We start from the raw sequence: 101,653 nt of genomic DNA, 5'->3' as shown, positions 1-101,653 counted from the left end.
ATACACATCGTGTTGCTGGCGTTAGGGTGTGGGTGCCAGATGACTGGAAAGTCGAGACGCGTAATAATACACTCTCTGCAACCAGCCCAGACGGTGAAGTGTATGTTGGCTACATTATTGCCAGTGCATCTGACTTTGAACACACTTTGGAATCATTGACGAATGACCTCCGCAGTGTGGTGCAAGATGCCAAGTTCGATAAAACGCACGACGATTTTGCAATTGACGGTATGCCTGCTTGGGGGTTTGGTGGCACGGGCACACATGATGGCACGCCTGTTGAAATGCGCCTTGAGCTTATCTACACGCCAAAGAAACGCGTGCTTATTGTTGTTGCCGTTGGCTCGCACAGTGGCCTTGAGCATCATCTTCAAGAAGTCGTTCAGATGCTGCGAGGCATTAAAAAGGCATAGCTCTGTAGCAATAAGCTACAACAAGGCTACAGGGTCGCCGACGTGCAAAGTCTTGCCAATTTCTTGTGCTGCTGCCCGTGTATTGACGCCTAAGCGATAGAAGTGTGTAAAGCGGCTTGGTTCTGCCCAGATTGGTAATTCTTTTTGGCGCCGCTCTGAGAAAATTTGCTGAAAGCGGGCATCGCTTTCACCTGTTAGTGTGTTACGCGTTGGCACAGCGCAGCGTGCGCAAGGTTTCCAACCTTCGTAAATCACTTCCCCAATGCGGAAGCGCACGCCTTCGCCTTCAGAGCCGACTAAACGGTCTTCCCAGAATGCTTCTGCCTCGCCTAGAATCAAGTTTGCTCGAAAGCGCCGAATCAGCTCTTCCACACACAGGTCTGGAAACCACTTCGTCAGATGCGCAAAGGTCGCACGTGCTGCAATCGTTGGTCCAGGGCAGTCTGTATCGTCTGGAAAACCGCCAGCGGAATTTTGCACAAGGCGCACTCGAAAGCCAAAGTAGCTGCTAAAAAAGTCTTCTAAGTGCCCAAGGCTTCCGCACAAGTCAAAGGTGCAAGGCGACTGGTGCGGTGCGGTTAGGGTAACGGTGCAGGCTTGCAGGTCAAACTCTGCGCGCAAGCGATGAATCAGCGGAAAGCGTTTGGCACTCACAAAAAGCCCATTTTCATCTACCAGAGCGAACTTGCGGTCAAATTGCAGTGCACCGCCTTCCACAAGCTTTGCTGATTTAGTCCCAACGCCATCCAGCGACTTAATCGGGTAAATCAAAATGCGTTCTAAGACTGGCATCTTCTCTGCGACGTCTGAGCGAATTGTTGTCTTGCACTGCGTCAGTTCACCAAAAGAAAATCAATCGTGCGGCGTCGGGTATCGGCGGCATGCACTTTGACACGCACCGTCTGACCCAGTTGGTAGCGACGGTGGAAACGCTTGCCAACCAGCGAGTATGTGCGCTCGTCAAACTCGTAATAATCGTCTAGCATAGTCTTAATATGCACCATTCCCTCGACGCCCATATCAATCAAGCGAACATAAATGCCGAAGTCCGTTACGCCTGAAATCACGCCTGTATAGACATTGCCAATGTGGTCAGAGATGTATTCCACTTGTTTGAGCTTAATTGAGTCTCGCTCTGCCTCAGTTGCATTGCGTTCCTGCTCGCTGGCGTGGTCACAAATTGCTGGAATGAGTGCATTAAGCTTTTTAAGTCGCTGCTTAGACAGCCTGCGACGATTTTTGCGCAGCGTTTCATATTCATACAGCAAGCGATGCGTCACAAGGTCAGGATAGCGGCGAATGGGCGAGGTAAAGTGCGTGTAAAAGTCAAATGCCAATCCATAGTGCCCGATGTTATTAGGTGAATAGACGGCTTTTGCCATTGCTCGCAGCGCCAGTTCGGAGACTATTGTTTCTACCGATGTGCCTTTGACATCCATCAGCAATTTGCGCAGGGCTTGTGAAGTGGCAGTTTCGTTGTTGAATGCGTTTTTCTTGATTTCAAGGTTATAGCCTAACCGTTTCACAAAGGCTGCAAGCGCCTTGATTTTTTCAGGATTTGGTGCGTCGTGAACACGGTAAATGCTTGGGTAGCCCAGCTCTTCAGTCTGAAAGTGCTCAGCGATATGCTTTGCTACGGTTCGATTAGCCAGCAGCATAAATTCTTCAATTAAGCGATGACTATCGAGGCGCACTTTGCGAACCACTTCTATCGGTCTGCCCATTGCATCTAACTTGAACTTTACCTCTTCGGTATCGAAATCAATTGAGCCATGCGCAAAGCGCTCTTTGTTCAAAATTTTGCTTAATCGATGCAATGCTTCAATCTGCTCATAAAATTCACCCTCGCCTGCTTCAAGGATAGCCTGCACCTCCTCGTAAGTAAATCGCCTTCGTGAGTGAATCACGGTTTTCTCAATACGGTAATCCATCACCTTACCGTAGCTCGTCATTGTGAAGAGCACTGAGTAAGCCAATCGATCGACATGCGGATTTAGGCTGCAGATATTCTCGGAGAGGTTGGAGGGTAGCATTGGAATGACACGGTCAACAAGATAGACCGAAGTAGAGCGGCGTTGGGCTTCAGCATCCAACTTTGTGCCCTCTCGAACATAATGCGACACATCGGCTATGTGGACGCCTACGAGGTAGTGCCCATCATCCAGTTGTTCAATGGAGAGCGCATCATCGAAGTCTTTGGCATCATATGGGTCAATAGTAAAGACGATTTTATCGCGCAGGTCAAGCCGACCTTCAAGGTCTTCATCGCTAATTTCATCGCTTAGAGCATTGGCTTCGTCAAGTACACTTTTTGGGAAGGTGGCATCAATGCCCAGCGAGCGCGCAATAGAAAGCACTTCTACAGATGAATCACCTGCTCGCCCAAGTATCTCTTTGACCTTGCCAGTGAGCGTGTGGTCGTCTTGGAATTTCAGTTTGCTTAGCACCACCTTATCGCCATCTTCTGCACCTTTGGCGTCTTTGAGTGAGACAAAGACTTCTGGCAGAATGCGGTTGCTATCAGGAATAAATTGGAAGGCTTTGTTGCGCCGTTTCAGCACGCCAACCAGCTCTGTGCGCGTGTGTTCGAGGACCTCAATGATTTTTCCTTCAAAGCGGCGCGAGAATGACTCACGGTCGGCTTTGACTTCCAGTGGCGCTAGCGTAATGCGCACTTTTACACGGTCGCCGTCTAAGACGCTGCGCAGTTCGCTTGCAGGCACAAAAATCTCATCTTCATAGCCTTCCACACTGACCAGTCCATAGCCGCTTGGGTTGGTTTTGAGTGTGCCCTCATAGACCTCTCCTACTTTGTATCGTTGCTTTGGCGGAGGGACAAATGGTGCAACTTTGGTTTTGGCATCTACGGCTAATTCTTGACGGGCACGAATGACATCTGGCAAGGGTGCCACACCTTTTGCAAGGCTGTAGCGGCGCTCTGCATCTTTATCGAGTGCCCCTTCTTCGTGTAGCTTGTGCAACACATACCAGAAGCCGGGCAGGTCTTCATCTGAGAGATACCCTAAGGCGCTTGCAATCTCGCGTGAGCGAAAGGCTTGTTGGTCGTTTTCTGCTAAAAAGGTTAGGATTTCTGCGGCGGTTGTCTTTTCACCTTGACGAATGAGAAAATCCTTCACGCGCACCATATCGTCGGGACGGGGGCGACGTGGTGCACTTTGTGATGTTTTCTTATGGCGACGACGTTTTTTCGGCATAGCTTTTCTCAGGGCTTGAAATCCTCTATACGCAACATTTGCGTGCACCGAGCAAAATCACGGGCATCGTTACTGGCAACAATCAAAATCGCATCTTTGCGATAGCCATCCAGATACTGCCAGAGCAGGGCTACGCCAGATTCATCGAGGGTCGCCGTAGGCTCGTCCAACAAGCAAACAGGGGGGTTAGCGGCAAAGGCTTGCACCAATCGAAGACGCTGTAGCATTCCAGAGGAGTAGGTCTGAACTCGCTTTTGGTATGCAGTGCTTAGCGCAAAGTGTTCGAAGAGCGATTTAATTCGGTTCATATCAGGCATTATGCCTCTGGCACGCAGAGAGAATAGCACATTTTCCAATCCTGTCAGCTCACTGTAAAACTGGAGATACGGCGCCACAAACCCAATGTAACGGATTTGCTCTGTTTTCTCAATTGGCATACCGTTTTGCAAGTAACTCACCGTGCCGCTGGTCGGGGTCGCTACGCCAGCAATCAACTTCATCAAAGTTGACTTTCCGCTTCCGTTTGGTCCCTGAATACCGAGCGTCTCACCAGAACATATTTCAAACGAAAGATGCTCAAAGACGGGGACGCGGTCGTAAGTTTTCTTGAGGTCTCTGGCGGCTATCACCATTCCGAGAAACAAGCGGGAAGATACAGATAAAATTGCCGACTACAAAAAGTCAGCGTGCTCTTCTCAGTTGAGAGGCGCTGCAGCGTATCACACAACATGTGCTCTGCGCCTTCACAATTCCGCTGAATCTTCTATCTTTGCGCTTTATTGAACCAGCACCAATGTCACTCAAAGAAAAACTCGAGAATAAATCCGCTGTCATCGGCGTTGTTGGCTTGGGGTATGTCGGTCTGCCCCTTGCCGTTGAATTTGCTCGCAAAGGCTTTCGCACCATTGGCATCGACTTGGATAAGCGCAAAGTCGGTGCCATCAATTCAGATAAAAACTACATCCAAGACATTAAAGCTGAGGAATTTGCCGAAGCCAGACGAAACGGGCTTAAAGCAACTGATAGTTACACCTGTGTTCGTGAGTGCGATGTGATTTACATCTGCGTGCCCACGCCTTTTACGGCTAACAAAGAGCCTGACATTTCCTACATTCTCTCCGCTTCGGAATCCATCGCTCAGCACCTACGCAAAGAGCAGCTCATTATCCTCAAATCCACTACTTTCCCGAATACCACTGAGGGCTATGTGCTTCCGATTCTGGCGCGTACTGGAATGAAAGTGGGTGAGGACTTCTATTTAGCCTTTTCACCTGAGCGCATTGACCCAGGCAATCCGAAGTGGAATACCAGCAATACACCTATTGTTGTTGGGGGCGTTACGCCTCGTTGCACGGAACTAGCTGCACTGGCAAATAGGCAAATCGTCGCCAGCGTGCATATTGTCTCTTCGCCCCGTGTGGCTGAAATGGAAAAATTGCTCGAGAACATTTTTCGCAGCGTCAACATTGCGCTTGTCAATGAAATGGCGATGCTCTGTGACCGAATGGGCGGCATCAATATCTGGGAGGTGGTTGAAGCTGCTTCCACCAAACCCTTCGGCTTTATGCCGTTCTATCCAGGTCCTGGTATTGGTGGGCACTGCATCCTGATTGACCCCTACTACCTTGCTTGGCAAGCACGTGCCTACGATTTCCAGACCAAGTTTATCACCCTTGCCGCCGAGACCAACGAGAGTATGCCGTTTTATGTGCGCGATATGATTATGAAAGAAGTTGCTCGTATGCCTGTAACCATTGAGCATGCGCACTACCTTTTCTTAGGCGTGGCTTTCAAGAAAAACGTAGATGACATTCGCCACTCTCCTGCTATCAAGGTGATTGAACTTCTTATGCAGGAAGGCGCTCAGCATATTTCCTACTGCGATCCACACGTGCCACATTTCAGAGAACATACAACAAACGGCACAGTGATTGAAATGCACGCCTCGCCTCTCACGAAGGAAACGCTTAATGCAGCGGACATCGTCATTATCACAACAGACCACAGCGCATTTGATTACGAGATGATTGTGCGTGAATCCAAGCGCATTATTGACACGCGCAATGCTACCAAAGCCGTTCTGCACCACCGTGAAAAGATTGTGCTGTTAGGTGATGGAAAGTAGCACCGTGTAGCAATGCAACCTCTGCTACAGAATTTCGTAACAGCGCTGCCCTGCGATGCATAAAAATCGCAAGTTTTGATTACCTTTGCGGCTAAATTTTTTTTGCAGAGCTTATCACTGGGTGTTCAAAATGGTCGTGATGAAATTTGGCGGCACTTCGGTTGAAAATGCCGCTGCGATGCGCAATGTTGTTGAGATTGTTCGGCGCGAGCACCTGCTTTCGCAGCAATCAGGCAAAGCTGCACCACTGGTGGTAACCAGTGCTTGCGCTGGCATTACCAACCAGCTTTTTGCGCTAGGGCAGCTTGCCGCTTCTGGCAAGAAGACCGAGAGCCGTGAAGCACTTAAAGCCATCAAAGCACATCACCAGCAGGTGATTGCGGATTTACTTTCAGGCGACACTGCATTGCTGCAAGCTCAGCTTTCAGAGCTTTTCGAGGAGCTGTCCAGCATCATTAGAGCGCTCACGGTGATTGGTGAGCTTACGCCACGCCTGATGGACAGTATTGCCGCAAACGGCGAACTTTTCTCTTCGCTCATCTTGGCGCAAGCTATGCAGGAAGCAGGCTTGCCTGCGGCTTGGCTGGATGCGCGCGAGGTGCTCATCACCGATGACCATTTTGGAAAAGCACAGCCTCTTGACGATGAGGTGCGTGCTCGCGCACAAACAAAAGTCTTGCCGCTGCTGCAAGCAGGCAAGGTCGTGGTTACACAAGGCTACATTGGTGCAACGCTGGTAGGACAGACTACCACGCTTGGGCGCGGCGGTTCAGACTACTCTGCTTCTATTTTCGGCGCTGCACTTGATGCAGAGAGCATTCAAATCTGGACAGATGTGGATGGCGTGATGACCTGCGACCCGCGACTTGTGCCAAACGCCAAGCGACTTAAAGTCATGACTTTCCGTGAAGCGGCTGAATTAGCCTACTTTGGCGCAAAAGTCTTGCACCCCTCAACCATTCGCCCTGCGGTGCAGAAGAACATTCCAGTTTATGTCTTGAACTCTAAACGCCCACACATAGAGGGCACACTCATCACGCAATCTATCCAATCGTTTGACGGCATGGTGAAATCTATTGCGCATAAAACAGGTCAAGTCATCATTAACTTGACCTCCACTCAGATGCTAGACACTTACGGCTTTCTTTACAAAGTCGCACGTGTGTTTGCCGATGCGCAAACGCCAATTGATATGATTTCTACCAGCGAAGTGTCCATCTCGCTCACGATTGGCGACACCACCAACCTTGAACGGATTATCAAGGAGCTGGAAACTATTGCTGAGGTAGAGGTTGAGCGTGATGTGGCTATTATCTGCGTGGTGGGTGACAATCTACGCGCTGCACCAGGTGTTGCTGGGCGCATTTTCTCAACATTGGCTGAGGCTGGCATTAACATCAAGATGATTTCGCAAGGCGCATCGGAGATTAATATTGGCTTCGTGGTGGCTGAACAAGATGCGCCGGCTGCTGTGCGTGCCTTGCACCGTGAGTTTTTCTCCGAAGTGAAAGAAAACGCTATTTTCGCTTAGCCGCTTAGCATTTTTCTCTGATGAACTACAAGTCAGCAGGAGTGGATATTGACGCTGGCGATGAAGTGGTGCGCCGCATCAAGCCGCTGGCTAAATCAACTTTCACCAAAGGTGTCTTAGGGGAGATTGGTGCGTTTGGTGGCTTCTTTGAGCTGGATCTCTCTAACTTTCGGCGTCCTGTGCTGGTTTCCAGCGTCGATGGCGTCGGCACCAAGCTTAAAGTCGCCGCTGCCTTGCGCAAGTTCGATACCGTCGGTCAGTGCCTTGTCAATCACTGTGTCAATGACATTCTGGTCTGTGGCGCAAAACCTCTCTACTTTCTGGACTACTACGCTACTGGCAAGTTGCACCCTGACGACGCCGTATCGGTTATTTCGGGCATTGCTCAAGCTTGCAAGGAGAATGATTGTGCCCTCATTGGCGGCGAGACGGCCGAAATGCCCGGGTTGTATGCTGAAGGCGATTTTGACCTTGCTGGCACGATTGTCGGTATTGCTGAAAAAGAGCACCTTATCACAGGTGAATCGATTGTTGCTGGTGATGTGCTGATTGCCTTAGCTTCTACAGGCTTGCACACCAACGGCTATTCGCTTGCACGGAAAATCTTTGAGCACCGCTTGCACGAATACGTAGATGCATTAGGCTGCACAATTGGTGAGGCCCTCTTACGCATTCATCGATCGTATTACCCTGTCATTTATCCTCTGCTTTCTCAATACACCATTAAGGGTTTAGCGCACATTACAGGTGGCGGTCTTGTGAGCAACACCATGCGTGTGATTCCAAAGGGTCTGGCTCTTCATATTGATTGGCAGGCTTGGACAATTCCCACCATCTTTCAACTCATTCAGCGAGAAGGGAATGTGCCTGACGATGATATGCGCCGCACCTTTAATTTGGGCGTGGGTCTTGTTCTTATTGCTTCACCCAGCGAAGCTGAGCGTTTGCTTCGACACTTTCAAGCCAGTGGTGAATCAGCTTGGCTTATTGGCGAAGTAATTTGCGCCTAACCCCTGCTCCCTCACTTGAATTAGCCAACTTTCCTTATATTTGCGCACTTGCCTACCCAAAACCATAAATTTGGAACGAGTATGTTTCCTGGAAGCATTGAAGCTCGCATTCTCGAGGCTGTCCGAAAGCTCAAGACGAAGTATCCGCTTGGACGCTACGAAATGGCCTTTCACCTCGATGCCTACAAGGGCGAAGCATTCTACGACCGTGTGCTTGAATCCATTGAAGATGCTGGGGGCTTTCGCGTGCGGTTTATGGACAAAAGCACGATTGATATTCCATTAGCAGCTCTGAAAGAGGTCGACCGTCCTGATTTCTTAGAAAAGTGGGGTGAGACCATATACAAAACGCGTCGCTGATTTTCTGCACATCAAGCTGCTTTGTAGTGTGTTTGGCTCTACTAGCATTTCCGCCCACTTCAAGCAAAGTTTCTTCTTTCTGATTCTTCAGTTCAATCTGTCCCAGTTATTCATGGGTGGTTTTCCACCCTTTTTTAGTTTCTGAGTGTTTGGAAGTTTTAACCTCTCCTGTCTCCTTCCGCTGGCAGCTTAGGTTAGGCGTGCAGAGGTTTACGGCGTAGGTGCCCTTCAAGCGGCTTTAACCCATTTTAGCCACATCTGCATTCAGCTATTTTTTTATCTTTGTGTTTCATTTGAAGGCATAAAACTGACATCAGTATGGCAGTCTACGAATTTCACCTTTCCAGAAAAGCCCGTGATACCTATCAATTCAGCGACACGTTCTTTACCCTGCGCGGCGATGTGCTTTTTGAGAACTATCGCGCTGTGCAAGCTTTCACGGAGCGCATCAATGAGGTACGGCGCGCGGCTGCTCGTCCTGAAAGCGACCTTGTTCGAGCCTCTGACCTGTATGCAATGGGACTGATTCACGAGATTTATCACTTTGTTGTGCGCATCTATGAGCGCGACCGCAACCCGCAAGCCTTCCAGAAATGCGATAATTATCTCAAAATCACGCTTGGCAGCAGTGATCTGCAAAATTTTCTTCTGCGATTTGGTTACGACTTTCCTGCCCAGCGTGTCTATCGCAATGAAGAAAGCGTTGAGCAATACCTACAGGGCTACAGCGCCCAAACTCCAAATCGCAGCATCGTACTTGAAGAAATGATGCTGCTTTACATTGAAAATGAAAACCCTGCCTTTAAGCCCATTCACGAGCTAATTGATGACACAACGCTGCGCGCTGAGACGATTTATAGCAGCGCGATTACGCAAGTCGATAACTTCTTTGAAACTCAGCCACGCTTTGGCCCTGAAAACCAATCTCTCTTCAAGCTGCTTTTTGCGCCGATTGCCGCCTCGCCAAACTCACTTATGGGTCAGCTCACCTACATTTTGACCAAGTGGGAAAGTCTTCTGGCTGGCTCACCTTTTCTGCAGAAACTGCTTTTCGCTATTGATGTCATCAAGGAAGAGGGCAAATATTTCAAGATGCTGGAAGAAGCAGCTGCCGATAAAGCGAAAGTGCCTGCTGATGTTCGTCCAGTGCCATTCTTCGGCTGGGGTGAAAAAGAAACTCCACCCGTCCCAACTTACTCTGCCCAAGAAGAAGCACCTGAGGGATTCAGCCCTGACCTTAATTGGATGCCGCGTCTGGTGCTCATTGCAAAAAACACCTACGTTTGGCTTGACCAGCTCTCGAAGAAATACCAGCGTCCGATTACGCGCCTGGACCAAATTCCTGATGAAGAGCTGGCTACGCTTTCACGGCGCGGGTTTACAGGTCTCTGGCTGATTGGTGTGTGGGAGCGCAGCGTTGCCTCAAAGCGTATCAAGCACCTGAACGGCAATACGGACGCAATTGCCTCAGCCTACTCGATTTACGACTACGAAATTGCTCGCGAGTTAGGCGGCACAGAAGCACTGCTCAACTTGCGTGAGCGTGCACGTCGCTACGGCATTCGCCTTGCTAGCGATATGGTGCCCAATCACACGGGCATTGACTCCCGCTGGGTGATTCAGCACCCCGATTGGTTTATTTCCATTGACTATCCACCGTTCCCGAACTACACCTTCTACGGTCCCGATCTTTCCAGTGATGAACGCGTAGGCATTTTTATTGAAGATGGCTACTGGCGCAAAACCGATGCAGCCGTTGTCTTCGCTCGCTTGGATCGATGGACAGGCGATGTCCGATACATCTATCACGGCAATGATGGCACTAATATGCCGTGGAACGATACCGCCCAGCTTAACTTCCTCAAGTCCGAAGTTCGCGAAGCCGTCATTCAAACGATTTTGCATGTGGCACGGCTCTTTCCGATTATTCGCTTTGATGCAGCAATGGTCTTAGCCAAGCAGCATATTCAGCGCTTGTGGTTTCCTGAACCGGGCAAGGGTGGCGCAATTCCCTCTCGTGCTGCTTTTGCAATGACCAAAGAGCAGTTCGATGCCCTGATGCCTGTGGAATTTTGGCGTGAAGTTGTAGACCGCGTTCAAGCCGAAGTGCCTGACACGCTTCTCTTGGCTGAGGCCTTCTGGCTGCTGGAAGGTTACTTCGTGCGCACTTTGGGTATGCATCGCGTCTATAACAGCGCGTTTATGCATATGTTCAAAAAAGAAGAAAATGACAAGTACCGCACGCTAATCAAAAATACGCTGGAGTACGACGCCCGCATCTTGAAGCGCTACGTCAACTTTATGAGCAATCCAGATGAAGAGACCGCTGTGCAGCAATTTGGCAAAGATGATAAGTACTTCGGCGTCTGTGTGATGATGGTTACGATGCCCGGGCTACCGATGTTTGCGCACGGACAAATTGAAGGTTTCTCGGAGCGATATGGAATGGAATACGCCCGCGCTTACTACAACGAAACGCCTGATGAATATCTCATTGCTCGACACGAGCGTGAGATTTTTCCACTGCTAAAACGCCGTTACCTTTTTGCCGAAGTCGATAACTTTTACCTCTACGACTTTTTTACACCAGAGGGTAAGGTTGATGAAAATGTCTTTGCATTTAGCAATCGTTACGGTGAAGAACGCGCGTTGGTGATTTACCACAATAAGTTTGCCACCACACGTGGCTGGATTCGCACCTCTGTTGCGTTCTTGGAAAATGGTCGCCTCGTGCAGCGCACGCTGGCAGAGGGCTTAGGCATCTCACCCAATCCAAAAGCCTATACGATTTTTCGAGACTTCATTTCAGGCTTGGAGTTCATTCGTGCCAATACAGAGCTGGCCGAAAAAGGAATGTATTTTGAGCTGCATGCTTACAAGTATGCTGTCTTCTTAGACTTCCGTGAAGTGATTCCTACGCGGCTGAAACCCTATGATGAACTTGCGCGCCTGCTTAATGGTCAAGGTGTGCCCTCCATTGAAGATGAAGTCATGCACCTTAGCCTCCGTCCTGTGCATCAAGCGTTTGCCAGCGCAATTGAGCCTGAAGTGCTGCGAGAGCTGATGCAAGGGTGGTTATACGGCAAAATTCATCACCAATCGGTTGCGCTCTTCAAGGAAAAGCTTAATGCGATTTTACTAGCAAAAGATGCGGTTGAAAACCATATCGGGGGTGAGACACGTTTCGTTGAGCAAAGCGCAAAGCGCTACATCGCCCTCATGACGCTGGCACACTTAGAATCTACGCTTGCGGATGAATGGACAACTGTCTTTCGTGAGCTTTTGCCAGCAGACCACCGCCCTGACTCAGCGTGGCGCGCCATGCTCATCTGGCTCTTTGTGCAGCACTTGGACGCCGTGCGGCAGACTGCCGTCGACATTCACCTTAATGTAGTGCAAGATTGGCGGCTGGAAAAATTTATCGTGCAGTCGCTTACCCAGCAGGAACAAGATGAAGCACGTGCGCGCACCGAAGCCGAGCTGATTCGCCTGCTGGTCGAACGCGAGCGCTATACAGGCGAGACGCGTGACCTACGGCTGACGCTCAAGGGTTTGATAGAGAGTCGCACCGCTGACCATTTTCTTGGCGTGAATGAATTTCAGGGCGTAGAGTATTTCAACCGTGAGCGATTTCTGGTGCTAGCTAATGCATTTTACCTCGTTTCTGCTGTGGAAGACTTGGCAGAAGCAGACATCCAGCTCACGCCTGCCCTGCGTGAAAAATTTGGCGCGCGTTACGGCGTGCTGCAGCAGCTTGCCATAGATGCCGAACAGTGTGGCTACCGCTTGCGAGAATTTCTGAAAACCCTCTCGATTGAAATTCTTGAAAGCGTTGAGGCACCTATTGCCGAGACAGAATCACCTACACCGACGCCTGCACAAACCGCTCGCACACGAAAGAAAGTCGCTGCGTCGGCTGCTGCCCCAAGCTCATCTAAACGCACGCGTGCCAAGAAGGTCTCTGCCGCCGAAGAAAGCCCCATCACTTCAGAGCTGAGCGCAACTCTCTCAGAGACGAAGGGAAAGAAGCGCTCCACTCGTGCTTCACGCCCAGCCTCTGCTCCGCAAGAAGCCGCTGGCGATGGGGTAGCAAGGTCCATGCCTTCTACCGTTGCACCCGCGCCCGAACAACCTGCTGCGCCCACAGTTGTGAAAAGCAAGTCTGCAGCTGAAAAACTTGCTGAAAAGGCAGAAGCTGACCAAGCCGCCTTGCTTTCACGTACAGTGGTTCAAACAGCGCCTTCACTAGCTCAGCCAATTGTAAGTCGCAGTCGCAAAGTCAGTTCAGCCAAAGCTCAGTCGCCTACTGTGCCAAGTTCTGCCAAGCCGAGCGTCAGTGAGCGTGCGGCAACAGTTGCAAAGAAGGCTGTCTCTACTTCCGACAGCACGAAAGCCGCTTCCGCAAAGTCTGCAAAAGCTTCACCTGCAAAGGCTTCAGCCACAAAAGCTACTGAGGCTATCAAAGCTGCTCCCAAGAAAGCCTCTCGTGCTCCATCAGCAAAAACGGCTTCACCGAAAGCCACTTCTGCAAAGTCCACATCGTCAAAATCGGCTTCGTCAACTTCAACCTCGAAGACCACTCGTGGCAAAAGCAGCAAGAAAGGCAAGTAGTGCATTGGCTCAACCAGCGCTGCGTGAGCTGTATCCACCGATTGAGCCGTATCGCACGGGATTTTTGAAAGTCTCGGACCTGCACACGATTTACTACGAAGAGGTGGGCAATCCGAAAGGCAAGCCTGTGGTGTTTTTGCATGGTGGGCCAGGTGGTGGCATTGAACCGCAACATCGTCAGTATTTCAATCCAAAGAAATGGCGTGTAGTGCTCTTCGACCAACGTGGTTGCGGGCGCAGCACGCCCTTTGCTGAACTCCGTGAAAACACAACTTGGGACTTGGTCTCAGATATTGAGCGATTGCGTGAGCATTTAGGTATTGAGCGATGGGTTGTATTTGGGGGCAGTTGGGGCAGCACATTAGCCTTAGCGTATTCGGAATCGCATCCTTCTCGCTGCACAGGACTGATTCTGCGTGGCATTTTTCTTTTGCGTGAAAAAGAAATTCGCTGGTTTTACCAAGAAGGTGCGAACTGGTTTTTCCCCGATGCGTGGCAAGACTACCTCGCCCCGATTCCGCCCAAAGAGCGGCACGATATGGTGGCTGCTTACTACAAGCGTCTAACCAGCCCTAATGCGCGCGTGCGCCTTGCTGCTGCCAAAGCTTGGAGTCTGTGGGAAGGCAAACTGAGCAAGCTGCAAACGAACCCAGAGCAAGTCGCTCGTTTTTCTGAAGACCAGTTTGCGCTTGCTTTTGCTCGAATTGAATGCCACTATTTCGTCCACAAAGGCTTTTTTAAGCGTGATGATGAACTTTTGCGCCGTGCAACCCGCATCAAGCACTTGCCTGTTGTGATTGTGCAAGGCCGCTATGATGTGATTTGCCCACCTATTTCAGCGTGGGAACTGCACCAAGCACTCCCAAAGTCTGAGCTGATTTTTGTGCCGGCCGCAGGTCATGCAGCCAGCGAGCCCGGTATTCGCAGTGAGCTTGTGAAAGCTACTGACCGCTTTCTGCATTTGCCTATGGACTAACCCCCTTCGCTACTTGCTTTGCTCTCACACTGCTAAAAGTCGGTAAGGCTAGGCGCTTTATTTAAGAAGCAGCACTGCTGGTTTGCTTTCATTGTGCAAACGGTCAAAGGCAGTTACTGCATAGACACCGCTCTTTTGAGCCGTGCTATGCCAGACCGTATCACGAAGGAGAGCCACAATGCGGCGCGGGTCACTGAGCTTTACTTTTTCCTTTTCGCTGAAGCGATAGACTGCAAAGTATGTGGCTGTATCGCCATCGCGTGCAGGCTTTGGTTTTTCCCACGAGAGCATAAAGGTCGTGTCGGCTTTCGTTACCACCAGATTTCTTGGCGGATTGGGCGGCACGGCATCTTTCCAGCGCATGGGTGGCACACAAGCAGGCGTCGCATAGAAACTACGCTTTAAGGTATCGGCAATACCTAATGGATTTCTGAGCAGCGATTTTGCACTGAAATAAATGCTACCCTTTACGATGGGATTTTTCCGATTTAGCCGCAGCTGATTCGGCATTTCAGAGGGATTTTTCCAGAGCGAATCGCGTCCGATGCGGTATGCACCTTGCCCAATGTAGAGATGCCGGCCAAAGCAGTTTTGGCTCCACCACTTCAGCACTACGTCATAGCGTACTTTCTTGAAACCGATTGCGAAGTAGAGTTGTGGCGCTACATAATCAATCCAGCCCTTCTGCAGCCACTTGCGCACATCAGCGTAGAGATAGTCGTACGTTGGTTGTCCCGCTTCTGTGTCAGAGCCTTTCTTGTCATCTTTGCGATTGCGCCAAACCGCAAAGGGACTGATGCCAAATTTGACCTTTGGTTTGATGGCTTTTAGTTTCAGATGCACTGCTTCAATGAGCAAATCCACATTATGCCGCCGCCAGTTGTCAATTGAAGCAAAGCCATTAGAGTAGGTGCGGAAAGTTGCCGTATCGGCTTGGAAAGGCTGGTCCGGAATGTGATAGGGGTAGAAGTAATCATCGAAATGCACAGCGTCAATGTCGTAGCGCAGGGCAAGGTCGGCGACAATCCCTACGATATACTCGCGCACTTCGGGCAGCCCGGGATTGAAGTATGTCTTTTTGCCGTATTGGAAAAACCACTCTGGCTTTCGGCGCGTGATGTGGTCAGGCGCAATGCTTGATGAATCAATGTCGAAGACAGCACGGTAGGGATTGAGCCAAGCGTGAAACTCCAGATTGCGTTTGTGCGCTGCCTCAATCATAAATGCCAAAGGGTCGTAGTAAGGCTCAGGTGCTTTGCCTTGCACGCCTGTCAGCCACTCCGACCAAGGCTCTTTTTCGCTCGGATAGAATGCATCAGCGGCAGGGCGTACTTGCACAATCACTGCGTTCATTCCAAGCGCTTTCAGCGAGTCCAACATGGCTTGAAATTCTGCTCGCTGCGAGTCTGCTGGTAGCCCTTTCTTCGATGGAAAATCAATGTTGTCGACTGTCGCAATCCATGCTGCGCGCAGCTCACACTTGGGCGGCTCAGACTGACCCAATCCCAGCGATGCCGCTGCCAGCGACAAACCAGCCAACCAGATTTTCATCATACTGAGATGCAATTTTCCTTGTTATTTTTTGTCGGATTTTTTCAATCTTGCCAGTATGAAGAAAGCAACACCATTTGGACAATCATCGGAGTCTTGCGACTCAGGTTCAACGGTGCAAAGTAAGATGCGTTCCCGTAAATCCACATCAGCGAAAAGTGATGCGGAAAAAGTTCGCCGTGATGTAGTGCGAGAATACGGCGACGCTTACTATGCTTTTGGACTCAATAAGATGATGGGGCATATTATTGGCCTGTTGCTTACTGCACCTGAGCCTGTTTCACTGGCAGACATCTGCAAGCAGCTTGGGCGCAGCAAAGGACCGATTAGCCAGATTATGCGCCGACTCGTGGAGCGCAACCTTGTGCGCAAAGTCTGGACGCCTCGTTCTCGACAAGACTACTATGAGCTGCAGCCCAATGTCTTTGAAAACGCATTTCGTAACCACTACGAGATGATTCAAAACAACATTCGCATTGCTAAATTTCTGCGTGCTGAAGCACATCACGTCAAAGACCCTGAACTGGATCGATTGCGTCAGCGCCTTGCTGAAATGGAAGAATTCTTTACACTGATGTCGAAGCATCATCAAGCCTTTTTGAACGAATGGGCAAAGGTGCAAGCTCAACATATTCTTGGCGACAGTCTTCTTTTGCCGAATCCACGCGTAGGAAATGGCACAGCGGAACTTACTGACACTTCTCTTGCCAGTGACAAAGCCCCAGCTCGCAAGCGAAAAAAATCTTCGTAGTAATTTTTTTTCTCCATAGCGTTTTCTATTTTCCAAACGCACAAAACACGGTCGCAAGACATCACAACCGTTTTTCCGATTAACTATGAGGCGACTGGAGCAGAAAGTTGCCGTGATTACAGGCGGCGCACAGGGCATCGGCAAAGCTACAGCCGAAAAATTTGCCTGCGAAGGCGCCACAGTTGTTCTCTGGGATATTAACCCTGAAAAAGGTCAGGCTACTCTTTCTGACCTTGCTGCTCGAAGTCTTTCCGCCACCTTTCTGGAGGTTAATGTCGCTTACTTTCCCTCTGTGGAAACGGCAGCCAAACGCACCGTTGAGCAATTCGGACGCATTGATATTCTCATTAACAATGCAGGCATCACGCGCGATGCGACGCTGCTCAAGATGACATCTGAGCAATGGCAACAGGTGATTGATGTCAATCTCACGGGTGTCTTTAACTGTGTCAAAGCCGTTGCTCCATTCATGGTTGAAAAAGGTTATGGGCGCATCATCAATGCGACTTCGGTTGTCGGGCTATATGGGAATTTTGGACAGACAAACTATGTCGCCAGCAAAGCTGGCGTGATTGGAATGACGAAAGTCTGGGCGCGCGAGCTTGGAAAAAAAGGCATTACGGTTAATGCGGTTGCGCCCGGCTTTATTGAAACGGAGATGATTCAAACTGTGCCTGAAAAGGTGCTCAGCAGCGTCAAGGAACGCACACCACTCGGTCGATTAGGCAAACCTGAAGACATTGCTAACGCCTACCTGTTCCTTGCCTCTGATGAAGCTGCGTTCATCACAGGCACGGTTCTCAGTGTCGATGGGGGATATATCTCATAACACCTGCTCGCTGCGCACGTAGCAGGGCAAAACTTAGCCAGTTACTATGACAAATGCGGTTATTGCTTCTTCGGGCTTCTATGCGCCAGAACGCGTCTTGCCTAATTCCTACTTCAATGAACTGCTTGGCGAAGATGTCGACACTTGGCTGGTTCAGAACCTCACGATTCGGGAGCGACATTGGTGCTCAGCAAATGAATCTACCGCTGACCTTTGTGAACATGCTGCCAAGCAAGCCTTAGCACGTGCCTCGCTTCCTGCTGAAGACCTTGATTTAATCATCATTGCAACGGATACACCTGAGTATATCTCCCCCTCAACGGCGTCGGTTGTCCAATACCGCTTGGGTGCTAAACATGCTGGCACTTTCGATGTCAATACCGCCTGTGCAGGCTTTGTTACCGCGCTGGACATCGCGGCTAAATACATTCGCGCTGATGAGCACTATGAGAACGTTCTTGTTATTGGCGCATATGCGATGAGCAAGTATTTGGACTTGCATGACAAGAAAACAGTTACACTTTTTGCTGATGGGGCGGGCGCAGTGCTGCTCCAAGCCGAGAAAAATTCTTCACGAGGCTTTCTTGCCAGCGAGCTTCTCACCGAAGGGCAGTATCACGACTGGATGGGCATCTATGCAGGTGGTACGCATCAACCTATCACGGAACGCGCCCTATCTCAAAAAGACCACCTTTTGAAGTTTGTGCGCAAGTTTCCGAAAGAACTCAATGCGGACATGTGGACAAGAATGGCGCGCTCACTTTGTGCGCGGCTTGGTATTGAGCCAAACGACGTGGCACAGTATTTCTTTACGCAAATCAACATCAATAGCATCTGGCAAACACTGGACAATCTCGGCGTGCCGCGCCATAAGGCACACACCATTATGGATCGATACGGCTACACTGGCTCAGCTTGCATTCCGATGGCATTCCACGATGCAATTGAGCAAGGCAAGGTGCATCGTGGCGACCTTGTTTTCTTCATCGGCTCTGGTGGTGGTTTAGCTTTTGCAAGTGCTGCTTTTCGCTACTAAGGCTTTTCAAACCTTAACAGACCCAGCTATGATGACGCAGGCCACCGCAGCAACGATGACTGAACAGAAAGTAACGCTTTATGCATGGTATGCGCTTTTCTTGCTCTTCGTGGTGTATGTCTTGAACTTTGCCGACCGAATCTTGCTGGTAAGCCTTTTTGCTTCGGTTAAAAAGGAGTTTTCACTCTCCAACTTTGAGACTGCACTTTTAGGCACCACCGCGTTTGTGCTCTTCTACACTGCCTTAGGCTTGCCCTTTGGAAAACTTGCCGATAGTCTCTCTCGCACCAAACTCATTGCTGCTGGGCTTGCCGTGTGGAGTTTCTTTTCAGGGGTTTCAGGCTTTGCGCAAAACTTCTGGCAACTTTTTCTCTGTCGCGTGATGGTCGGAGTCGGTGAGGCCACCTTAGGCCCTGCCGCGCTTTCGCTGCTCAGTGATTACTTCCCACCCAAAATGCGTGCTACAGTGCAAGCAATTTATTCATCTGCGATTGCGGGAGGCACTGCGCTATCTTTCTTCGCAGGCACTGCAATTGACGCAGCACTTGGCTGGCGTTGGGCATTCTACATCATCGGCTTTGCGGGCTTGCCGATTGCGCTGCTTGTGCTGCTTCTCCGTGAGCCCCCGCGTGGCGTAACCGAAACTCTTGGCACCCCTACCCGCAGCGACTGGCGAGCCGTCTTCAAACTTCCCACGCTTTGGCTTCATCACATCGGCTATGCTTGCCTTGCAATTGCTGCCAACAGTCTTACGATTTGGCTACCGACTTACTTCGTCGCCGCCTTTGGCATGGCAAAGACCGATGTTGGGTTTATGGTTGCCATGTTTGTCATCATTGGTGGCTTAGGCGGCACTATTTTAGGCGGCGCAGCTGCCGACGCTTTGCGCCGGCGTCAGCGTGGCGGCCGATTGCTTTTGATGTCAGGCGTGGCCTTGGTATCGGTTGTGCTTTGGCTGCTTTTTCTTTTCACGGAGCAACTCTCGTTTGCGCAAGTGCTTTACTTTGCTCTGATGAGCACTTCACTGGCATGGCTGGGCCCAGCAGCTGCCGACGTGCACGAAATTGTCGGCGTTTCGCTGCGTGGCATTGGCGTAGCAGTTTATTTCTTCGTGGTGAATATCATTGGCTACGGAATCGCACCACCTATTGTTGGGGCAATCAGCGACGCGCTTATTTCACACGGCACAGCTCGTGCACTCCAATTTGCCTTGCTGCTTTGCCCGCTTTCACTTGCGATTTCTGCTGCTGCACTTTGGCTGGCTTCTCAGAGACTTAATGCACAAACTGCTCTTGAACGATGATTCAACTGAACTGGCTGGAAAAACTTTGTCTCTATGCGCCTGACAAAATTGCGCTGAAAGAATATGAAACAGGCCGCACACTTACTTTTCGGCAGCTTGACCATCTTTCGAACCGATTGGCTCGGCTTTTCCTGCGTGAGTTTGGCTTAGAGCGTGGAGACCGCATTGCGCTTTACGCAGAAAATTCGCTCGAGCACTTTGTGCTCTTTTTCGTTGCACAGAAGACGGGTCTAATTTTCGTGCCGCTCAACTTTCGCTTGGCTGCCCGTGAAATTGACGGCGTGCTGCGAGACTGCACGCCAAAGTTTATCGCTGTTGAGGAAAAGTATCACTCTATCGCTGAGCAATCTCAATCTTTTCAAGCAATTCCGCACCGCTGGTCGTTTGCAGAACTTCAAGCCTTCTGTTACCCATTTCGCGATGAAGTCGAGCGATTTTCAGCTCACGCCCACCTTGACGAAAACGACCCAATTTTTATTCTCTACACCAGCGGCACGACTGGTCTTCCTAAGGGGGTGCTCTACACACATAAAATGCTTTTCTGGAATAGCATCAATACCACTATACGGCTTGACCTTACTTCTAACGACCGCACGGTGTGCTGTCTACCACTTTTTCACACAGGTGGCCTTAATGCGCTCTCGACCCCATTTCTTCACCGAGCTGCTTACAGTTGCTTGATGAAGAAGTTTGAGGCTGATGCTGTGCTTCAAGCACTATCCGAAGAGCGTGCCACAATTTTTTTGGCTGTGCCTACCATTCTCAAAATGCTTGCTGCCTCACCGCTCTTTCACACTGCCGATTTAAGCGCCATGCGCTTTTTTATCGTGGGTGGCGAAGCGCTTCCGATTTCAGTCATTGAGCTTTGGCAGCGCCGTGGCATTCCCATTCGTCAAGGCTTTGGCATGACAGAGGTCGGACCCAACCTTTTTTCGCTGCATCAAGATGATAGCGTGCGCAAAATTGGCTCAATTGGCGTGCCTAATTTTTATGTGAAAGTTCGCTTGGTCGATGACGAGGGGAATGATGTGCCACAAGGCAGTGTCGGCGAACTCATCTTTAGTGGCGATGTGGTTACGCCTGGCTACTGGCGTAATCCAGCGGAGACGGCTAAGGCTCTCAAAGATGGATGGCTTTATTCAGGCGATTTGGCACGACAAGATGAAGAAGGCTTTTTCTATGTCGTTGACCGCAAGAAGAATATGTATATCTCTGGCGGCGAAAATGTCTACCCTGCCGAAGTAGAGCGGCTTTTGCACTCACATCCGTGCGTCGCAGAAGCAGCCGTGATTGGCGTGCCTGATGAAAAGTGGGGTGAGGTTGGGAAAGCCTTTGTTGTCCTCAAGCCAAATGCCTCGCTCACGGAAGCAGAACTTCTTGAGTTTTGCAAGGCGAACTTGGCAAAATACAAAGTGCCAAAGTATGTGGTCTTTCTTAGCAGTCTGCCTAAAAATGACATCGGCAAAATTAATCGCAAGGCCCTTTTAAGCCTTTGAGTTCTCTTACGGCAACTTTTGCCGCAATTTCAACAAACTTAAACGAATGGAGGTTGATATGTTTCGTCGTTCCACTTCTTATCTGCTGGTTGCCCTACTGCTGGTTGCTGCCTGCCGAGGCACCACCACTTCGAGCGACGACAGTGCCAGTCAAGACCCAATTATTGGCACATGGGTCTCAGAAGGCACGAATGTAGCCCCGATTCTCTTTAACCCGCCTCTGCGTATTCGCCGCATTCAAGCGACTTTCAACCGCGATGGCTCTTACACGGTCGTGCAGCGTGATTCAGCTGGTGTGGAACTGACTTTGCGCGGCACCTATGTTACCACGCCGGGCGGTGCCACTGGTGCAAATGCCAATATTCGCAACATCACGGCAAACCAAACCTCACCGACTGCGCTCACGGCTCAGGGCATCTATGAAGTCTCTGGTAATCGAATGCGCTATGAGGTTGCGCAAGTTCAACCACCTCTGCAAGGCGTTACACCGCCGACTGCTACTGCAGGCTTCGGTAGCACCTCTGGTGGAGCATTTGGTCAAGCCAACGTGCAAGTCTATATCCGTCAGTGATGCTTGCGAAAGTTTCCCTCTGAGAGAGGCTGGTGAAGGAGAGCAGAGTTGGCTGCTTCGTTCCTTTGGGAAGACAGGGCAGCTCTGCAGGCTACTTAGCACTCTGCTCTTCTTTCCTTTTATATCTCGGGTTGGACTTTGCCCAGCGCACTGAGCACTGCCAACATCTAACTTGACTTGCAATGAAACATCAGATACTGCTTTTTGCGCTTTTCTCGACGCTGGCACTACCGCTTTGGGCACAACTGCCCAACTACCCTGTTGACGACGACCGGCGTTTGGGCACACCTGAAAAACCTGTGCCAGAGTTGCAATTCATCGGCTTTTTCTTCACACGCCTTACAGGCAGCAACATCGCCCCTGAAAATGAATTTTTGCGCGGCCAAATTATCGGTCGCCTCTTTGGTCCGAACAGTACAACGACTAAGCCACAAATGGCTTTTTATGGTGAAGGTCGCTTCGTGCCTCTTTTTGTCTATCGTCCTGCGCTCTTGGATGGCCTAGCAATTTTTCGTGCTTTGCTCAAGGTTGATGTAACGTGGGGCGATGTCAACTACGGCGTGGGCAATAATGTCGGTGGCGCTATCAATGCTGGCACGGTTAATATCCAGACACTCTTAGCCAATGTAGAGCTTAAAATCAACCCATTTTGGAATGTTGTGATTGGCATTCAGCGCATTTTTGACAATGTGCGCGACCCCAATGTCAATACATTGCAAACCAACCAAACCAGTGGTAACCGCCTCATGTTTTGGGGCACGCAAGGCGTTGGTATCAGTAGCTACTTCAATCTCTCGCCTGTTACAATCGGACGAGTTGGCTACTTTCAACTCTACGAAAACTTTATTGAGATTGATGATGATGTGGTGCTTCTGATGGCAGACATGGAAACACGTCTCAGCGGACTCTGGGAACTGGGTGGCAGCCTTTGGTATCTTTATGACCGTGCGCAAAACGAAGGGGGTGTTTCCATCTTGGGGCAAGGCTTTAATTCTCTGCTTGTAGAGTATAACGGCGGCGCTCGGCTCCAAATTGGACAAAACCGTTACAAAGGCGATGTGCTTTGGGCTGGTTTGAACACCTCATACAATCGCGATTTTATCGGTGGCCGATTTTGGGCAAGCGCGCTCGTGATGTTTAACTTTGGCAACCTCAATCTTTTCACGCCGCAAGGGGTCAGCGCTGGCAACATTGGCATTTTTGGTTACACTGCCCATCTTTCGCTCAGCTACAAGTATGGACAGACGGCTAACGACCGTTTTTCTCTCGAGGCACTTTACACTTCTGGTGATGCCGACAATGCACGCGATGGACAATACTCTGGCGTAGTTACTGGCAACACTTGGGGTTCGCCTGTCGGTATTTTCAGCTCGCATCGCGCTTACCTGCTTTTTCCAGATGTGCAAGTGGTAAATCGCTACTACTCTGCTGTGCACGATATCTCCAACATGGGCTTTGGCACGACTGCTATTTTCCTTAACTACTTCAATAGTCCTGTGCCGAACAAGGTAACACTTAAACTGGGCGCTGCAGCGGCAATTGCCAATCAAACGCCTAGCGGTGTTGGGCGGTTTATCGGTGCAGAAATTAACGGCGAACTTAAATACACACTTGCGCTTTTCCTTGAGATAGGTCTTAGTGCAGCCTATATGGTTAATGGGGATTTTTATGATAGCCCTCTGACGCGACCAGCGGCGTTGGCATCTCGTCCAGCAAACCCTTGGGTCGTATTTGGCACGCTTAGTTGGCTCATGTTCTAGCAAGCCATGTCTTGCATAGACTGCGGAGCAGAACAACGTTCAGCACAGCTCTCTTTTCCAGTATAAGTAGGCACGGCAAAGAAAAACAAGATTCACTTTTTCCATAACAAACTGCTTCAACGCTATGGCTCGGATTCTTTGCACACTGTTTTTCCTTTTGCTCTTAGGTTGCCACAGCGCCAAACTTTACCACGCTGCACCTGTTATGCAGTTCAAGGACATTCCATATCCCTTTCCTACTGAGCAAGCCACGGTGAATGGTGCATTGGTCAGTTACTATGACTCGAAGGGCAATGGCACGCCGCTTGTGCTCATTCACGGGCTTGCCAGCAATGCGGGCTTTTGGCGTTACAACCTCGCGGACTTGCGTCAGCGTGGCTTTCGGGTGATTGCTCTGGATTTACCCGGCTATGGCAAGTCAGGCAAAGCGTATTCGACGCCCTACTCTATGCAGTTTTTTGCAGAAACCGTGCGCGCCCTTTTGCAACATCTTGGCATTCAGAAAGCCGTCTGGGTCGGACACTCAATGGGTGGACAAATCTCGCTTACCGCAGCACTTCTTTTTCCTGAAGCTATTGAGAAAATGGTGCTGCTGTCCCCTGCGGGCTTTGAAGCCTTCAAAGAAGGTGAAGGAAATTGGCTGCGCAATTCCGTTACACCCGACTTTGTCAAAAAAACCCCTCCAGAGCGCATTCGTGCCAACATCGTAGCCAACTTCTACAACTGGGACGACAAGTGGGAGTGGATGGTGGAAGAGCGTACCCGGCTTGTCTCATCAGATGAGTTTGACCGCTTTGCATATGCGGTTTGGAAATCTGTTGGCGCAATGCTTGATGGCTACGTGTGGGATAGATTACATCTCATCTCCACACCGACGCTGGTTATTGCAGGCGAAAACGACAACCTTATTCCTAACCCATTTTTGCACGGCGGCCGCACCCGAGAGGTAATGGAGCAAGGCACCGCCGCAATGAAGAATGCAAAGCTTGCTATGGTGCCCGAGTGCGGTCACATGATTCAAATGGAAAAGAGTGAGCTTGTCAATCAACTGATTGCTGAATTTGCACGCTCCACAGCGGCAGAAAAGTAATCCTCAGCCATCGTCGTAGGCGCTCTCCGTTACCCTAATCTCTCTTACCCTTGCCTCTCTCTGGCACTTCACCGAGAGCAGTGCATATGTCGCACTGCTCTTTGAACGCTTTCTCTTACCTTGACTCTCTTTGTAGAAGAGACTACCTCAGTTGGCAGGGTAGAGAGTTACTACTACCGAACCACCACGCTATTCGCAATCAGCGTTATTTGAAAAATCTTGATTACCTATTACTTTTCGCTCTATGTGAGCTGCTACATGCAGAATTGCTTTTTGCAGTCTATCACAACTTAAACTTAATCCTGTCAGAGATGAAGAAACTTCTTTGCTTGTTCATTCTGTCTGCGCTTTTTGTTAATGCCGCTTGGGCGCAGGTGCCAAGCTTTGTCAAGACGATGGTTCAGCGTAAGGAATTTGACCGCGCAATTGCTGAGCTTGAGCGCATCATCAAGGAAAATCCGGGCAATATGGAGGCTTACTATGTTTTAGGCAATGTTTATTATGAGAAGGCTCAAAATGACAAGCGGGCAGAAGATTACCGCAAGGCTACGCAGAACTACCGCAAGGTGCTTTCAATGAAGTCAACTGAGAAGCAAGCCCCTGTCTTTCAGCTTCAGGCAGAGAACACGATTCGCACAATGTGGGCAATTGTGTTCAATGATGGTGTCAATGCCTTCAATGAGGCCGTGCAGCAGAAAGATGCTGCAAAGCGAAATGCCGGTATGGACACAGCAATTACGAAGTTCAAACTCGCTATTGAAATCGTGCCCGATAGTATGCAAGTCTATATGCCGTTGGCACGTGCTTACATTGTAGAGGGCAAATACGCCGAAGCTGAGCCAGTGCTAAGAAAATACATTGAGTATAACCCCGACGATGTAGATGCCTATACCTTGATTGACTTTGCACTGGAAAAGCAGGAAAAATTTGCTCAGGCGGTCGAGATGTTAGAGATTGTGGTGAGGCGCGGCAAAGCCACTCCCGATACCTACAACCGTTTGATGGTTGCTTACATTCGCGCCAATCGTATCAGTGATGCCGAGAAGCTCTTGGACAAAGCTCTGGAAAATCCTACGCCTGACATTAAGAAAACAGCGGTGCCGCTCTTACGCTATGTTGCACAGGTGCTTGCGGACAGCGGAAAGTACGAAGCGGCTATCGCTAAGCTTGAGCGTGCCTTACAGCTTGACCCTACGGTCTCTGACGCTGCTTACAACTACGCGGTCTATCACATTCAGCTTGTTGACAAGTACAAGAAGGCTTTTGAGGATAGCGTGAAGGCTGCAAATAAAGGCAAAAAGAAGGTGAAAATTCCTGAATACACTGGCGGTGCTCCCTACTATGAGCGGGCTCTTCAAGTGCTCCGCCCTGCAGCCGAGCGAGAAAATACTAAGCAATACTGGCGCCTAATGGCAAAACTTTATGCGCTGCTTGGTCGCAACGCTGACTCCAAAGAAGCTCTGAACCGAGTGAATACTGCTAAGGAAGATAGCTAACTTGCCTCATACAGCCCTGCATATCTCTGCAGGGCTTTTTCGTTTTCTACCTAACTGATGACCGATGCGACACTGCCTCTGGGCTGTTTTCTTGCTTTGCGCCGCACAAAGTCTGGGTCAGCCTTTTTGGAAAAATGCCGAAATGCGCGCCGCCAAAGAGGCTTCTGACCAGCGCCGAGTTGGTCTTCTGCTGTCACACTTAGACAAATCCGATGCGCTTGATGCATTTGTGCTCTATGAGCTGGCTAGCGTGCAATCCGATAGTGCAATTGACGCGATTTTGCGCAAACTCTCCTCCCCCTCTGCACGCGTGCGCGAGTATGCGGCATTAGCACTGGGACAAACTCTTCGGCTTTCTCCTAATGCCTCCCGCTTTGAGGATACTGTGCTGGCCTTGATTGCTGCTGAAAAAAACCGTGCGGTGCGCTACGAGCTAGTTATTGCACTTGGGCACTTTGCCAGCTGCTCCGCAATGGAAAAACTCTTGGATTTGAACTTGAAGGATAGGGTCTTAAAAGACGCTATTGCTGAGGCTATTGCACGCGCAGCACTGCGCCGAGTCGTTTCTGAAAAACTTACTGCTGCCGCTGCTTTGCTTTACAGGGAAACCGCACGCTCACCGATGTTTAACTTTGCGCTCTATGCCCTGTCTCGCATTGGCGACAGCACCTTACTTGCGCCGCATCAACATGTCCTTCTTGCTGCGCTTCGTGCACAAAATGCTGACCAGCGCGCTCTTGCTGCTACTGCTTGTGCTTCTTTGCGCACCCCTGAATCACAAGCTGCTTTGCTGAATGCAATGCACGACACAGATTGGCGTGTGGCTGTTAATGCCCTCCGTGCGCTCAGTCGCTACCCTACGCCAGACGCTGCAGCACTTTACGAGGCAGCTCTGCCGCTCCTAAGGTCACCAAACTACCACTTGCAGAAAGAAACGCTGCACCTGCTCTTGCGCTATGCACCCTCTGACGAGTTGCATGCGTCGGCTTCATTTTCTGCTTTGCTCTCAGCTGTAGAGCTGCTTTGTGAGTCTTCATCGCTTGACATTCAGACCGACGCTTTGCAAACGCTGGCAGTGCTTGCGCCTGACAGAGCTGCTAGCAAAATCCAGCAGCGAATATCTGCGCCCACGCAAGCGATGCTGACCGCTATGGGTACTCTGGCATGGCGAGAAAAGCAAGTGCGCCCCGAGTGGCTTTCGGTGCTCCAAGAAAGTGCCCTCGATACCACCTCGCCGCTAGCCACCGCAGCTATTCGCTCACTTGGCAATGCATTAAAAATCGCTCGTCACGATAGCACAATTTCACACTCAATTGTGCGCACCTTAGAGCAAGCAATGGTGCTTCATGCCCGCTCTGCCGCATCAAACACTTCTGCAGTTCAGGCGGCTGCAGAAATTCTTTCTGATTCACTTGCTTTTTCTCCGCAGTCAGCTTCTGCATTTCGTCAAACACTCTCCATCCTTCGCTCTGAGCACGATGCAGAAACCGTGATGATGCTCTTGCAAGCTCTTGTTCGCTTGCAAGGCAGCGCTGCTTTGCCTGTACTTGAACAGTATTTTCTCGATAGAGAACTTTCCGTGCGCAAGACTGCGGCGGAGCTATACCTGCGCCTTACTGGTCAGCGTCCAACAGTTGACCTTTCCATCCGTCCGCCTGCCGTAGATTGGGCGTTTTTCAATCGCTTCTCTCGCAATCCACTTGCCACTATTGAGACCACGAAAGGGTCAATTACTGTTGAGCTATTTATTGAGGAAGCACCTTTCACTGTGCGCAATTTTATCAAGCTCGCTGAGGCGAAGTTTTACGACGGGCTGCGCTTTCACCGTGTCGTGCCTAATTTTGTGGTTCAAGGTGGCGACCCGAAAGGCGATGGCACTGGTGGTCCTCCTTATTCCATTCGCACGGAGTTTACGCGCCGCCGTTTTGAACGCGGTATCTTAGGTCTGGCATCAGCGGGCAAAGATACCGAAGGTTCGCAGTTTTTTATCATGCATTCCCATCACCCTCACTTAGACGGGCGTTACACCGCCTTCGGTCTGGTCAAGCGAGGCATGAATGTGGTCGATAGGCTTGAGGTAGGCGACCGCATTCTGTCTATTCGCATCACTGGACGTTAAGCACAAACGGTTTGTGTGTGACTGACAGAGTGTCTTCCAGAAGGCTTCAGCAAGTGCCACTGTTTCTGCTGCGCTTTTTGCTGCGCTCATCGCACGCAGCAGTGCAGAGCCGACCACGACTCCGTCTGCAACCTCGAGAATTGATGCGGCTTGCTCAGCAGCCTCAATGCCAAACCCTACGACGAAAGGCTTTTTCGCATTGCGCCGCACACGCTCTAAGTAAGGGCGTATCTGGCTTGTGTCTTGCGCTGAGAGCTTCCCTGTGCCTGTTGTGGCATTTACAGAAATTGCGTAAAGAAAGTGGGTTGCCAGCGCATCAATTTTCTGAATGCGCGCTTCGCTTGTTACAGGTGAGATTAAGAAGACCAGCGCTAAGTGCTGTGCGATGCACTTTTGGCGAAACTCCTCTGCTTCTTCAGGCGGCAGGTCGGGCACAATCAGCCCATCGACACCCACTGTTTTTGCCTCTGCTAAAAATCGCTCTATGCCATACTGCAAGATGGGGTTAATGTAGCCCATTACGATGAGTGGAATCTGCAGCGGCTCTGGTGATGCTGTGCGAGCTTTGTAAATCCATTCCAAGAGCTTCGGCAGCGTTACGCCATTTCGGATGGCTACCTGCGCAGCGTCTTGAATGGTGCGGCCGTCTGCCAGTGGGTCACTATGTGGAAACCCCAACTCAATCACATCTGCACCACTGCGTTGGAGTGCCAAGAGTGTTGGCACGGTTGTATTTGGCACAGGAAATTCTGGCATCAAGTAAGGAATCCACATTTTTTTGCACTGCCACTGCAAGCTCTCAAGACGATTCATCAGCAGGTCGGTTTATTTTACACTCGCCCCAGAGCAATTGCCACAATGCCTGTTAGCATTGCCCATTTGAGCAGTGTATTGAGTTTGTAGAAATTTTCTTTGGTCTGCACTTGCCATGCGCGCACCACTGTAAAAGCAATTATCGCATCGGTCGTGCAAAGCACACTCCAGAGATACCACTTGCCGTATAGCCCTTGCAGATACGGCAAAATAGAAAGTGCTACCACCAGCACATAGAGTAGCGTAATTACCCAGAGCGAGCCGATCGTCCCGATTTTGAGTGGTAAGGTCTCTGCGCCACCTTTCTTGTCACCTTCGGTATCTTCGAGGTCTTTAAGAATCTCCCGCCCCAAGTTGAAGAGAAAGCTAAATGCAACAGGGAACCATACTTCTTGCAGGTCGCCAACAACTAATGCCGCATATATTAGTCCTGTGCTTACCACACCGGCCACCACAAGATTTCCAACTAAGGCGACGCGTTTTAAGACAAGGCTATACGCGTAGAGCACTGCACTTGCACCAATTGCAATACTGGTGTGCAGAGGCGAAATGAAGGCTGACAGTGCAATTCCTGCTGCAGTTAAGGCAAACCATTCGGCTTGAGCATCTTTCGGTGAGAGTCTACCACTTGCTAAGGGTCGTTTGGGCTTGTTGATGCGGTCAATTTCTATGTCCATCACATCGTTGATGACATTAGCTGCTGCGCCGACCAGCGTGCCCGAAAGTGCAGCTAGCCACACTTTCGGTTCTGCGAAGGCCTCGGTTCCAGCTGCGACAAATGCGCCGAGCAAAATGGCTAAAAAAAACAGCCCTACATTGGAGGGGCGTGTTAGCACCACACATGCTAATGCTTTAGACCAAAGTGGTGAGGAAACTGTCATTTGGGTCTTGCTATGTTCTCCCGCTGATTTTCTGTTTCATCCTTTTCTTGACTTGCGGCACTGCTTAGCACATCTGCTTTGTCAATATCCACCATTTCTACCCCTTCCAGATATGTCTTGGTTGAATATTCTTTGAGGTTCATCAGCTTACGCACAACCATTTCAATTCGCTTGCCTTGTTCGTAGACGCGCTCCAGCATTCGCTTAATTTTTTCAATATCATCTTCTTGCAGAGGCTTTTTCGTGATACGCACTTTTGCAAGTTCCAGAAAGCCCAAAAGTCCCGTCAGCGGATTGTTAATTTCGTGTGCCAATGTTGTTACCATTGCTATTGATGCATTCAGGCGCTCCAACTGCAAGATTTGCTCTTGCAGGTCTAAAATGCGCTGTGCAACCTGAATGCGCGCCAGCAGTTCACTCGGTTCAAAAGATTTGTGAATGTAGTCATCGACCCCTTCCATCAAGGCCCGCACTTTTTCCATTGGCTTACCCAGTGCAGTAATCATGATGAAATAGATGCCTTTCGTTTTTGGATTTTGCCGAAGGCTGCGGCATAAATCCAATCCATCTCGTCCGGGCATTGCTTTATCGCAGACGACAATGGGAATATCCTGGGCTTCTAAAATTCTTTCAGCTTCATCGGCGCTGCTTGCTGTCACCACTCTGCATCCGCTTCTCTGCAACTGGCGTGAAGTAACCTGCAGCACTGCTATGTCATCATCGACAAGCAGAACAGTCCGTTCCTTTCGCCCTGATAGTGGTTCATGCCCCCCTTGCATTCTGCCATTGGTTGGTTAAAGTTTGGCACTGCGAAACGGCATGTTGCAAGGTAACAAAAAAATTGCATTGATTTTGCCTTTTGTGCATCGCACTTTCTTCTGGTGAAAACAGCCTCACATTGCTCGCTGTCTTGCACACACGCTTACCGCCGTCCGCGCCTACCGTCTCACTCTTCTCTTCCTCACATTGTTTTGTAACTTTCATCAGTTAGACTAACTTCCTAAAAAACTCTATCAACACACTCACTTCAATGAGACGCATTTTCTTTTTGCTCTTTTTTGCCATAGCCCCTACGCTCTATGCCCAAATCGACTCGGCTTACATTGCAGCTCGGTATCGCGAGACGGCTTTGCGCATCATCGCTGCTGCAATGAAGGATAGCGTTGCTTTCGAGCGACTTGCCGAACTTTGCGATACCTTCGGCCCACGCCTCAGCGGCTCAGAGAATCTTGAGCGTGCAATAGACTGGTGTCTTGCTAAAATGAAAGCCGATGGCTTCGACAATGTGCGCGGTGAGCCTGTAATGGTGCCTCGCTGGGTGCGCGGTGCAGAAAGCTGTGAACTTGTTTCGCCTCGCCCACACAAGATGGCTGTAATGGGCTTAGGTGGCACTATCCCGACCCCAAAGAAAGGTATCACCGCAGAGGTGCTGGTGGTTCGCGATTTTGATGAGCTTGAAGCTCGAGCTGCTGAAGCCAAAGGCAAAATCGTGTTGTTCAACACGCCTTTTACGCAGTATGGGCAAACGGTGCGTGTGCGCACACTTGGTGCACAGCGTGCAGCAAAGGTTGGCGCAGTAGCTAGCCTTATTCGCTCTGTCGGTCCCTTTTCGCTCTACACCCCCCACACTGGTGCAATGACATATGTCGACTCCATTCCCAAAATCCCACATGCAGCTATTTCGCTGGAAGATGCAGAAATGCTTGCTCGAATGCAGAAGCGCGGGCAAAAGGTGGTGGTCAAACTCCTTCTTAATGCAAAACAGTTGCCTGATGCGCCCTCTCGCAATGTAATTGCTGAAATTCGAGGCACAGAAAAGCCAGACGAAGTCGTAGTTTTTGGCGGACATATTGATTCATGGGACGTTGGGCAAGGTGCAATGGACGATGGTGGTGGCTGTGTCGCCGCCTGGCATGCGCTCAAAATCATCAAGGATTTGGGGCTTCGAGCACGCCGCACCTTGCGCGTAGTGCTCTGGACAAATGAGGAAAATGGCTTTCGTGGCGCCACTGCATATGCCGATGCACATAAGCACGAGCGGCATGTGCTTGCAATTGAATCTGATGCGGGTGTCTTTAAGCCCACAGGCTTCGGCTTTACGGGTCGTGATTCTGTTCTACAAATCGTGAAAGCGATTGCACATCTGCTCGCACCGATTGAAGCCAGTCGCATTACCATCGGTGGCGGTGGCGCTGATATTGCGCCTCTAATGCAGCAGGGTGTGCCCGGTTTAGGCTTGCAAGTTGACGGCACTCGCTACTTCTGGTATCACCATACGCATGCTGACACAATTGACAAGCTTAATCCAGAAGAGCTGAATCGCTGCGTGGCGGCTATGGCGATTATGGCATTTGTTGCCGCTGACCTCCCGTAGCCCTCGTTAGGCCATCATGCGGTAACACTCCACTGAGGATGGAGTCGGCAGGTATCGTATCTGCCAAACCAGTCCAGCTGCTTGTTTCGGCTTTGCCGAAAGAAACGGCGTGGTGCGGTTACACAGCCCACAGCCGCTATCATACAACACAAGATAGACCGGCAGCTTTATCTCTGGTTGTCATTTATGGCGAATCACCCCCAAACTTTGGCGTCACTCCGATGTTGTAGAAAATGAAAGCGTAAATGTCGGTTGCCGCTTCTAATGCTTTCTTGGTGCTGACTGCGCCATGCCCAGATTTGGTCTCAATGCGAATGAGAATTGGGTTGTTGCCCTTGTATTTTTCCTGCAGTGTGGCTGCATACTTGAAGCTATGCGCTGGCACCACACGGTCGTCATGGTCAGCTGTGGTAATGAGCACGGCAGGATAATTCAAGCCTTCTTTGATGTTATGCAAAGGCGAGTAGGAATAGAGCACTTTGAACTCTTCGTAATTTTCGCTCGAGCCGTAGTCTGCAATCCAATTCCACCCAATTGTAAATTTGTGGAAGCGCAACATATCCATTACCCCGACTTCAGGAATTGCCACTCGAAAGAGTTCTGGCCGTTGATTGATGACCGCTCCGACTAGCAAGCCGCCATTTGACCCACCTTGAATGGCTAACTTTTCTGGCGAGGTGTACTTCTCCCGAATGAGAAATTCAGCGGCTGCGATGAAGTCATCGAAGACATTTTGCTTTTTGAGCTTCATTCCCTGCTCATGCCACTTTTCGCCATACTCTCCGCCGCCACGAATGTTTGCTACAGCGTAAATCCCACCTTGCTCCAGCCACGCAATCCTGAGCGGGTTGAAACTGGGATTTAAACTGATATTAAACCCACCGTATCCATAAAGCAATGTCGGATTTGCACCATCTTGTCTTAAGCCTTTCTTGTGCACGATGAACATCGGCACGCGCGTGCCGTCTTTGCTTTGGTAGAAGACTTGCTTTGTCTCGTAGTCGGTTGAATTGAACTTTACTTCTGGCTTGCGAAAAAGTTCAGACTTTTTGGTGAGAATGTTGTAGCGATAAATTGTTGGTGGAAAGGTAAAGGAAGTAAAGGTGTAGAAAACTTCCTTATCGCTTTTTTCCCCCTCAAAGCCACTCACAGTGCCTAAGGTTGGCAGATCAATTTCGTTCTCGAATCGTCCGTTGTAGTCATACACATAGACGCGATGAGCAACATCCTTCATATAGACGGCAAAGAGCTTTCCACCCGCCGAAGTGATGTTAGCCAGCGGCTCAGGCTTTTCAGGCAGAATAGTCTTCCAATTTTTCTCCTCCGGCTTTTTAGGGTCAATCAGCACGACTTTGCGATTTGGTGCTTGCCTATTGGTTACAACCAAAAGTTTATCGTCAAGGTTGTCAATGACAGCAAAGTCATCATCAAAGCTTGTTACGATAGGTCGGAAGGTTTTGTCTCCCTTTTTGTGGTCGCGCACATAGAGCGCATTGCCATCTTTGCCTTTGCCTCGGTCAGAGACAGAGAGAATTGAAAAGCGTTCATCTTCGGTTGTTGTGAGAATGTGAAAACGGAGCGGGTTTTCTTTGTCTTCGAAGACCAATTCATCTTTTTCCTGTGGCTCGCCAATTCGATGATAGAAAACCTGATGATTTTCATTTTTGGCAGAGAGCTTGCGATTGGTATCGGTTGGAGCGGGGTAACGGCTGTAGTAGAATCCATTGCCCTGCCACGCAATGCTTGACACTTTGACCCAACGCAACACATCGGGCAGTTTGGTTTTGCTAGCAACCTCCATCACATACACTTCCTGCCAATCTGAGCCACCTCTGGAGAGGCTATACGCAGCATACTTTGCATCCTTTGACACTGCAAATAAGCCAAGTCGCACTGTTCCATCTTCAGAGAAGGTGTTTGGGTCTAAAAAGACTTCAGGCTTACCGTCCAGTCCTTTCTGCACATACAGCACGCTTTGATTTTGCAAGCCATCGTTTTTGTAGAAGAAGTAATACTCACCTTTGCGAAAGGGTGTGGAGTATTTTGGGTAGTTGTAAAGCTGCTCCAAGCGCTCGTAGAGCTTTTTGCGGAAGGGAATGCGCTCCAAGTAGGCAAAAGTAACCTTGTTCTGTGCCTCGACCCACTGCTTGGTTTCTTCGGAGTAATCGTCTTCCAGCCAGCGGTAGGGGTCAGGGACTTTGATGCCGAAGTAGTCATCGACTTGGTCAACCTTTTTGGTAACTGGGTATTGAAGTGCTTGTGCGTCTGCCTGCAAAGCGGCGGCAAGAATCATAGCGAAAAAAAGTATGAGCGTTTTCATTATTCAATGTGTTTGGGTAAAGAAGTAAGGCTTCAATATACGACCGATATAGAGAACCTGAAACCCTGCCCGTGCTGCAGGGTTAGCAAGGCTGATACACTGCTTTCGCTAAACCGTCTGGGATTTTTTCCGTGCCTTGAAGAATCGGTGCAATGCTGGGGCCACAATGAGCGTTACGGCTAACCCAATAAGTGTGTAGAGTGTCCAAGCGATGGTAGTGCGTGTTACCACAGCGGTCATTGCTACGATGCTGGCCAGAAACCCAACCATTGCGGCTCGCCTGTCCACTTCTTCCTGAAACAGTGAGAGAAAGAACACGCCCAGCAACCCTCCGTATGTGAATGATGCAATGCTCAGCGCCACTTCTACCACGGATTGGCCTAACCCCAGATAGCTCACGGCTGAAAGTGTTAGCACACCCGACCAAACCAAGCTGACTATTTTAGACAGCCGCAGCTTTTTTTCTGGCGAAGCCGTGCGCCCCTTTTCGGTTGCAGCATAAAGGTCAAAGACCGTTGAACTTGCAATCGCATTGATTGCGCTTGAGAGCGTCGACATAGCTGCCGCTAGTAGGGCCGCCACCACCAAGCCTGACACACCTGCTGGCAAGCCTGAAATGATAAACTTTGAGAAGACCTCATCACTGCGAAATGGTGCTCCATTGTAGAACACATACAGTAGGCTGCCAATCAAAAGAAACAGCGCAAACTGCACCAACACGATTGCGCCACTTGCAATGAGCGCCTTTTGACTGCTCTGGAGGTTATCCGTCGCAAACAGCCGCTGCACGATGATGTAGTCTGCCCCGTGTGAGGCCATTGAAAGAAAAGCACCGCCTACTACCGCAAGGAAAAACTGATAGGGCGAGAAAAAGAAGTTTTCCCACTTGAAGTTGAACACTTCAAATTTGCCTTGTGCCGCAATCCGTTCTAATGCTTCAGCAGGTGCAGGCAAACTGCTCAGCAGCAGCACTACCGATAAGAGTCCGCCCAGAAGGTAAATCACCAGTTGCAGCAAGTCGGTCCAGATTACTGCCCGCACACCGCCAAAGAGCACATACACCAGCGTTGCCAGTGCGATGAGCACAATCGCACTGGCGTACAGTGTGGTATCAGGCACTTCTGAAAAGAGATGGTAACCACGCAAAATCGCCACGAGTGGAATAGCTGCTGCATACAACCGCACCCCATCGGCAAAGACACGCGTGATGATAAACACAACAGACGCCAGCTTTCGCATTGCTACGCCAAAGCGCGTTTCCAGTATGGCATAGACTGTGCTCAGGCGACCTTCATAGTAGCGCGGTAAAAAAAAGAACGCAACCACTGTTCGCCCAATCACATAACCCAATGCTAACTGCAAAAACTGCCAATTGCTACGATAGGCAATGCCCGGCACGGAGAGAAAGGTCAGTGCAGAGGTCTCTGTTGCCACAATCGAGAATGCAACCACAAGCCAGTGAATTTTCTTCTCTGAGAGAAAGTAGTCGTGTGCAGAGCTTGGCTTACCGCCTTTGAACAGTCCAAAGAGCGCCACTCCTACCAGATATCCCACGACGATTGCCCAATCCAGCCAAGAAAATTCGTTCATCTACGATTTTTTCTTGCTTTTTGCCTTGCGTGCGGGCGCTTTGGTTACGGCTGCTTTCTTGCTTTTGCGAGTCGTCGACCTCTTTGCCTTGCCTGCTTTTGCAGTCGTCCGCTTTGCGGATTTTTTTGCTGGCTTGCTCTCACCTTGCTCAACGAAGTCTGGGCTTTCTTCTTCGAGCGATAGCTCAAGGTCGGGAATGCTTTCTTCGGGCAATTCAGGGAGGTTTTCTAACAGCTCGTCTTCTTCATCTTCATCCAAGTCAGTGTGATTGACGTGTTTGGTTGCTGCAGCAGGTACTTTGATTTTTTCTTTGTCTTCCTTGCTTTCTTCAGGTTCGTCGGTTTCGACGGTTTCAAGGTTATTCAGCACATCTTGGATAGAGTTGAAAATGTAGAGCTGCTTATCGAGGTGTGTCATTTTGAGCAAATCGCGTACGGGCTCTCGCACGCCGACAAACGCCGCAAAACCATCGTGAGCCAGTGTTGTGCGATGTGCCAGCAATAGTGAGCCAATCCCACTGGAGTCAATTGCTTGCACTTGTGAAAGGTCAATCACAAGATACTTCTCACCTTCGCCTTCAATCATCAGCGCCAGCTTCGATTTGAAATGTGGGGCAATCGAAGCATCTAAGCGCTTTTCGTGTAGCTTTAGAATCGTCAGCCCCTTCTTCGTCTCTGTTGTGAGTTTCATTGATAGAGCTTATTGGAAAACTGGTTGTGGGAATATAGAAATAACTCTTTGCAGCGCAAATGCAATATCCTGCTCGCGCTCTGGCGCCGCTATCCAGTGCACGCTTAGCTTATTTCGGAAAAAAGTTATTTGCCGCTTGGCGTAGTTACGCGTGTGCTGCTGAATTTGCGCAATCGCCTCTTCGAGTGAGTGCTTGCCTTCAAACATCTCAAAAAGCTCCTTGTAGCCAACTGTTTCTAAGGCATTGATTTTTTCTTGCTGGTGCTGCCGACCAAATTTTTCATAGAGCCAGCGCGCCTCTTCCAGCAAGCCTTTTCGCATCATTTCCAGCACGCGTGCATTGATGCGGGCGTAGAGCACAGGGCGCGGTAGTGCTAAGCCTATCACGCAAAAACTAAAGCGCGGTGCTCGATGCGCCCGCCGCTGCAACTCAGAGACCCTCTCGCCTGTCAGTTCAATGATTTCAAGACTACGAATGAGTCGTTGTGTTTTGGTTGGGTCTAAGGTTTGGGCTTGCTGGGGGTCTATGGATTTCAACCTTGCGTAGAGTGCTTGCGCGCCAAGTGTATGTAGCTCTTCGTAGAGCCGCTTTCGAACTTCAGGGTCACTTTTCGGCAATGCTGCCAAGCCTTGCACCAAACTTTGCACATAGAGCGTCGAGCCGCCCACCACAATTGGCACTTTGCCTCGCGATAGAATCTCTGCAAGACGTGTCTCGGCTTCTGCTGCAAATGTTCCTGCATCATAAGGTGCAGGCAGAGAGCGTTCATCAATGAAGTGATGCCGGACTTGCTGCAGTTCTTCCTTGCAAGGTTTGGCAGAACCAATCGTCAATTCGCGGTAAATTTGGCGCGAGTCTGCAGAGACAATCTCCGCATCCAGATGCGTTGCAAGTCGTAAGGCAAGCGCGCTTTTACCTGAGGCGGTTGGACCTACGATTGCTAAAATCTTTACCTGTTCTTTCACGCTTGTTTCTTTGCCATCACTCACTTTTCTCTAACAGTGCTGCCAAATCTCTTTCCCAGCTTATCGTTGGGGTCTCCACAATTCGCCCAATCTCTTGACCTGCTTTCAGCACAATCAGCGTGGGCACACGCTTAACTTGGAATTTTTCGGCAGTGCCAGTTTCCTCACGCTTTTTGCGGTCAACGCCATAGACTGCAGTGCGTTCTGGTGCAATGCCTGCTGCGCGCAGCACCTTAAAAATTTTCGGCATTCCGTCTCGGCTGTCGCCGCACCAGCTACCGCCAAAGAGCAGAAACGTAATGTCGGGCGACTGTGCTTTTGCCGCAATTTTACGCACGGCAAGGCTGTCGGGCACATAGTCGGCTGCTTCGTAATCGTCCCATTTAGCTTCTTTTTGCCAGTCTTCCCATGAGCAAAGCCCTAGCACCATATTAGCTGGCTTGCTGCTCTCTGCGCTTTGGCTTGGCGGGCTTGCATTCTGTGCCGCTGCGCATCCGCATAGTACCAGTGCCGCCACTATCCATTTTTTGTTTGATTTAGAGATACTCCTTGCCCCAAAGAAACTTTTGACGAAGCACATCATAGTAGTTTCGCTTTTCATTGGCTATTAAGTTAATCACCTGCTCAGACTTGCGGATTCGCACCCGATGCTTCGGCGACAGCCTAAGCTGCTGACTGCCATCACAATTGAGCACAAAGCCTTCATCTGGCGTCTCAACTGATAGCTCAATCTGCTTGTCATCGCTGACGACAATTGGGCGCACAGTTAGCATGTGCGGACAAATCGGTGTAATCACAAAGACCCGCGATTTTGGCACGATAATCGGCCCACCTGCCGACATTGAGTAAGCTGTTGAACCAGTAGAAGTGGCTACAATTAGCCCATCGGCACGGTAGTCACTGACGTGGTGTCCATCAATGCGGAGTGAGATGGTAGGCATACGTGGGTAGGCGCCTCGCTCAATGATAATGTCGTTCAGCGCGCGCAGTGTAACCAGTTTCTTACTTGTCTTCACCTGTGCTTCCAATTGCGTGCGTGTCTCGAGCGTATAGTTCTTTTTCAAGATGCGCTCAATCGCTGGATACATTTCATCGACGCTGAACTCTGCAAGAAACCCCACGCGCCCAAGATTGATGCCCAAAATAGGCTTTGGGCCGGCATAGTGCGCTAAGTGCAGGAGCGTGCCATCGCCCCCTAAGGATAGTAAAATGTCGCTGCGCTCACTGATTTCTTCAATGCTGCAGCGACGCTTTTCGCCCAAAATTTTGGCCGCACTTTTCTCAACGATGTAATCTATCTGCCGCTCCTTAAACCACTGAATTAGGGATTCTGCAATGCGCTGCGCATCTGCGCGCAAGATGTTGATGTTGAGCCCGAATGTCACAGAGAAAAATTTTAGGCGCAAATATACACTTCGCTCGCCAATACCGACGGTGTCTTGCGCCTCATGCATGACTCAAATTCCCTACGCTATGAAGCGGCTATCTCCCGCTCTTGGTCAAGGTAGGACTCAACTGGTTCGCACGTGCAGACCAAGTTTCGGTCGCCAAAGGCAGCATCAATGCGGCGCACAGCGGGCCAAACTTTAGCTTCTCGCACAAACGGCAAGGGGTAAGCAGCTCTCTCACGAGAATATGGCTTATCCCAGTGGTCTGACATCACCATCGCTGCAGTGTGTGGCGCATTTTTCAGCACGTTGTTTGTTCGGTCTGCCCGCCCCAACTCAATCTCACGGATTTCCTCTCGGATTGAAAGCAGTGCATCACAGAAGCGATCCAGCTCTGCTTTTGGCTCCGACTCAGTTGGCTCAATCATAATCGTGCCGGCCACAGGGAACGACAGCGTCGGGGCATGGAAACCGTAGTCCATCAGTCGCTTTGCCACATCTTCCGCTTCAATGCCCACCTTTTTGAAGGGACGCAGGTCTAAAATCATTTCGTGCGCACATCGCCCATTACGATTGACATAGAGCACATTGTAAGCACCTTCCAGACGTGCTTTGATGTAGTTTGCGTTCAGAATGGCCATCTTGGTGGCATTCGTCAGCCCTTCGCTGCCCATCATCGCAATGTAGCCAAATGAAATCGGTAAGATAGACGCATTGCCAAACGGTGCAGCCGATACAGCAGAAATCCCCCTTTCCCCACCTGTTTCGACAAGACAATGCTTCGGCAAAAATGGCACAAGATGCGCAGCAACAGCGACGGGTCCTGCTCCTGGACCGCCGCCTCCGTGTGGGATGCAGAACGTTTTGTGCAAGTTCAGATGACACACATCCGCACCGATGGCTGCTGGACTTGTTAGCCCAACTTGCGCGTTCATATTTGCGCCGTCCATATAGACCTGACCGCCCAATTGATGCACTATCTTGCAAATCTCCTGAATTTCTTCTTCAAAGACGCCATGCGTTGAAGGATATGTAATCATCAGGGCAGCCAGATGCTCACGGTGCGCTTCAGCTTTTGCTTTCAAGTCCGCAACATCTACATTCCCCCGCTCATCGCACCGCACTACCACGACCTGCATGCCTGCCATCACTGCGCTAGCAGGATTGGTGCCGTGCGCCGACTGTGGAATTAGCACCACATTACGATGCGCTTCATTGCGAGAACGGTGATAGGCTCGGATGATCATTAGCCCCGTAAATTCGCCCTGTGCACCTGAATTGGGCTGGAAAGACACTGCCGCCAAGCCCGTAATTTCACATAGCCACGCCTCTAACTGCCTTAGGAGTTCCTGATAGCCTCTGGCTTGCGACAGCGGTGCAAAAGGGTGCAGTGCATTAAACTCACGCCACGTGATTGGTATCATCTCTGTGGTGGCGTTGAGTTTCATCGTGCAACTGCCCAGAGGAATCATTGAGTGCACCAGTGACACGTCACGATTTTCCAGTTTTTTCAAGTAGCGCAGCATTTCATGCTCGCTATGGTAGGAGTTAAAGACAGCGTGCGTTAGATACGGTGAAGTGCGCACCAGTGACGATGGCACATCCAGTTCAATGCTTTCTTGCAATTCCTTGAAAGTCGTCTCAAAGAACTCTGGCTTCAGTGTTTTGCGGCACTTGCCCAACACTTCTATCAGCTCTTGCACCTCTTTTACTGTCGTAGTCTCGTCGAGCGCAATGCCGAAGTGTGTTTCATCGTAGCGGCGCAAGTTCATCTGTGCTTCTTCTGCTGCTCGCACACACTGCTCGCATAGCGCCCTGCTTTCTGCATCGACAGTTAGCGTGTCAAAGTGCGTCGTATTAACGATGCGGAAACCTAAGGCACATAGACTACGCCTCAGCAGTGCCGTTAGACCGTAGACGCGCTCCGCAATCGCACGCAATCCTTTCGGCCCGTGATAGATTGCATATGCGGCTGCCACCACTGCTAGCAAAACCTGTGCGGTGCAAATGTTTGAGGTTGCCTTTTCACGGCGAATATGTTGCTCGCGTGTTTGCAGTGCCATACGCAGCGCCCGATGTCCCTCTGCATCAATAGAGACGCCAATCAACCGCCCCGGAATCTGGCGCTTAAATTCTTCGCGCGTGGCAAAGAACGCCGCATGCGGTCCTCCATACCCCATCGGCACGCCAAAGCGTTGCGCTGAGCCAAACACCACATCTGCGCCCATTTCACCTGGGGGCTTGAGCACCGCAAGCGCCAGCAAATCTGCCCCGACAGCGACCGTTACGCCACATTGGTGCGCCATGGTGATAAGCGCTGCGTAATCTTCCACGCTGCCATCGGTATTGGGGTATTGCAGTACCAGTGCAAAGAGGTTCGGATTGGCTAAATCCACTGTTTTTGGATTTCCAACTACCAGCTCAACGCCAATCGGTTCGGTGCGCGTGCGCAGCACATCTATCGTTTGCGGGTGCAACAGCTCCGACGCAAAGAGCATTCTTGCTTGCTGCTTGTTGGCCGGACGCACCGTGTAGAGCAAATGCACTGCTTCAGCCGCTGCAGTTGCTTCATCAAGTAGCGATGCATTAGCTATTGGCATTCCTGTCAGGTCGCACACCATTGTTTGAAAATTCAGCAGCATCTCTAAGCGTCCTTGCGCAATCTCAGCTTGGTAGGGCGTGTAGGCTGTATACCAGCCCGGGTTTTCCAAAATGTTGCGCAAAATCACGGTCGGCGTGAAGGTATCATAGTAGCCCATACCAATGAACGACCTGAAGACCTTGTTCTTTTCAGCTATCGTTTTGATGCTGTTTAGAAACTCTCGCTCTGATTTTGGTGGCGGCAAATTGAGTGGTTTTTTCAAGCGAATCCCATCTGGAATGGTTTGCTCAATCAGCTCATCAAGGCTTGAGACACCAATCACGCGTAGCATTTCCTCCGCATCTTTGAACGATGCATTGTGCCGCAGTTCAAATTTTTCTTGGGCATGCAGGTTAAGTTTCATACTGATGACTCTGGATTAAAATTGAAGTGAAAGTTGCCTTGCGCAGGGTGATAAGAGCTGGTGCAATATGATACTTTTCTGTTGAAAAATTGCGGATATTGTAAATGCAGGCTTTCGCTGGCAAGCCTTTGCTTCAAACCTGTATAAAACTTGGTAAGAGAGGTATGTGCCGCCGTCGCTTTCGTCTTGCATATGCTTCGGTTGTGTTGCGCTATCTGCCAATGTGTGCCCGATAGTCCGCTGCGGTCATTAGGTTTTGAATGTCAGCAGGGTTTGCCACCTTGAGCTTAATCATCCAGCCGTCCTGATACGGGCTTTTGTTTACGATAGATGCATCTTTGAGCGCGGGATTATGCTCTATGATTTCACCTGCCACTGGCAGGAACAAATCTGAAACGGTCTTGACTGCTTCCACTGTGCCAAAGATGTCATTTGCGTTAAGCTTTGTGCCCACCTCTTTGAGGTCGACGAAGACAATATCGCCTAGCTCAGATTGAGCAAAGTCGGTAATTCCCACAACAGCGATATCGTCCTTTTCAAGGTAAATCCACTCGTGTTCTTTGGTGTAACGAAGTGTTTCAGGGAAGTTCATTTCTTTGTAGAAACATGTTTTTATAAAGTTAACACAATTTTCAGAATTGGGTATGCACAGCGAGAAAAGAGCAAGGCGAAACTGCTGCGGAGTGCGCCACTTGCTACTGCCAGCTCCGCTTATTCCCCATTCCGATGCTCTTCTCTTTTCTTCAAAAGGCAGAGCTACGCTGCTCAATGACTGATTTAGCCCCACCGTTTTTGTCTCAATTTGTATTTTTCTTACACTATTTTTTAGGCTCTGCAAATGGCACACATAGTCGTTATCTACAACAGTGTTCCTGACCGCAACGCGCTTACGCACGACCTTAGGTCGGAGCTGGGAGTGCTGCAAGTTGCAGAAGGCGTGGCTGCTGCTCTGCGTCAGATGCATCAAGTCAGCCTTGTGCCTTTCACTGGCGATGTGATTCTCTTAGCGGAGCAACTGCGAAAAGCAAAGCCCGATGCTGTCTTTAATCTCTTTGAAGGTGCGTTTGGCTTTTCTCAGTCGGAAGTATTTGTGCCCATCACGCTTGACTTATTGGGTATTCCTTTTACTGGCTCTCCTGCAAAGACTTTGGAAGTCTGCGTGCAGAAATCGCTCACAAAAAAGATTCTCTTGCGACGTAGTGTGCCGACGCCACGCTTTCAAGTCTTTGATATTGGTGCACCTATTGCCACTGACCTCCCATTTCCGCTGCTTGTTAAGCCTGAACGAGAAGATGCCAGTCTTGGTATTTCAAACGATTCGGTGGTGCGCTCCGAGTCAGAACTCCGTCGTCAGGTCGAGTTTATCTGGAAGCAATTTTCTCAACCTGCGTTGTGCGAGGAGTTTATTGATGGGCGTGAATTTAATGTCGCTATTTTGGGTGACCCTGATTATGAACGCTTCATTGGTCATCCTTTTGCGCCCAAAGTTTTGCCTATCTCTGAAATCAGCTTTGAGAGCTTGCCTGAAGGCTATCCCAGAGTCGTAAGCTACAAAGCGAAATGGGAAGAGTCGAGCCTCGAGTATCAAGGCACAAAGCCAATTTGTCCTGCACCCATTGAACCGAAGCTGGAAGCGCAACTTCGCCAACTTGCGATGAGCGCTTTTCACGCCTTAGGCTGCCGTGATTATGCGCGCATTGATTTCCGCTACTCGCAGAGTGGTCAGCTCTTCGTCATTGATGTCAATCCCAATCCTGACATTTCTCCTGACGCAGGGTTTGCACGCTCTGCCAAAGTCGGTGGATACGACTACTCCGCTTTAATTCAAACTATTGCCGACTTTGCCCTGAACCGAAAGCGACAACTTAGAGACGACTAAGAGCTTATGCGCAGAGAGGTTGCAATCCTTCAAGATTCTATCTCTGACCTTGCCCGTGAAGCGGTGCTGATGCTGAGCGATCCGACTGGTGCTTACCAAATCAATTTCTCACTCGAGACCTTCACGGAAAAGGAACTGCGTGACTTTTTCAAGACAGCTATCGCCGACCTTTGCAGCGACCTTGCCGAAGAAAGCACTGACAAGCTCAAAAAGTATTTGGTTCGCGCAAGCGACTTTCTCTCAGAGCTGCGCATTGATGAGCGCTTGCGTCTGCTTTTGGCCATGAAGAAAGTTTTGCTGCAAAAATTGGCTTCACTGACGATTTACACCACGCCTACTGCAATTCGCATCTCACAAATCATTGATGACTGCATTCTTGAAGTCGCTTATCACTACGAAATTGAGCTAATGAAGTCCGAAACCAGCGATATGCTGGTTGCCGACGAGATTGCTGATGAACTTTATCGCACGCGCAAAAAGCTCGAGAAGCAAAAGCACTTTATCACCTCACTCATTGAAAACTCACCCGATGCTATTACGCTCTTGGACTCTCGACGACGCGTTACGCTTTGGAACAAAGCGGCCACTGAGCTTTTGGGCTACAAGCAAGTGCAAATTGTGGGCAAGAGCCTTGATAAAATCACGGTTGCAGAAGGCGACTTGCGCTCAATTTTGCGAGAGTCAGAAAAGAAAGGCAAACTCTTTGGCGCAGAGCTTACGCTTAAAACGCAAGACGATCGACTTTTGCCCGTCTCCATTTCCGTCTCCACGATTGACACAACATCGGAAAAAGAACCACATTTTGTTGTCGTCATACGCGATGCGTCTGAGCTACGGCAAATGCGCGACCAAGTGATTGACGCCGAGCGGCTTTCAGCTATGGCAAAAATTGCCGGCGCGGTTGCACACGAAGTCCGCAACCCCCTAAACTCGCTTTCGCTCAACCTTGACCTTCTGGAAGACGAACTTGACCTTCATGCCAGCCCTAAGATTCAAAAGCAACTTCTTATCTTGCGCGAGGAAATTGCCAAGCTTAACGATATCGTTAGCAACTACCTCTCACTTTCGCGACTCAATAAGACCGACTTTGTGCTGACCAATATCAGAAACCTCATAGACGTGTGCATTGACAAAGCCGAAGCCAACTTTCTTTTGATGAAGAAACCTGTAAAGTTTAAGCGACTTTATAGCGACTCGCTTCAACTTTTTGCGATGATTGACGAGCGACAGTTCTCACGCGTGCTTGTCAACCTTTTTCAGAATGCACTGGAAGCTTGCAGCGAGAACACAGTGTGTGAAATTGAAGTTGCCATCGGTCAAGAAAATTCGCTGGCTGTGATTGAAGTGCGCGACAATGGCGATGGGCTTTCAGATGATGCACTCGAGAAACTTTTTACGCCTTTTTACTCTACCAAATCTGGCGGCACAGGCTTAGGACTTTACATCGTGCGCGAAATCGTCGAAGCGCATCATGGCGATATTGAAATCAAAAACCGCACCGACCGGCATGGCGCTGTAGCGCGCGTAACCTTGCCGCTGGTCGAAAAACCTGTGTTAGAACCGATTTCATAACCTTTTCCAGAGAGACTGGTATGGTTAAAATCCTCATCGTCGAAGACGACAAAAATACTCGTGATGCGTTGCGCGATGGCTTGCAAAAGTCAGAGGAACGCAAGCTCTTTGCAGCAGAAACTGCCCGCGAGGCCTTAAAAATCCTCAGCGAAGAAGATATAGACTTGGTTATCACCGACCTGAAAATTCCAGACTCAGATGGGGTCAAGCTGCTGCGCGATATCAAAAAGCACGACCCTAACATTGTTGTTATTGTGATGACTGCATATGGCACCGTTGACTCGGCTGTGGAAGCAATGAAGCTTGGTGCGTATGATTACATTCAGAAGCCTTTTCGAATGGGTGATATTCGCCGCTTGGTCTCACGTGCGCTTGAGACGCGTCTGCTTTTGATGGAAAATGCAAAGTTGCGTCAGCAGCTCGGCGCAAAGTATCTGCCGAAAAATATCATTGGTTTCAGCCCTGTCTTTCGTGAGGTGCTGGATACAGTTGAGAAAGTTGCACCGTCCCGCGCCACGGTGTTGCTTTTGGGAGAAAGCGGTACGGGCAAGGAGGTGATTGCACGCGCTATTCACGAGATGAGCGGTCGGCGCGATAAGCCTTTCGTCAAGGTCAACTGTGGGGCGCTACCCGACTCACTTCTCGAGTCCGAATTATTTGGTTACGAGAAAGGTGCCTTTACTAACGCAATTAAGCAGAAGAAAGGTCGCTTCGAGCTGGCTCACGGCGGCACGATTTTCTTAGACGAAATTGCCGATATGCCCACACCTCTTCAAGTAAAGCTGCTGCGTGTGTTGCAAGATGGGGAGTTTGAGCGACTTGGTGGCGAGGAAACCATAAAGGTCGATGTGCGCATCATTGCCGCGACCAACAAGGATATTGAGAAAGAAATTGAGCAGGGTCGTTTTCGTGAAGATCTCTACTACAGGCTCAATGTGATTAAAATCAAGCTACCGCCTCTGCGACAACGTCAAGACGACATTATCCCCTTGGCGCAACACTTTTTGGAAAAGTATGCATTGCTTAACGCCAAGTCTATCAAGGGCATCTCACCTGAAGCGATGCGCCTTTTAGAAGGACATCACTGGCGTGGAAACGTTCGTGAATTGGAAAATGTGATTGAGCGCGCTACCGTACTCTGCTCTGGCGATATGATTCAAAAAGAACACCTGCCTGATTACATCACTGGACAAGAACACTCTAAGGTGGTTTCGTTCCGAATTGGCACAACCTTAGAAGAAATTGAGGAGGTGATGATTGCGCGCACATTAGAGGCGACCGGCGGTAGCAAAGAAGAAACTGCGCGCCTACTTGGTATCGGCGTCGCTACACTTTATCGCAAACTTAAAGACAACACTGAAGCGAATCAAACTTGAACATCTCGCTCTCACATTGGATTCAGCGCTTGGGATTGTTCCGCCCACCTGCGGTTCCAGAGTCTTGCCGCACGCTATTCTTCACAGAAATTGCAACGCTTAACTTCTCGCGTGCAGTTTTGCTTTCACTACTGCTGACAGTTGCTCACCTTTTTCTCATTCTACTGAATTTCTCAGAGCGATACCAGAATGGTGTCTGGCAGAACGCGGGCTATGAACGATTGGCATACCTGCACTTTACGCTCGTTGGCACACTTTCGCTGTTCCTTCTCGTTGCCTACTTTATTCGCCGCCGTCCTCGCGCCACACGCACACGCTATGCACTGAGCTTTGCTTTCGCTTTGTTTATGATGCTCTGGTGCGCAGCCCTAAGTAGCTCTGACCAAGAAATTCATGGGCAGATTACTGTCTATATCGTAGCCTTATTTGGCTTAGCTGCGGCACAGCTCTACCCGCTCTGGGAAAGCCTTGTGCTCTACATCGTGCCACATCTGGTGCTTCTTCTTGGCATCTCTCACTTCCAGTCTGATGCAGATACTGCGAGCGCGCATTATGTCAATAGCACTGTTTCAGCACTGGTGGCTTGGCTTATCTCACGTATGCTTTATGCAAACTGGGTAAAAGACTTTTATGCACGCGAAAAGGAAAAAATGCTCTTGCAGCAATTAGCCGAGCAAACTGAACAGCTTAGGGCTGAAAAAGCGCAAACTGACCGACTTTTGCGAGAACTCAGTGAAGCCAGTTGGGAACTGGCACTCACTAATGAATCGCTGCGAGAAGCCAACAAATTCAAGTCAGAAATTCTGGCAATTGCGGCACACGACCTCAAAAATCCGCTCCAGTCTATCATCGGATTTACCTCACTTATTGCTGAAAGTGAATCCCTCTCACACATCAAAGAAATGACTCAAATTATCCAGCGTAGCGCAGCGAGAATGGCCGCAATTATTCAAGAGGTCTTGGAAAGCGCTGCTGTAGAGAGCAATCTCTCTACGCTTAGCAAATCGCATACTGATTTTTCTGGTCTGGTCACGCACATTGTTAGTCGCTTCGCAGAACAAGCTCAGCTAAAGCAGCAGACACTTTACACTGACATTGCGCCGAATTGTTATGCAGAGGTGGACAGCCGACATATTCGGTCAGTGCTTGAAAATCTGCTCTCGAACGCTATCAAGTATTCGTACCACGGGGGGCGTATTTGGGTTTGTCTGGAGCAAAGAGACCACTTTGTGCCACAGCGTATGCAGGTCACTGAGCTTGCCGAGAGCCAAGCATCATCTCGCCCCTCCAGCACACTGCACATTCTACCTTCTGTGCCTGATACCCCATATCTTGTTTTCTCTGTGAAGGATGAGGGTCAAGGTCTCAGTGAAGAAGATATGGGAAAACTGTTTGGCAAGTTTCAACGGCTTTCTGCGTTGCCAACTGGCGGCGAGAACTCGACGGGACTCGGTCTATATCTTGCAAAGCAAATTGTCGAGGCACACGGCGGTTACATCTGGGCAGAATCCGCAGGTAGAGACAAGGGCGCCACGTTCTTCGTTGCCCTTCCTGCTTCACCTCCCCACAAGAAATGATGATATGCCTTTTGGCATAGCGCTGCCTTAACTTCGCTATATCTTCCTCACTTAGGTCTTCGGGAGTGAAGGTCACTCATGTGGCGCAGATACACGTTCTGATGTGCTCAGTCGCTCATGCGAGTGTTTTGCCTTCTTCTCAGATTTACCAATTTACACTGCATTGTTTTGGAAAACGCCCGCTTCGTTGTATATTTGCGCCCAACTTGATAACAAAATCGTCAAGTCGAAAACGCTTAACTAAAACAAAACAACCAACATAACCGGAGAATTTCCACAATGAAAACGCTTTTTTATTCTCTCCTCGCCCTGAGTCTTGTTGCCGTTATTGGCTGTGGCCCAAGCAAAGAAGAGCTTGCCAAGAAAGAGAAGCAGCGCATTGAAGACTCGCTCCGTCGTGCTGACTCACTTGCAAAAGTAGAAGCTGCACGCAAAGCAGCCGAAGAAGCTGCCAAGAAGAAGAACATCGTGGAAACCGCAGTAGCGGCTGGTTCTTTTACCAAGCTGGTTGAAGCCGTCAAAGCGGCTGGTCTGGACACTGTTCTTGCTGGTCCCGGTCCATTTACCGTTTTCGCTCCAACTGACGAAGCTTTCAGCAAGGTCAAGGATCTGGACAAGATTCTAAAAGACCAAAAGAAGCTGAAGGAGATTCTGACATACCATGTTGTTCCTGCCAAAGTGATGGCGGCTGATGTGAAACCCGGTAAGGTCAAGACCGTCAGCGGCAAGGAATTTGAAGTCAAGGTCGCAGACGGCAAGGTCACGGTCGACAATGCTAATGTTACCAAGACCGACATTGAGTGCACCAACGGAGTCATCCATGTGATTGATGCCGTGATTGTACCCAAAAAGTAATCGGCGTTAAGTTCAATGCGTTAGCCCTGACTCTTGTCAGGGCTTTTTTACTTTTTGCTGGCGTTGTTCTTTTACCTGTTCGAGCGATGTAGACCTTTTTCCAAAGAGAAATTTTGCAGTAGGGGGTAAAGTTACGGTAATTTTGCAGTAGGGGGTAAAGTTACGGTAGGTTTGCACACCACTTGCCCACTGAGATGCGCTTACTTAGCACTCTCTCTCTGTGCAACGCTATTGCTTCAATATATTGGTTTAGTGTCTAAGCGCTGGCGCAATGCGGTCAAAAGCTCCTGAAATGAGCGCGTTTCCGACCTCGGTTGATTTGCGTAGAGTGCTTGCTCCAGCAGCATTGCGTTGCGATGTGGATTTTCCTTGTTGAGTTTGTAGTGAATGACTGCTGACTCAATTGTTAGACGGAGCGATTCACGCGCAAATGGTTTTACCAGATACCGATACACTTGTCCTTCATTGATTAGCCGCACTGCAATTTTCGCATCTTTCATACTGGTCATTAGTACGGTTACCACTTCTGGCTGCACGGATTTTGCGGCAATAAGGAAATCTGCCCCATCGACATCATTAAGGCAAGCCTCACTCACCAGCACCGCAATTGGGAAGCGACGCAACATATCCAGCGCATCGTTTGGCGAATTGGTTGTGTGGCATACATACTTCGGCTCAAAGAACTCTTTGAAAGATTGCAGGTGCGAGGGGTTACTATCGACGAAGAGCAGCTCATATTCCGACTTCACCTGCTCTGGCTTTGAAAGTCCATATGAAAGCCCACTTGCAGGCACCTTTATTTTTTCCTTTGCAATTGAGCTACGCTGGCTGGCCACCATACAGGCAAACCGCACTGTTTCCTTGAGTTTTTCTGCCTGCCACGGCTTATTGATGTAGCGAAACACTTCGCCCACGTTGACTGAATCAATTACTGCTTGCAGGTCTGAGTAACCTGTCATTAAAATGCGAATTGCATTTGGGGCAATCTCTTTGGCCTGTCGCAAGAACTCAATGCCTGTCATCTGCGGCATTCGCTGGTCGCTGATGATGACCGAAATAGGATGCTGCTGCAATAGTTCTAAACCTTCTGTGCCACTCGTGGCAGTATGCACCACATAGTCTTCGCAAAAAAGGAGCGACAGCGAATGCAAAATCATTGGTTCGTCATCGACAAGCAAAAGGTGATGCTTTTGCATTTTACTTCAATGTTAGATGTTTGAAAAAACAGCCATTCACCTTACCCCAGTTGCTACTTGGTATAGGTGAAGTCTAGCACTTCACTAAGGTTTTGGATTACTCAACAAAGGGTGAGTCTGCAAAAGCAGGTCCTGCCAATGCACCTTTTTCGCTTGGTGCTTGCACCTGCATCGGGTTGACTGGCAACGTGATGGTGAATTCCGTGCCCACTCCCACTTTGCTCTGCACCTCAATCTTGCCTTTATGCTTTTCAATGATTTTGTAGGCAATGGACAGTCCTAAGCCTGTTCCTTGCCCGACTTCCTTTGTCGTAAAGAATGGCTCAAAGATGCGCTTGAGATTCTCTGGTGGAATGCCTTTGCCATTATCTGCTATCTTAATCACAACAGAATTACCTTGTGCCATCGTGCGAATCACAATGCGACCGTTGCGTTCATCGACGGCTTGCACCGCATTTGTGATAAGGTTAAGAAAGACTTGGTTGAGTTGCGCTGGATAGGCCATAATTTCAGGCAAGACACCGAATTCCTTGATAACCTGAATGCCACCCTTGAAGAGATGCCCTGCGATTTTGAGTGTAGATTCAATGTTTTCATTGACATTCGTTGGCTTAAAGCTTGCCTCATCAATGCGCGAGAAGTTTCTCAGGTTCAGAATCAAGTCTTGTATGCGGTCAATGCCCTCAATAGAGTTGCGGTATAGCATCGGCGCTTGTTCATAGACGCGGTTCTTGACCTTCTGTGAGAATTGGTCAATCTGTGCAAGCATCATTGCCACATCGTTAGGCGTGCCATACATAATTTGTGAGCGTAACTTGTCATACATTGCAATCAGCTCTCGCAGTTCTTGATGTTTGGCTTCTAAGAGCTCAAGGTTATTGCGCACAAAGCCAAGCGGTGTATTCATCTCGTGTGCCAAGCCTGCAACCATTTGACCGAGCGAACTCATCTTTTCTGCTTGAAGCATTTGCACTTCATTTTGACGTGCTTCCTCTTTGAGCTTAATCATCTCGGTAATGTCGCTGACAAAGGTTACTTTCTTGCGCTTGCCATCTGCTCCGATAATGCGTGCCGCATCAGCAAGAATGTAAATTGGACGACCGCTCTTGTGGCGCACTTCCCATTCACCCCGAATTTCTTTGTAACCGTCAAGGTATTTGCGATGCAAGTCTAGCCAGAAGTCTTTCTTTTCAGGCGGAACGATGATGGTGAAAGACTTGCCAATCATTTCTTGCGCGGTATAGCCATAGATTTCGCAGTAGGCTTGATTGGCGTATTCAATGATGCCGTCTTCATTGGTGATGACAATGCCAAGTGGTGTGGAGTCAATGATGGTGCGCAAGCGCTGTTCGCTCTGGCGCAAAGCTTCATCAGCCCCAACTGTCGTGAGCGCTGCGGGTGCACTGGACGGCGGCACACTGCCTTGACGCTCTGCTAATTTTTTCAGCCATTCATCATAGCTCATCGGTGGTAGCGTATTGCTGCTTGCAGGCGCTGCGGCGCTTTGCATTCCACTGCCTTGCGTAGCTTGATTTAGCAAGTGACTGGCATTTGCAATTTCTTGCGCAAACATCTGCGATGCCATCGGGGGCAAATGCCCAGATGCTTGCATTCTCATTAACATATCCAGCATCTCCATCTGCTCAACGGCCTTAAGCGCCTTCTTGAGCGACTTTTTGATTTTCTTGTAATCAATCATTGTTAGGGCTGTTTTAAGTTGGTGAAATGCATTGCTATGATAGCACTTTTTCAGGTGATTTTCGCCCTTAACTTGCCACACTTTGCTTCGTCAAAAGTCGTGCCAAGCAAGTATAGGGCTTAAAAAGGAGACGAAATCTGGCAGCCATCGCCCTCAAAAGTGGAGAAACTTTTTCGCTTCAATAGGAAGAGGTGGCGAAAATTACGCCTTTTCAGCAAAGGCTGGTTGGCTACTTTTCTGAAAATTTGGGTAATCCAGCCCGAAACGGTAGCGATAGTAGGCTTTGCATGCTGCAAAATTTAGCACGACCAGCAAAAGCAACGCTGGGAAGAACAGCGAGACCAGTAGCGTCAGCGCCAGCATTGCCAGCTTGACGGGAGCAAACACCTCTGTTGCATCACCCTGCCACATCACCTTCCAAAACGAGGGGAGCGCCACCAGCGCAGTTAATCCAATCGTTCCGATTACATACCCGTTCCATGTCAGCAGTGCAGTTAGCAACGCTAGCCCATCAAACACCCACGCAAGGCGCAGTGTGGTCTCCACGCCGTAGTGCACCGCCACGGTGCGCTTACCAAAAGCTTCATCGCCTTTTCGGTCAGGCAGCGTTACAAGTGCCGAGACTGCCGTATAGGCGAAGATGTGTGGTACTGACCAGAAGAGTATTTCCCAGAACGCACTGCCGCCACCTAATCCACTTTGTGGTATGGAATACGCACCTGCGATAAATGCAACGCCACCGCCTAAGCTATTCATCGCAAGCGAGATGATTGGGCGGTTCATCAATCCCAAAAATGAATAGCTTAGTCCTATTGCTGAGAGGGTCAGAGCTGAGTAGAAAAATTCGATCGACACCTGCCATGCCAACCACAGCGATAGCCCTACGAGCACTATTCCTTCACTCCACACCACTGGCATGGATACATAGCCATCAGCTAAGATAAAGAGCTTCCCGTTTGCCTTATCGCTCTCTTTGTCGACAATCTGGTTAAACAGGTAAATGTGCCCTGCGGTGAGTGTAATTGCTGCAGATGCCAGCCAAGGAAAATGTGCCGTGAAGAAAAAAGGGCTCTTTTGCGCAGTGATGTAGCCTGAAAAGTAGGTCGCCCAGAGTGGGAAAAATTGCGCTGGGCGCAGGAGAAACACATAGTCCAGCCAGTATAGCCAGCGCATAGTGGGAACTGCGTGTGGCCTCCCCATCTCCGTGGTTTTACCTAATTCCGCCTTCGTGGACAGCACTTTTCAGCCCTTATCGCGCTTTGCGCGCGGCTAAGTATTCGTCCAGCATTTTTTGTGCAAGCGCTTTAGAATGTGCGTCAAAATACGGATACACCTCAGGCGCTGCAAGACAGGCCTTGAGAGACTCGACTACTTCTCGCGCATTGCGTACTTGCATATACGCCTCGCCCAATTTCAGATTCACGAATACTTGATACTTCCCCAGCAACCTTGCTTCTAAGAGATAAAGAATTGCAGTGTTCACGGAAGGCTCTTCTGGCAGAGGCATATAGAACCAACGTGCAAACAGGCGCTTAATAGGCGGAACTTTCCCCAACTCGACACCTAATGCACCGTAGACCGTCAGCGCCAACGGATTCAGTGGGTCGGTGCGCAAAATATCGGCTAATTCCTTTTGGCACATATCTAATGTGAGCAAGGCTTCTGAGCGTGGCTGAAATTGAGTGCGTTCTAAACGCACTGCGCATTCTAAAGCACGTGAGGTTGCTGTCTTCCGCTGCTGGTGTGCTTTTTCAACTTCTCTCAGTGCTGCATCCAATTCTTGCTGGCGTGCACGTGGATTGTTCGGGTCTCGGAAGGAGCAGCAAAAGTAGAGTTCAGCTAAGGCTAAGCGACGCTCAAAGGCAAGTGAATCAGTTGGATTTTCTGAAATGAGTTGACTGAGCGAATCAATTTGCGCCTCCAGTGCAGGCACTTGTGCTTTCAGAAATGGCAATTGCCACAGAAGCACAACCCAGACGCATAGCCAGACTTTTTTCATTACGCTGCACGGTCAATTTTTTCAAAAAGTTCATCTGGGGTTCGGAAGAAAACGGGCAACGTTTCTGCAAAGGAGACGATGACTTTACCTGCTTCATCAATTACCACATATGCGCGCTGCGGTAGTCCCAACAATCCCAGTGCATCGTAGAGCTTATGCACAGTTTTGTCCTTATCGGCCAGAAGTGGAAATGGAAATGAAAACTTCTTTGCAAAGCTTTGATGTGATTCCACGCTATCGGTGCTAATGCCAAGCACCACAATGCCACGAGCTTGAAACTTCTCGTAGTTGTCACGGTAGTTGCAAAGCTGTGAGGTGCACACTGGCGTATTGTCGCCCGGGTAGAAAATTAGGGCAACTTTTTTTCCACGATACTGAGAGAGCGAATGCAAAGTGCCTGTTTCATCTGGTAAGGAAAAATCAGGTGCTTGTATGCCGACTGGAATCATTTCTGTGCAGTTTTGACTGTGTATTGCAACGCTCTGAGTCGTGATAAGACAAATAGCGTGCAACTTTCTGCTTCTCTACCTGTGCTGCGCTCCCAAAATTGCTTTACTCCAGCCCCATTAGGGATTTGCGCGCTTAGCTGAAAATGTCCTTTGCGCGTTCAAAGAAGCTCTTACCATTCTTATGTGGTGAAAAGGTCTCCGACTTTTGGAGTTGCCTTAGAAGTTCTCGGTCACTTGCCGAAAGCTTCGTTGGGATATGGATATTGATGCGCACCAGCTCATCTCCTCTGCCGGTTGCATTCAGGTGTCCGATTCCTCTGCCATAGAGCCGAATGATTTTGCCAGCCTCCGTGCCTGCTGGAATTTCAATTGTCTCTTTACCATCCAGTGTGGGTACTTCGACCCGTGTGCCCAAGACCGCATCAGGGAAACCAATGTAAAGGTCGTAGAGAATATCGTCGTTTTGCCGCGTGAAGTATTTGTGCGGTTGTTCTTCGATAATTACCAGCAGGTCTCCTGCCGGACCGCCACGAATCCCTGCATTGCCTTGTCCTCGCAATGGAATGTAGTTGCCATCAGCTACGCCAGCAGGGATATTGACCTTAATGGTTACTTCACCTTGCACACGTCCTTCGCCGTTGCAAACATTGCACTTGTCTCTAATGATGCGTCCTTCGCCTTGGCAGGTCGGGCAGGTAGTTACGCTGACAAACTGTCCAAACATTGTGCGAGAGACTTGCCGCACTTCACCTGTGCCATTGCAAGTTGGGCAAGTGTCATACTGACCATTTTTTGAACCTGTGCCATTGCAGGCGTCGCACTTTACCAACTTCTTAACCCGCAAGGTTTTTTCGACCCCATTAGCAATCTCCTCCAGCGTGAGCTTGAGTTTCAACTTTAAGTCAGAGCCAGGCATTCCTTGCGAGCGTCGACGCTGTGAGCGGGTTCGGCTGCCTCCACCAAACATTTCCTCAAATTGCGAACCGCCCGCAAAGCCGCCGAAAATGTCGCTAAAGGCGCTGAAAATGTCGCTATAATCGGCACGCCCAGCAAAAGGATTGCTTTCCGATGCCGCTGAGGTGCCTACGCCTGCATGACCAAACTGATCGTAGCGACGGCGTTTGTCTGCATCACTTAGCACTTCATAGGCTTCATTGATTTCTTTGAACTTCTCCTCCGCTGACTTGTCTCCGGGATTACGGTCTGGGTGATACTGCATCGCCAGCTTGCGATACGCTTTCTTAATTTCATCAAGGCTTGCATTGCGTTTCACACCCAAAACTTCGTAGTAATCTCGCTTCATAGCTCCCCTTACAAGTTGAGTTATTCAATCGGTTTAGCGACCACCACTTTCGCATGGCGAATAACTTCATCGTGCATCAAATACCCCGGTTCAAATTCTTCGACAATCGTATCAGGCTCCACGTCCGCCTTAGGCATTTGCGTCAGTGCCTCATGGAAATTATGGTCAAATTTCTTGCCTAAGGTTTCCATTCGCTTCACCTGACGTGCCTCTAAGGTCTTCATTAGCTTCTGGTGTACAAGCCTGACACCCTCGACATACACCTTTGCATCAGGATTGTTGGCAAGAAACTTTTCCGCGTTGGAAATTACCCGTTCCAAATCGTCAATGATAGGCAAGATTTGCTTGATGAGGTTCTTATCTGCAAACTTGATGAGTGCAGCCATTTCGCGTTCCTTCTGACGGCGAAAATTTTCAAATTCAGCCGCTTTACGCAACAGAAGGTCTTTATACTGGTCACGTTCTGCTTCAGTGGCTGCCAGTCGCTCCTCCAGCGAGGGTTCTGCCTTTACAGGTTCTGCTGTACTTTCACTGCTAGCCCCCGCTGCTGGTTCTGCTGCACTTGCAGCTACCTCAGCGGCTGTGCTGGATTCAGCTTGTGCCGTGCTTGGTTCAGCTTGTGCGGCAACTGATTCCTGTTTGCTTTCTTTTGTGTCCTCTTGCGACTTTAGCTCTTCTTGCCTAATGTCTTCAGCCATCATTTCCCTCAAAAGTTAAGTTTTGATTTCACTTATTTTTGCACTACATCTGGCTTAGCGTTGCCGAGAGCCGCTTAGCCATATAGTCAATGACGCGCACAATTTTGCTGTAATCCATTCTAGTCGGCCCAATGACGCCTACGGTGCCGACCGTGCTTCCGACTTCATAGCGCGCCGTAATAATGCTGCAATCCTTCATCTTACTGTCTTGATTTTCTTTGCCAATGCGAATGCTCACGCCCTCAATTTTGCTGCTGGTATCGTTTGCCATGCTATCCTCGAGCAAGTGCACAATGACATCTTCATTTTCAATGAGTTCAATAATGCCGCGAATTTTCTCACGGTTTTCGAACTCTGGATACGCCAAGATGTTCTCAGTGCCTGCCACATGGATGCGCTCGGTGTCTGGCTGACTGTCAAACAGCCGCTCAGCAGAGTCAATGAAGACCCGAATCAATCCCGTGTCATCTTGACAGTCAGCGACTCGCTCGGAGAAGGTGTGCCGAATTTCTTCCAATGTCAGTCCCGATAGCCGCTCGTTGAGCGTGCGTGAGAGTTCCTCGAGCTTTGCGCGCGGCACTTCGGAACGCACTTCCAGCACGATAGTTTTTACGAGCCCCGCTTGAATGGAAATGACCACCATAATTTTGTTCGAGGAGAGCGGGACAATTTCTAGCTTTTCAAAAATTCCTTTCGAGAGTTTTGGCGAGAGCACAATACCAATCTGGCGAGAGATTTTGCTCAGGATCCGTGACGCTTCGCGCAGCACATCTTCGGAGCCTTGTGAGTTTGCCACAATTTGCTCAATGTTTTGGTCTATTTTGGCGCGCTCGCCTTGCGAGAGCGTGCCCACACGCATCATTGAGCTGACATAAAAGCGATAGCCTTTGTCCGTCGGCACGCGCCCTGCAGAGGTATGCGGATGCGTGATGTAGCCTTCCTCTTCCAAATCCGCCATCACATTGCGAATGGTTGCATCCGACAGCCCTAAGTCAGAGCGCTTTGCCAGAAAGCGCGAGCCTACTGGCGTCGCAGTCAGAATAAAGTTTTGGATAATCAAGCCGAGGACTTCTTTTTCGCGTTCAGTCAGTTCTCGTGCCATACTTCCAAATCCGTTTTACGAACAAAATTTATGCCGCTTTCAGCGGGCTTACCCGTTAGGAAACTTTGTCAGAGATGTCGGACGTTTCCGTCCGTAGCGCCCTGAAAAATCGTCATAATTACTGCAAATTTACAAAAATTATACGGCGGACTTTTGGTTTTCGCTTCACCCCCGAGGCAGCAAGGCAGTTTCCGTGCAGTTGGTTTCTTGCTGCCTTACTGGCGCTAAGCCTGCCTCGCCCTTCGCTTTTGCTTGTGCCCTCTGCCTTAGGGGTAGAGTGAGGGTTTTAGCCGACCCAGCACCCCTGCATTTTATTTGCTGCCTGCTATTCTGTATTTTGCGCTACCTTGTTCAACCTAATCACCATCATCAATGCCCAAAAACCTCGCTTTCCTGCGTCAGTGCACTTTTGCTCTGTTTCTTTCTTTCTCTCTGTACACGACTACAGCATTAGCGGGTACTCCTCCGCCTTTGCGCCTTGCTGCCGGTGGTGGCGACTGGTTGATTGCTGCTCAACCCGGCATTGTGTTTAGCCCTTACACCGGCTTTATTTTCCATAGCCAGCTCACATATGGTATCTCTGACTTTATCAACATCAATGGACGTTTTGGAGCAGGAGCGCAGCCTTATCGGCTCTATGGTGGCGGCGATGTGCGTTTCGGTATCTATCGCTCTGCGTCCATTCGCCTTGACCTCTACGCTGGCGGTCATGCTGGTGGATTTGGGGCCGGCTTCGACGCTGGCGCAATGATTAGCGGACGGCTCGGCATTGTCGGCTTGATGGCGGGTCTCAACCTCGACTTCGTGGTTGAAAACAATGCCAATGCAGTGCCAGTTAATTTGGTCCTGGGTTTTGATTTTGCAGTCGCAAGAAATCTTTACTTCACTGTGACGGGCGAAATTAACCTTAATCAGTCTATTAACGGTATCAGCGGCGGATTGGTTTTTGTGCTATAACTCTGCTAACTTCTTGCAGTGGCTCTGCCTTGCCCTCTCGGGTTACTGTGCAGGGCTGTTTTTATCCAAAGTTCTATGTACGCATCGCCACATTTCGCCGGATCAAACCGACAAAGGTTGTTCCAGCATATCCAATATGGATTTACTGACATCAAAACCGTTGCGCTATGCACTATGATGATACTGACTGCTTACTATGATGTGGCTGCGCAACGCAACCCTGCTTTGCAAAAACTACTGACTCACCAAGCTACGCTGGATTCGTTTTACTCCGATAAGCCAATGGGCTGCACTGTTGCAGACGGTCGAACCACCTTTCGGCTCTTTGCCCCGCGTGCCACTGAAGTCAAGCTGGTGCTCTATGAACACCACAACAGCAAGACCGGTGAGGAGTTTTTGATGCAGTGCGATGAACAAGGTGTTTGGGAATACACGATTCAGGGTGAGCTATATGGTAAGTTTTATGGCTATCGCATCTCTGGTCCAGCGGGCAAGGGTGAAATGTTTAACCCTGACATTGTCATTGCTGACCCCTACTCGAAAGCCGTTTCCACTCGTAACAATTTTCGTCGCTATCCTGCTCGCACGCTCATTGCTGACTTGCGTTATGATTGGGAAGGCGACACTTGGGTTACTCCCGTTGACCACACCTCACTTATCATTTACGAAGCCCATGTGCGAGACCTGACCGCACATCCTTCATCCGGTGTGGTTGCCAAAGGCACTTACGCTGGCTTGGTCGAGCCGAATCGGCGTGGGGGTCTGAGCCACCTTAAAGCACTGGGTATCAATGCACTGGAACTTTTGCCTGTTCAAAGTTTCGGCACGATTGAGCTGCCCTACCACGATAGCAGCGTTACTAAACTTGGCTACCCAGTCAATACTTGGAATCCTTATGCCCGAAACCACTGGGGCTATATGACCAGTTACTTCTTTGCTCCTGAGGCTTACTACTCACGCGGGTGCTCTGTGATTCCTGAGGCCTTCAACGGTATGGACGCCAATCCTGTGCGCGAGTTCAAGGATATGGTCAAAGCACTGCACAGGGAAAAGATTGCGGTCATTCTCGATGTGGTTTTCAATCACGTCTCGCAGTATGACTACAACCCGTTCAAATACATTGATAAGTTTTACTACTTCCGCTTGGACTCAGAGGGGAATTTCCTCTCTATGTCAGGCTGCGGCAATGACTTCAAGACGGAGCGCCCGATGGCACGCAAGCTGATTCTCGATTGCATTCGGTATTGGATGACGGAGTATCACATTGACGGTTTTCGCTTCGACCTTGCCGCCATGATTGACGACGAGACGCGCCACCAGATTGCGATTGAAGCACGCAAAATCAATCCTAATGTGATTTTGATTGCTGAACCGTGGGGTGGTGGCAAGTATGAACCGCATCGCTTCAGCGACATTGGCTGGGCTGCATGGAACGACCAGATTCGCAATGGCTTCAAGGGTCAAAATCCCGACAACGGACTTGGCTTCATATTCGGTAAGTTTCAAGGACAAAACACCCCTCTTACGCTGCGCAACTATGTCGTGGGCACTTTGCGCGAGTTTGGCGGCTTATTTCACAAAGCCTCGCATAGCGTAAACTACTTAGAGTCGCACGACGACTATACGCTTGGGGACTTCATTCGGCTCGGACTGCACGAAGTTGGACACGATACCCGCATTACCGACCGAGCCGCACACGCTAAACTTTCAGCTCGAGCACTGGCGCTTAACAAGTTCGCTGCTCTTTTGCTTTTCACTGCACAAGGTATAACGATGATCCACGAGGGGCAAGAATACGCTCGCAGCAAAGTGATTGCTCCGACGGATGCCCCTGACCCGAACATAGGCAAGATAGACCACAACAGCTACGAAAAAGACAACGAGACAAACTACCTCAACTATGACCATATTGCGCTCAATCAAGAGCTGGTCAATTATTACAAAGGTCTAATTGCCCTGCGCAAAGCGTATCCGATTTTCCACAGCGCACCTTACTATGCTGTTGAATTTCTTGACCTTGCTGACCCTCTGGTGCTCGCCTTTCGCTTGCGGCACCGCATTTTTGCCGATGCAATGCGGCAGAGAAATACGGAACCATACCGCAGCTACGCAGAGCAGGCAAAAAATGATTTTATCGTCGTGTGTAATGCACACCCCAACCGTGTGGTAGAATTCAGTGTCCCCAAAGGGCAGTGGGTTATGGTCGCAAACGAAAAGAGCATCACCCTTGAAAACCCGCATCAAGCCGCTGGAAAGTTGTATATTCCACCATCGTCTGGCATTATCTTGATGGAAAAAGGCACCGATGGGCCAAGCCAGTGACAATTTGCCCAGTGCGCAGCGAGCGCAGATGCAAGTCAGTGTCCGTACGAATTTTTGCCTTTGCTTTCTGGAACATAGTGAGCAATGTTTTTCACCGAAGTTGAGGATATGCGGCGATATGCAGTGCAGACCTTTCACACTGTCTTAGGTCGCTACTATTTCGGTACTGGATTTTCTCTGAGCTGGACGCACGGGGCTTTCAGAAGTAGCAGGCTTTCCAAACCAGAAGTTGAATGAAGCACTTTCTACTGCACTGCGTTACTTTCTTTTCTCTTTTGGTGCATATCGGCTGGGCAGAGAGGTTGTGGGCACAGTATCTTACGGTCGCTCATTCTCCAGCGACTGTTGTGGAAGGTGAAGATTTTAGCGTGTTTGTAGAGTGCCGACTTTCGTCTGCCGATACGCTCAATGCTGTACTTGTAGATCTTGCACGCGGGCTGCAGCTGGTTCGCCTTGCTAGCGTAGATGGCGCAGTGCGCCTTTCGTTTCGCACGCTTCCTCACCCTACCAAAGCACGCACCTTTGCAGTGGGTCTTTCACCTGAACGTTTGCCGTCTTCCTTTGCACTGGTGCTGACGCTGCGTGCAACCGATGCCCTAATGGAGCGCAGTGAGCAAGTTAGCCTTACTCTTGCTTCCATTCGCATGCGCGAGTTGCGAGTGGCTCTGCTTGATTCGCTTGACCAGACTGCTTTGCTGCGTGCCTCTGCTACCTTTACCATTCAGCCCAAGCCCAGACACGACAATTTTGCCGCTGCACTAGATTCCCTTGAGCAAGCAAGTGTCTATCTACCGAATTCGCGCGCTTCCACTCTTTCTTTGCAGCGCAATTTTACCATAGAATGCTGGCTGCGCACCACTGCTCTAAGTGGTGTGCTACTCTCTACTTGGTCAGGTGTAACCAGCGATGCTTACCCGCTTGAGATTGAAATTTTGTCCAACGGTCGGCTGGGTGCATTTTTTGGCATTCCGTTTTCGTTTTCCCGTCTTGTCAGTCGGCGCGTGGTGGCTGATGGCGTCTGGCATCATATTGCTGTTACGCATGACAGTGTGCAGTCGTCTATGCGCTTGTTTGTAGATGGAGTACTGCAAGACAGTGCATCGACGCGCCTATATCGCGCCGCATTCCCTTCAGTACTGGAGCGTCGTGTGCTTTTGCATATCGGCTCGCGTGCAGGTCGAGAAAAATTTTTCCACGGCGAGCTTGATGAGCTGAAACTCTACCGGCGTGCAAAGTCTGCTGCCGAACTTGCCTCGCCAGAGCTTCTGGAACGCGAAAATGATGCGGCACTTGTTTGGACAGAATCTTTTTCTCCTACGGCGCGCAGTGCCCTCATAGGCGTTGGGCTGACTTCCGTGCGCGCTTCGCTTGCGCCACCTTCTCGCATTCGCAATCCTTGCGCAGATGTGCAGGGCAACACGGTGCTGGTGAGCTGGGAGTTTTCAGGCTCAGCTACTGCCGTGCAATTCACCGTTGAGCGCAGCAGCAATGGCACCAATTTTGAGCCTGTTGGTGTTGTAGAGTCCTTTTCCCATCAAACGTTTTACCGCTTCACAGATCGCTTGCCCGATGGTGCGCCTAAGGTGCTTTTCTACCGCATTCGTGCTCAGTCGCAAGGTCGCCCACCTTTCTTTTCCCAAACGCTCAAGCTGGGCCTTGCCGACACCAAGCCGTTCAGGCTGCACCAAAACACGCCGAATCCTTTCAACCCCACCACCACGATTGTCTATGAACTCTTTGTGCCTTCTTCGGTAGAACTCATTATCTACAATATGCTGGGCAATGAAATTACCCGCATTCGGCGCAACTCGCAGCCCGCTGGCACTTACAAGTATATCTTCAACGCCAGTGAATTTGACCTCTCGAGCGGCATTTATCTCTACCGCCTGCAAACAGAAATGGGCGCAGAGACGCGAAAAATGATTTTGATGAAATAAACGCTTGGCAGAGTGCCCTTGCCACTTTGCTTGCGGCACGTTGCACCCTCATGGAAGGACTGGGTGAAGCGATGCGCGGCATAGGGTTACGCCTGTAGCGACGCTGCGCTCGCCTTAGTTTAAGCGAAACGAATCGCGCAGCGCTTCTTCAGAGAGTTTCTTTAGCGGCAAGAAGTGTCGATATCGCCAACGAGAACGGAAGTATTGATACAGCGTTAGCCCGAATGCCGCCGCTGAGAACAGTCCCATCAGCCAAAGAAACACCAACCCTGTTAGCATCTTTGATGCTCCTTCTCAGACTTCGAGCGCCTGAGTGATTGGTCTGTCTTCTACGATAAACTTTTCTACGATGTAGTGGCAGAGCGCCTCAATTTTTTCTTTCTTCAAGGCTGCGTCTCTGTCGCCTTGCTTAGCACGCTCGAGCAACACTGTATATGGCTCAGTGCCCAGATAGTTTGCGGCAAACTCCAAGAGCCGAAGGTCGCTTTGATTTTTCAGTGTTTCTGTGAGAAGTTCAACTTGCATTGCTTTGTCGGGATTTTCGCCGAGCACATGCAAATCACCGCAGATGAGCCGATTTTCCATTTCCTTGAGGTAAGCCGATAGGCGACTTGCGTATTCAGCAAAATCATTACTTGGTAACACATCCTCATTCAGGTTCAGTGCTTCGGCTTTTTGCAGAATAGCTTCTCGCAGTTCGGGGAAATCGCGTCCGTTCTCGAAATCCCCCAAAAGGTCTCGCAATGCTTGAAACTCCTTGTAAAGTCCGGCTCGGGCGTAGGGTGGAACGGCATGCGAGATGATGGTCGCATAGCCACGTCGTTTAGCGATATTTGCTTCTGAAGGATTGTTCATCGGATAGATGTAGAACTGTGGCAACTCACCCAGCAGCACATCAGACCAGCAGTCTTCCGTTAGCCCCAGCTGCAAACCGGGCATCCATTCTGCTGTGCCGTGCATACCGAAGTGCACCAGCGCATCAGCTTGGAAACGATGCGCAATCCACTTGTAGAACATCACGAATTGGTGATGCGGCGTGTTTTCCTTGTCAAAGAGCAGGCGCATTGGGTCGCCCTGAATAAACAGTTGCGGTTGCACACCAATGTAGAGATTGCCAAATCGTAAGCCTCCGATGATGAAACGCTCTTTGCCGACGGTTGCAATGTCGCCAGGGGCTTTCCCCCAGCGGGCTTCAATGCGGTCTTGTTCGCGTGAGCTCACCCACTCATTGAATTCTTGCAGCGTCGCTGTCTCTGTAACCGTATCCACTTCAATTGAGCGTGCAAGGTCACGGACAAGTTGGTCAGGCTGGCTGGCATAGCGACTAAGAAAATCACCTGTGTTGTAACCTTGCTGATGCAGCTCTCGCACAAAGTTGATGATGCTCTTTGGCACATTGAGCAATGCTGCGGTGCCCAGCTTGCCTTGATTCGGTGGGTAGTTGTAAAGCACCACTGCAATTTTCTTTTCCTTGTTCGGCTTATGCTTGAGACTCACCCACCGCTTTACCAGTCCGCACAAACGACTTAGGCGTGAAGGTTCCAGCCGTATCGTTTCTTTCTCCAATGCTCCCAACACGACTGGGCAAATTGCGCCATCCATTTCAGGCAAAGAGTAGATAATCATTGCTTGAATTGGATTGACGCCGCACTGACGCCAGCTTTCTTTAGTTTGCACATAGAGCGGTTGCGAGACAATGTAAGGTGCATTCAGCTCTGACAAAATCTCCGATGCTGCTGGATGTGCAATTCCAGTTTTGGTTGAGCCTGCTGGACCTCCTACCAAAGGAAATCCAAATAAGTTGATGAGTAACTCCACGCCTGCTTCTTTTAGTTGCGTCCGCACTGCAATGTGTAGTTCAATGCCCATTGCGTAGCACGCATAGACGCGCAGCCCTTGTGCTTCCAGTGCATAGATAATCTCTGCTGCATAGCTTTGTCCAGTTAGCAAGTGTTTGCGAGGCAAAAGCAGCCCCACTTTTGGCTTGTTGCCTTTATCGCGTCCTGTTTTCTTTTCCCACTTGAGATAATGCTTCAAGTCTGGGAAAAAGGCTTTAGTCTCCTTGTAGTAGTCAGGGTGATAAAAGCCCATCGTGTTAATTTCTTGTGGTGGCTCACTCTTGAGCGGCAGGTGCAGCAATTTCTCGCCAATGAAACGCAGCATATTTATCACATTCTCTTCGCCTGAATTTGTCCAGTAGGAACTTACGGTCATCCAGATACGCGCATCGTGCACTTTCTCGCCACCAAAGTTTTCAGGCAAAAATTTCATAATCCGATTTGCCAGACGCTGCATCTGCACATAGCCATAGAAGGCATCTTCTTCTCGCCCACCGCCCAAAATTTTTCCCAGTGCCTTGACGGGCTTAGGCATCTCGCCTTTCCCGCCCGAGAAGTGATACGACCCTACTTTGTTCATCATCATCAGGTTCGGCAGCGACTCAAAGGCAAAAATGAACTCAGGCTGGTGCTTCTTTAGCATTTGCACTAGCGCACTTGCCGTATCATCCAAGACAATCAGTGCCACAAAGACCACATCACTTACGCTAATTGCTGCCTCGACTTTTTTCGGCCGCTCAGCTACATCATTATCAAAGAAGGTATGCAGGCGCAGCGAAGGACATTGATTTCGGAGTGTGGCTTTGATGTGTTGAAATAGCTCGGCGTTGTAGCGTTCCATGCCGAGCACAAGCGTAATGTGCTTCTGTGTGTTCATAGTTACTGCTCCTTTTACTTCAAATGTTCAAGCGCTCACAGTGGCGCACTTTTTCAAACTTAAGCAATCAGTGGCGCTCGTGCAATCTCTCCAGAACTGCAAACATACTCTACCCTTGCTTCCCACTCTGCCCACACACTGCTTTGACTCGCTTGATTTTCTCCAATTAGCTTTGTAAGTTCCACAACACAGTTCCTTACAAAAAACCTTGACAGTGAGAACACAACTCATAACGGTATGAAGAAACTTTTACTCACGGCACTTTTCATCATTTTTTCTTCAGCATACTTTAGCTGCACTCCTGAGCGCAAAGCGCCTACGGAGGGCGGTGAGCCGGGCAGCGGCTCGCTTGGCAGCTTTGACGCTGCTCGCTATGTGGCAATCGGCAACAGCATTACCGCCGGCTTTCTCTCTAACTCGCTCTATGAAGCAGGGCAGCTCAATAGTTACCCTGCTCTTATTGCCCGACAAGCGCATGGCAGAAGCGAAAATGGGCTTGGGCAGTCAAAGTTCCAGATGCCTATCATTGCAGAACCAGGGTTCGGGGCTGCCGTAACTGTTGGGAATAACACTGTTCTTGCCAGCGGCAGAATTGAATTAGGTGGGTTTAGCAGTACTGGCACGCCTATCACAGTTGTCAATACCTCGCCTACGGGTAATGGTCAACCTCCACCGAACAATCCTGCTTTTCGCAATGCCACACTGGCCCGCCCTTACAACAATCTTGGCATTCCGGGTATCGTAATGGGCGATGCGACGCAAGCCATCACAGCTTCAAATAGCCTTTCCCGCAGTCCATTTATTGACATTATTTTGCGCAATCCGCTCTTAGGCAATCGCTCACCTGTGCAGCAAGCGGCTGCCCTTTTAGCTCCTCAACAAGGCGATAAACTTGTCACTTTCTGGCTTGGCAACAACGATGTATTGGGTTATGCCACCAGCGGTGGTGTCAGTCCTGCTGCACCCACTCCTACGGCTGCATTCACTGCGTTTTATGTGCGCGCTCTCGATAGCTTGCGGCGTATCCCGAACGTCAAAATCATCGTCGCCAACATCCCTGATGTTACGGCGATTCCGTTTATGACTACGCTGGGGCCTCTTTTCCGCACACTGCTGACTGTCAATCGCATTCCTGCCATTTTCTATCAGCGGGGTGGCACAGTGCCCGGCAACCCAGCTGTTGGCGTGCCTACGCAGCTGCCTACCTCTGACGTGGGCAACCCTGCACGTGCACTTATCCTGCTGACAGGCTCTGCAGCGATTCAACAAGTGGGCGCCACAAATGGTGTATTTGCCCGTCAGTATTGGGCTGGGATTTTAGCGAATGCTAATCCAGCGATTCTCTCTCTTCCGCCGGCGCAGCAAGACACAATTATTCGCCAGACGCTCGGTATCGTCACCACTGCGCCGTTTGCACTGTCGCCACAAAACCCCTTGCCGAATCAATACATTCTGGACGATGGCGAAATCACTATTGCCAGAAACGCTATTCAGGAATTCAACAATGCTATTCGTGCACAAGTTGGACAAAGCGGCGTAGTTGGACTCGTGGATATCAACGGTATCTTTAACAACATTGTGCGTAATGGCGGCATTGAAGTCGATGGCGAGTGGCTCAAGACCGACTTAGCGATTGGTGGGCTTTTTTCAATGGACGGCGTGCACCCTTCGCCAAAGGCACACGGGATTGTAGCCAATGAGTTCATTCGCATCATCAACCGTGAGTTTAATGCAAGTATTCCACTGGTGATTGTGCGTAACCTCTCCAATGGTATTGTGCAGGCGGGCACGCAAGCCACTGCATCGGGTGAAGCTATAGACTTTACCAAGCCTGAGCACATTAAGTATTTAGATGCCAAGCTCTACGAAGAAGTTGCACGCCAGTGTGGGGCATTTCGAGAGAAGTTGAGAATTTCATATTGATGTATTGCTATTCTTGGCGACTCTCTATCAACAAAACATGCAACCTTAGAGCCGAGTGTGAAGTATCTCGGCTCTTTTGTTTCCTACATATCGGTTGCCAGTAGCATCTGTACTTCTCGGAATGTCAATCCCGAAAGGTCCGCCAGAATCTTTTTGGTCAGGTAGCCTTTGTAGGAGTAAGTGCCGTTGCGGAGGCTGGTGCTACGCCAGAGTGCGTCCGAGATGCTTGCGTATTCACCAATTTTGAGAATGAAGGGAATCAGGGCATTGGTGAGTGCATATGAAGCGGTGCGCGCCACAGCAGAGGGCATATTTGGCACGCAGTAGTGTGTAACCCCATACTTCACATAGACGGGATTGGAGTGCGAAGTGCGAATGCTGGTCTCAAAGCAACCACCTTGGTCTATGGAGACATCGACAATGACCGCGCCTTTTTGCATTGTCATAACTGTCTCTTCGCTCACGATGGGTTTCATAATTTTAGAGCGCGGGTTCATTGCACCAATCATTACGTCGGCAATTTTGGCGACGCGTGAGATGTAGTGGTCATTCGCCACAGCGGTAATGACGCGACGGTCGAAAGCCTCCTCAAAGCGACGGAGGCGATTGAGTTCCTTATCCAGCACATAGACCATTGCGCCCAGTCCTAATGCGGCACGTGCAGCATAATATCCAACGGTACCCGCTCCCAAAATTGCTACAATCGCTGGCGGCACGCCTGCAATGCCCCCCAGCAAGATTCCACGACCGCCGTTCCCTGTTTCCAGATACTTTGCTGCAGTTTGCACCGCCAGCGTGCCTGCAATCTCACTCATTGAACGCACAATCGGTAGCTCACCATCTCGGGTTTCAATAAATTCAAAAGCCAATCCTGTGATGCTTTTTTTCAGCACCGTCTCGACATATTCTTGCCGCACGCTGCCCAAATGCAGGGCAGAAATAATCACTTGATTGCGCTGCAGTAGTTCATATTCCTCTGGCAATGGGGGCGCCACTTTCACAATTACATTGGATTCCTTGTAGAGCTCAATAGGGTCATCAATGATAATTGCACCGGCTTCGCTATAGGCTTGATTCGTGAAGTTGCAGTGTGCGCCTGCATCTCGCTCTACCAACACTCGATGACCACGCTCGACCACCATCTTAACGCCTGACGGCGCAAGCGCCACGCGATGTTCATCAGGCGTGTTCTCTTTGGGCACGCCTAATGCAATGTGCATTTTTCGCTCGGATTTAATGGCGACCTTCTCTAGCGTCTCGACGCCAAGGTCGAAGTCCATATATCCGAAATCACTAGTGTAACTCATAGATGGTTTGTTCCAACTGCTTCTCTCAGGGCAATAAGCATATTGCTAACTGCAAGCGCGCTACTTTGGCACACGAAAAGCGCAAAGGTTACCCCAGCAAGTTAAGCGTTGCCTGCTGGGATAACCTCTCTGGAAGTTATTGCTGAGCTTTTTTAGTAGCGTTCACTGACGACCTTGCGCTTGAGCGCCGAAATATGCTTTGTAATGTCAATTTCTTTTGGGCACGCCTGAACGCAGTTGAAAATGGTGTAGCACTTCCAGAGACCTTTATTATTGTCAATAATCTTAAGCCGTTCATCTGCCGCTTGATCGCGCGAATCAAAAATGAAGCGATAAGCTTTCAGTAGTGCAGCAGGTCCCAAGTATTCTTCGTCGCTCCATGTAGAGGGACAAGAATACGTGCAGGCTCCACACAGAATGCAGCGCGTTGACTCTTCAATACGTTCTTGGTCTTCGCTGCTCATGTACCGCTCGGTCTCAGGCGGCGGGTCATCATTGACCAAGTATGGCATGACGGTCTCATACTTACGCCAGAACCCTGTCATATCAATGACCATATCCTTGATGACCGGCGCACCGGGCAACGGCTCAATCCGAAGTTTCGTGGTGCGCAAGTCTTTGACCAGCGTTACGCATGCCAGACGATTCTCGCCGTTAATCATCATGGCATCGCTTCCGCACACCCCGTGCGCACACGACTTGCGATAGGTTAGCGTCCCGTCTTGCTCCCACTTAATTTTGTTAAGCACGTCCAAGACGCGATCCATTGGCTCCGCCTCAACTTTGTAGGTCTCCCAATGAGGCGCTTGGTCTTTCTCTGGATTGAACCGCTTGATGGTTACTTCTAACAGCATACTACCTTACACTACCTTTCTTAAAATGACTCGCGCTGGAGAGAAAGGCTGCTACTTTTTCTCCACTTTAATTGGAACTGCCTGAACCGCTTCCTTGCCATCTGTGGCTGTTGCACTTGCTCCGCCTGTTGCACTTTTTACGACTTTGGTCGCCGTATCAATGACACCTTTGGCTACATCTGCGACTGCGTTGGTCACAGGGGCAATCGCATCGGGCAAGCCACTGAGGGTTTTGCTTAGAATCTCACCAATTTCAGGTGCACGCTCACTCCACGCATTTACGGCATCGGTGATGGCATTCAAGGTCAATTTGCCCTCAAATACTCGTCCGACTGCATTTGCAAATGCCATCGGTGCGGCTGAAATATGTGCCAGCGTCTCCATTCCAAGAAAAGTGAAAAACTCGCCTACATGACCTTGTGGGTGCGATGTTGGCGGGAGCGTTTCCTTCTTAGCTAGGAATGCATTGTTGAAAAGACGGCGAGCTTTTTCAGCACGCGTGGTCAGCTTGATTGGCGCATCTTTCTTAATCTGCGCTTGACAAGCTAAGCGATGTCCTTTTTGCTGCTTTTCAGCTGTAAGCCATGCTTTCTCCACATCGTTTATAGGAGAGAGCGCGTCCATTCCGCTTTCAATTATCACCTCGCATGTTTGGCACAAACCATGTCCGCCACAGGAGTATCCAATATGTGCTTTGTGGCGACGTGCGGCACCTAAGAGTGATTCATCGACAAAAGCATCGAAGGTTGAGCCGTTGATTTCTACTTTTGGCATAGCTGTTCTAAGATGCGTTTGGTTGGCGAAGTTCAAACGACACTACCGACCTTACTGCAAATAAACACTGCAACATATAAAAGTTCCGTTACTTGTGCAAAAGGCGTTATGCTCGTTGCATCGGGTCAAAGTTATTATGCATTTATGCAGGCTGCAGCTGCCAGAGCTTAACGGTCTTGTCATCGCTTCCTGTTACAGCATAGCGCTCATCGGGCGAGACGGAAACGGTGTTGATTGTAAAGGTATGCCCTCCGTAAAGTCTATCCACCGTCTCCACGCAAGAGACTTTGTCAATGTCCCAGATTTTGATGGTTTTGTCTTGGCTTACAGTCAGAATTTCTTTGCCGCCGCTGATAAATGACATACCCTTGATGGAAAAGGTATGTGCTAAAATTTTCACCTTTGGCTTGATGTTTTTGCCAGACACGTTCCAAATGCGCAGCCTTGCATCTTTGCCGCCTGTTGCAAACAGCGACCCATCAGGCGAAAACGCCACCGTGAAAACAGAGTCTCCGTGCCCTTCAATGGTGTGGAGCGTCTCTAAGGTCTCGGCATCGAGGATTTTCACATAGCGGTCGCTGCTACCGGTGGCAATCAGCTTGCCATCGGGCGAGACAGCGACGGTGCGAATGTTGCCACTGTGCAGTGGTAAGACGCGTCGCAGCGACCAGTCCGATGTGTCGTAGATTTTGAGTGCGCCGTGACTTGCACCTACATAGAGCGTGGATTCGTCGGGGCTGAGCGCCAGCGCATAGTGCGGGAGCAATTGGCTTCCCCCCATTGACAGTGGCGCATCCGCTGGAATGCTAAGTCCAGCCGTTATGAGTGCGTTGCGAATTGTGTTAGAATGTTGTGCGGTTACTTCAGGCGATTTATTCAGTTCATACAAGATATACTCGACTGCTGCATAGAGCACCTGAGCGTCGTGCACTTCCTTGACCGTGTTAGAGCTGGCAGCAAAGGCTTTTCCCACTTCTCCATTTGCATAGCGCACCACAGAGAGAAAATGCGGACCTACTTGTGGACAGAGCACTGTTGCCAGTTTGTCAAAGTTTGCCGCATCATAGACAATAATCATTCCATCACGCCCCGTGGTGATAAAATACTTGCCGCTTTTTGAAAAGAGCATTGCGTAGACCGACTGCCTATGGTCGGCTAACCCTCCAATTGCTTTGGGCTGGTTCGGGTCATAGACGAACACTGCACGTAAGCCCCCCGCTGCGGCGAAGCGTTTGCTATCGTGTGAGAAAGCCGTTGTGTATGCATTTTGCGAGTTTTCTAAGTAAGTCTCTTTCAGGGTCAGCCTACTTTGCGACATTTTCAGTGGGTTTAGCGTTACGGGGTGATTTAGAAGACGGTATTGGAGGTTGCTGTAACCATGCTTGAACCTGACGCGTGAGCCAATCGGCTGCATAGCTTAGCGCAAGGGACTGCACAGATTGCAACGCCGTATCGAGCAGACTTCGGAGCAAAGAGCGTGTCTTGGTTGGCGTTACCGACGTAGCTGTTGGGGTATGGCGTGATGTAAGCGGTCGACTGATTGCACGTCCCAAGAAAAATCCAACACCCAACGACAGCAGGCTAAGTGGTACTGCTTGGCGGCGCAGCAATGTTTCTGCTCTTAGGCGCATATCCAGCTCAGCTTTCAGCCTACGGAATCGCTCAATGACTGCCTCCTCTCGGAGTGCCACCTGCTGCTCCAGCCGTGCGCGACGAGCCGCTAAGTCAGACCGAAAATTAGGTGCCTGCATTCGTATTGGAACGCTGACGCTCAAGTTCATCGAGCTTGGTGAAGACCAGTCGCCAGAAAAAATTTTTGAGCAAATCGGGTGAAACTTTGGCTAAATAAACGGCAAGCCCGCTGAGTATCATTCCCATAATGAAAAAGCCGAGCGAAGGTTTCCCCAGCACTTCTCCCAAAAACAGCGCTAGTGCCACCATCAGGTATGCTAGACCAATCAAACCAATTAAGCCAATTACCGCCGATGCCAACACACTTGCTATAATTTCAGCAAGGTCTAACTTGGCAAGGTCTATCCTTGCAGAAATAATCGCTGAAATATCGCGATAACTGCTCTCAATGGTGTCGATAATCATATCCACGATGCCAAGCGCAGCGGGGGGAGATGAATCCGAAGATGGTTTCTTTTGCGGCACAACTCCCTACCGGTTATGAATCACTTCGGCGATTAACCAGCAAGCCTATCACGAACCCAACTCCTAATGCAACGAGTGCAGATTGGATAGGGTGCTTCTGAATGTATTCCACTATGGAGTCTGCAGCGTGCTTCACATTTTGAAACTGTGGTGTCTCCGCAAGCTGCTCATAATATTCGTTGAGCCTATCTTTGATTTTGCCTGACCGTGCTGAGTCAGCCAGCGACTCAATGGTTTCTCTAAACGAAGTTTTCTCAGACATTATTCCCTCCCTGCGTTAGACGATTTGCGCTTTCAGACGCAAGACTTGCAGCGCAAGCCTTTAATTAAGCAGGAATTTAAGAAAACTTTTTATATTGAGAATTATGAAGAAGTAACTCTTCCCTTCAAGGAAGTGCAGGGCTACACATCTATGGAGTCCCAAATCCGAGAGCGCATTGCTGTCACAGACGCCGCTGACCTTGCTGAGGGCACCTCAAAGCTCTTTCACTATCAGAAAAACGGCGAAAGCGTAGAAGGCTTTCTTATTCGCCATCAAGGCAAGGTTTATGCGTATATGAATCTTTGCCCACATGCATATGAGCCCATTATTTTTGGCACGCAGTGCGCTTTCAATAGCGATAAGCGATATATTGTTTGCCGCGAGCACTTTGCGATGTTTAATCCTGAAACAGGCGTTTGTGTCAGCGGTCCTTGTCCGATTGCCGATCTCATTAAAATTGAAGTCTTTGAGCAGGATGGCACTATCTACATAATTCCGTGAGCGAAAGCAGCTCATCAGCTTGCTTTGGGATCTTCAGATTGAAGTTTATCCACCCCTTCTCTCAGGCGTCTATCCACCCAAGTCTTGCATGAGGAGTTCAGCGGCAAATTTGCCCGATAGCGTAACCATTGGCGTGCCACCGCCCGGATGCGCACTACCTGTGGCAAGATACAGCCGCTTTACGAAGGGCGAACGATTTTTTGGGCGCAAAAATGCAGCACGCCTCGAGTTAGAAGAGATACCGTAGATTGCACCACGATGTGCATTGAATCGGAGTTTTAAGTCAAGCGGCGTGAGAATTGCCTCGAACTCAATATGCTTTTCAAGGTCAGAAAAGCCTAAGCTCTTCAAGCGTTGAATCACCACCTCTCGATACGCCTGTTTCTGTTTCTCCCAATCAAACTGCTTGGACAAGTATGGTGCATTGACCAGCACAAACCAATTTTCCTTGCCCAGCGGCGCTTGCCCTGTATCGCTTTTGCTAGAAATGGTAATGTAAATGGTGGGTTCGCTGGGTGGCACTCTGTGCGTGAAAATTTCCTCAAACTCTTGCTTGTAGTCTTGGCTGAAAAAGATGTTGTGATGCCATAGATGCGGGTGCACTTTACCAATACCTAAGCACAGCACAAACCCTGAGCAAGAGGCTTCCAGATTCGACAGCGCTTTTATGCGGCGCGATGTCTGTTGTCCTTCAAGCAGCTCACCGTAGAGATGACAGGCATCGTCATTTGAGATGATTGCATCTGCCTCAATGCGCTCACCACTGGCTAGCTCCACTCCTACGGCGCTACCATCTTTGACCAGAATGCGTTTGACATCTTGCTGAAAATGAAACTCCGCACCGAACTCTTGCGCAAGGCGTTGGTAGGCTTCAGCTAAGCGATACATTCCACCACGCACATAAAATCCGCCAAATGCCAGTTCCACAAAGGGAATCACATTTAGCGTTGCAGGTGCAAGATAAGGCGAAGCGCCCACATATGTTGGAAAGCGGTCTAAGAACTGCACCAAGCGGGGGTCTCGGAAAAAACTTGCATTGCGCTTGTGCACGGTTGTCAGCGCATCTATTTCTAATAGCCGAAGCGGGTTGGTCTTAAATAGGCGTGCAAAGCTAAATGGGTTGTAGATGAAGTTTTCCGCCGTCGCCTCGTAGATTTTTTGAATGTGCTGGAAGTATCGTTCAAAGCGCTGCAGCTCACTTGGGAACACTCGAGCAATTTCTTGCCGCAAGGCTTGGGGGTCGCAGTAGGCTGTAAACTCTGACCCATCGGCGAAGAAGTATTTGCAGGCTGCTTCCAGCGGAACCAGTGTCAGATAATCGGAGAGGCGCTTGCCGACATCACGGAACAGCGATTCGAAGACGTGCGGCATTGTAAGCAGTGTCGGACCGGTGTCGAAGCGGTAGCATCCATCTGGCGAGTAAAGCTCTTGCATTTTACCGCCCACTGTAGCGTTGCGCTCAAAGACCTGCACGGCATAGCCACGATGGGCTAAGCGGATAGCGGCAGCCAGTCCGCCTAGCCCTGCGCCGATGATAATGACTTTTTTTCGCACTTAGCGTTTGGTTTTGACCAGCACGTTTCGAAACTTATCCAAGTCTTCCAAAATTTTGCCTGTGCCGCGCGCCACCGCTGTGAGGGGATCATCGCCGACATAGACTGGCAATTTGGTTTCGTGGCTAATGCGTTTATCAAGACCTTTAATCAAGGCGCCGCCGCCTGTCAAAATAATCCCACGGTCTAAGATGTCCGCTGAAAGTTCGGGGGGAGTCATCTCCAAGCAGCGCCGAATCGCATTGATGATCTGTGAAATCGGCTCTGAAATGGCTTCACGAATTTCAGGCGAACTGACATCGCGCTGCTCTGGCAAGCTGGTTACAAGGTTACGCCCTTTCACGGTAGCGATGAGTTCCTCTTCGAGTTCAAACGCTGAGCCGATTTTGATTTTAATTTCTTCGGCTGTGCGCTCGCCAATTGCAAGGTTATAGGTTTTGCGGAAATGCTGCAAGATTGCATTGGTAATTTCGTTGCCGGCCACGCGAATAGATTCACCTGCTGCAATGCCAGATAGCGAGATTACAGCAATGTCGGATGTGCCGCCCCCGATGTCGACAATCATATTGCCATATGGGGCATCGACATCTAAGCCGTGCCCAATTGCCGCTGCCATTGGTTCGGCGACTAGATAGACCTCTTTTGCGCCTGCATGTTCAGCCGAATCGCGCACAGCTCGCTTTTCCACTTCGGTAATGCCTGATGGAATGCCAATCACCATTCGGCGCAGTGAGCCTGAAAAATCTTTGAGCGCTTTTTTGATAAAGCCACGCAGCAACTCCTCAGCGGCTTCATAATCAGCGATGACGCCATCGCCCAGCGGCTTAACGGTGATAATGTCGCGGTGAGTTTTTTCGTGCATCTGCCGTGCTTCATTTCCAATCGCTACCACACGGCGTGTGATGCGGTCGAAGGCCACAATAGAAGGTTCGTTTAGCACGATTCCTTTCCCGCGCACGTGCACCAGTGTGTTTGCCGTGCCCAAATCAACTGCGACATCTTTCGACCAAAAGTCGAGAATCCCCATTGGTGAAGCTGAAATGAAGAAGACACTCGTGAAATTCTTGCAGTCCGAACCGCAAATTTAAGTCAAAAACCATGTGCAATCAACTTAAATTTGCAGCAACTTAGGGGGTAAGGGCATCACCAAGAGTCTCACACAGGGCTTGCCTTCACGGTCTTGTGGGGTCACCTGCTGCTGCTCCACTTTGCGTAGCTAATGCAGCCGCTTGATGACAATATCCCACAGCGATTGATTGAGTGGCAGGACCAAAAGCCAATGCTCCAAGAGCGCCATCAGCGCCATTGTGCCGATAATTGCAAAGCCTACTTGTCGCCATGCCTCGTGCTCTTCTCTCACTTTTTGAAACAGCCGAGCCACCAGCAACGTGCAGAACGTAATGGAAAATGGAAAGAGCCAATTCATATGAGCGATGGTCATATATTGCGTCATATCGGCCACCGTATCGGGCACGAACTCACGCCCCGTGTTTGCGACACCTAAGAAAATGTTGAGCTTTGCCGACTGATGCATAAACCAATACATCAAGAAGGTATAAGCCCCGAATCGATTTTTGGACTTGAATAGCAGCGCGATCATTATGCCAACCAAACCCAAGACTAATGCTTCGTGATAGAGACTGCGATGAATTGCTTTGAAAAAGCCAATCAGAGATGGTCCAACGGTAAAAATCGGGCGCACCTGCGGCCCTACAATGAAGCCTGTGTAGAAACTGATTTCCACAAACGCCCACACAATTGAACCAGCTGTAAAGGTCAGAAATGCGCTTCCGATTGTATGGCTTTCTCGATGTGCGTGTAGCACATAGAGCGCCATAATTAGCAACGCCAGCGCAATCCCAAACACTATGCCACGGTAGGCAGGCTGAAAGTTAAAGTAGATAATTGCTGCTGTAGAGAACCACCAGAAAACAATTGCATACACAATACCCAGTCCAATTAGCAACGGCAATTTTTGTTCATCTTCTCTTAGGCGTGGCTTGGTAGACTGTTGCCCTGAAGTGATGCTGTCTGGGGCGCTTAGTCCATTGGCTTGGCTTGGTGATGACTGGGGCAATGTCGCCTTTTCTACAACTGGCATCGCTTATTCTCCCTTCCAATGTTGTGCAAGCTATGGCTTGCAGAATGAAACGTTCTGCGTTTAATTTAGCCCAAGATTCAGGCTTTTCAAACAGTCCTTCTTGCAATGTCCAAGTTGCTCGAGCTGGATTCGCTTTCCGTTTATTTCAAAACGGAAGATGGTATTGCCAAAGCAGTTGACGGAGTCAGTTACAGTCTCGACAAAAATGAAACGCTTGGCTTGGTTGGGGAATCAGGGTGTGGCAAGTCGGTTTCTGCACTTTCCATTATGCGGCTTGTGCCTTCGCCGCCGGGCTTTGTTGCAGGCGGCGCTATTCGTTTTAAGGGGCAAAATCTTCTCTCGCTCTCAGAAACTGCTATGCGCACAATTCGTGGCAACCAGATTGCAATGATTTTTCAAGAGCCAATGACGTCACTCAATCCAGTCTTCACCTGTGGCGAGCAAATTGCGGAGGCTGTGCGTCTGCATCAACGGCTTTCTCCAAAAGATGCGCAGGATAAAGCCATTGAGATGCTCAAACTGGTTGGCATTCCTGCTCCAGCGCAGCGTGCACGAGAATATCCACACCAACTCTCAGGCGGAATGCGCCAGCGTGTGATGATTGCTATGGCACTTTCTTGCAATCCTGAATTGCTGATTGCTGATGAACCCACTACCGCCCTCGATGTAACTGTGCAGGCACAAATCTTAGAGTTAATTGCTGACTTGCAGCAAAAGCTGGGAATGGGCGTGCTGATGATTACGCACGACTTGGGTGTGATTGCTGAAGTAAGCCACCGAGTTGCTGTAATGTATGCCTCGAAAGTAGTCGAGTATGGCACGGTTACACAAATCTTTGACAACCCGCTTCACCCTTACACACGTGGGCTTTTTCAGGCGATTCCACGGCTGGGCAAAAAGTCTACGCGCCTAAGCGTCATTGAAGGCACCGTGCCACCTGCAACCGACTATCCCAAAGGGTGTCATTTTGCGCCTCGCTGTCCGTTTGCTACAGCGCAATGCCATCACGAAAAGCCGCCGCTGGTAGAGTATGAGCCTGCGCACTTTTCTGCCTGTTGGCACACTTTAGCTTTAAGTAATAGCTAAATTGTTCTGACGCTCCGCTTTCTCTTTCGCTTGCTATGAATGACTTGCCTCCATACGCAAGTTCTCAACGCTGGCCGGCCGCAGCGCCAAGACACACCAGAGCATAAAACCTGCTTCAATGAGAAAAATTGTGGCATAGCCTATCGCTGCACTGGAAAAAATGCCGCTGCGCACCAGCAAATGGTGCATTACGCCTGACACCAGAAACGACAAGCCGAGTCCAATCGCCTGCGCAATGCTCCACAGTCCAAGATATTTGCCTGTCTCGCCCTCAACCGTCATATCGGACATCATTGTTACGGCGCAAAATGTGAAGACACCCACTGACAGACCATTCAACGCCATGGCTGCATATAGCAAAGGAAGTTGCTCCTGTGCAATAGCAAGTGAGATAAGGAGAAATGAGAGCGTTGCGCCTAATCCGCCGCCAGCCGCTAATGTTTTGCGCTTTTCCATTGGTAGCGCTGGGGTTTTGAGCGTTGGCTCACCCATTACTTTTGCACCAAATGCCGCTGTCAGTCCCATTCCAATCGTTACTGTGCCGTTGAAAATTTGCTGGAAAATGGTCGACTCGCCCACACTCATCTGAAAGACTTCGCCACCCAAAATTTCTTGCAGCAAATCTTGTGAGAAAATACCCATAAAGCAAAGTGCCACAAAGAGGAAAAACTTTTGTGCGGTTGGATTGCCTGCAAGGCGCTGCAGCGAGTCGCCGATTGGGTTTGGGTCTTTGGCTTTCTCTGCATCAAACCTGATAAGCTGCTCGAGCTCTTCTCTACTTCTCTGCTTTTCCAAGCCCAGCACACTTAGCACACCCAGTGTCATTACCACAATGGGCGTCAGCGCGTAGAGGCGCTGCATTGATTCATAACTAAATTCCGGCATTAGCCAGCGAAAGACGCTTGCCCACACCACGATAATGAGCGTTTGTCCTGTCCACGCTGCGGCAAACACGCTACTGCGTTGTTGCGCTTCGGTGCATTCGGCAATCAAATCCAAGTATGTATTTGCCATCAAGGCAATTGACGCACCGAAAATGAAAAAGAGCAAAAAGCCTACCAGCCCTGCCCATAGTGCGCCTTCAGACATTGCGCGTAGCACTGTTGGCATAGGTGGAAAGACCAGTGCCCCCATCAGCAACCCTAAGAGGAGATACGGGCTGCGACGATAGCCAAAGATTGGGTAGCGACTGGTGAGCCGACCAAAAAGTGGTTGCGTGGGGCCAAAGAGTGGATACAGCCCAATCATCGTAGCAATTGTGATGGCAGAAAGCCCCACTTCCAAAATAGCCACGCGATTGAAATTGACTGTTACGAGTGCAAACATCCAAGCAATCGCAAACTTGGAGAGCATAAATTGCAAGGTTACGCGCATAGTCGGAAGCAGTTAAGGTTGGCAAGCGATAATGTGTGCCGAATAGCGGCATAGTAGTCCATCGTTAGATGGTGCTACTTTGACTTTGAAATCAGTCTTATCTTTGAAAAGCGTCTGAAAAAGCGTGTGCAGCGCACCGCCGTAGAAATAAGCAACTGTGTCGTTTGCGACACACTTGACCACTACAACTGCCTCAATGGCTACACCTACTTGATAGTCGAACGTGCCACTGCCTGCAAATGTCCAAGAATGTCTCTGAATTGACCTGAGCAAGAGCTTTGCTGCCCAGCGCGTTGGCAGGCGCTTTAGCAGCCACTGAAAAAATTTTGGAATGCGCGTTTGCAGCAGGTAATATGCTGTGCGCCGCCCTGCATCCAGCAAAATCTCACTGCGCACTGGCTCATTGAATGTCTCGCACACGCTTTTCACAAGGCGGTGAAACTCTTGCTCGTCAATCATTTCGCAAGGGAGTTCTCTGCTGTATTTGTCTAAACCCGCGCAGCGGAGCAATTCTTGTGCTTTGCTGTCTCCAAAACGGGCCTTGACCGCATTGAAGGTTTGAATCACGCTGTTTGGTCCCATTCTTGCAGTGGTCGGTGACTTTTCCATCATCGCTCCAGTTGCTTTAATGTGCTCTGTGGCCCACTGCTCGTTATGCATATTCTCTTTCTCCCTTAGTTCGAGCCTTCCGCCACGATTGCAATGGATTCAGCAAGGTCTTCACGCTTTGGGGTAGCTGTTTCTTCGGAGATTTTCTGCAACAGCCACAGTGAGACCCCTAAGAGCAGCACTTGCGTCAAGAACACGCTCACATAGCCGACCAGTGGATTGCCAGAGAGATAAGTCATGGCATCTCGCCACACTCCACTCAGGAAATTTCCTAGCGCGCGAGAGAGCGCATCGGCAATCCCCCATGCACCCATATACACTCCTGTTTGCCCCTCGGGCGTCATTCCCAGCATTAAGGCTAAATTGGTCGCAGTGGCGATACCTGTGCCCAGTCCCAGTGTCGCTAGCCCAATAAAGAATGCCGCCTTTAGCCCTAAAAGCCCGCTTGCCGCAATCAACAGCAACCCACAGGCTGCCAATGCTAAGCCGATTTGCGCCCCTTGCTTGCGAGAAAAGAAACGATTGAGCAAGAAACCGTAGAGCAGCATTGCTGCCAGCGTTGCCACGCCCCAAATTGCGGTGAGGTGTGTCGTGTCCTTGACACTCATGGCGAAGGCTCTTGCGGCAAACGGCTCAAGCAACACATCTTGCCCCAAAATGGACGCCAGCATCAAGACAAGGTAGATGAAAAATATCCTTACCTCTGGCTTTTTTGCGAGCGTTGCGAGCACTTCGCTTGGCGACCATCTGACTTCAGTCCTCGTTTGTGCTGTTTTTGCTTTCGGCTCTAATCTCCAGAGTCCTATCGCTGCGCAGCCGAGTGAAACCAACCCGACACTTTGAAAGACACCAATTAGGGCAGTGTTCGAGTAGGGTGCCAGCGCTCGACCGATGAGCACTGCAGCAGCAATCGAGCCCAGCACCATCATCACCCACATCACGGAGACGACGCGTGGGCGCTCGGCAGGGGTGGATAACTCACTTGCCAGTGACAGGTATGAGACTACTGCAAGGTTATATCCGATGCCCCAAAGTCCGAACCCTGCACCTGCAAGCAGCGGGGCAAACGGCGCTGAGTCGGCGATTGCGATAGCGGCAAATGGTGTGAGCTGTAAGCCTCCAATGCAAAGCAAGATTCCTGCTAAGGCGTAAGGGGTGCGCCGTCGCCCAGCAATAGGGTGGGTATCTGCATATCGCCCGATGAAGACTTGTAGGGGTGAAAAGAGATACGGCATTACCGTAAGCAGCGCAACCGTGCTGGCCAGTATCTCAAACTCATGAATCATCACGCGGTTCAACACTCCGGTAACTGGCACAAAAGTCAGCGTCACGGACAGGTGCACCAACCCCAAGCGAAAGTTTTGAAAGAGGCTCATTGCTCGAGAGAATGTGTTAGAGCCAACCGCCAATTGTGTCGAAAATCTCACGGTCACCCATTGGCTTGGGCACGCGTGGTTCGAGTTCCCCGTTCAAAATTTTGCGTGCCAGTGTTTGATAAGGCTCTGTGCATTGCGCCTTACCTTCACCGTCCATTTGAAAGAGTGTCTTGCCAGCAAGGCGACTGCGGCGAATCAGGTCGTGATAGGGCACTTTAGTTACTATTGTAGTACCCACGCGCTCGGCAAATTTTTCCAAGAGTGCCGTGCCGCCACCATACTCTTCGTCGACTTTGTTTGCAATAATCCCTGCCAGTTTGACTTTGCACTTTGTGCTTTTCTCCTCGACAGCGATGCAGAGCCGATTAGCCGCAAAAATGCTATCGAAGTCGTTGGTCGCTACAATGAACGCCATATCAGCGTAGTTGAGCGGTGCACTGAATCCACCGCAGACTACATCGCCCAAGACATCAAAGACAATGACATCGTAGCGCGAGTAGACACCGAACTCTTTGAGCAACTTGACGGTTTCGCCAACCACATAGCCCCCGCATCCGCTCCCTGCTGGTGGTCCTCCTGATTCCACTGTATCCACGCCTGCAAAGCCCTTTTTGATGATGTCTTCGTATTCAATCTCCTCGTGATGAAAATTGACGACGCTGAGCGTATCAATTACGGTGTTTTGCAGCATTCCTGTAAGCGGGAACGTGCTATCGTGCTTGGGGTCGCAGCCGATTTGCAGGACCGATGCTCCCTCTTGCGCCAGCGCTGCTGAGAGGTTGGCACTCACGGTGCTTTTGCCAATGCCACCTTTGCCATAAACGGCTAACACAAGTCCCATAGTTGATTCTCCTTTCTTTGATGAGTGTTGAAGCTGAAAACCGCATGAACCCCCTAGGCGCCAATGTGCTCTTTGGCTTTGCGCACCACTTCTGGCGTAATGAGCCACAGCGCATTTTCCCTTGCATATTTTTCAATGTTACGCTTTGCTTTCTCGCGCACGAAGAAAGGCACGCTTTTTAGAAGTCTCTGCGCATCTTCCGTCCACTCGACTTCGGTGCGTGCCGCATTTGCTTCGGTGGCAGTCCCCGTTGATTGCTTTGTTTGTGCGTCTGCATTGAAGCCCTCATTTTGCGACCGACACTCCTGCTTTGATGTATTGCTCTCTGTGCAGCTTGTGGCGACCTCTTTGGGGACTGTGATGCTTGATGTGCTGGATTTTGCAGACTTCTCATCGTTCTCATCATCCAAGCCTGCACTACCGAAGTAATCAATGAGGTGCTTCTCCAAACCAAGTTTTGCAGTGGTGTAGATGCGGTCCGCAATGACGTCGGCACCGTCAAAGCCAATAAAGGGATAGTATCCCAAGAGGTGATTTTCAATGTGCGTCGGTGGTGCAATAACCATACAGGGGATATCAAACTTGCGGCAGCTATGTCGTTCCATCTGTGTGCCGCAAACAATGTCGGGTCGCTCCGCTTCTATGCGTTTTGCCACATCTTGGAAGGCTTCTGTAACCAACAATTCATCGGGGAGGTATCCTTCCAGCTCTTTGCGCACCCAGTCAGCATGCTTAACAAGGTAAGTGCCTGCCCCAGCAATTTGTGCGCCTATTTCATCACGCAGGAGCTTGACAATAGCTACCGTGCGCGTCGCATCGCCAAAGACAAATGCGCGCTTTTGCGAGAAACTGTGCATATCTGCGGTTTGACTAAACCATGGGAGAGAACTGGGCGCGCTGAGTCCATCCAGCGAGAAGGCTTGCAGCGGTGGCATCTGCAGCGGTTTGGCGCCCTTTCTTGCACCAATTTCATTTATCATTTCTACGAGCTTCCGTAGCCAGCGTAGCGTCGGTTCTACGCCAATCGGTGTCTCGAGCAAGGCAGGGGTGCCAAATTCTCTCTCTAAAAACCTTGCTGCTTCTTGTCCCGTCTCTCGATACGGTGCAATCGTCAGCCATGCAGCGGGCAAGCGCTCAAGGTCGCTCAGGCTCGCTCCCAGTGGGGCTATCACATTCAGCTCAATGCCCAACACGTTTAGCATTCGGCGCATTGCTATCACATCGGAGCGCACATGAAAGCCAAGCGAAATTGGCCCTAGAAAATTCACGCTTGGTCTTTCCGTCAGTGGCTGCGCCTTAGCAAATCGGCGCACCAGCGTCGTAAAGAGCCTGTCACTGGATTCGGTCTCCGTCATTCGGTAGGGATTGGCATCATAGAGCATTACAGGCGTCTGCACATCGGCTGTATCAATTGCTTGCTGCAAATTTTCCTGCAAAAGAATCGTGCTGCAACTGGCACAGACAACGATGAGTTCTGGCTTGAAGCGTGCTTCCACTTGTTTAAGCGTGAGGGGCAATCGGTTTGTGCCTTGTGCAAGGTCGCGTCCCGTAACGAGGCTTGTCGTGGCATGTGGAAAGTCTGGCGTGCGCTCCAGCATCGTGTGAATTGGTAGCGTATAGTCATCGCCCAGCGGCGCATGGAAGACTGCATGCACTTTCTTTAGACTATTTGCAATGCGCCCGACGCCGTGATGTGCCGTGCCTTCATACATCCAGTAAGTTAGCCGCATCGTTCTTCTCCTTTTGAGGTTTGCGTTGCAGCGCAAGGTGATTTTGTGCGTTCATTTTTTGCCTTGCGCTGCGCTAGGTAACTTGTTGGTTAAGCAGAACTTGGCATTGCATTCATTGTCCAGACTGAGGCATCAAACTCAGGTAGGTGAGCTTTTCGCAGCAATGGGCGCGTGAGCAATTCGGCTAGCGATACTGTGCCGCTCCAGCCGTGAAGTGGCATAAGCACAAATTCCATACTCCACTTGACCGTGATACCTTTTCCGATAAGCGGATTAGCAGTCATCAGCGATGTAATAACAAGGTCAGGCGGCTGGACTTGCATATCGCTTACTTGTCGGTGGAAGTTAGGTTGCTCGACAATGCGCACGCCTCGAAGGCACTCAAGCTCTTTTGCATGGAACTTTTTGTTGATGTAGACACTGCTGACTTCGGCAATTTCTGCACCTGCACTTTTTAGAAAGCGTGCCAGCGGTAACTCAATGAGTGAATCGGCGGTGATGAAGACGCGCCGCCCTTTGAGCAACTCAGTATGTTTTCTGATGCGCTCCCATGCAGCTGCTTCCCGCTCACGGAGATTGACAGCCATGCCAAACTCTTTTGCAAGGTCTTCCCAGAACTGACGTGTGCCATCTGGTCCAAATGGGAACAGCGAGGAAAGCACTTTTGCGCCACGCTCACGACTGATACGCATTGCGACTTTAGCAAGGTAGGGCTGCAAGGGCGCTACAATCGTGCCTGCACCAATTGGCGGCAAGTCGCGCAAGTGATTTTCTGGCAAAAAGCCTGCAACAGGAATGCCTAACGCTTCAGCTTCGCGCCGAAAATCGTCCGCAATCGCATCATTGACTGACCCCAGAAATACCACGCGCTTGTCGCTCGGCTCCGCTATGGGGCAAAATGGCAACAGCGCTTGTAACACAGAATCTTCCGACTGACTGAAAGCAAACTCTAAGCCACTTGCAGGCGCAAACAAAACGGGCAGCTCAGGCGTGCTGAGTGAGCGTGCCAGTTGTTCAAAATCGACCTTCATTACCTCTGGCGTGCAAGAAGAAAACAGGAAAATCACCGATGGGTGGTGGTCTGCCTTGATTTCTTCCAGAATGGGTTTGAGATTGACATAGTCCTTGGATAGGTCTGCTTCTTCCAGCATTGCCACCGCAAAGCGCGGTTTTGCAAAAATCATCACGCCGAGTGCATACTGCAAAAAGTGAGCGCAGGTGTGCGTGCCCAAAATGAGGAAGAAACTGTTGCGAATTTTTTGATACAGCCAGCCGACGCTTGCCAATCCGCAAAAGCTGTGAATGGCATTATCTTCCCGAATAATTGTATGGTCATTCTGCATCGCGCATATCAGTTTTCGGTGAATTAAAACAAACCTCGCTCTCCGAATATGCTGGAAAGCGAGGTTTTACTTCAGCAAGGCAAAAGAACAAATCACCAGAGAGAACTGCGGAAAAACTGTTCTGCTTAGTCGGCTTGTGCTTCAAGCGAGAGCCACAGTTCACGCTGATTGAGCCGCTGGAACTTCTGAACATCAATGCCAAAGAGCATTGCGGCACCTACAACGAGTAAGGTGGCTTCAAAGAGAAAAATGAGGGCATAACCAGTGCTTGCCGCTAAACCGATTTGCTCAATGAGCAGTGTCACCAAGCCCCCTGATGCAAGACTTGCGATGCCATGCCCAATCATAATTGCAAAGCCCCAGAGACCCATATAGGTCGCTTTGGCGTTCTCCACCGTTAAGTCCATCATCGTGGTCACCGTACCGAGCGTATGCAAGCCCGTTGAGATGCCCATCGTGAGCAGGGCAGTATAGAGAATCGTTCGCTCTTCCATCAATGAAACTGCCGAAAGCAAGAGCAGCCCAGCTGCTGTGCCGTAGTTACCCACCAATGCAATACGTACTTTGCTGAGCGGTCGAATTGCGGTAGCGATAGCCATCACAACCATTCCCAGCAACACCCCACCACCCCAGATTTGCTGAAACGATGTGGTTTCTTTCACGCTCATTTTGAGCACGCTTGCACCGAAGACCTCGAGAATGGAGTCTTGCAGGAAGATGCCTGCAGTGGAGATCAGCACAAAGAAGAAGAATTGTTCAATAGCCTTATCGCGCCGAAGCATGGCCCCCATCATCTTGAAGACATTGCTTGGCAATTCCGTCGCTACAGATTTGCGCGTTGCACCTTTTTCTTGCGGTTCTACACCTATCAAGCCTAACACTGCACTGGCTCCCACGATAAGGGGTGTCAGGGCATAGAGTTCTTGCATCGTTTCAAAAGAATAGACTGGCATAGCGAACTTGATATAAGCCGCCGAGAAAATGGTGCTGGCAATAGTCATTGTAAACATTGCGGTTACGGCCATTCCCCGTAAGTTGTATGGCAATACTTCAGCTGCCAGTGCATAGTGTGCCGACCCAGCCATATCCAGACCAATTCCGTAGAGCAAAAGCAGCACATAGCCTAAAACAAATGCCCACACTGCACCTTCACTCATCGCCAGTGCTAACTGTGGCAACACAGGAAAGATGATAGCCGACAGCATTGAGCCAAGAAAGAGATACGGCGTGCGGTGGCGTCCCCACATTGGTCGCTCATCAGAGAGTTTGCCGAACCACACCTTGAATGGCGACGCAAGGTGATAGACGCCCAGCATTGTCGTAATCAGCACGGCCGCAATGCCTAGTTCATAGATGGTGATACGGTTGAAGTTGCTGCTGAGCAATGCATACATCCAACCGACACTCACTTTCAAAACTGCAAGCTGCACGATGATGCGTCCATTGCGCCAGTGCTGAGCAAATGCCGTTGCCATTTCTGCGCTCCGTTTAGTTCAAGCCAAACTCAACGCCGAGGTGAAAACTGCGCCCAGGCGCACGATAGGTCTCCAGTTCTTCATACTGCGTGTTGGCAATGTTGAGAATCATTCCCGTTAGTGTCAGGCGCTCGAAGAGCTGCCAGCGCACTGTGGCATCGAGCACAAGAAAATTGCCCGGATAGTTTAACCCCTGTGAATTGGCTACAATGCGCACGGCATTGATGCGACTGACATAGCGACCATTGAGCGACACACTCCCGCCTGCAAATAGTTCTGGCAACCAACCTTTGAACAAAAGCTCGGCACGGAACGTTAGGTTATGCTCTGGACGGTATGGAAGCCAGTTTTGGTATTCAGGTGGGTTGCGGTTGCCTCCCAAGATGTTATCGGGCGTTGAGCCAGTGGCGCGCATCCACGCATAGTTGACTTGAATCGTGAGCGGGTCGAGAGGTTGCGAAATCAGCGACAGCTCTACTCCGTAAATGTTTGCATTCGCCGTGTTGATGAATTGAAAGACACTCGATGAAATATCCAGCGCACTGGCATTTGGATTGATGTTGATAGACTCAATCAGATTGTCGTAGCGGTTGAAGTATGCCGCCACATCAATGGAGAGAATCTTTGAGAATGAGCGAAAGAGACCGACTTCGAAACTTGTAAGCCGCTCTGCATCGAGCGCGGGATTTGGATTGCCGAGGAAAAAGCCCGCTTGCGTGACGAAGCGTTCACCAATCGTTGGTGCACGAAAGCTCCGCCCCACAGAGGCACGAATGGCAGTCGCCTCATCAAACTGGTAATTTATGGCAAGCCTTGGACTAATCTGCCACAGGTTTTGCGTTTGAATAGGCTCTGTGCGCACAACTTCCCTGCCCTGTTGCACAAAAATGATTTGGTCAACGTATGTCACTGTGCTGGGCACAAGGCGGTGATAGTCGAAACGCAAGCCTGCCGTAACCTTGAAGCGTTCTCCTAACTGCACCTCATCTTGGAAGAACGCACCGATGTTGAAGTCCGACGAATTAGTATAAAGCGTTGAGCGCACATCGTTGAAGGCGCCTTCAATGCCTGCGCTGAGCTTGTGGTCATCGCGCATCCATAGCAATCGGCTGAAAAGCCCGTAGCGACGCGCCTCTGAGTCATTGTATGTGCTCGGGTCATTGGGGTCATATGGACGGCGAATTACTTTGCCAAATGAGTAACGCTGGAAGTTACCAATAAAATTACCCTGCCTATCAAATTGATCGAAGGCAATGTCTTCCTTTGGATAGTAGAGGATTCGGAAGTACGAGCGATTAAAATGAATCTTTGTTTCCCAGCTGGCGGAGGAGCTTAAAATGACTTGATGTGTTAGCCCTACCAGTTGCGATTCGCGGCGTGTTTCATCATCGCTGAGGAAAAAGCGCCCAATCACTTGTTGCCCATTTACAATACGAGGCTCGCCATTGACAAATACTGGTCCGGGCGGCACGCCTAGTGGGTCACCCACATTTAACCAACCATATGCGACCCCCCCATGTGACCAGTTCATCACCGACGATAGTTGCAATGACTGGCTTCCATTGATTTGGTAGCGTGCTGAAAAGTTAATGTTGTCGCTGTAAAACTGACCTGCATCACGGTAGCCCGGGTCACTAATGCGTGAGTAGATGGCGCTGTATGAGAGCGGTCCTTGCTGGTCACCAATGAGGATATTGCCATTGTAAAAGTAAGGTCGATTGATGCCGGGGAATGGTTTGACACCAGCGGGTGGATTGTCATAGAAGCCATTCATAAACTTTGCGCGCACGGTAAATTCCTTTGGCAAAAGACTGATGGCATTAATGACACCACCCATTGCCGCTGAGCCATACATTGCCGAAGCTGCACCCTTGACTACCTCTAAGCGTTCCAGATGCGAGACATTGACCGCTTGCCAAACTACGGAGTTTGCATCCGCAGAATTCATTGGGAAACCATCGTAGAGCATCAAGACACGCGTGCTTAGTCCACCGCCTGTGAAACCATTTGAACCACGAATTTGCAAGTTCGATGTGCCAATACCACCAGAGCGAATCACATCAACGCCAGGTACAGCTTCCAGTGCTCGATCTAACGACGGCGCTGGCAGCTGGTCAATTTGTTTCATCGGAATCACGCTAATCGTAATCGGCAAATCCAGCTTATTTTGTTCATAGCGCGATGCGGAGACCACTACTTCATCGCCCATCACGCTCGAGGGCTGCAAGGCAATCTCCAGCGTTTCCACTTTGCCATCGTAAATGTGCACTTGCTTGAAGCGTGTTTTGTAGCCGACCGCTGAGATGCGTACTTCATAAATGCCCTCAGGGATATTCTGAATCTCAAAATACCCTTTGGTGTTGGCTACCGCTCCCAATTTGGTTTGATGCAGTGCCACGCTTGCACCAATTACCGCCTCTTTTGTCTCTGCATCTCGAACCAGCCCTTTCAGCGTGCCACCGCTTTGGGCGACTGCAACTGTCCCAACCACAAAGAGCATCGCGCCAAGTAGGATTATTGAGCGCACCTGTGCAATTGCTTGAGTCATAGCTTGCAAAATGTTTGAGTTACAGGAAGGGGTAGGAAGTTTTTGCACTTCCTACCCGTCTTTCATTAGAGTGAGATGGTCACGTTCCAGACGGCTTGGCGATTGCCTGCATCCATTGTCATTTCATTACGACCGTGCTGTGGATGGCGAAACTCAGCCAGCGTGGCTACAGTCTCAAATCCGCCCGGAGCTGCTGGATTCACACGATAGCGTGCAATCACCACATTGCGATATGTACCCATTGGGATATTGATTGCATAGGTTACGGAGTTGCCAGAAGCGGGTCTACCTAAGACTTGGAAGAAGCCCGGACCTTGCGCACCATCACGTAAGCCGAAGAGCGCAATAAATTCTGTGCCCGCTGTCCACGCAGTTGGCGGTCCTACTGGTGCTGGTGGCCAGTTGTTGAGGTTGCCTGTAGCGGTGACTGTGCCAGATAAGGTCGCCGTGCCAGTACGCCCCGATTGCATCAGGGTTTCAGCAACTCGCATCTCTACTGCGTCCGTGATTCTGACGCTTGATGTGCTGCGAAGGTCTGCTACCACCCCTGTGTTCAAGAATTGTTGTGATGCTTGTCCTGTAAAGAACGGATTGACATATGTTACATAAACGCCATAAATATCCTTCGGCAAGCTACCAATGATATTATTGTTGGCATCTCGTGCTGTAGCGGAGCTAAACTCATAGACCCCATTGCGCAATGCGCTAAATGGAATACCCGGTATATCGCCCAGCCCCGGAATGGCGGCAATTGGTCCTGAACGTGGTGCACGCGTGGTGGGGTCAAGTGGCACAAAGGCGATTTTGATTCGCCCTGGAAATGGGTCATTGATATTGGTGCTTTGCGGCCACTTTGAGGCATCGGTGAGGGGTGCGCCGTTGTAGGTGAAGGTAACCGTGCCTGTAATGACATTTTCTTCTGAGGTTGCTGGGCCGCTACCACTGCTGCACCCTGCTAGATTTAGCGCAACGATTGCAAAAAACACAACCGCAAGGTGCTGAATAAGACGTTTGGAGAAATACCTCGAGTTCATAGTACTTTTTCCTTTCTTAGGTTGGGTTGTTTGAATGCTTTCTTCAGAGAAAGAACAAGGTGCAAAGAGTATGCCTTCAAAAATCTTCCTGACGCACTTTTCCTCTTGCAATCAGCGACGCTGAATATGCCATTACTACTACTTCGTCTGAAGCGACTTGCTATGCCACTACTTCAGAGCACAGCATAGCATCTCGGAAGGAGAGTACTCAAATGCGGAGCGGTGTGAGTGCTTGAAACAAATTAAAGGCGAGATATGGCGGCTGCCCCAGAGATGAGAACATGAATTCTTGGCAAAGCCACACACGGCTGGTCTGGAGGAGCGTCCAAAGCCAATTCTTTTGTGGTGACGGCGTAGGAGAAGCTAATCCTTTTTCAATGGTGGCGGTCTCTGAGGAAAGGTAGTCGGGAATCGCACGCTCTACCGCAATGCGCTGGCGCTTATCCTGCACCTTTGCTACACTTGCCGAGATGTGCTTTACCACCGCATTGCCAGCCACAATTGACATCGCAAAAAAGATGTGGACCTCTACAAGTCGCCACATCTTCTTTGCCAAGTTTTGCATTTTCCTTCGGACTGACATTGCGCGTTCCCGCTGAAATTTTTAGAAACCGCGTTTCGTTCTCACTGCTAACTGCAACATAGCACGGTTTACCCGTCGCAGAAAGCAAAATTACTTGCGCATACGCTCAGCTCTTAGAATTTTAACTAACATTAAAACAATTACTTACAGACAAAATCGACCATATCGACCATCACTTCTTGCGCTTATCTAAAAACCACATCTAAATTTCCATTCTCATATGTAGCGCCTTCAGTTTTCCGGCCCACCAAGACATTCGGCAACACGATATTTTTGCGAAAGTTATTGACCTCAATTAGCAGCTCATCGCCTTTGACATTCATTTGCACGTGGTTGATTTCGACATTCGGCAGGTAGAGCCTGAGGTGATACTTGCCGTTATCCTTTTCTACTTGATGCGTGCGATGCCCTCTGTAAAAGACACTCTCTGGAGCATGGTTACCGAAAATGTCTTTGGTCATTTCGTCCAATCGGTCGCAGCCAATCACTTCACTATCGTAGTATGGCACATAGAAAATCGGAACAGGGTAAAAGCAATTTTCTATTTTCGTGAGATATTTTTTCTGCTGCGCCACTAAGGCTTGCACATATGGGTCGGGCGATTTGTCGGGCAAAATTTTGTTTACAATCGCCGCATCTAAGGTGTAGCCAAAGAGATTTAGGTAGGTCTGTGCTCGCAGCGCTTCTTTAATCACCATATTTTCAGGGTTCAGCACGATGCGATATGAAGCAATTTCTGGATCAGTCAGTATCGTATAAAGCTCTTTCATATGGTTTGCAATCTCGGGCATCAGCTTGAAGATGTTTTTCCTTGGCATCAGCTTTTGAATAAGCGGATAAGCAAAGCTGATGGTTTTTAGATGCCACGAGGCGATTTTATCGGTGTACCAGCGGTATGCATCGGGCATCGCTAAGAGGCGCATGGTTTCACCTGTAGGTGCAGCATCCACTACAATTACGTCGTATTTGCCTGACTTTGCGGCTTCCCAGAGATGCTTGAGGCTGACCATTTCTTCCATTCCGGGCAGGATGGCCAGCTCGTCCGCCACAATTTCTGAGACGCCATCGTGTGAGAGTATGGTTGAAAAGTAGCCGCTAAATTCCGACCAGTGATTTCGGATTTCGGCTAAAATGTTCACTTCCATTGCGTAGAGATTTGGCTCTACCTCGATGGGCGCACTGCCTAACTCCACATCGAGGGCATCGGCAAGGCTATGAGCAATATCGGTGCTGATAATGAGCGTGCGCTTGCCTCGTCGCGCCACACTCACCGCCGTGGCTGACGACACCGTTGTTTTGCCGACCCCACCTTTGCCTAAATAGACCAGAATTCTCATAACGCATCTATCCTTTCTGCTTTTCAGTTTTGTTTAGCTTTTGATATGGATTTTTTTGCGTTCCTTTCGCTCCGCAGGTGTTGTGGTCGCACGTTGCTGTTGACTCTCATCAGAGGAAGTGGGTGACCCTGCAGAACTTGCGGAACTGAAGAGACTTCCGATTTTACCTTTGAGTTCTTCTGCTTCCTTAGGTTCGTCGTCTGTTTGCGTTTCTTTTGCGGTTGAAGTCTTGCTTTGCGCAGCCGTCTGTCCTGCTGAGGCAGTAGTGCTAGATGGCTGTGCCGCAGGTACATTCACTACGGTCTCCACCAGCGTTTTCATTCCCTTTATCACCGCGCCCAAAATACCATCGTTCTTAACGGCTGTTTCTACAACTTGAATGACGAAATCTTGTGTCTCTTTGCTTTTAGCGATGTTTTGCAACAGCTCATTGACCGCCAAGATGGCATTTGAAAACCGCTCAGGCATTTCTTTCAAGTCTTTCTTTGCCTGCTCACGATACTCTTCTGGAATTGCGCTTATTACATCGCGCACAATTGCCTCAGCGCGCCGTAGCGTAATTGGGTCGAGCTTTTCTGCAGGAAATGGTGGCGAGAAGGGATAGCGTGGCTGATTGCGCAGAAACTCCGCAGAGTAGCGGTATGAACCGTTGGCTTGTGTGCCTGCTTGACTGCCCCATCCTTGCTGTTCTGCTGCCCGCATTCGCTTCATGCGGTCTAATAAACCCTCTCCGTAGATTTGTGTGTAGCCCCCTGAGACGTTTGGCATCATTGCCGCAAACGGCGGTAATTCCAGCTCTGGCTCTAATTCAGGCTCTGGCTTTGGTTCTTCAATTGGGAAAGCTCGAAGCTCAACGACGGTTTTTGCTTGCTCCAAAAGCCGCTTTGCTAACTCGTCTGGAATCTCGCCTAAGTAGTGCTTGCCTAATGTGTTTTCGATTTCCGTTTCCAGCGTCAGATGTAGCAGCATCAGTTTGCTAACTTCGCTGGCAGGGACAAAATCAAAAATGAGGTAGATTGCTGGTTTGTTTTCACGCTCAATGGTCAGATTCAGCGTAGAAAAATCTCGGTCTTTTTCCCGTGCCGCAATAGAGACTGCGCCCAAGTTAAATCGATCGAGGTAGTCTTTGCTGACGCCGCGCGCCCAGAAATAAATTGACTTATTTGAGAAAATCAGATAGTCGTGAAACGACAGTCCGCCCACGCGCTCATTTTTGGCTTCGTAGAAGATGCCATCAAAAATCGCAATCGGCGCTTCGGTTTCACGGAGCAATTTCTTGGTGAAAAACTCTTTGATGTGCGCAGCGTCGGTGTGTCTGGCGGCATAGAGGTGTACTGCGTTCATAGTTACTCCCAGCTCTCGTTCAGTTACAGCAAAGCGACCTTACTTGGGCGCTGTCGCTACAAAGTTCCTTCCGTCAAACAGTAGGCAGGAGCAGCACTGTTGTCTTTCTGTTCTCTCCTCCTTTTCGTTTGGGTGCTGCTCCGCCTGTAGCACGGTTCGTTACTTGCCGAAGCGTTCGGTGATCTCCTTGTCACGTGCAGCGGTTGCACCTGATTGTGCAAATGGCGATGAGCCACGCAGTGCTGCACCACTGCCGCCTGTCAGACCACCGTATAGGTTTTGATTCAGACGAAGTGTACCTCTGGCAAGAGCGTCAAAAATTTGACCGCCCGTGTACCAGTGTCCTTCAAACATATATTCTGAAATGCGTCCAATGCTGATGAGCACATCAGTAATGACGCCGCCTCCACCTGCTGGCATAGTTATTCCTCCTCTTGTTTTGAAGTTATTAGTAGAATTCTACCAATGACAATGAACCAAAGAACAAAACAGGGGTACTGCTTGAAAAAAACTTACGCGCTTTCGCCCCCATTTTCTGCTGCTGCTTTCGCAGCCTTTGGCTTGATAGGTATTGTGGCTGCTTTCTTTTCGGTTTCTGTGTTCTCGCCGGGTCGTACCACTTTATCCGTCCGAACATTTAAGCCTAAGATGGCATCCAGTGATTTTGCACCCAGTTTTTCACTGGCACCCGGACGTGTAAAGTCTGCAAAGCTGTAGCTGACGTCAGCGATGGCTTGAAAGGTATTCACCAGTGTATGAAACACGGTGTCAATGGCGCCCAAGACAAGGAACGTGGCTTGTTCAGCCAAGTCCATTTTCTTGAACTCTTGGTCGAATTTTGCTTTGTCGAGAGCCATATTTTCCCCCTTTCCTTAAGAAGTTTCGCAGCGCCGGCTTATTTCTTCGGGGTTTCTTCTTTCTTTGGCGCTTCTTCTCGCTTGGTTACTTGTGAGACGGTCTTTTGCACGCTGCTTACTACATCGGCGGTTACTTCGGTGGCTTTTGTGGCAACATCGCCAACGGTTTTTGCCACATCCGCTGTAACGGCATCGACGCTCTTGGCTACGTCTTTGACGACAGTACCCGCTGCTTTCGTTGCGTCCTTTACAGTAATTACTACGCGATTGACGGTTTGCGCTGCGGTATCCATCGCTCCGCTTCCACCTGAGACACCCAGATTTTGGGCTACGGAACCAATTACGTTCGATGCGCCTTCGACGATATCCCCCATTAGGTTCAAGGTGCCCACAATGCCAGATTGAACCGTCAGGACACCTGCTTCAGCCAGAAATGCAAGGCGGTTTGGCAGGTCGAGCTGTTTGAACTCTTCACGGAGTTTTTGATATGATTCGGTCATAGTTGCGTCTCCTTATTTGGAAAAGTTGGTGAATGAAAATAGGCCCTTGCGCTTGGCTTAGACCGCGTTGCTCACGGGCACTTGGCTTGTCTCTTGCGTTGATGCTTTTGCCACAAACGGAATCACAAGCCACTTATCGCGAAACGACGCTTCGCCGGGCTCCACGCCCGTTAGAGCAATCGGCAGCGTCAAGACCTTGCGCTGGTTGCCCAACTGAATGAACAGCTCATCGCCCGATACCCAGCTATCAATTTCATCAGGATTGGCAAACGGCAGTTTGAGCATCACCTCGCAGACATCTCCTCGACGCTCAAAGCGAATCGGCGACTCGCAGTACATCATCTCTGCTGGATTTTGGTCGCCATAAATGTCGGCGGCCAGCCGCTCTAAGGCTTTGAGGCCTACCACTTCATCGTCATAGAGTTTTGCTTTGCGAATTGGCAGTGGCGAGAAGGCTTCATCAATTTCTTTGAGATAACGCTGCTGCACTCCTTTCCACTTTTCAAGGTAACCACTGTTAGCCTCCTCATCGAGCAGCTTATTGACTACGACCATATCTACTTTGAAGCCATAAAGGTTGAGATAAGTCAGTGCACGCATCGTTTCTTTGATAACCATCTTCTCAGCATTCATCACCAGACGCACAGAGGCTAGCTGCGGGTCAGACAGAATTCCCTTAATGCTTTCCAGCTCTTCGAACATTCGGTCAACAGTTTGCATTACTTCTTCTTTGGGCACAAAGGCTTGGAGCTTGTCAGACATTTTTGCCAGTGGCCGCGCAACGGGCTTTAGCACAAATCTCTCGACCAGCCTTGCTGCCCTAACGCCCCAAGTCAGCATTTCGGGCAAAGAGAGCAGCCTAAGGGTCTCGCCAGTTGGCGCAGTATCCAACACCAGCGCATCATATTTGCCTGATTGCTTGTAGCGCTTGACGCGCATCAAAGAAAACAGTTCCTCCATTCCGGGCAAGATGGTCATTTCATCAACCATAATGCCTTGTGCCCCTTGTGCCATCAAGACGCCAGCAAAATACTGCTGCACTACTTCCCAATTTTCTTTGAGATCCACATATGCATTCACTTCAATCGCATACAGATTTTCTCGCACACGCCGTACTTCTGACGAGAGCGATACATCAAAAGAATCTGACAAACTGTGTGCTGGGTCGGTCGACATAATGAGTGTCTTCAAGCCCAACTCAGAGAGTCGTAATGCGGTTGCAGCCGCTACGCTGGTCTTGCCGACACCTCCTTTGCCTGTAAAAGTAATCACCCTCATACTGCTACGCTCTCCCTCTGCTTTGTTGATGTGGTTTTTCGTGCCTTACGCCTCTCTATTCACTCTTTTCACGCTTTTTGCTCCATTCCATGCATCTCCATGCAAGCCTCTTTGCGCTGTTAAGTTAGGCGTTCACACTGCGCTTGCCAACGAAAAAGTGGCGTTTTCAGCCAACTCACTTTTGATGTGCCTTGCCGCTAACCCCCTGTATTTACAAGCAATTTCGGACAACCTTATGCAAAATCGACCAAATCGACTTTTCACACTGCGCTTTGTGCGGCTCTATTTCACTGCCCTTCTTAGAGATAGCAGCACTTCACGCATTGCCTTAGCACAATAGGTATGCTTTGTTGTAATCTGCTTGTTGATGCAAAACGCAACGCAAGTTTCTCAATCAGCACGACTCTGCTTGAGCTTTTGCTCCAGCCACACCACTGGCAACGCATCGCGGTATTCCGGTCGCTGATTGAGGAAGTGCTGCAGCTCACTTTTGAGCGCGCTAAGCTGTGTGCTTTTTGACTTGTGTGAAACTTGCTGAGAGAGATGAATAAACTTGCGGTAGAGATTGACCAGCTCTTTTTCACTTCGCCAAAACGCAGACGATGGGCGACGACGCAGTCGTCGAAGCAGATTTTCAGTGGCGCGCTCGGCTTGAAGCAGCTTATTTTTCTCGAAGTCAATTGCCACTGCAGCGTAGCGAAAGTAGCTTTGCACAGTTTCTGGATATGCAGCAAGCGACTTTGGCAGCAGCATCTCAGCTTGTTCCAACTCACCTAAGAAAATGTGGCAGAAGCAGCGCATGGCTTCGGCACGGTGGCGCACCATATCGCTCTTTGCAAAACTTGACCACTTGGCTTGAAACAATCGTGCCGCATTTTTGTAGTCGCCCAGTTTCATTAGCACGCTTGCATAGTTAAATGCCATTTGCGCCCCAAAATCCAACTGATGCGTCTCTGAAAATTCAAACGCTTTTTGGTAGTAATAGTGTGCATGCTTATAGTCGCCGTTGAGCATATATGCCAGACCCATATTAGCTAAGGCGGTTTGCTGCTCTGCTAAGATGTGTGGTGAGAGACTTGGTAGGCGCATAATGGTATCGAGCGCCTTCTTCATTAGCTCAAGATGTGCATGGTGCACTTGCTGGAAAGCCTGTGCTTTGAGTGCATAGTATTGCGCCAGCGGCGGCTGAACATTTGAGAAATCAACTTGCTGCAAAGGTTCCCACTGTTCTGCTTTCTCATAGCGTTCAAGGTAATGAGCGGCTGCGGTGAAAAACATACCTAAGTATGCATAGAGCGTCGCGTGGTGCTCCTGTAGTCGCATCTTGCTTTCTCTGACTGCAGCCATCAGTGAGCGCAATGCATCTGGCTTATGCGTCTTAGATTCCCAGAGCTGGCGCAAGCGCAGCACCTCTATGGCCATCAAGTTTTCGTAATCGCACGCAGCCAGTGCATCGGCGCGTGCTTTGCGGCAGTCCGCCTCAAATTCTGTCCATAGTCCTCGTTCTAAGAGTGCTTCCAGAAGAAAACGTGCTTCAAACAGTGGGTTCTTTGCCAACGTGTCGGCGCATTGCTGCTCTGCTAAAAAGTGTTTAATGCGCTCGCCCAGCTTTCGGCAATCGTCTCGAAAACGTGCATCTTGTGCTTTGGAGTATGGTTCATTGTAGAGCCGCTCACACAGCTTTCGTTTTGCTCTTGCCAGTCCAATTTGACTACTTTCCAACTCTTCCAGAGCTTCATACAGCTTTTGAAGCACTGGGCGTGCAGTTTGAAGCGTCGCCTTGAACGCGTCTCGCTCTTTTGGAGAAAGTGCTCTGAAAAGTTTTTCAACTCGTAATATTGACATTTAGCTTACTCCGGCTTCCTTGTGCCACATTTTCTGAAAATGTCCGCACTTTTTTCTTGCGCTTGCCGCTAATTTGTGTGTGAGCAAGTTTTGCAGGACATTGAACACACAAACCCAAGAAAACACAAACCCAAATTATGTGGTATCGCTCTCTTTTTGTGTGTCTTTTTACTGCTGCGCTAATATATGCTTCAACACTCTTTTGGGGCTGTTCAAACCCTTCTGGGCCTAGTGAGCCGGGTTGGGAGCTTGGCGGTGCAGTAACAGGCAGTGTGCAGAATCTCTGGGCAGATGGTGGCACACTCTATGTCTGCACTTCAAGCGGTATCTTTCGCTCTACGGATACGGCGCGCACTTGGACGCAGGTTGTCTCGAGCACGCAACTTGGACTTGCAGGCGGCTTTTCTGGTGGCGTGGTGGCGCGTGGCTCAACGCTCTATGTCGGCACCTTAGGTGATTTCATCTATTTCAGCACGAATGCAGGTGCCACATGGCGACAACTTCGTGGGGGCTTTACAAACTTCGGCACATTTGTCTGTGAAGGCATTTCGCTCATCGGAAACCGTGTGTTTTGCGGCAACAACGGCGGCACTTGCTTCCGAACCACTTTCGGTGATACTACTTGGGTTCGTGCATTTGATGCCAGCGGCGGTGGCAGCATTCGTGCATTCTTCAACTTCAACGATACGCTGTATGCTGGGCATAACGCAGGCATGCAACGCTCATTTGACAACGGCACGACTTGGAGCGTCGCACCCGTCGTAGGCTTAGAGACGATTGATGCACGCCGAGTGTATGCCTTTACTCGCCGCGGCAATTCGCTCTACATTGCCACCGACTTAGGCGTGTATGTTTCTAACAACAGCGGGGCTTCATGGTCACCCGTGAGGGGCTTGCCACCTGCCGGCAGCACAGGGCTGGGCGATGATACACGTGCACTTACCACCGTTGGCAATAGTGTCATTGTGGGCATGCGCTTCGAAGGCATTTGGCGTTCCACCGACGGAATTAACTTTACAGATTTCAGTCAAGGTCTTGATAGCCGTGCGATTAAGGCGCTGATTACGCTAGGCAATGTTGTTGTTGCTGCCAGCGCTGACCCAACGCCAAGAATTTGGATTCGCCGCGTGCAGTAACTCTGAAACACGGCACTAAAGGCTGTCAGCAATGCTGAGCATAGCCCCAAGCACAGAGCCGGTCTAAAAGACCTGCTCTGTGCACTGTGGCGTAACGAGCCAGCTCCTTACACGCCACATTTTCTAAAAGTGTCCTCACTTTTTCCGGCATACTGCCTTAACTTCAGCTTGACCAGCACCTCAGGTACTACGCTTCCCGATTAGCACTTCAGGCGCTGCGCTTTGATTTGAATCTTCTTCAACTTAAAATCTTACAGCTATGATACGCCGTTCTTGTCCCTTCGCACTTTTCTTGGCTGCAGCGGCCACTTTCTCTATGCTTTCTCTTAGCTGCTCGAGCTCTCCCTCCAGCCCCAGTGATGCATCGGGTGGCACAGCCAGCAATTGGTTACTTGGTGGTGCAGTAACAGGCATCGTGCGCAACCTCTGGGTCGATGGCAGCACGCTCTATGCCACCACATCAAGTGGCGTGTTCCGCTCTACGGATACGGCGCGCACTTGGACGCAGGTTGTCTCGCGCACGCAACTTGGACTTGCAGGCGGCATTGAAGGCGGCCTAGTAGCACGTGGCACGACGCTCTATCTTGGCACCAGCGACTTTGCATTTTTCAGCGTCAACTCCGGCACCACTTGGCGGCAAATTCGCAGTGGATTAGGTACAACTAATTCCATCTGTGCTGGCATCTATCTTACAGGCAACCGCGTGTTTTACGGCAGCAATGTTGGCGTCGGCTTTCGCCTCAATTTTGGCGATACGGCCTGGACGCGCGCTTTCGAGACGGGCGGACTGCATAACGTTCAAGCATTTTTCAATCAGAACGATACGCTCTACGCCGGATACGACATCGGCATGCAGCGCTCGTTTGACAACGGCACGACTTGGAATCTTGCACCCGTTACGGGTTTGCCAACGACGGCGGCGCGCAATGTCTTTGCTTTTACTCGCCGTAGCAATTCGCTCTACATCGGCACGAATGAAAGCGTCTATACCTCAAACAATGGCGGTGCATCTTGGTCAGCCGTCAGCGGTTTGCCCACCGACGATGACGATGTGCGCGCGCTAACGACCGTTGGCAGTTCCGTCATCGCAGGAATGCGGTTCAGAGGCGTTTGGCGCTCTACAGACGGCATTAACTTTACGGATTTCAATCAAGGTCTTGAAAATGGCGCAAGAACAAATGTCGCCGCGCTTGCCACGATGGGCAATGTGGTGGTTATGGCCACCGCCGGCCCAAGTCCACAGATATGGATTCGCCGCGTGCAGTAGCTCTGAACAGCAGTGACGCTAATTGAGCCGTTTGGCTAACGATGTTTAGTGCCAGCATAGGAGCAGGTCCGAAACCCGCTCCTATGTTGTTGCTCTCACATCTTTTGAAAATGTCCGCCCCTGTTACTGTCCGCTTACCCTAATTTCACAGTGGCACTTTATGCACTGGCATATCTTCTCTGTGCTTCAGGCTATCTCCGACACAGCCAGTCTGAGACGCTCTACCAGCAACTGGATACGCCGCAGCCCTGTAACTGGTCGCATTGTCGGATTCTGTGTAGATGGCAGTGTGCCGTATGCTTTGACGGAGAGTGGTGTATTTGGCTCAACGGACACAGGGCGCACATGGAAAGAACTCGCAAAGAGCGCGCAGCTTGGCATCTTAGGCGGTTTTTCAGGCGGCATTGTAGCACGCGGAAACATAATTTACATCGGCTCCGCAGAGCAGCCCCTTCGCAATGGGCTGGGTCAAATGAACTATGTCTGCACCAGCTTATACCTTTCGAGCAAGAATACGATGGGTAACTTGCTGATTTTGGGCACAGCGTCCCAAATCTGGATTCAAATACCTTACCCCCGACCCCTCTCTTTCAAAAGGAGAGGGGAGTTGCAGTCCCTCTCCTTACAAAGGAGAGGGACGTTTTCGCTCGCAGAGCGAAAACAGGGTGAGGTCAAAACCAGCAGAAGTGTCTCACAACCTTGCCACCTTGCCACTTACTCCCAGCTTTACCTCACCCCCGACCCCTTTCCTT

At 50.0% G+C, this 101,653-nt stretch carries 84 protein-coding genes and 1 pseudogene; 33 read left to right on the top strand and 52 right to left on the bottom strand.

Annotation, left to right across the window (positions count from 1 at the left end):
- Positions 1 to 413 (top strand): hypothetical protein (locus NZM05_09980; protein MCS7013941.1); only part of this gene is annotated, 413 nt, incomplete at its 5' end.
- 15 nt (positions 414 to 428) lie between these two features.
- Here NZM05_09980 and NZM05_09975 read toward each other — a convergent pair.
- Genes NZM05_09975 through NZM05_09965 form a run of 3 tightly spaced genes read right to left on the bottom strand, consistent with a single transcriptional unit; the run spans position 429 to position 4,260 of the window.
- Positions 429 to 1,205: an MOSC N-terminal beta barrel domain-containing protein gene (locus NZM05_09975; GenBank protein MCS7013940.1), complete on the bottom strand. Its 777-nt coding sequence runs from the start codon at positions 1,203 to 1,205 to the stop codon at positions 429 to 431.
- A gap of 41 nt (positions 1,206 to 1,246) precedes the next feature.
- Positions 1,247 to 3,628, bottom strand: a complete 2,382-nt coding sequence (rnr, locus tag NZM05_09970) for a ribonuclease R (protein MCS7013939.1) — start codon at positions 3,626 to 3,628, stop codon at positions 1,247 to 1,249.
- Between the two features lie 8 nt (positions 3,629 to 3,636).
- Positions 3,637 to 4,260 (bottom strand): ABC transporter ATP-binding protein, encoded by a 624-nt coding sequence (locus tag NZM05_09965; GenBank protein ID MCS7013938.1) that lies wholly within the window; start codon positions 4,258 to 4,260, stop codon positions 3,637 to 3,639.
- Between the two features lie 161 nt (positions 4,261 to 4,421).
- Here NZM05_09965 and NZM05_09960 point away from each other — a divergent pair, with 161 nt between their 5' ends.
- The 6 genes from NZM05_09960 (at position 4,422) to pip (ending at position 14,241) form a co-directional block, all read left to right on the top strand.
- On the top strand, positions 4,422 to 5,753 hold the full coding sequence (locus NZM05_09960) for a nucleotide sugar dehydrogenase (protein MCS7013937.1): 1,332 nt from the start codon (positions 4,422 to 4,424) through the stop codon (positions 5,751 to 5,753).
- Positions 5,754 to 5,883: 130 nt separating this feature from the next.
- Positions 5,884 to 7,284 (top strand): lysine-sensitive aspartokinase 3, encoded by a 1,401-nt coding sequence (gene lysC, locus NZM05_09955; GenBank protein ID MCS7013936.1) that lies wholly within the window; start codon positions 5,884 to 5,886, stop codon positions 7,282 to 7,284.
- Between the two features lie 20 nt (positions 7,285 to 7,304).
- Positions 7,305 to 8,294, top strand: coding sequence for a phosphoribosylformylglycinamidine cyclo-ligase (purM, locus tag NZM05_09950; protein MCS7013935.1), 990 nt, complete (start codon positions 7,305 to 7,307; stop codon positions 8,292 to 8,294).
- A gap of 81 nt (positions 8,295 to 8,375) precedes the next feature.
- The gene (locus tag NZM05_09945; GenBank protein ID MCS7013934.1) at positions 8,376 to 8,654 is read left to right on the top strand and encodes a hypothetical protein; all 279 of its coding nucleotides are present in this window, start codon (positions 8,376 to 8,378) and stop codon (positions 8,652 to 8,654) included.
- A gap of 318 nt (positions 8,655 to 8,972) precedes the next feature.
- Positions 8,973 to 13,265 (top strand): alpha-amylase family glycosyl hydrolase, encoded by a 4,293-nt coding sequence (locus NZM05_09940; GenBank protein MCS7013933.1) that lies wholly within the window; start codon positions 8,973 to 8,975, stop codon positions 13,263 to 13,265.
- A 4-nt stretch (positions 13,266 to 13,269) separates the two neighbouring features.
- Positions 13,270 to 14,241, top strand: coding sequence for a prolyl aminopeptidase (gene pip / locus NZM05_09935; protein MCS7013932.1), 972 nt, complete (start codon positions 13,270 to 13,272; stop codon positions 14,239 to 14,241).
- Between the two features lie 57 nt (positions 14,242 to 14,298).
- On the opposite strand, the gene NZM05_09930 is transcribed toward pip, so the two are convergent.
- Entirely contained in the window at positions 14,299 to 15,795 is a 1,497-nt protein-coding gene (locus NZM05_09930; protein MCS7013931.1) for a family 10 glycosylhydrolase, read from the bottom strand.
- A gap of 55 nt (positions 15,796 to 15,850) precedes the next feature.
- Here NZM05_09930 and NZM05_09925 point away from each other — a divergent pair, with 55 nt between their 5' ends.
- The 10 genes from NZM05_09925 (at position 15,851) to NZM05_09880 (ending at position 28,243) form a co-directional block, all read left to right on the top strand.
- Positions 15,851 to 16,543, top strand: coding sequence for a MarR family transcriptional regulator (locus NZM05_09925; protein ID MCS7013930.1), 693 nt, complete (start codon positions 15,851 to 15,853; stop codon positions 16,541 to 16,543).
- Positions 16,544 to 16,628: 85 nt separating this feature from the next.
- Positions 16,629 to 17,372 carry a 3-oxoacyl-ACP reductase FabG gene (gene fabG, locus NZM05_09920; GenBank protein MCS7013929.1) on the top strand — a complete coding sequence of 248 codons (744 nt, stop codon included), beginning with the start codon at positions 16,629 to 16,631 and terminating at the stop codon, positions 17,370 to 17,372.
- 46 nt (positions 17,373 to 17,418) lie between these two features.
- Complete coding sequence (locus tag NZM05_09915) at positions 17,419 to 18,408, top strand: ketoacyl-ACP synthase III (GenBank protein ID MCS7013928.1); 990 nt, start codon at positions 17,419 to 17,421, stop codon at positions 18,406 to 18,408.
- A 28-nt stretch (positions 18,409 to 18,436) separates the two neighbouring features.
- The gene (locus NZM05_09910) at positions 18,437 to 19,711 is read left to right on the top strand and encodes an MFS transporter (GenBank protein MCS7013927.1); all 1,275 of its coding nucleotides are present in this window, start codon (positions 18,437 to 18,439) and stop codon (positions 19,709 to 19,711) included.
- Entirely contained in the window at positions 19,708 to 21,207 is a 1,500-nt protein-coding gene (locus tag NZM05_09905; protein MCS7013926.1) for a long-chain fatty acid--CoA ligase, read from the top strand. The genes NZM05_09910 and NZM05_09905 overlap by 4 nt, the downstream gene beginning before the upstream one ends.
- A gap of 46 nt (positions 21,208 to 21,253) precedes the next feature.
- On the top strand, positions 21,254 to 21,778 hold the full coding sequence (locus NZM05_09900) for a hypothetical protein (GenBank protein ID MCS7013925.1): 525 nt from the start codon (positions 21,254 to 21,256) through the stop codon (positions 21,776 to 21,778).
- A 182-nt stretch (positions 21,779 to 21,960) separates the two neighbouring features.
- Positions 21,961 to 23,538 carry a hypothetical protein gene (locus NZM05_09895; GenBank protein ID MCS7013924.1) on the top strand — a complete coding sequence of 526 codons (1,578 nt, stop codon included), beginning with the start codon at positions 21,961 to 21,963 and terminating at the stop codon, positions 23,536 to 23,538.
- Between the two features lie 124 nt (positions 23,539 to 23,662).
- Positions 23,663 to 24,628, top strand: a complete 966-nt coding sequence (locus NZM05_09890; protein MCS7013923.1) for an alpha/beta fold hydrolase — start codon at positions 23,663 to 23,665, stop codon at positions 24,626 to 24,628.
- A 311-nt stretch (positions 24,629 to 24,939) separates the two neighbouring features.
- Entirely contained in the window at positions 24,940 to 26,124 is a 1,185-nt protein-coding gene (locus tag NZM05_09885) for a tetratricopeptide repeat protein (protein MCS7013922.1), read from the top strand.
- Positions 26,125 to 26,188: 64 nt separating this feature from the next.
- Positions 26,189 to 28,243, top strand: coding sequence for a peptidylprolyl isomerase (locus tag NZM05_09880; GenBank protein ID MCS7013921.1), 2,055 nt, complete (start codon positions 26,189 to 26,191; stop codon positions 28,241 to 28,243).
- Between the two features lie 27 nt (positions 28,244 to 28,270).
- Here the strand turns inward: NZM05_09880 and trpA are convergent.
- From trpA to NZM05_09865, 3 genes and pseudogenes are all read right to left on the bottom strand, one after another.
- Positions 28,271 to 29,062 (bottom strand): annotated as a pseudogene (trpA, locus tag NZM05_09875) (tryptophan synthase subunit alpha).
- A gap of 11 nt (positions 29,063 to 29,073) precedes the next feature.
- A complete protein-coding gene (locus NZM05_09870) occupies positions 29,074 to 29,937 on the bottom strand; it encodes a geranylgeranylglycerol-phosphate geranylgeranyltransferase (GenBank protein MCS7013920.1) in 864 nt (287 codons plus the stop codon).
- Positions 29,934 to 30,716, bottom strand: a complete 783-nt coding sequence (locus tag NZM05_09865; protein MCS7013919.1) for a response regulator — start codon at positions 30,714 to 30,716, stop codon at positions 29,934 to 29,936. Before NZM05_09865 ends, NZM05_09870 begins: the two co-directional genes overlap by 4 nt.
- 251 nt (positions 30,717 to 30,967) lie before the next feature.
- On the opposite strand from NZM05_09865, the gene NZM05_09860 reads away from it, so the two are divergent.
- Positions 30,968 to 32,311, top strand: a complete 1,344-nt coding sequence (locus NZM05_09860; GenBank protein MCS7013918.1) for a M28 family metallopeptidase — start codon at positions 30,968 to 30,970, stop codon at positions 32,309 to 32,311.
- A gap of 184 nt (positions 32,312 to 32,495) precedes the next feature.
- Here NZM05_09860 and NZM05_09855 read toward each other — a convergent pair whose 3' ends face one another.
- The 8 genes from NZM05_09855 to gcvH all read right to left on the bottom strand — a co-directional run bounded on the left by NZM05_09855 (position 32,496) and on the right by gcvH (position 42,862).
- Positions 32,496 to 34,631, bottom strand: a complete 2,136-nt coding sequence (locus NZM05_09855; protein ID MCS7013917.1) for a prolyl oligopeptidase family serine peptidase — start codon at positions 34,629 to 34,631, stop codon at positions 32,496 to 32,498.
- Positions 34,632 to 34,739: 108 nt separating this feature from the next.
- Complete coding sequence (locus NZM05_09850; GenBank protein ID MCS7013916.1) at positions 34,740 to 36,221, bottom strand: sodium:solute symporter; 1,482 nt, start codon at positions 36,219 to 36,221, stop codon at positions 34,740 to 34,742.
- The gene (locus NZM05_09845; protein MCS7013915.1) at positions 36,222 to 36,911 is read right to left on the bottom strand and encodes an STAS domain-containing protein; all 690 of its coding nucleotides are present in this window, start codon (positions 36,909 to 36,911) and stop codon (positions 36,222 to 36,224) included.
- Positions 36,912 to 36,920: 9 nt separating this feature from the next.
- The gene (gene miaA, locus NZM05_09840) at positions 36,921 to 37,901 is read right to left on the bottom strand and encodes a tRNA (adenosine(37)-N6)-dimethylallyltransferase MiaA (GenBank protein ID MCS7013914.1); all 981 of its coding nucleotides are present in this window, start codon (positions 37,899 to 37,901) and stop codon (positions 36,921 to 36,923) included.
- Positions 37,894 to 38,394 (bottom strand): thioredoxin family protein, encoded by a 501-nt coding sequence (locus tag NZM05_09835; protein MCS7013913.1) that lies wholly within the window; start codon positions 38,392 to 38,394, stop codon positions 37,894 to 37,896. The genes miaA and NZM05_09835 overlap by 8 nt, the downstream gene beginning before the upstream one ends.
- Positions 38,395 to 38,413: 19 nt before the next feature.
- Complete coding sequence (locus NZM05_09830) at positions 38,414 to 39,262, bottom strand: NAD(+)/NADH kinase (protein ID MCS7013912.1); 849 nt, start codon at positions 39,260 to 39,262, stop codon at positions 38,414 to 38,416.
- A gap of 86 nt (positions 39,263 to 39,348) precedes the next feature.
- Positions 39,349 to 42,270: an aminomethyl-transferring glycine dehydrogenase gene (gene gcvP, locus NZM05_09825; GenBank protein MCS7013911.1), complete on the bottom strand. Its 2,922-nt coding sequence runs from the start codon at positions 42,268 to 42,270 to the stop codon at positions 39,349 to 39,351.
- A 211-nt stretch (positions 42,271 to 42,481) separates the two neighbouring features.
- Positions 42,482 to 42,862, bottom strand: a complete 381-nt coding sequence (gcvH, locus tag NZM05_09820) for a glycine cleavage system protein GcvH (GenBank protein ID MCS7013910.1) — start codon at positions 42,860 to 42,862, stop codon at positions 42,482 to 42,484.
- A 246-nt stretch (positions 42,863 to 43,108) separates the two neighbouring features.
- On the opposite strand from gcvH, the gene NZM05_09815 reads away from it, so the two are divergent.
- The 5 genes from NZM05_09815 (at position 43,109) to NZM05_09795 (ending at position 49,529) form a co-directional block, all read left to right on the top strand.
- Positions 43,109 to 44,149: a hypothetical protein gene (locus NZM05_09815; GenBank protein MCS7013909.1), complete on the top strand. Its 1,041-nt coding sequence runs from the start codon at positions 43,109 to 43,111 to the stop codon at positions 44,147 to 44,149.
- Between the two features lie 6 nt (positions 44,150 to 44,155).
- On the top strand, positions 44,156 to 45,721 hold the full coding sequence (locus NZM05_09810; GenBank protein MCS7013908.1) for an ATP-binding protein: 1,566 nt from the start codon (positions 44,156 to 44,158) through the stop codon (positions 45,719 to 45,721).
- 20 nt (positions 45,722 to 45,741) lie between these two features.
- Positions 45,742 to 47,097: a sigma-54 dependent transcriptional regulator gene (locus NZM05_09805; protein MCS7013907.1), complete on the top strand. Its 1,356-nt coding sequence runs from the start codon at positions 45,742 to 45,744 to the stop codon at positions 47,095 to 47,097.
- Complete coding sequence (locus NZM05_09800; protein MCS7013906.1) at positions 47,094 to 48,674, top strand: HAMP domain-containing histidine kinase; 1,581 nt, start codon at positions 47,094 to 47,096, stop codon at positions 48,672 to 48,674. The genes NZM05_09805 and NZM05_09800 overlap by 4 nt, the downstream gene beginning before the upstream one ends.
- Positions 48,675 to 48,953: 279 nt before the next feature.
- Entirely contained in the window at positions 48,954 to 49,529 is a 576-nt protein-coding gene (locus NZM05_09795) for a fasciclin domain-containing protein (GenBank protein MCS7013905.1), read from the top strand.
- 236 nt (positions 49,530 to 49,765) lie between these two features.
- Here the strand turns inward: NZM05_09795 and NZM05_09790 are convergent, their stop codons facing one another.
- From NZM05_09790 to hrcA, 8 genes are all read right to left on the bottom strand, one after another.
- Positions 49,766 to 50,725, bottom strand: coding sequence for a response regulator (locus NZM05_09790; GenBank protein ID MCS7013904.1), 960 nt, complete (start codon positions 50,723 to 50,725; stop codon positions 49,766 to 49,768).
- Between the two features lie 97 nt (positions 50,726 to 50,822).
- Positions 50,823 to 52,505, bottom strand: a complete 1,683-nt coding sequence (locus NZM05_09785; GenBank protein MCS7013903.1) for an ATP-binding protein — start codon at positions 52,503 to 52,505, stop codon at positions 50,823 to 50,825.
- Between the two features lie 120 nt (positions 52,506 to 52,625).
- The gene (locus NZM05_09780; GenBank protein MCS7013902.1) at positions 52,626 to 53,597 is read right to left on the bottom strand and encodes a UbiA family prenyltransferase; all 972 of its coding nucleotides are present in this window, start codon (positions 53,595 to 53,597) and stop codon (positions 52,626 to 52,628) included.
- 76 nt (positions 53,598 to 53,673) lie between these two features.
- On the bottom strand, positions 53,674 to 54,423 hold the full coding sequence (locus NZM05_09775; GenBank protein MCS7013901.1) for a hypothetical protein: 750 nt from the start codon (positions 54,421 to 54,423) through the stop codon (positions 53,674 to 53,676).
- Positions 54,423 to 54,872: a peroxiredoxin gene (locus NZM05_09770; GenBank protein MCS7013900.1), complete on the bottom strand. Its 450-nt coding sequence runs from the start codon at positions 54,870 to 54,872 to the stop codon at positions 54,423 to 54,425. Before NZM05_09770 ends, NZM05_09775 begins: the two co-directional genes overlap by 1 nt.
- A gap of 133 nt (positions 54,873 to 55,005) precedes the next feature.
- Positions 55,006 to 56,175 carry a molecular chaperone DnaJ gene (gene dnaJ / locus NZM05_09765; protein ID MCS7013899.1) on the bottom strand — a complete coding sequence of 390 codons (1,170 nt, stop codon included), beginning with the start codon at positions 56,173 to 56,175 and terminating at the stop codon, positions 55,006 to 55,008.
- Between the two features lie 20 nt (positions 56,176 to 56,195).
- Positions 56,196 to 56,876 carry a nucleotide exchange factor GrpE gene (locus NZM05_09760; protein MCS7013898.1) on the bottom strand — a complete coding sequence of 227 codons (681 nt, stop codon included), beginning with the start codon at positions 56,874 to 56,876 and terminating at the stop codon, positions 56,196 to 56,198.
- 40 nt (positions 56,877 to 56,916) lie between these two features.
- On the bottom strand, positions 56,917 to 57,975 hold the full coding sequence (gene hrcA, locus NZM05_09755) for a heat-inducible transcriptional repressor HrcA (GenBank protein ID MCS7013897.1): 1,059 nt from the start codon (positions 57,973 to 57,975) through the stop codon (positions 56,917 to 56,919).
- A 372-nt stretch (positions 57,976 to 58,347) separates the two neighbouring features.
- Between hrcA and NZM05_09750 the strand changes: the two genes are divergently transcribed.
- The 4 genes from NZM05_09750 to NZM05_09735 all read left to right on the top strand — a co-directional run bounded on the left by NZM05_09750 (position 58,348) and on the right by NZM05_09735 (position 63,191).
- On the top strand, positions 58,348 to 58,932 hold the full coding sequence (locus NZM05_09750; GenBank protein MCS7013896.1) for a hypothetical protein: 585 nt from the start codon (positions 58,348 to 58,350) through the stop codon (positions 58,930 to 58,932).
- Between the two features lie 174 nt (positions 58,933 to 59,106).
- Positions 59,107 to 61,254, top strand: coding sequence for an alpha-amylase family glycosyl hydrolase (locus NZM05_09745; GenBank protein ID MCS7013895.1), 2,148 nt, complete (start codon positions 59,107 to 59,109; stop codon positions 61,252 to 61,254).
- A gap of 84 nt (positions 61,255 to 61,338) precedes the next feature.
- A complete protein-coding gene (locus NZM05_09740; GenBank protein ID MCS7013894.1) occupies positions 61,339 to 61,491 on the top strand; it encodes a hypothetical protein in 153 nt (50 codons plus the stop codon).
- Entirely contained in the window at positions 61,488 to 63,191 is a 1,704-nt protein-coding gene (locus NZM05_09735) for a T9SS type A sorting domain-containing protein (protein MCS7013893.1), read from the top strand. The genes NZM05_09740 and NZM05_09735 overlap by 4 nt, the downstream gene beginning before the upstream one ends.
- A gap of 114 nt (positions 63,192 to 63,305) precedes the next feature.
- Here the strand turns inward: NZM05_09735 and NZM05_09730 are convergent, their stop codons facing one another.
- The gene (locus NZM05_09730; GenBank protein ID MCS7013892.1) at positions 63,306 to 63,470 is read right to left on the bottom strand and encodes a hypothetical protein; all 165 of its coding nucleotides are present in this window, start codon (positions 63,468 to 63,470) and stop codon (positions 63,306 to 63,308) included.
- A 15-nt stretch (positions 63,471 to 63,485) separates the two neighbouring features.
- On the bottom strand, positions 63,486 to 65,906 hold the full coding sequence (locus NZM05_09725; protein MCS7013891.1) for a cobaltochelatase subunit CobN: 2,421 nt from the start codon (positions 65,904 to 65,906) through the stop codon (positions 63,486 to 63,488).
- A 237-nt stretch (positions 65,907 to 66,143) separates the two neighbouring features.
- On the opposite strand from NZM05_09725, the gene NZM05_09720 reads away from it, so the two are divergent.
- Positions 66,144 to 67,829: an SGNH/GDSL hydrolase family protein gene (locus tag NZM05_09720; protein MCS7013890.1), complete on the top strand. Its 1,686-nt coding sequence runs from the start codon at positions 66,144 to 66,146 to the stop codon at positions 67,827 to 67,829.
- A gap of 83 nt (positions 67,830 to 67,912) precedes the next feature.
- On the opposite strand, the gene NZM05_09715 is transcribed toward NZM05_09720, so the two are convergent.
- The 7 genes from NZM05_09715 to NZM05_09685 form a co-directional block, all read right to left on the bottom strand.
- Positions 67,913 to 69,136 (bottom strand): alanine dehydrogenase, encoded by a 1,224-nt coding sequence (locus NZM05_09715; protein ID MCS7013889.1) that lies wholly within the window; start codon positions 69,134 to 69,136, stop codon positions 67,913 to 67,915.
- A gap of 152 nt (positions 69,137 to 69,288) precedes the next feature.
- Positions 69,289 to 69,990: a succinate dehydrogenase iron-sulfur subunit gene (locus NZM05_09710; protein ID MCS7013888.1), complete on the bottom strand. Its 702-nt coding sequence runs from the start codon at positions 69,988 to 69,990 to the stop codon at positions 69,289 to 69,291.
- Positions 69,991 to 70,041: 51 nt separating this feature from the next.
- Positions 70,042 to 70,764 carry a (2Fe-2S)-binding protein gene (locus NZM05_09705; protein ID MCS7013887.1) on the bottom strand — a complete coding sequence of 241 codons (723 nt, stop codon included), beginning with the start codon at positions 70,762 to 70,764 and terminating at the stop codon, positions 70,042 to 70,044.
- 142 nt (positions 70,765 to 70,906) lie between these two features.
- Positions 70,907 to 72,082, bottom strand: a complete 1,176-nt coding sequence (locus NZM05_09700) for a WD40 repeat domain-containing protein (protein MCS7013886.1) — start codon at positions 72,080 to 72,082, stop codon at positions 70,907 to 70,909.
- Complete coding sequence (locus tag NZM05_09695) at positions 72,069 to 72,515, bottom strand: hypothetical protein (protein ID MCS7013885.1); 447 nt, start codon at positions 72,513 to 72,515, stop codon at positions 72,069 to 72,071. Before NZM05_09695 ends, NZM05_09700 begins: the two co-directional genes overlap by 14 nt.
- Positions 72,502 to 72,921, bottom strand: coding sequence for a phage holin family protein (locus NZM05_09690; GenBank protein ID MCS7013884.1), 420 nt, complete (start codon positions 72,919 to 72,921; stop codon positions 72,502 to 72,504). The genes NZM05_09695 and NZM05_09690 overlap by 14 nt, the downstream gene beginning before the upstream one ends.
- A gap of 13 nt (positions 72,922 to 72,934) precedes the next feature.
- The gene (locus NZM05_09685) at positions 72,935 to 73,183 is read right to left on the bottom strand and encodes a hypothetical protein (GenBank protein MCS7013883.1); all 249 of its coding nucleotides are present in this window, start codon (positions 73,181 to 73,183) and stop codon (positions 72,935 to 72,937) included.
- A 24-nt stretch (positions 73,184 to 73,207) separates the two neighbouring features.
- On the opposite strand from NZM05_09685, the gene NZM05_09680 reads away from it, so the two are divergent.
- A complete protein-coding gene (locus NZM05_09680; protein ID MCS7013882.1) occupies positions 73,208 to 73,684 on the top strand; it encodes a Rieske (2Fe-2S) protein in 477 nt (158 codons plus the stop codon).
- A 69-nt stretch (positions 73,685 to 73,753) separates the two neighbouring features.
- Here NZM05_09680 and crtI read toward each other — a convergent pair whose 3' ends face one another.
- The 3 genes from crtI to puhE form a co-directional block, all read right to left on the bottom strand.
- Positions 73,754 to 75,238 (bottom strand): phytoene desaturase family protein, encoded by a 1,485-nt coding sequence (gene crtI / locus NZM05_09675; protein ID MCS7013881.1) that lies wholly within the window; start codon positions 75,236 to 75,238, stop codon positions 73,754 to 73,756.
- Positions 75,239 to 76,264 (bottom strand): rod shape-determining protein, encoded by a 1,026-nt coding sequence (locus NZM05_09670; protein MCS7013880.1) that lies wholly within the window; start codon positions 76,262 to 76,264, stop codon positions 75,239 to 75,241. It lies immediately after the preceding gene.
- Between the two features lie 189 nt (positions 76,265 to 76,453).
- The gene (gene puhE / locus NZM05_09665; protein ID MCS7013879.1) at positions 76,454 to 77,338 is read right to left on the bottom strand and encodes a putative photosynthetic complex assembly protein PuhE; all 885 of its coding nucleotides are present in this window, start codon (positions 77,336 to 77,338) and stop codon (positions 76,454 to 76,456) included.
- 105 nt (positions 77,339 to 77,443) lie between these two features.
- On the opposite strand from puhE, the gene NZM05_09660 reads away from it, so the two are divergent.
- Entirely contained in the window at positions 77,444 to 78,424 is a 981-nt protein-coding gene (locus NZM05_09660) for an ABC transporter ATP-binding protein (GenBank protein MCS7013878.1), read from the top strand.
- A gap of 33 nt (positions 78,425 to 78,457) precedes the next feature.
- On the opposite strand, the gene NZM05_09655 is transcribed toward NZM05_09660, so the two are convergent.
- From NZM05_09655 to NZM05_09575, 17 genes are all read right to left on the bottom strand, one after another.
- Complete coding sequence (locus NZM05_09655; protein MCS7013877.1) at positions 78,458 to 79,798, bottom strand: BCD family MFS transporter; 1,341 nt, start codon at positions 79,796 to 79,798, stop codon at positions 78,458 to 78,460.
- A 12-nt stretch (positions 79,799 to 79,810) separates the two neighbouring features.
- Entirely contained in the window at positions 79,811 to 80,410 is a 600-nt protein-coding gene (gene bchJ, locus NZM05_09650) for a bacteriochlorophyll 4-vinyl reductase (GenBank protein MCS7013876.1), read from the bottom strand.
- Positions 80,411 to 80,472: 62 nt separating this feature from the next.
- Positions 80,473 to 81,783, bottom strand: a complete 1,311-nt coding sequence (locus tag NZM05_09645) for a BCD family MFS transporter (protein MCS7013875.1) — start codon at positions 81,781 to 81,783, stop codon at positions 80,473 to 80,475.
- A gap of 16 nt (positions 81,784 to 81,799) precedes the next feature.
- Entirely contained in the window at positions 81,800 to 82,624 is an 825-nt protein-coding gene (gene bchL / locus NZM05_09640; protein MCS7013874.1) for a ferredoxin:protochlorophyllide reductase (ATP-dependent) iron-sulfur ATP-binding protein, read from the bottom strand.
- A gap of 53 nt (positions 82,625 to 82,677) precedes the next feature.
- Positions 82,678 to 84,354, bottom strand: coding sequence for a ferredoxin:protochlorophyllide reductase (ATP-dependent) subunit B (locus NZM05_09635; protein MCS7013873.1), 1,677 nt, complete (start codon positions 84,352 to 84,354; stop codon positions 82,678 to 82,680).
- 89 nt (positions 84,355 to 84,443) lie between these two features.
- Positions 84,444 to 85,697 carry a ferredoxin:protochlorophyllide reductase (ATP-dependent) subunit N gene (bchN, locus tag NZM05_09630; protein ID MCS7013872.1) on the bottom strand — a complete coding sequence of 418 codons (1,254 nt, stop codon included), beginning with the start codon at positions 85,695 to 85,697 and terminating at the stop codon, positions 84,444 to 84,446.
- 125 nt (positions 85,698 to 85,822) lie between these two features.
- Complete coding sequence (locus NZM05_09625; GenBank protein ID MCS7013871.1) at positions 85,823 to 87,172, bottom strand: BCD family MFS transporter; 1,350 nt, start codon at positions 87,170 to 87,172, stop codon at positions 85,823 to 85,825.
- 13 nt (positions 87,173 to 87,185) lie between these two features.
- Positions 87,186 to 89,720 carry a TonB-dependent receptor gene (locus NZM05_09620; GenBank protein MCS7013870.1) on the bottom strand — a complete coding sequence of 845 codons (2,535 nt, stop codon included), beginning with the start codon at positions 89,718 to 89,720 and terminating at the stop codon, positions 87,186 to 87,188.
- Between the two features lie 65 nt (positions 89,721 to 89,785).
- Positions 89,786 to 90,754 carry a hypothetical protein gene (locus tag NZM05_09615; GenBank protein ID MCS7013869.1) on the bottom strand — a complete coding sequence of 323 codons (969 nt, stop codon included), beginning with the start codon at positions 90,752 to 90,754 and terminating at the stop codon, positions 89,786 to 89,788.
- A gap of 208 nt (positions 90,755 to 90,962) precedes the next feature.
- On the bottom strand, positions 90,963 to 91,337 hold the full coding sequence (locus NZM05_09610) for a hypothetical protein (GenBank protein MCS7013868.1): 375 nt from the start codon (positions 91,335 to 91,337) through the stop codon (positions 90,963 to 90,965).
- A 185-nt stretch (positions 91,338 to 91,522) separates the two neighbouring features.
- Positions 91,523 to 92,674, bottom strand: coding sequence for an ArsA family ATPase (locus tag NZM05_09605; protein ID MCS7013867.1), 1,152 nt, complete (start codon positions 92,672 to 92,674; stop codon positions 91,523 to 91,525).
- 33 nt (positions 92,675 to 92,707) lie between these two features.
- The gene (locus NZM05_09600) at positions 92,708 to 94,018 is read right to left on the bottom strand and encodes a hypothetical protein (GenBank protein ID MCS7013866.1); all 1,311 of its coding nucleotides are present in this window, start codon (positions 94,016 to 94,018) and stop codon (positions 92,708 to 92,710) included.
- Between the two features lie 159 nt (positions 94,019 to 94,177).
- On the bottom strand, positions 94,178 to 94,438 hold the full coding sequence (locus NZM05_09595; protein ID MCS7013865.1) for a bacteriochlorophyll c-binding protein: 261 nt from the start codon (positions 94,436 to 94,438) through the stop codon (positions 94,178 to 94,180).
- A 92-nt stretch (positions 94,439 to 94,530) separates the two neighbouring features.
- Positions 94,531 to 94,875, bottom strand: coding sequence for a hypothetical protein (locus NZM05_09590; protein MCS7013864.1), 345 nt, complete (start codon positions 94,873 to 94,875; stop codon positions 94,531 to 94,533).
- 38 nt (positions 94,876 to 94,913) lie between these two features.
- Positions 94,914 to 95,375, bottom strand: coding sequence for a chlorosome protein C (locus NZM05_09585; GenBank protein ID MCS7013863.1), 462 nt, complete (start codon positions 95,373 to 95,375; stop codon positions 94,914 to 94,916).
- A 57-nt stretch (positions 95,376 to 95,432) separates the two neighbouring features.
- A complete protein-coding gene (locus NZM05_09580; protein ID MCS7013862.1) occupies positions 95,433 to 96,653 on the bottom strand; it encodes a TRC40/GET3/ArsA family transport-energizing ATPase in 1,221 nt (406 codons plus the stop codon).
- Between the two features lie 390 nt (positions 96,654 to 97,043).
- Positions 97,044 to 98,498, bottom strand: coding sequence for a hypothetical protein (locus NZM05_09575; GenBank protein MCS7013861.1), 1,455 nt, complete (start codon positions 98,496 to 98,498; stop codon positions 97,044 to 97,046).
- A 137-nt stretch (positions 98,499 to 98,635) separates the two neighbouring features.
- Between NZM05_09575 and NZM05_09570 the strand changes: the two genes are divergently transcribed.
- From NZM05_09570 to NZM05_09560, 3 genes are all read left to right on the top strand, one after another.
- Positions 98,636 to 99,634 (top strand): glycoside hydrolase, encoded by a 999-nt coding sequence (locus NZM05_09570; protein MCS7013860.1) that lies wholly within the window; start codon positions 98,636 to 98,638, stop codon positions 99,632 to 99,634.
- A gap of 259 nt (positions 99,635 to 99,893) precedes the next feature.
- Positions 99,894 to 100,901, top strand: coding sequence for a hypothetical protein (locus tag NZM05_09565; GenBank protein MCS7013859.1), 1,008 nt, complete (start codon positions 99,894 to 99,896; stop codon positions 100,899 to 100,901).
- Positions 100,902 to 101,061: 160 nt separating this feature from the next.
- The coding region (locus tag NZM05_09560) for a hypothetical protein (GenBank protein MCS7013858.1) at positions 101,062 to 101,653 on the top strand (592 nt) is incomplete at its 3' end.

This window comes from Chloroherpetonaceae bacterium (genome assembly GCA_025056565.1).
In the GTDB taxonomy this organism is placed as follows: domain Bacteria; phylum Bacteroidota; class Chlorobiia; order Chlorobiales; family Thermochlorobacteraceae; genus Thermochlorobacter.
The sequence above is the reverse complement of the archived record's forward strand: the minus strand, read 5'-3'. Positions and strand labels throughout refer to the sequence as shown.

Bases quoted from the DNA above. Each gene is read 5' to 3' on its own strand.
- NZM05_09975 (MCS7013940.1), bottom strand. From the start codon at position 1,205: ATGCCAGTCTTAGAACGCATTTTGATTTACCCGATTAAGTCGCTGGAT.
- rnr (MCS7013939.1), bottom strand. From the start codon at position 3,628: ATGCCGAAAAAACGTCGTCGCCATAAGAAAACATCACAAAGTGCACCA.
- NZM05_09965 (MCS7013938.1), bottom strand. From the start codon at position 4,260: ATGGTGATAGCCGCCAGAGACCTCAAGAAAACTTACGACCGCGTCCCC.
- NZM05_09960 (MCS7013937.1), top strand. From the start codon at position 4,422: ATGTCACTCAAAGAAAAACTCGAGAATAAATCCGCTGTCATCGGCGTT.
- lysC (MCS7013936.1), top strand. From the start codon at position 5,884: ATGGTCGTGATGAAATTTGGCGGCACTTCGGTTGAAAATGCCGCTGCG.
- purM (MCS7013935.1), top strand. From the start codon at position 7,305: ATGAACTACAAGTCAGCAGGAGTGGATATTGACGCTGGCGATGAAGTG.
- NZM05_09945 (MCS7013934.1), top strand. From the start codon at position 8,376: ATGTTTCCTGGAAGCATTGAAGCTCGCATTCTCGAGGCTGTCCGAAAG.
- NZM05_09940 (MCS7013933.1), top strand. From the start codon at position 8,973: ATGGCAGTCTACGAATTTCACCTTTCCAGAAAAGCCCGTGATACCTAT.
- NZM05_09930 (MCS7013931.1), bottom strand. From the start codon at position 15,795: ATGATGAAAATCTGGTTGGCTGGTTTGTCGCTGGCAGCGGCATCGCTG.
- NZM05_09925 (MCS7013930.1), top strand. From the start codon at position 15,851: ATGAAGAAAGCAACACCATTTGGACAATCATCGGAGTCTTGCGACTCA.
- fabG (MCS7013929.1), top strand. From the start codon at position 16,629: ATGAGGCGACTGGAGCAGAAAGTTGCCGTGATTACAGGCGGCGCACAG.
- NZM05_09915 (MCS7013928.1), top strand. From the start codon at position 17,419: ATGACAAATGCGGTTATTGCTTCTTCGGGCTTCTATGCGCCAGAACGC.
- NZM05_09910 (MCS7013927.1), top strand. From the start codon at position 18,437: ATGATGACGCAGGCCACCGCAGCAACGATGACTGAACAGAAAGTAACG.
- NZM05_09905 (MCS7013926.1), top strand. From the start codon at position 19,708: ATGATTCAACTGAACTGGCTGGAAAAACTTTGTCTCTATGCGCCTGAC.
- NZM05_09900 (MCS7013925.1), top strand. From the start codon at position 21,254: ATGGAGGTTGATATGTTTCGTCGTTCCACTTCTTATCTGCTGGTTGCC.
- NZM05_09895 (MCS7013924.1), top strand. From the start codon at position 21,961: ATGAAACATCAGATACTGCTTTTTGCGCTTTTCTCGACGCTGGCACTA.
- NZM05_09890 (MCS7013923.1), top strand. From the start codon at position 23,663: ATGGCTCGGATTCTTTGCACACTGTTTTTCCTTTTGCTCTTAGGTTGC.
- NZM05_09885 (MCS7013922.1), top strand. From the start codon at position 24,940: ATGAAGAAACTTCTTTGCTTGTTCATTCTGTCTGCGCTTTTTGTTAAT.
- NZM05_09880 (MCS7013921.1), top strand. From the start codon at position 26,189: ATGCGACACTGCCTCTGGGCTGTTTTCTTGCTTTGCGCCGCACAAAGT.
- NZM05_09870 (MCS7013920.1), bottom strand. From the start codon at position 29,937: ATGACAGTTTCCTCACCACTTTGGTCTAAAGCATTAGCATGTGTGGTG.
- NZM05_09865 (MCS7013919.1), bottom strand. From the start codon at position 30,716: ATGCAAGGGGGGCATGAACCACTATCAGGGCGAAAGGAACGGACTGTT.
- NZM05_09860 (MCS7013918.1), top strand. From the start codon at position 30,968: ATGAGACGCATTTTCTTTTTGCTCTTTTTTGCCATAGCCCCTACGCTC.
- NZM05_09855 (MCS7013917.1), bottom strand. From the start codon at position 34,631: ATGAAAACGCTCATACTTTTTTTCGCTATGATTCTTGCCGCCGCTTTG.
- NZM05_09850 (MCS7013916.1), bottom strand. From the start codon at position 36,221: ATGAACGAATTTTCTTGGCTGGATTGGGCAATCGTCGTGGGATATCTG.
- NZM05_09845 (MCS7013915.1), bottom strand. From the start codon at position 36,911: ATGAAACTCACAACAGAGACGAAGAAGGGGCTGACGATTCTAAAGCTA.
- gcvP (MCS7013911.1), bottom strand. From the start codon at position 42,270: ATGAAACTTAACCTGCATGCCCAAGAAAAATTTGAACTGCGGCACAAT.
- gcvH (MCS7013910.1), bottom strand. From the start codon at position 42,862: ATGAACTTCCCTGAAACACTTCGTTACACCAAAGAACACGAGTGGATT.
- NZM05_09815 (MCS7013909.1), top strand. From the start codon at position 43,109: ATGGCACACATAGTCGTTATCTACAACAGTGTTCCTGACCGCAACGCG.
- NZM05_09810 (MCS7013908.1), top strand. From the start codon at position 44,156: ATGCGCAGAGAGGTTGCAATCCTTCAAGATTCTATCTCTGACCTTGCC.
- NZM05_09805 (MCS7013907.1), top strand. From the start codon at position 45,742: ATGGTTAAAATCCTCATCGTCGAAGACGACAAAAATACTCGTGATGCG.
- NZM05_09795 (MCS7013905.1), top strand. From the start codon at position 48,954: ATGAAAACGCTTTTTTATTCTCTCCTCGCCCTGAGTCTTGTTGCCGTT.
- NZM05_09790 (MCS7013904.1), bottom strand. From the start codon at position 50,725: ATGCAAAAGCATCACCTTTTGCTTGTCGATGACGAACCAATGATTTTG.
- NZM05_09780 (MCS7013902.1), bottom strand. From the start codon at position 53,597: ATGCGCTGGCTATACTGGCTGGACTATGTGTTTCTCCTGCGCCCAGCG.
- NZM05_09775 (MCS7013901.1), bottom strand. From the start codon at position 54,423: ATGAAAAAAGTCTGGCTATGCGTCTGGGTTGTGCTTCTGTGGCAATTG.
- NZM05_09770 (MCS7013900.1), bottom strand. From the start codon at position 54,872: ATGATTCCAGTCGGCATACAAGCACCTGATTTTTCCTTACCAGATGAA.
- dnaJ (MCS7013899.1), bottom strand. From the start codon at position 56,175: ATGAAGCGAGATTACTACGAAGTTTTGGGTGTGAAACGCAATGCAAGC.
- NZM05_09760 (MCS7013898.1), bottom strand. From the start codon at position 56,876: ATGATGGCTGAAGACATTAGGCAAGAAGAGCTAAAGTCGCAAGAGGAC.
- hrcA (MCS7013897.1), bottom strand. From the start codon at position 57,975: ATGGCACGAGAACTGACTGAACGCGAAAAAGAAGTCCTCGGCTTGATT.
- NZM05_09750 (MCS7013896.1), top strand. From the start codon at position 58,348: ATGCCCAAAAACCTCGCTTTCCTGCGTCAGTGCACTTTTGCTCTGTTT.
- NZM05_09745 (MCS7013895.1), top strand. From the start codon at position 59,107: ATGATGATACTGACTGCTTACTATGATGTGGCTGCGCAACGCAACCCT.
- NZM05_09740 (MCS7013894.1), top strand. From the start codon at position 61,339: ATGTTTTTCACCGAAGTTGAGGATATGCGGCGATATGCAGTGCAGACC.
- NZM05_09735 (MCS7013893.1), top strand. From the start codon at position 61,488: ATGAAGCACTTTCTACTGCACTGCGTTACTTTCTTTTCTCTTTTGGTG.
- NZM05_09730 (MCS7013892.1), bottom strand. From the start codon at position 63,470: ATGCTAACAGGGTTGGTGTTTCTTTGGCTGATGGGACTGTTCTCAGCG.
- NZM05_09725 (MCS7013891.1), bottom strand. From the start codon at position 65,906: ATGAACACACAGAAGCACATTACGCTTGTGCTCGGCATGGAACGCTAC.
- NZM05_09720 (MCS7013890.1), top strand. From the start codon at position 66,144: ATGAAGAAACTTTTACTCACGGCACTTTTCATCATTTTTTCTTCAGCA.
- NZM05_09715 (MCS7013889.1), bottom strand. From the start codon at position 69,136: ATGAGTTACACTAGTGATTTCGGATATATGGACTTCGACCTTGGCGTC.
- NZM05_09710 (MCS7013888.1), bottom strand. From the start codon at position 69,990: ATGCTGTTAGAAGTAACCATCAAGCGGTTCAATCCAGAGAAAGACCAA.
- NZM05_09705 (MCS7013887.1), bottom strand. From the start codon at position 70,764: ATGCCAAAAGTAGAAATCAACGGCTCAACCTTCGATGCTTTTGTCGAT.
- NZM05_09700 (MCS7013886.1), bottom strand. From the start codon at position 72,082: ATGTCGCAAAGTAGGCTGACCCTGAAAGAGACTTACTTAGAAAACTCG.
- NZM05_09695 (MCS7013885.1), bottom strand. From the start codon at position 72,515: ATGCAGGCACCTAATTTTCGGTCTGACTTAGCGGCTCGTCGCGCACGG.
- NZM05_09685 (MCS7013883.1), bottom strand. From the start codon at position 73,183: ATGTCTGAGAAAACTTCGTTTAGAGAAACCATTGAGTCGCTGGCTGAC.
- NZM05_09670 (MCS7013880.1), bottom strand. From the start codon at position 76,264: ATGGGGATTCTCGACTTTTGGTCGAAAGATGTCGCAGTTGATTTGGGC.
- puhE (MCS7013879.1), bottom strand. From the start codon at position 77,338: ATGCCAGTTGTAGAAAAGGCGACATTGCCCCAGTCATCACCAAGCCAA.
- NZM05_09660 (MCS7013878.1), top strand. From the start codon at position 77,444: ATGTCCAAGTTGCTCGAGCTGGATTCGCTTTCCGTTTATTTCAAAACG.
- NZM05_09655 (MCS7013877.1), bottom strand. From the start codon at position 79,798: ATGCGCGTAACCTTGCAATTTATGCTCTCCAAGTTTGCGATTGCTTGG.
- bchJ (MCS7013876.1), bottom strand. From the start codon at position 80,410: ATGATGGAAAAGTCACCGACCACTGCAAGAATGGGACCAAACAGCGTG.
- NZM05_09645 (MCS7013875.1), bottom strand. From the start codon at position 81,783: ATGAGCCTCTTTCAAAACTTTCGCTTGGGGTTGGTGCACCTGTCCGTG.
- bchL (MCS7013874.1), bottom strand. From the start codon at position 82,624: ATGGGACTTGTGTTAGCCGTTTATGGCAAAGGTGGCATTGGCAAAAGC.
- NZM05_09635 (MCS7013873.1), bottom strand. From the start codon at position 84,354: ATGCGGCTAACTTACTGGATGTATGAAGGCACGGCACATCACGGCGTC.
- bchN (MCS7013872.1), bottom strand. From the start codon at position 85,697: ATGCAGAATGACCATACAATTATTCGGGAAGATAATGCCATTCACAGC.
- NZM05_09625 (MCS7013871.1), bottom strand. From the start codon at position 87,172: ATGGCAACGGCATTTGCTCAGCACTGGCGCAATGGACGCATCATCGTG.
- NZM05_09620 (MCS7013870.1), bottom strand. From the start codon at position 89,720: ATGACTCAAGCAATTGCACAGGTGCGCTCAATAATCCTACTTGGCGCG.
- NZM05_09615 (MCS7013869.1), bottom strand. From the start codon at position 90,754: ATGAACTCGAGGTATTTCTCCAAACGTCTTATTCAGCACCTTGCGGTT.
- NZM05_09610 (MCS7013868.1), bottom strand. From the start codon at position 91,337: ATGTCAGTCCGAAGGAAAATGCAAAACTTGGCAAAGAAGATGTGGCGA.
- NZM05_09605 (MCS7013867.1), bottom strand. From the start codon at position 92,674: ATGAGAATTCTGGTCTATTTAGGCAAAGGTGGGGTCGGCAAAACAACG.
- NZM05_09600 (MCS7013866.1), bottom strand. From the start codon at position 94,018: ATGAACGCAGTACACCTCTATGCCGCCAGACACACCGACGCTGCGCAC.
- NZM05_09595 (MCS7013865.1), bottom strand. From the start codon at position 94,438: ATGCCAGCAGGTGGAGGCGGCGTCATTACTGATGTGCTCATCAGCATT.
- NZM05_09590 (MCS7013864.1), bottom strand. From the start codon at position 94,875: ATGGCTCTCGACAAAGCAAAATTCGACCAAGAGTTCAAGAAAATGGAC.
- NZM05_09585 (MCS7013863.1), bottom strand. From the start codon at position 95,375: ATGACCGAATCATATCAAAAACTCCGTGAAGAGTTCAAACAGCTCGAC.
- NZM05_09580 (MCS7013862.1), bottom strand. From the start codon at position 96,653: ATGAGGGTGATTACTTTTACAGGCAAAGGAGGTGTCGGCAAGACCAGC.
- NZM05_09575 (MCS7013861.1), bottom strand. From the start codon at position 98,498: ATGTCAATATTACGAGTTGAAAAACTTTTCAGAGCACTTTCTCCAAAA.
- NZM05_09570 (MCS7013860.1), top strand. From the start codon at position 98,636: ATGTGGTATCGCTCTCTTTTTGTGTGTCTTTTTACTGCTGCGCTAATA.
- NZM05_09565 (MCS7013859.1), top strand. From the start codon at position 99,894: ATGATACGCCGTTCTTGTCCCTTCGCACTTTTCTTGGCTGCAGCGGCC.